General features: G+C 48.5%; 87 protein-coding genes (1 of these 87 cut by a window edge). 40 read left to right on the top strand and 47 right to left on the bottom strand.

The window, feature by feature from the left end:
* A protein-coding gene (locus EL633_RS27565) for a LacI family DNA-binding transcriptional regulator (protein ID WP_126630453.1) crosses the window boundary here: on the bottom strand, positions 1–505 show its 5' portion. 494 nt of this gene lie to the left of the window's left edge; the window shows 505 of its 999 coding nt (coding positions 1–505); its start codon is at positions 503–505; its stop codon lies beyond the left edge, outside the window.
* Between the two features lie 508 nt (positions 506–1,013).
* Between EL633_RS27565 and EL633_RS27560 the strand changes: the two genes are divergently transcribed.
* From EL633_RS27560 to EL633_RS27550, 3 genes are all read left to right on the top strand, one after another.
* Positions 1,014–4,799 carry an ATP-binding protein gene (locus EL633_RS27560; protein ID WP_126630452.1) on the top strand — a complete coding sequence of 1,262 codons (3,786 nt, stop codon included), beginning with the start codon at positions 1,014–1,016 and terminating at the stop codon, positions 4,797–4,799.
* 4 nt (positions 4,800–4,803) lie between these two features.
* Entirely contained in the window at positions 4,804–5,163 is a 360-nt protein-coding gene (locus tag EL633_RS27555; RefSeq protein WP_126630451.1) for a response regulator, read from the top strand.
* Between the two features lie 158 nt (positions 5,164–5,321).
* Positions 5,322–6,710, top strand: coding sequence for a hypothetical protein (locus EL633_RS27550; RefSeq protein ID WP_126630450.1), 1,389 nt, complete (start codon positions 5,322–5,324; stop codon positions 6,708–6,710).
* Positions 6,711–6,752: 42 nt separating this feature from the next.
* On the opposite strand, the gene EL633_RS27545 is transcribed toward EL633_RS27550, so the two are convergent.
* On the bottom strand, positions 6,753–7,649 hold the full coding sequence (locus tag EL633_RS27545; protein ID WP_126630449.1) for a tyrosine-type recombinase/integrase: 897 nt from the start codon (positions 7,647–7,649) through the stop codon (positions 6,753–6,755).
* 385 nt (positions 7,650–8,034) lie between these two features.
* Here EL633_RS27545 and EL633_RS27540 point away from each other — a divergent pair, with 385 nt between their 5' ends.
* Entirely contained in the window at positions 8,035–8,586 is a 552-nt protein-coding gene (locus tag EL633_RS27540) for a DsbA family protein (RefSeq protein ID WP_126630448.1), read from the top strand.
* Between the two features lie 122 nt (positions 8,587–8,708).
* Here EL633_RS27540 and EL633_RS27535 read toward each other — a convergent pair whose 3' ends face one another.
* A complete protein-coding gene (locus EL633_RS27535) occupies positions 8,709–8,948 on the bottom strand; it encodes a hypothetical protein (RefSeq protein ID WP_126630447.1) in 240 nt (79 codons plus the stop codon).
* Positions 8,949–9,523: 575 nt separating this feature from the next.
* Between EL633_RS27535 and EL633_RS27530 the strand changes: the two genes are divergently transcribed.
* The 3 genes from EL633_RS27530 (at position 9,524) to EL633_RS27520 (ending at position 12,573) form a co-directional block, all read left to right on the top strand.
* Positions 9,524–10,537: a hypothetical protein gene (locus EL633_RS27530; protein WP_126630446.1), complete on the top strand. Its 1,014-nt coding sequence runs from the start codon at positions 9,524–9,526 to the stop codon at positions 10,535–10,537.
* Positions 10,538–10,606: 69 nt separating this feature from the next.
* Positions 10,607–11,410: a GAF domain-containing protein gene (locus EL633_RS27525; protein WP_126630445.1), complete on the top strand. Its 804-nt coding sequence runs from the start codon at positions 10,607–10,609 to the stop codon at positions 11,408–11,410.
* On the top strand, positions 11,407–12,573 hold the full coding sequence (locus EL633_RS27520; RefSeq protein ID WP_126630444.1) for an FIST signal transduction protein: 1,167 nt from the start codon (positions 11,407–11,409) through the stop codon (positions 12,571–12,573). The genes EL633_RS27525 and EL633_RS27520 overlap by 4 nt, the downstream gene beginning before the upstream one ends.
* Positions 12,574–12,759: 186 nt before the next feature.
* Here EL633_RS27520 and EL633_RS27515 read toward each other — a convergent pair whose 3' ends face one another.
* The 6 genes from EL633_RS27515 to EL633_RS27490 all read right to left on the bottom strand — a co-directional run bounded on the left by EL633_RS27515 (position 12,760) and on the right by EL633_RS27490 (position 21,415).
* Positions 12,760–13,164 (bottom strand): group III truncated hemoglobin, encoded by a 405-nt coding sequence (locus EL633_RS27515; RefSeq protein ID WP_126630443.1) that lies wholly within the window; start codon positions 13,162–13,164, stop codon positions 12,760–12,762.
* A gap of 252 nt (positions 13,165–13,416) precedes the next feature.
* Entirely contained in the window at positions 13,417–16,464 is a 3,048-nt protein-coding gene (locus EL633_RS27510) for an alpha-amylase family protein (protein WP_126630442.1), read from the bottom strand.
* A 104-nt stretch (positions 16,465–16,568) separates the two neighbouring features.
* Positions 16,569–17,477 carry a carbohydrate ABC transporter permease gene (locus EL633_RS27505; RefSeq protein ID WP_126630441.1) on the bottom strand — a complete coding sequence of 303 codons (909 nt, stop codon included), beginning with the start codon at positions 17,475–17,477 and terminating at the stop codon, positions 16,569–16,571.
* Positions 17,478–17,564: 87 nt separating this feature from the next.
* The gene (locus tag EL633_RS27500; protein ID WP_126630440.1) at positions 17,565–18,563 is read right to left on the bottom strand and encodes a carbohydrate ABC transporter permease; all 999 of its coding nucleotides are present in this window, start codon (positions 18,561–18,563) and stop codon (positions 17,565–17,567) included.
* Between the two features lie 292 nt (positions 18,564–18,855).
* Positions 18,856–20,154: an ABC transporter substrate-binding protein gene (locus EL633_RS27495; RefSeq protein ID WP_126630439.1), complete on the bottom strand. Its 1,299-nt coding sequence runs from the start codon at positions 20,152–20,154 to the stop codon at positions 18,856–18,858.
* Positions 20,155–20,356: 202 nt separating this feature from the next.
* Complete coding sequence (locus EL633_RS27490) at positions 20,357–21,415, bottom strand: LacI family DNA-binding transcriptional regulator (protein ID WP_126630438.1); 1,059 nt, start codon at positions 21,413–21,415, stop codon at positions 20,357–20,359.
* Positions 21,416–21,830: 415 nt separating this feature from the next.
* Between EL633_RS27490 and EL633_RS27485 the strand changes: the two genes are divergently transcribed.
* The 3 genes from EL633_RS27485 (at position 21,831) to EL633_RS27475 (ending at position 24,640) form a co-directional block, all read left to right on the top strand.
* Complete coding sequence (locus EL633_RS27485) at positions 21,831–22,334, top strand: pyridoxamine 5'-phosphate oxidase family protein (RefSeq protein WP_126631908.1); 504 nt, start codon at positions 21,831–21,833, stop codon at positions 22,332–22,334.
* A 26-nt stretch (positions 22,335–22,360) separates the two neighbouring features.
* Positions 22,361–23,566, top strand: a complete 1,206-nt coding sequence (locus tag EL633_RS27480; RefSeq protein ID WP_126630437.1) for a serine hydrolase domain-containing protein — start codon at positions 22,361–22,363, stop codon at positions 23,564–23,566.
* 306 nt (positions 23,567–23,872) lie between these two features.
* Positions 23,873–24,640, top strand: a complete 768-nt coding sequence (locus tag EL633_RS27475; RefSeq protein WP_126630436.1) for an LLM class flavin-dependent oxidoreductase — start codon at positions 23,873–23,875, stop codon at positions 24,638–24,640.
* 644 nt (positions 24,641–25,284) lie between these two features.
* Here the strand turns inward: EL633_RS27475 and EL633_RS27470 are convergent.
* Positions 25,285–26,031 (bottom strand): metallophosphoesterase family protein, encoded by a 747-nt coding sequence (locus EL633_RS27470; protein WP_126630435.1) that lies wholly within the window; start codon positions 26,029–26,031, stop codon positions 25,285–25,287.
* 186 nt (positions 26,032–26,217) lie between these two features.
* On the bottom strand, positions 26,218–27,465 hold the full coding sequence (locus tag EL633_RS27465) for an MFS transporter (protein ID WP_126630434.1): 1,248 nt from the start codon (positions 27,463–27,465) through the stop codon (positions 26,218–26,220).
* A 604-nt stretch (positions 27,466–28,069) separates the two neighbouring features.
* Here EL633_RS27465 and EL633_RS27460 point away from each other — a divergent pair.
* Positions 28,070–28,336 carry a metal-sensitive transcriptional regulator gene (locus EL633_RS27460; protein WP_126630433.1) on the top strand — a complete coding sequence of 89 codons (267 nt, stop codon included), beginning with the start codon at positions 28,070–28,072 and terminating at the stop codon, positions 28,334–28,336.
* 57 nt (positions 28,337–28,393) lie between these two features.
* Here the strand turns inward: EL633_RS27460 and EL633_RS27455 are convergent, their stop codons facing one another.
* Positions 28,394–30,859 carry a heavy metal translocating P-type ATPase gene (locus tag EL633_RS27455; RefSeq protein ID WP_246039270.1) on the bottom strand — a complete coding sequence of 822 codons (2,466 nt, stop codon included), beginning with the start codon at positions 30,857–30,859 and terminating at the stop codon, positions 28,394–28,396.
* A 778-nt stretch (positions 30,860–31,637) separates the two neighbouring features.
* Here EL633_RS27455 and EL633_RS27450 point away from each other — a divergent pair.
* The 3 genes from EL633_RS27450 to EL633_RS27440 all read left to right on the top strand — a co-directional run bounded on the left by EL633_RS27450 (position 31,638) and on the right by EL633_RS27440 (position 35,611).
* Complete coding sequence (locus EL633_RS27450; protein WP_126630457.1) at positions 31,638–32,486, top strand: YsnF/AvaK domain-containing protein; 849 nt, start codon at positions 31,638–31,640, stop codon at positions 32,484–32,486.
* 462 nt (positions 32,487–32,948) lie between these two features.
* Positions 32,949–34,076, top strand: coding sequence for a YsnF/AvaK domain-containing protein (locus tag EL633_RS27445; RefSeq protein WP_126630456.1), 1,128 nt, complete (start codon positions 32,949–32,951; stop codon positions 34,074–34,076).
* 209 nt (positions 34,077–34,285) lie between these two features.
* On the top strand, positions 34,286–35,611 hold the full coding sequence (locus EL633_RS27440) for a cation:proton antiporter (RefSeq protein WP_126630455.1): 1,326 nt from the start codon (positions 34,286–34,288) through the stop codon (positions 35,609–35,611).
* Between the two features lie 77 nt (positions 35,612–35,688).
* Here EL633_RS27440 and EL633_RS27435 read toward each other — a convergent pair whose 3' ends face one another.
* Both EL633_RS27435 and EL633_RS27430 read right to left on the bottom strand, forming a co-directional pair.
* Positions 35,689–38,067, bottom strand: a complete 2,379-nt coding sequence (locus EL633_RS27435) for a glycoside hydrolase family 44 protein (protein WP_161982486.1) — start codon at positions 38,065–38,067, stop codon at positions 35,689–35,691.
* A gap of 360 nt (positions 38,068–38,427) precedes the next feature.
* On the bottom strand, positions 38,428–39,426 hold the full coding sequence (locus EL633_RS27430) for a LacI family DNA-binding transcriptional regulator (RefSeq protein ID WP_126630453.1): 999 nt from the start codon (positions 39,424–39,426) through the stop codon (positions 38,428–38,430).
* Between the two features lie 508 nt (positions 39,427–39,934).
* On the opposite strand from EL633_RS27430, the gene EL633_RS27425 reads away from it, so the two are divergent.
* From EL633_RS27425 to EL633_RS27415, 3 genes are all read left to right on the top strand, one after another.
* On the top strand, positions 39,935–43,720 hold the full coding sequence (locus EL633_RS27425; RefSeq protein WP_126630452.1) for an ATP-binding protein: 3,786 nt from the start codon (positions 39,935–39,937) through the stop codon (positions 43,718–43,720).
* Positions 43,721–43,724: 4 nt separating this feature from the next.
* Positions 43,725–44,084, top strand: a complete 360-nt coding sequence (locus EL633_RS27420; protein ID WP_126630451.1) for a response regulator — start codon at positions 43,725–43,727, stop codon at positions 44,082–44,084.
* A gap of 158 nt (positions 44,085–44,242) precedes the next feature.
* Positions 44,243–45,631, top strand: coding sequence for a hypothetical protein (locus EL633_RS27415; RefSeq protein ID WP_126630450.1), 1,389 nt, complete (start codon positions 44,243–44,245; stop codon positions 45,629–45,631).
* A gap of 42 nt (positions 45,632–45,673) precedes the next feature.
* On the opposite strand, the gene EL633_RS27410 is transcribed toward EL633_RS27415, so the two are convergent.
* Complete coding sequence (locus tag EL633_RS27410) at positions 45,674–46,570, bottom strand: tyrosine-type recombinase/integrase (RefSeq protein WP_126630449.1); 897 nt, start codon at positions 46,568–46,570, stop codon at positions 45,674–45,676.
* A 385-nt stretch (positions 46,571–46,955) separates the two neighbouring features.
* Between EL633_RS27410 and EL633_RS27405 the strand changes: the two genes are divergently transcribed.
* Positions 46,956–47,507 carry a DsbA family protein gene (locus EL633_RS27405; RefSeq protein WP_126630448.1) on the top strand — a complete coding sequence of 184 codons (552 nt, stop codon included), beginning with the start codon at positions 46,956–46,958 and terminating at the stop codon, positions 47,505–47,507.
* 122 nt (positions 47,508–47,629) lie between these two features.
* Here the strand turns inward: EL633_RS27405 and EL633_RS27400 are convergent, their stop codons facing one another.
* Positions 47,630–47,869 (bottom strand): hypothetical protein, encoded by a 240-nt coding sequence (locus EL633_RS27400; protein WP_126630447.1) that lies wholly within the window; start codon positions 47,867–47,869, stop codon positions 47,630–47,632.
* Between the two features lie 575 nt (positions 47,870–48,444).
* Between EL633_RS27400 and EL633_RS27395 the strand changes: the two genes are divergently transcribed.
* The 3 genes from EL633_RS27395 to EL633_RS27385 all read left to right on the top strand — a co-directional run bounded on the left by EL633_RS27395 (position 48,445) and on the right by EL633_RS27385 (position 51,494).
* The gene (locus EL633_RS27395) at positions 48,445–49,458 is read left to right on the top strand and encodes a hypothetical protein (protein WP_126630446.1); all 1,014 of its coding nucleotides are present in this window, start codon (positions 48,445–48,447) and stop codon (positions 49,456–49,458) included.
* A gap of 69 nt (positions 49,459–49,527) precedes the next feature.
* Positions 49,528–50,331: a GAF domain-containing protein gene (locus EL633_RS27390; protein ID WP_126630445.1), complete on the top strand. Its 804-nt coding sequence runs from the start codon at positions 49,528–49,530 to the stop codon at positions 50,329–50,331.
* The gene (locus EL633_RS27385) at positions 50,328–51,494 is read left to right on the top strand and encodes an FIST signal transduction protein (protein ID WP_126630444.1); all 1,167 of its coding nucleotides are present in this window, start codon (positions 50,328–50,330) and stop codon (positions 51,492–51,494) included. The genes EL633_RS27390 and EL633_RS27385 overlap by 4 nt, the downstream gene beginning before the upstream one ends.
* Before the next feature lie 186 nt (positions 51,495–51,680).
* On the opposite strand, the gene EL633_RS27380 is transcribed toward EL633_RS27385, so the two are convergent.
* The 6 genes from EL633_RS27380 to EL633_RS27355 form a co-directional block, all read right to left on the bottom strand.
* Positions 51,681–52,085 (bottom strand): group III truncated hemoglobin, encoded by a 405-nt coding sequence (locus EL633_RS27380; RefSeq protein ID WP_126630443.1) that lies wholly within the window; start codon positions 52,083–52,085, stop codon positions 51,681–51,683.
* Positions 52,086–52,337: 252 nt separating this feature from the next.
* Entirely contained in the window at positions 52,338–55,385 is a 3,048-nt protein-coding gene (locus EL633_RS27375; protein WP_126630442.1) for an alpha-amylase family protein, read from the bottom strand.
* A 104-nt stretch (positions 55,386–55,489) separates the two neighbouring features.
* Positions 55,490–56,398, bottom strand: coding sequence for a carbohydrate ABC transporter permease (locus EL633_RS27370; protein WP_126630441.1), 909 nt, complete (start codon positions 56,396–56,398; stop codon positions 55,490–55,492).
* An 87-nt stretch (positions 56,399–56,485) separates the two neighbouring features.
* Positions 56,486–57,484, bottom strand: a complete 999-nt coding sequence (locus tag EL633_RS27365) for a carbohydrate ABC transporter permease (RefSeq protein WP_126630440.1) — start codon at positions 57,482–57,484, stop codon at positions 56,486–56,488.
* 292 nt (positions 57,485–57,776) lie between these two features.
* Complete coding sequence (locus EL633_RS27360) at positions 57,777–59,075, bottom strand: ABC transporter substrate-binding protein (protein ID WP_126630439.1); 1,299 nt, start codon at positions 59,073–59,075, stop codon at positions 57,777–57,779.
* A 202-nt stretch (positions 59,076–59,277) separates the two neighbouring features.
* On the bottom strand, positions 59,278–60,336 hold the full coding sequence (locus EL633_RS27355; RefSeq protein WP_126630438.1) for a LacI family DNA-binding transcriptional regulator: 1,059 nt from the start codon (positions 60,334–60,336) through the stop codon (positions 59,278–59,280).
* A gap of 415 nt (positions 60,337–60,751) precedes the next feature.
* Here EL633_RS27355 and EL633_RS27350 point away from each other — a divergent pair, with 415 nt between their 5' ends.
* From EL633_RS27350 to EL633_RS27340, 3 genes are all read left to right on the top strand, one after another.
* A complete protein-coding gene (locus tag EL633_RS27350; RefSeq protein ID WP_126631908.1) occupies positions 60,752–61,255 on the top strand; it encodes a pyridoxamine 5'-phosphate oxidase family protein in 504 nt (167 codons plus the stop codon).
* A 26-nt stretch (positions 61,256–61,281) separates the two neighbouring features.
* Positions 61,282–62,487, top strand: a complete 1,206-nt coding sequence (locus EL633_RS27345; protein WP_126630437.1) for a serine hydrolase domain-containing protein — start codon at positions 61,282–61,284, stop codon at positions 62,485–62,487.
* A 306-nt stretch (positions 62,488–62,793) separates the two neighbouring features.
* A complete protein-coding gene (locus EL633_RS27340; RefSeq protein ID WP_126630436.1) occupies positions 62,794–63,561 on the top strand; it encodes an LLM class flavin-dependent oxidoreductase in 768 nt (255 codons plus the stop codon).
* A 644-nt stretch (positions 63,562–64,205) separates the two neighbouring features.
* Here the strand turns inward: EL633_RS27340 and EL633_RS27335 are convergent.
* Both EL633_RS27335 and EL633_RS27330 read right to left on the bottom strand, forming a co-directional pair.
* Positions 64,206–64,952 (bottom strand): metallophosphoesterase family protein, encoded by a 747-nt coding sequence (locus EL633_RS27335; RefSeq protein ID WP_126630435.1) that lies wholly within the window; start codon positions 64,950–64,952, stop codon positions 64,206–64,208.
* Between the two features lie 186 nt (positions 64,953–65,138).
* Entirely contained in the window at positions 65,139–66,386 is a 1,248-nt protein-coding gene (locus EL633_RS27330; RefSeq protein ID WP_126630434.1) for an MFS transporter, read from the bottom strand.
* Between the two features lie 604 nt (positions 66,387–66,990).
* Here EL633_RS27330 and EL633_RS27325 point away from each other — a divergent pair.
* Positions 66,991–67,257 (top strand): metal-sensitive transcriptional regulator, encoded by a 267-nt coding sequence (locus tag EL633_RS27325; protein WP_126630433.1) that lies wholly within the window; start codon positions 66,991–66,993, stop codon positions 67,255–67,257.
* Positions 67,258–67,314: 57 nt separating this feature from the next.
* Here the strand turns inward: EL633_RS27325 and EL633_RS27320 are convergent, their stop codons facing one another.
* Positions 67,315–69,780: a heavy metal translocating P-type ATPase gene (locus tag EL633_RS27320; RefSeq protein WP_246039270.1), complete on the bottom strand. Its 2,466-nt coding sequence runs from the start codon at positions 69,778–69,780 to the stop codon at positions 67,315–67,317.
* A 697-nt stretch (positions 69,781–70,477) separates the two neighbouring features.
* Here EL633_RS27320 and EL633_RS27315 point away from each other — a divergent pair.
* The 3 genes from EL633_RS27315 to EL633_RS27305 all read left to right on the top strand — a co-directional run bounded on the left by EL633_RS27315 (position 70,478) and on the right by EL633_RS27305 (position 72,712).
* Positions 70,478–70,744 carry a metal-sensitive transcriptional regulator gene (locus tag EL633_RS27315; RefSeq protein ID WP_126630432.1) on the top strand — a complete coding sequence of 89 codons (267 nt, stop codon included), beginning with the start codon at positions 70,478–70,480 and terminating at the stop codon, positions 70,742–70,744.
* Between the two features lie 51 nt (positions 70,745–70,795).
* On the top strand, positions 70,796–71,059 hold the full coding sequence (locus tag EL633_RS27310; protein ID WP_246039269.1) for a heavy-metal-associated domain-containing protein: 264 nt from the start codon (positions 70,796–70,798) through the stop codon (positions 71,057–71,059).
* A 525-nt stretch (positions 71,060–71,584) separates the two neighbouring features.
* Positions 71,585–72,712, top strand: coding sequence for a GAF domain-containing protein (locus tag EL633_RS27305; RefSeq protein ID WP_126630431.1), 1,128 nt, complete (start codon positions 71,585–71,587; stop codon positions 72,710–72,712).
* 88 nt (positions 72,713–72,800) lie between these two features.
* Here EL633_RS27305 and EL633_RS27300 read toward each other — a convergent pair whose 3' ends face one another.
* Entirely contained in the window at positions 72,801–74,276 is a 1,476-nt protein-coding gene (locus EL633_RS27300; protein WP_218027595.1) for an MFS transporter, read from the bottom strand.
* A gap of 441 nt (positions 74,277–74,717) precedes the next feature.
* Here EL633_RS27300 and EL633_RS27295 point away from each other — a divergent pair, with 441 nt between their 5' ends.
* A complete protein-coding gene (locus EL633_RS27295) occupies positions 74,718–76,277 on the top strand; it encodes a DHA2 family efflux MFS transporter permease subunit (RefSeq protein ID WP_126630430.1) in 1,560 nt (519 codons plus the stop codon).
* A gap of 123 nt (positions 76,278–76,400) precedes the next feature.
* On the opposite strand, the gene EL633_RS27290 is transcribed toward EL633_RS27295, so the two are convergent.
* From EL633_RS27290 to EL633_RS27275, 4 genes are all read right to left on the bottom strand, one after another.
* Positions 76,401–77,774: a cytochrome P450 gene (locus tag EL633_RS27290; protein WP_126630429.1), complete on the bottom strand. Its 1,374-nt coding sequence runs from the start codon at positions 77,772–77,774 to the stop codon at positions 76,401–76,403.
* A gap of 913 nt (positions 77,775–78,687) precedes the next feature.
* Positions 78,688–79,419 carry an SDR family oxidoreductase gene (locus tag EL633_RS27285; RefSeq protein ID WP_126630428.1) on the bottom strand — a complete coding sequence of 244 codons (732 nt, stop codon included), beginning with the start codon at positions 79,417–79,419 and terminating at the stop codon, positions 78,688–78,690.
* A 69-nt stretch (positions 79,420–79,488) separates the two neighbouring features.
* Positions 79,489–80,721 (bottom strand): hypothetical protein, encoded by a 1,233-nt coding sequence (locus tag EL633_RS27280; RefSeq protein WP_126630427.1) that lies wholly within the window; start codon positions 80,719–80,721, stop codon positions 79,489–79,491.
* 151 nt (positions 80,722–80,872) lie between these two features.
* Positions 80,873–81,427 (bottom strand): YggT family protein, encoded by a 555-nt coding sequence (locus tag EL633_RS27275; protein ID WP_161982485.1) that lies wholly within the window; start codon positions 81,425–81,427, stop codon positions 80,873–80,875.
* 92 nt (positions 81,428–81,519) lie between these two features.
* Here EL633_RS27275 and EL633_RS37935 point away from each other — a divergent pair, with 92 nt between their 5' ends.
* From EL633_RS37935 to EL633_RS27255, 5 genes are all read left to right on the top strand, one after another.
* The gene (locus EL633_RS37935; protein ID WP_281275939.1) at positions 81,520–81,654 is read left to right on the top strand and encodes a hypothetical protein; all 135 of its coding nucleotides are present in this window, start codon (positions 81,520–81,522) and stop codon (positions 81,652–81,654) included.
* Between the two features lie 232 nt (positions 81,655–81,886).
* Positions 81,887–82,750, top strand: a complete 864-nt coding sequence (locus tag EL633_RS27270) for an SPFH domain-containing protein (protein ID WP_126630425.1) — start codon at positions 81,887–81,889, stop codon at positions 82,748–82,750.
* Positions 82,751–82,842: 92 nt separating this feature from the next.
* Positions 82,843–83,787 carry a diacylglycerol kinase catalytic domain-containing protein gene (locus tag EL633_RS27265; protein ID WP_126630424.1) on the top strand — a complete coding sequence of 315 codons (945 nt, stop codon included), beginning with the start codon at positions 82,843–82,845 and terminating at the stop codon, positions 83,785–83,787.
* A gap of 257 nt (positions 83,788–84,044) precedes the next feature.
* A complete protein-coding gene (locus EL633_RS27260) occupies positions 84,045–85,112 on the top strand; it encodes a mechanosensitive ion channel family protein (protein ID WP_126630423.1) in 1,068 nt (355 codons plus the stop codon).
* Positions 85,113–85,201: 89 nt separating this feature from the next.
* Positions 85,202–85,930 (top strand): class I SAM-dependent methyltransferase, encoded by a 729-nt coding sequence (locus EL633_RS27255; protein ID WP_126630422.1) that lies wholly within the window; start codon positions 85,202–85,204, stop codon positions 85,928–85,930.
* A gap of 18 nt (positions 85,931–85,948) precedes the next feature.
* On the opposite strand, the gene EL633_RS27250 is transcribed toward EL633_RS27255, so the two are convergent.
* The 5 genes from EL633_RS27250 to pdxR all read right to left on the bottom strand — a co-directional run bounded on the left by EL633_RS27250 (position 85,949) and on the right by pdxR (position 92,118).
* Positions 85,949–87,352 (bottom strand): APC family permease, encoded by a 1,404-nt coding sequence (locus tag EL633_RS27250; protein WP_126630421.1) that lies wholly within the window; start codon positions 87,350–87,352, stop codon positions 85,949–85,951.
* A gap of 34 nt (positions 87,353–87,386) precedes the next feature.
* Entirely contained in the window at positions 87,387–88,763 is a 1,377-nt protein-coding gene (locus tag EL633_RS27245; RefSeq protein WP_126630420.1) for a D-arabinono-1,4-lactone oxidase, read from the bottom strand.
* A gap of 61 nt (positions 88,764–88,824) precedes the next feature.
* On the bottom strand, positions 88,825–90,036 hold the full coding sequence (locus tag EL633_RS27240) for an amino acid deaminase/aldolase (protein WP_126631904.1): 1,212 nt from the start codon (positions 90,034–90,036) through the stop codon (positions 88,825–88,827).
* Between the two features lie 154 nt (positions 90,037–90,190).
* On the bottom strand, positions 90,191–90,688 hold the full coding sequence (locus tag EL633_RS27235; protein WP_126630419.1) for a hypothetical protein: 498 nt from the start codon (positions 90,686–90,688) through the stop codon (positions 90,191–90,193).
* 2 nt (positions 90,689–90,690) lie between these two features.
* Positions 90,691–92,118, bottom strand: a complete 1,428-nt coding sequence (pdxR, locus tag EL633_RS27230) for a MocR-like pyridoxine biosynthesis transcription factor PdxR (protein WP_126630418.1) — start codon at positions 92,116–92,118, stop codon at positions 90,691–90,693.
* A gap of 375 nt (positions 92,119–92,493) precedes the next feature.
* Here pdxR and EL633_RS27225 point away from each other — a divergent pair, with 375 nt between their 5' ends.
* On the top strand, positions 92,494–93,114 hold the full coding sequence (locus tag EL633_RS27225; RefSeq protein ID WP_126630417.1) for a LysE family translocator: 621 nt from the start codon (positions 92,494–92,496) through the stop codon (positions 93,112–93,114).
* A 27-nt stretch (positions 93,115–93,141) separates the two neighbouring features.
* Here the strand turns inward: EL633_RS27225 and EL633_RS27220 are convergent, their stop codons facing one another.
* The 3 genes from EL633_RS27220 to EL633_RS27210 form a co-directional block, all read right to left on the bottom strand.
* A complete protein-coding gene (locus tag EL633_RS27220; protein WP_161982484.1) occupies positions 93,142–94,164 on the bottom strand; it encodes an N-acetylglucosamine kinase in 1,023 nt (340 codons plus the stop codon).
* 108 nt (positions 94,165–94,272) lie between these two features.
* Positions 94,273–95,007 (bottom strand): glucosamine-6-phosphate deaminase, encoded by a 735-nt coding sequence (locus tag EL633_RS27215; RefSeq protein ID WP_126630415.1) that lies wholly within the window; start codon positions 95,005–95,007, stop codon positions 94,273–94,275.
* Positions 95,008–95,023: 16 nt separating this feature from the next.
* Positions 95,024–96,322 (bottom strand): family 4 glycosyl hydrolase, encoded by a 1,299-nt coding sequence (locus tag EL633_RS27210; protein ID WP_126630414.1) that lies wholly within the window; start codon positions 96,320–96,322, stop codon positions 95,024–95,026.
* 294 nt (positions 96,323–96,616) lie between these two features.
* On the opposite strand from EL633_RS27210, the gene mdlC reads away from it, so the two are divergent.
* Positions 96,617–98,200: a benzoylformate decarboxylase gene (gene mdlC, locus EL633_RS27205; protein WP_126630413.1), complete on the top strand. Its 1,584-nt coding sequence runs from the start codon at positions 96,617–96,619 to the stop codon at positions 98,198–98,200.
* A 213-nt stretch (positions 98,201–98,413) separates the two neighbouring features.
* On the opposite strand, the gene EL633_RS27200 is transcribed toward mdlC, so the two are convergent.
* The 3 genes from EL633_RS27200 to EL633_RS27190 form a co-directional block, all read right to left on the bottom strand.
* Entirely contained in the window at positions 98,414–99,784 is a 1,371-nt protein-coding gene (locus tag EL633_RS27200; protein ID WP_161982483.1) for a cytochrome P450, read from the bottom strand.
* A 177-nt stretch (positions 99,785–99,961) separates the two neighbouring features.
* Entirely contained in the window at positions 99,962–100,162 is a 201-nt protein-coding gene (locus EL633_RS27195; protein WP_126630411.1) for a LuxR C-terminal-related transcriptional regulator, read from the bottom strand.
* Positions 100,163–100,395: 233 nt separating this feature from the next.
* Positions 100,396–101,235, bottom strand: coding sequence for an alpha/beta fold hydrolase (locus tag EL633_RS27190; RefSeq protein WP_126630410.1), 840 nt, complete (start codon positions 101,233–101,235; stop codon positions 100,396–100,398).
* 658 nt (positions 101,236–101,893) lie between these two features.
* Here EL633_RS27190 and EL633_RS27185 point away from each other — a divergent pair.
* Positions 101,894–104,656, top strand: coding sequence for a protease pro-enzyme activation domain-containing protein (locus EL633_RS27185; RefSeq protein WP_126630409.1), 2,763 nt, complete (start codon positions 101,894–101,896; stop codon positions 104,654–104,656).
* Between the two features lie 120 nt (positions 104,657–104,776).
* Here EL633_RS27185 and EL633_RS27180 read toward each other — a convergent pair whose 3' ends face one another.
* From EL633_RS27180 to cbiM, 3 genes are read right to left on the bottom strand one after another with little or no spacing between them, the layout of a single operon-like run.
* A complete protein-coding gene (locus EL633_RS27180) occupies positions 104,777–105,571 on the bottom strand; it encodes an energy-coupling factor ABC transporter ATP-binding protein (protein ID WP_126630408.1) in 795 nt (264 codons plus the stop codon).
* Positions 105,568–106,446 carry a cobalt ECF transporter T component CbiQ gene (cbiQ, locus tag EL633_RS27175; protein WP_126630407.1) on the bottom strand — a complete coding sequence of 293 codons (879 nt, stop codon included), beginning with the start codon at positions 106,444–106,446 and terminating at the stop codon, positions 105,568–105,570. The genes EL633_RS27180 and cbiQ overlap by 4 nt, the downstream gene beginning before the upstream one ends.
* Positions 106,443–107,732, bottom strand: coding sequence for a cobalt transporter CbiM (gene cbiM, locus EL633_RS27170; protein WP_126630406.1), 1,290 nt, complete (start codon positions 107,730–107,732; stop codon positions 106,443–106,445). The genes cbiQ and cbiM overlap by 4 nt, the downstream gene beginning before the upstream one ends.
* 584 nt (positions 107,733–108,316) lie before the next feature.
* Between cbiM and EL633_RS27165 the strand changes: the two genes are divergently transcribed.
* Positions 108,317–109,432 (top strand): cellulase family glycosylhydrolase, encoded by a 1,116-nt coding sequence (locus EL633_RS27165; protein ID WP_218027594.1) that lies wholly within the window; start codon positions 108,317–108,319, stop codon positions 109,430–109,432.
* Positions 109,433–109,640: 208 nt separating this feature from the next.
* Positions 109,641–110,528 carry an N-acetyl-1-D-myo-inositol-2-amino-2-deoxy-alpha-D-glucopyranoside deacetylase gene (gene mshB / locus EL633_RS27160; RefSeq protein ID WP_126630405.1) on the top strand — a complete coding sequence of 296 codons (888 nt, stop codon included), beginning with the start codon at positions 109,641–109,643 and terminating at the stop codon, positions 110,526–110,528.
* A gap of 101 nt (positions 110,529–110,629) precedes the next feature.
* Here the strand turns inward: mshB and EL633_RS27155 are convergent, their stop codons facing one another.
* The 3 genes from EL633_RS27155 to EL633_RS27150 form a co-directional block, all read right to left on the bottom strand.
* The gene (locus EL633_RS27155; protein ID WP_126630404.1) at positions 110,630–110,923 is read right to left on the bottom strand and encodes a hypothetical protein; all 294 of its coding nucleotides are present in this window, start codon (positions 110,921–110,923) and stop codon (positions 110,630–110,632) included.
* A gap of 794 nt (positions 110,924–111,717) precedes the next feature.
* A complete protein-coding gene (locus EL633_RS36775; RefSeq protein ID WP_161982482.1) occupies positions 111,718–111,993 on the bottom strand; it encodes a hypothetical protein in 276 nt (91 codons plus the stop codon).
* Between the two features lie 476 nt (positions 111,994–112,469).
* Positions 112,470–114,146 (bottom strand): protein kinase domain-containing protein, encoded by a 1,677-nt coding sequence (locus EL633_RS27150; protein WP_126630403.1) that lies wholly within the window; start codon positions 114,144–114,146, stop codon positions 112,470–112,472.
* 419 nt (positions 114,147–114,565) lie between these two features.
* Here EL633_RS27150 and EL633_RS27145 point away from each other — a divergent pair, with 419 nt between their 5' ends.
* A complete protein-coding gene (locus EL633_RS27145) occupies positions 114,566–115,228 on the top strand; it encodes an HAD family hydrolase (RefSeq protein ID WP_126630402.1) in 663 nt (220 codons plus the stop codon).
* The last annotated feature ends 115 nt before the right edge of the window (positions 115,229–115,343 follow it).

The following is a 115,343-nucleotide window of genomic DNA, read 5'->3' as shown; positions in this document are numbered from 1 at the left end:
CTGCCAGATATTCAACCGCCTGATACGTACTGCCAAAGTTTTCAATCTCGATCCGTTCCAGTCCCAGATGTGAGAGATTGGTATCCACCAGCACCATTGGCAAACCTAGATTTTTCAACTCACGTACCATCCGCTGATCTACATATCCTGCCACTAATAGACCATCATTAGCCCGGTAGCGTTGTAAGTCGGGTTGTGAGATATCTTTTAGTGATGAATAATGCAACGTGATGTTACGTTCGCGACAGCTTTCTTCTATACCTTGCAAGACACCTGTATAGAAAAAATTGTTTGGTTGGGCGCCGCTAATAAATGCCAGATTGGTCATGTCTGTTTGCTGGTTTTCTCGTGGACGATAAATATAGCCAAGTTCAGTTGCAGCCCGTTGAACCTCCAAACGCATCTCAGATGAGACCTGTGGCGAGTTGCGTAATGCCTGGGAAACGGTGCCAAGAGAAACACCCAGGTGACGCGCAATATCTTGCTGGCGAATTGAAACTTTCAAGCTTTGTTTGACCTTTCGTCCTGGAAGATTTGGAGATCCAGGAGAAGTATAGCATCAACAAAATGAAAAAGTCAAGACATGTAAGGGGCAATTTCAGTGGTATTTTCAGATTAATTCATATGCTTATTCATAGATAAGGAGCCTTGATTTAGATAGTCACACTGAATATGTTAGATTACATGAAATTTATTTGCAGCTAAACGGGCAAATGTATGCTGAAATTTTCTGAAATTGGTAGTGATGCTGCGGATCAAGGCCATAGTAGATCTGAAATGATTTATAATAATGCCTGAAACTATCTGAAATTTTCTGAGGGTTATTTTCAAAATGATTATGAGCACGGCGCAGAAGTTTTCCAACGATGGCGCAACTCCCTTTTCTGGATAGCTGCTATGCTTCCCCTTGTTCAAAGAATATGATAGACTGATGAAGATTTTAGAAATTCATCCTGCAAAGATTTCTCATAAAACAATACAACGACGTAGAGATCCCGAGGGGAAAACCAGATATGCCGCAAACTGCATCCTTTGATTTTCTGGCGGGTGGTGGGGATATGGGTGAGCGCATTCGCTCGTTTGATTGGTCAAAGACCTCACTTGGTCCAGTTGAATTCTGGCCTCAAAGCCTGAGAACAATTATACGTGTCATGCTTACCTCTCGGCAGCCTATTTGGATCGGGTGGGGGTCGGAGCTGATTACGCTCTATAATGATCCATATAAAGCGATCATGGGCGGCAAGCATCCACGCGCGCTTGGCCAGCCTACTTCGGTGGTATGGCAAGAGATCTGGCACGAAATAGAGCCACGTCTTGAGACTGCATTACAAACCAATGAAGGTACCTATGATGAGTCCTTGCTCCTGATTATGGAGCGTTATGGCTATCGTGAGGAGACCTACTATACGTTCTCATATAGCCCGGTACCAGGCGATGATGGTGGTGTGGGTGGTATTATTTGTGCCAATACCGATGATACACAGCGCATCATTAATGAGCGCCAGTTAGGTCTGTTGCGCTTGTTGGCGGCATCAACTACTGAGGCGCGGACCATCGATGAGATTTGTGATCTCAGTGTGAAAAGCCTGAAACATAATCTGCATGATATTCCTTTCTCCATGTTATACCTGCTGGATCCAGACAAGCAAACGGCTGTGTTGGCAGGTAGCTCTGGTGTTCCTGCTGATCATGCCCTCATGCCGGATAGGATCGCGCTCGATGCCACCCAGGACTGGCCTTTTGCTGAAGCCATAAAAATGCAGAAGGAATGTGTGATTGATAAACTGGATAGTCTGTTTGAGCACTTACCAACGGGTGCCTGGACTATTCCTCCGCATCAAGCCGCCGTTATTCCGATTGCGCAATCGGGGCAGAATGGTAAGCTGGGAGCTCTGATCGTCGGTCTTAATCCCCTACGTTTATTTGATGAAGGCTATCAAGGATTTATTCGTCTGATCGTGGGTCAGATCTCGGCCAGTATTGCCAATATTCAGGCATATGAAGAAGAGCGTAAGCGGGCTGAAGCACTGGCTGAGATTGATCGTGCCAAGACGCTGTTCTTCAGTAATATTTCGCATGAATTTCGGACTCCGTTGATGTTGATGCTGGGACCAGTGCGCGAGGCCCTTTCGGGTCAATTTGGTTTGAATGTAGAGCAGCATGAGCAGATGGAGATTATTCATCGCAATGCGTTGCGCCTGTTAAAGCTGGTCAATATGCTGCTGGATTTCTCGCGTATTGAAGCAGGGCGCTTGCAAGCATTTTATACTCCAACGGACCTGTCAACCATGACTATAGATCTGGCTAGTAGTTTCCGTTCGGTGATTGAAAAAGCTGGCCTCAAGTTGACGGTAGATTGTCCTCCTCTTTCAGAAATGGTCTATATTGATCAGGAGATGTGGGAGAAAATTGTCCTGAACATCCTCTCCAATGCCTTTAAATATACACTCCAGGGAGAAATTTCCGTAACTCTGCGGCAGCATGATAAGGCTGTTACCCTGGCGGTGAGTGATACAGGTGTAGGCATTCCTGAAGCTGAAATCCCGCATATGTTTGAGCGCTTCCACCGGGTTCGTGGTACTGAAGGACGGACGCATGAGGGTACCGGCATTGGATTATCCTTTGTGCTAGAACTGGTGAAGTTCCATGGAGGAAGCATCGATGTTAAAAGTGTCCTTGGGAAAGGCAGTACCTTTACCGTCACTATGCCATTAGGCATGGCCCACCTGCCACAAGATCATATTGGTAAGGCTGCTCCGTCCACTTCAACAGCGGTCAATACCCAGACATATCTCAGTGAGGCCACCTGGCTCTTTCCTTCGCAGGATGATGCATTGACTGTCTCGGGAGCTATGGATACGCTGTCTCCGGCACCTGATAACCAGGGCGCTGTCGTTGCCGAACAGAAGCCAGGCGGACGTGTTCTGTTTGCTGATGATAATGCTGATATGCGCGCCTATGTTAGCCGCTTGTTGAAACAGCATTACGAAGTGAAAACTGTTCCCGATGGATTAGCCGCATTGCGAGCTGTAAAAGAATATCGGCCAGATATTCTTTTGACCGATGTGATGATGCCAAAAATGGATGGGGTCGAGCTACTGAATGCGCTCAGGAGTGATCCAGAGACCAGTACCCTACCCATTATTTTGTTGTCGGCGCGCGCGGGAGAAGAAGCGAAGATTGAGGGTATGCAAGCGGGTGCGAACGATTATCTGATTAAGCCATTCAGTGCCCGTGAATTATTAGCGCGCGTAGGGACGCACCTGCAGATGGTCCGATTGCGTAATACAGCCGAAACCGCGGTCCGGATTGAACGTGAGCGCCTATATGGTTTATTCTGGCAGGCACCAGCGGCTATCGCGGTGTTAGAAGGACCACAGCATGTCTACACCCTGGCTAATCCACTGTACCAGAAGGTCTTTAATCGGACGGAAAAAGAGCTCTCTGGCCGTGCCTTTCGGGATGTCTTCCCTGAAGTCGCGGGACAGGGAATTTATGAAATATTCGATACCGTTTTCGCGACGGGAGAAACCTTTGTCGCTAATGAATATCCGGCCAGTTTTGAGCGAACCAACGATGGCATTTCAACGCAGGCATATTTCAATTTTGTAGCTCATCCCATTAAAGATGAAGATGACCGGGTCGAAAATATTTTGATCCATGCCTTTGAAGTGACTGAGCAGGTGAGAGCACGGCAGCATCTCAAAGAAAGTGAAGAGCGCTTTAGAACGCTGGCCGAAAATATTCCCAATCTTGTCTGGATGGCTACTCCCGATGGCTGGATCTACTGGTTTAATTCTCGCTGGTATACTTATACGGGAACAACTCCAGAACAGATGGATCGAGACGGTTGGCAATGCGTTCATGATCCAGACGTATTTCCCTCTGTGCGTAAGCGATGGGAAAATTCTCTCGCCAGTGGTGAGCCATTTGAGATGGTCTTTCCTCTCAGAGGGGCGGATACTGTTTTTCGCCCTTTCCTTACACGCATGATGCCAATCTGCGATGAGAGAGGTTCAATTGTGCAGTGGTTTGGTACCAGCACAGATATTACCGAGCAGAAGCGGCTTGAGCAACAGAAAGATGAGTTTATTGGCATCGCCAGTCATGAACTAAAGACGCCTGTTACCAGCCTGAAGGCATATACCCAATTGCTAGAACGTCGTTTTAAACACAGTGGGGATACCCGTTCATCAGAGTTGCTGCATAAAATGGATGGGCAATTAGACAGATTGACGGGTCTGATCAAAGACCTGCTAGATGTTACAAAAATAGAAAGTGGCAAACTGATTTTTCAAAACGCTCTCTTTGATCTCAATGATTTGATTTATGAGATCACTGAAGACATTCAGCGTACCGTTACCAGGCACACCATTATGTTGGAGTTAGCGGAAGCTGTGATAGTGTGTGGTGATCGGAGTCGGATCGGACAAGTTTTGATTAATCTATTAACGAACGCAATTAAATATTCTCCACAGTCAGAAAAAGTTATTGTTAGAACAACTTGCAAGGAGAATGATATTGTGACATCTATTCAGGATTTTGGTATTGGGATTCCTAAAGAGCGTCATACACAGGTCTTCGAGCGTTTTTTCCGTGTTGAAGGAGAGAATCAGACTACTTATCCTGGTCTGGGATTAGGTCTCTATATTTCTGCTGAATTCGTGAAAAGGCATCATGGCTCAATCTGGGTGGAGAGTGAAGAAGGAAAGGGCACGACCGTTTCTTTCTCATTGCCTCTTGAGCATGCGGATAGTATGTTAGCGATTGAGGGTAGAACTGAGAGGGGGAGGGTGTAATTCGATGAGTCGTAAAAAAAGAATTTTTGTAGCCGATGATGATCCAGGCATCCTCGATGCCATTACCTTAATACTAGAAGAGTTCGGTTATGAGGTGGAAACCACCATTGATGGTGCGAAAGTACACGATATTCAACATGATGAATTTGATCTCCTGTTACTGGATATCTGGATGTCAGGGTGGAATGGACGGGATATCTGTTTAGCATTAAAGAGTCAGCCAGCCACCAAAAACCTTCCCATCATTTTGATATCGGCTAACAAAGACACTGAAAAGATTGCCAGAGAGGCGGGTGCCGATGATTTTATTGGCAAGCCCTTCGAATTGGATGAATTGGTAGAGAAGATAGAGAAGTACATTTAGGTTTTTTCTCTTCTATCCTTTTGATCCTCTGTGATCATATGGTCATGAGAGCTCTATTCCTGAGATATTTCAACGGACATATAAAGCGTTTTACATGTAAATAGTTAAATATTTTAGGCGTAAGCAGTTGCTGTCTGATTCAGCTTGAAGTGATATATATGAAGCATGGAATATTCTGTAAAAATGGGCTCTTCATTAAAAAAGTCAATCAATTTGATTGTGTCCAGAAGGTGCTGGATGCCACTTTAGCCTGCCTCTGTGAGCAAGCGCTGTCCCTGGGACTGAGCTATCTTTGGGTTACCAGGGATACGGGTGTGATACCTGATGAAGCCTTTGTGAATGCTGCGCGTGAACAATGGTCGGTCAGTGCCACCTATCGCTATCCCGAAGGGAGCAAGTTACCGGCTGGCAAAAGGAATGAGGCCATCTCTATTACGGCCAGCCAGAAAGACGCTGGCGTTGATCGGCAGCACGTTACCATTGTATTTCCCTATAATACGAAATGGAATTTTGGGGCCACCAATAATCCAACATACCTGTTGGGGACAATTGCCTACCTGGAAAAAGCTTTGAAGGTACGGATCGCTGCTAGTCCGGCAAAAATTGGTTGGAAGTTAGTTGACTTGCTGAATGAAGGGCAACTGGACGCGAAAATTCCACGGGCCGCCGATTTGGCCGCATGTCATTTTGACCAGCATGCTGCGCAAGATATCATCTGGCAGAGATCACTGAGCACGCATGAATTACAGAAGCATTATCTGCATAAATATAGAAAACATACGGCTTATCTCTATGAATGTTTACAACAAGAATTTGGTCTTGGTGAGCCGATCCATATGTCTGGTACTGAGTATAATCAATCCTATCCTGGCGTCTGGCGTATCTCAGTCCAGGAGAAAATGCTGCGTAACCTTCCCCCTGTTTTATGGGAAGGCGCTGAATGGGTGGCCGCGCCAATTGTCAAATTCCTCTACGACCTTGGTGAAGAGGTGACCGTCCACGAGGGTTGGGTCTATCCCATTATCAAAGGGAAAGCGCAATACCAACCCTGGCTCCAATCCTGGGCCCAATTCATCTGGCAAAAATGGCAGAGCTTTAAAGATGAATCCCAGTGGGGCCATAACGCCTGTCGCGAATATGCGGAATGGAGCATGAAAGATATTGTCCTGGCTACGGTCGGATTGGGCGTCTTAAATCAGAGTCAGAGCAGTGTCGCGTATAAACATCCAGAGGTAAAAGTACAGGTCGTAGGGGCGGCCCGTGCCAGTTTGCTTGGTAATATTCTAGATATACAGAGAGAGCAACTATTAAAACCAGTCCTGGTGTACAAAGATACACTCTACTACTTGAGTAATAATCCAGATGCTCATCAGGCACTTTCAGGGGTATTTACCAAAGAAGAGGCACCAGGTGACTTCAACCATGAATGGACACTGCCAATGACGAAACCCGTCGGTGAAATTTTGATGATGGACACAACTCCATATGAAAAACAGTCCATGCTTCAGCTATTCATGCACAAGCGCCAGCGTGAGAAGCTACGTTGACATACGAGCCTTCACGTTGACGCTCTTTCACAAGATGGATTTTTACCACAGGGTAGATAGAGCCCCTTTATGCGCAACCAGACCGAGATAATCCCTTACCTCTTCCAGCGACCAGCCTGCTTCTCTAGCGCGATAGGCGAAATCATGGCGTAAATCATTGAAGGTAAGATCCTGGATCATTTCCCTTTGCGACTTATTGGCCAGGCTCTTCAGGGTACGGAACCAGTAATGAATGCCTTCTTCGGTCAAACGTTCACTGCGCTGAGAAGTGAATACATAGGTGCGCTGTGGATTACTCGAATTTTTTAGATACTCATAAAGTGGCTGACGTGCTCCGTTTAATAGATCAATGTCACGTTCCCGACTTTCTTTATATCCCACACGCAGCCAGCCTACCTTGGGACCAACATGCGTATGACTCATTTGTAGCCAGGAGATATCACTGACACGGCATCCAGCCCAATATCCCAACGCAAAGAGCGCCCGTCCCCGATAATCTCCTTTGTGCTCAACCAGCGAACGTAGAATAGTGCGCTGGTCCGGCGAGAGTTGTTGTGAAGCGGAATGCTGTATAGAAGGAAGATCTATACCGCGAGTAGGATTTCGTTGCAGGAGTCCTTTTTCTTCAATGAGAAAGTTGGCAAAGTTGCTGATCGTCGACTTGACGCGTGCCCGGTGATGAATGCTCAAGCCCTCTGACTCTAAATGGGACAAGTACGCTTCAACGGCCGGTTTGACTAATTGCCTGGGCTGGAAGTGCCCATTATTTTCAGGACGTGAGGCAAGCCATCCGATCAGATGACGTATTGTCCGTAAGTAAGATTCTGTTGTCCCTTCTGCTTTGTCGAAGAGAAATTCTTTATACTCTTCTAATAGAGTACCAACCTCTTCGTGTCTTTGAAGGTCAAGTGGAATAATATTTAATGTTACATTGCTCATTTTTTCTCCACACAATCTTGCTGTACAACTCGTGATAGCAATTTGTTCAACTCTATAGATATCGAGGCAGGTAACCAGTAGTTATTACTTAACTACGAAAAATAAATGATTAAAATTCAGGTGGGCTTCACCAACTCTGAACAAAAATAAATTTTTGTATAGATATTTTGTAATAGAAATTACAGAGATTTAAAAAAACCTTGCGTATAGATGAACTTCTTCTGGTGTGAGGCTGGCCTTGATTCCAGGTTTGCCATAAACTGTCACGAATATGGATGTTCTGTCGTGTCAGGTATGCATGCAGAAGAGCAGATGAATAATGCTATATTTTGCGACTAATTTTCTAGTATGTAATAGAGTATAGGATGCAAGGAGTGATTTTTAAATGGAGAATACGTCAGATGCTATTCAATTGGTGCCAGAGGTAAGCTCGCACGATCATATTCAAGGGTCGCTGGACGCGCCAGTTACACTGGTCGAATATGGTGATTTTCAATGTCCCTACTGCCGTCAGGCGCAGAGTACCGTTAAAAAGCTCCAACAGAAATTTCAGGACCAATTGTGCTTTGTTTTCAGAAATTATCCTTTAGTGGAATCCCATCCAAACGCAGAACATGCAGCTGAAGCCGCAGAAATCGCAGCCAGCCAGGGAAAATTTTGGGAGATGTATCAACTTCTATTCGATCATCAAAACGAACTTGATGATGCACATCTTGTCAAATATGCCGAACAACTAGGAATTGATCGTGCATTGTTTATACAAGCAATGACGGACGGAAATCAGATAGAGCGTATACGTAAGGATATGGAAAGCGGCGATCAAAGTGGCGTGCCGGCCACACCCACATTCTTTATCAACGGTGTACGCTATGAAGATACACCTGATGTCGAAACCATGGCACAAGCTATCGAGAGGGTGTTAGAGAAACACTTATAAAAGTTACTGGCAAAGAATAGAGTAACTGGCTCAAGATAAGTAAAGAGACGTTCCAGGTCCTGAAAACCTGGAACGTCTCTTTGTGTGTGTTGAGTTTTAAACAGTACTGCTGTAGTAGCGTACTACTTTGAAGGTCGCAGCAATTTGTGGAAGAGACCGAACAGCAAGAATGCTGGTGGCCACTGACCCACAAAGATGCTCCAATCTCTCTTATTAGTGATGAACAGAACCGCGGAAGCGATAATTGAGCCCAGTGCAGCCCAGTACCAGACCTCTTCAGGAATCTGATCGGTCACACGGAAATACTGCTCCTGTGGATCTGTATCAGTTGTGTCATTGAATGGAAGTGTGGATTTTGCCATGTTATCTTCACCTTTTTCTTCTATTTTACAAAAATGAGTAAACCGAATCCCTCTTGTATCCCCTCGCATAATTTTATGCGAAGTGGTAAAAAGGTTAATATATAACTTTTTAAGCCATCAATTAGTTAACCTTTAAGAGAAAGATCACAGTCTCTATTAATTAATACGGAAATACAAGCCAAAGTGGTACAATACGTAACCTTTAAGGCTGAAAGTGTTTCTCTACGTAGCGTGCGATAATCCCACCTCCTGACCAGTCCCTCTTCCCAAAATAGGTGCTATGTATGCATGGTATCAAGGTATCGTCGCGTAAATAAAGGAAAATTAATAAATAATGCCATGTGCAATTTTTATCCCTCACACCTCGCGCCTATGGCTCTCGCTTCTTTTGAGGAGGAACATGGCGAGGCGGTCGCGACCGCCTCGCCATGTTCCTCCTCAAAAGAGTGGGTATGTGAAAACTTGCATATGGTGTTAGATAGATACTCTTCACAAAAAAACTTAGATAGTATATTCTATATCTCTGTATATGACTTCACACTGAGATCAAGTACTGATTAGAAATGAGCGTATTTATGTATAGTAGACCTACATTTATGACATTCTTACAACAACCGAGTGAGCTGGCTGAATTACAGGCTGGAAAGCAGGTATTTGCTAGAGAAGAAGTACAATCTTTTCTCTATTCTATTCGGTCGGTTTCTGATAAAGATGCTGTTTTACATGATCTTGCCCCTCTTCTTACTGCTTCCGACAGTTTTCGTGCGGGAATGCTGGCGATGATTTGTGGTGGCCTGGTCGAGATGGGAGGGGATCTATCAATCGTTGTGAATGGGACGTTAGATTTACTGGTCCGCCAACTGTGTTGTTTGAAAGATTATGTGCGTATGAAGGAGCATTTGAGTGCCCACGAAATGTTTTTGCATTTCCCGGAGGCTATGCGTGCCCATGCGGCCCTACCTCTCACCATACCAGCGGCTATGACGATGCTGTGCCGTGATAAAGAGGCGCGTATGTACTGGCAGCGTCGCAAGGATCTGCTGGATGTGATGCATGAATTAGCTGATACTGATGAAATCCCCTTTTATTTGAGGCGGACGTTATCGCTATTGGATGATCAGGAACTTGTGGTTCTCGATCAACTCAATAAACGTGGTTTTCTCGTATGTCTGGTTGGTGTACAAGATGTGATGTATCATTGCTATGCGCTTCTTCAGGACACCATTCTCCAACATACGGGTCCAGGCTACCTGGATGCTGAGCCTACCGAACCCGAGGCTGTCCGCTATGCGCAGAACTATCAACTCACGAAAGAGGATTATCTTAGTGCCCGGGGATCTTATGACTATCAGCGGTTTGGCTTTAACTATCCTGGCGGCCTTTTTTTCGCTGGATCAGCTAGCTTCTATGATCTGCCAAAACTGGATGGCATACCATTTCTGATGATCGAGAAAAAATTCATGACCTTTCAATGGGAGCCTGCTAATATGTATCCTGTTTTACATGAATCTCTGGCCTCACGCGTAAATCTGGTGCATGAAATGGCTTCTGATGAGGTAGATGCATGGTTGAAGCGCATATTTAATTAGTGTATCTTTCGACATTCAGACAGTAATATGGTATAGTTCATAAATGGAACATATTCTTGCTGATAGGAGATGGCGAAGAAGCCTGTGACTAAAAATAAAGAAGTATGTCCTTTTCTTGGGATTGCTATTCAGAAAGATCTTTATAAGCGAGTATTTGAGCTTTTGGCGAATGTCGAAGATGAGAATCGACAATGGCAAATTGCGCAAGCGATTTTTGAATATATGCTTGTCCATTTCGATGAGCGTAAGCAAGGGATCGCTATTCGCTATGCAAAGGTTGGGCCTGATCATGGGGATGGTGTCCATAGCCTCTATGAAACCTCGTTATACGGAACTCCTCCCTGGCCAATGAATGCTCAATATCCTGTTTACTGGGGCAGGACACATTTAGGCGGTTGGGCCGCTGAATTGCAACGCATGCAACGCTGGGACACGCTTGATGGACAACAATATCGGCCTATCGATATAGATCTGTATGAGCAAAGTTCCTGTGCTGAACCGATTATGCGTGGTAATTACCTGGCGGGCGTTTTGATGGTTTCCAGTACACAGCCGGGGTTCTTCAAGCATCCTTTTAGCTGGCAAGTGGTGCATGACTATGCCTTGCTATTAAACCTCGCTTTTAGTCAAAGTGACTTCTATTCCCTATCATGTATCAAATTGCGTACCATGCCAGCTTTGGCCTGGCAACGGGCGGAGATGGAAAAAGTGTATGTTAAACGTGTGTTGTTCGCTAGCCGTCACTATAATCTGACGCGTCAGCAGGCGGAAGGACGTGTGCGCGGTGAGCTAGAGCTCGAGTTTGAGCAGGTGGCACGATTACAATGCGTTGGGCAAGAAATTGCACATAGTGGAAAGAGGGATGTAAGATGACTCAAACAGCAATTGTATCGACAAAGCTAACCGAAAGCCATCAAGGGGGCGTTGACCTGGGCCAACAAATACTCTCCTCCTTGCCGGATTCTCCTGAAGTGGTGTTGCTTTTTGCTTCGCCTCATTATGATCATAGCGCGCTACTGGCTGCGCTCAATCAGACCTGTCATCCCCAACTCCTGGTGGGATGCTCCTCGGCTGGTGAGTTCACTTCTGCTGAACAAGGAGAAGGATTGGCCTGTGCCCTGGCGCTTAGCTCTCCAACGATGCAGTTTACCGCTACGCTCGGGCAGTCGATACGATCAGATGTAGCGGACGCCGCGGAACATCTGGCGGCAGGCTTTCGTGGTCAGGAACTTGAGGAAGAATATCCTTTTCATACCGCGATACTGTTAGCAGACGCCATGGCTGGTCATACCGATAACTTGATCGAAGAACTTACCCTGCTCACACAAGGAACCTATCAATTTGTGGGCGGAGGAGCCGGTGATAACGCTCAATTTCAGTATACACCTGTCTTTTATGGTACTGAGGTGATCAAGGATGCCGCGGTGGCCCTGGAGATCTGCTCGAAAAAGCCCTTAGGACTTGGTTCTAACCATGGCTGGACTCCAAATAGCCAGCCCTTCTATGTAACGGAGTCGGATGGGAGTCGCATCATTCGCGTCGATGACCAACCAGCGGTTGAGATATTTAAGGCTCATGCCCATGCGACCGGACAGGCTTTAGATCTTTCGGCGCCGATCTCTTTCTTTTTGCACAATCTGGTTGGCATCGATATGGGCATTGGCTACAAGTTGCGTGTGCCTCTGGTTATCGAGCCTGATGGAAGTGTGGTGTGTGCGGCTGATGTGCCAACTGGCTCTACCATTTGCATCATGGGAGCCACAATCCAGTCGGCGAAACAAGCAGCCGAAAGCGCTACCAAGACCGCGCTCCAGAAGATGGGCGGTGAACAACCAGCCGTGGCACTCTTCTTCGATTGCGTGGCCACACGCTTGAAAATGGGTCAGGAATTCAAGTCCGAGCTAGATTCTGTACAACACTTGCTGGGTCCTACACGCTATGTTGGCTGTAATACGCATGGACAGGTTGTGCGCGCCGAAGGGCAGTTTAGCGGTTTCCATAATTGTACCGCGGTAGTCTGCCTGTTGCCTGATTAATGTCATAAGCAACTACTTCGTACTGGTCGATGCCGCAGGCATCAACCACATTGTTCTCGTGTCCGGGTGGAAAATTGGCGGCGGCGCTGACAATTTTCTACCCGGACACGAGATTTTTTTGCTCTGCGAAGCCGAGCGAGGGCATGTGATCTCGCAAGGTCCCGAATAGTTACTGGCACAAGATGTCTAGCGTCTTTCGGTTAGTGGTAGCATCGTTGGGCGCATCTTGAGTTGCATGGATGGAATGATTGAGCGCGCCCGTTTCTTCATATCTTCGGCCATGGGACCAGTGAAATGGGTATCGACCTCGGCTTCAAATAGCTCCAGCCAGCGCGCAAAGTGTTCTTTGGTCAGATGCTGCTGGCGATCGAGCATAATGTGTTTATACATCATACCCCCACGATAACCGCCAGTTTGAAAGAGCAGATTTTCCCAGAAATCATACATAACTGGTAGATGTTCCTCAAGGTCGATGGCCGCGATTTCAGTAAAGAAGGGTCCGATGGCAGGATCTTGCATGGCTTTTTGGTAGAATGCGCTCACGATGGTGGCTATATCTGCGCGGTTGCTGATATCTTGCTTGTTTGGCATAGCGAAATGGGTTCCTTTGTTTCGATGAAGTATGAATGCATATGGTAATTTTATATATTTTTATGCTGCTTTTTTATTATAACAGAATTTTGTGTTTGTAACTTTAGTGCTGATACCTCGCCCGGGACTATGTAAAAGTCGTCCCTCCTCGCGCCTGCGGCGCTCGCATAGAGAATGGTATGGGTGTTTTGCGGGCACAGCCCGCAAAACACCCATACCATTCCTTCTGTGAAATAGTAGTAGATCGTATCTTTATAGGATCTGGACGCCGCCGTAGCTGGTGGTGGTGCCATCGTTGCGGGTGAGGATGGCTCCGGCCCGGTTGGGGGCAATGCTAACCTTCAGATCTGGATCCAGGTTAAGGTGTCCTTCCTGTGAGTGTTCTGAGACGATCAGGATGAGTGTGCCGTTTTTGAGTGGTTGTCTGGCGATGAGATAGGGACTGTCTTGCTGTTGGCTATGGCTGACGATGCCCAGGGCCTGTTGGTAGACGGCGCGGGTGCTGGCCGTGTGATGGGATTGCTCGATAGGGATGCCGGACCATACTATGCGTCCTTGTCCTCGGGTGTACTTACGGACACTGTTGTGGGCTTTTTTGATATAGGCCATCTTGTCATGAGTATAGCCAAATTGATAGCTTTGTCCGTCCAGGCCTTGTAACTGCTCATAGCGTGCAACGGGGCTGATAGTGGGTCGTTCCTGGTTATCCGGATCTTCGAGTTCGGTGCTGGCGATCAGGTTGTGCTGGTCTTGTCCCAGGACGCCGCTGACGAGCAGGGTGGCTCCACGCTCGACAAAGGTGAGCAGGGCTTGCCAGGCTGGCGTGCTAAGGTACTGCAGTCCTGGAAGAATGATTGTTTGTGGTTGCTGCGCCTGGTCGAGCAGGGTGGCAAGCTGATGCTCCCCGACCATTTGTGGAATAGTATCCAGATCGTAACCAAGGATGCGGATTGCTTGTTGGGTCGCCTCTACTCCCAGGGCAGGTCGCAAGAACCACTGTGAATAGGGAATGATCACCCAGGTCTCCGGTACATTTTCGGGTTCGATGATCTGGCCAGAAAGCTCTTGCATCAAGCGTCCAATCTCATAGAAGACGCGTAACTCTGGTTTGGCGCTTCCATCGGTGCGTACCAGGCCGATACTGTTTTCATTGTCGCTGGTCATGTAGGCGTTGGTATGCCAGAGCCATTGAATCAGGCCAGCGCCACGCGCGATGAGTCCGGTAATCAGTTTGCGCTCTAACAGGGCCGCGCACTCTTCTTCAGTGCGCAATGGCCGCATATCGACATCACGCACCAGCATCACGCCGATCTCCTGAATAAGATTGGGACGTGCAATGTGTTTATCCAACAACATATCGCAGAGCATCTCATCGTAGTTCCACCAGGGATGAGTCGTGCTATAGTCCATGGCTGGCGCATAAAATTGTGGTGAGATACGTGAGCGGGCCTCATCCTGTCCTACTCCAATCAGGGTGGTGCTACCAGCGGCGCGGATTGCTTGATAGATTATGCTGGCCCAGCGTGTGAACATATCCTGAGAGAAGAAGGTATAGTCCATGACTTTGAGCATATTCCTGGTATTGGTTATGCGCGGATCTGTCACATAATCTTCCGCCACCGGCAATGAAACCTGGTCCCAGCTGGCAAAATCGGCAGGCGTTTGTCGCCAGCGTTGCTGAAGTTCTGCTATGCTATAGCGTTCGGCCAGCCAGTCCTGGAAGGCGGTCAGCTCAAAACGATCATAATTAGGAACGGAGCGTTCACTGAAGATAGCCTCAGGTGCTCCAAAGCTTGGCTCATTAATCAGGTCCCATGAGAGCAGCTGTACACCAGCATAGCGGCCAGCCAGTAGCGAGACAAAATCTTGCTGTGCCTGCAATGAGCGCGGATCAAGCCAGGGATTCACGCCATCAAAGAGCGGTGGATAAAAAGTGAAGAAGGTGAAAATAACCTGGATTTGATAGGTGCAGGCAGTCATGACAAACGCATCCAGGGCGCGCAACGCTGAAGCGTTTATTTGCCCTCGGATGGGCATCAGGTCGCGCCAGGCAGTCCAGATGCCGGTACGAATAACGTTGACGCCTGCCGTCTTCATCTGGGCGAAATCGTTGTTCCAGCGGGCCGCGTCAGGTTGGATCAGGAATTTACGCTGGCTATTGCTGTCCATATATGTCGTGCCGTAGAGGGGAAATGGCGCACCTTGCTGATAAAAATAATCTCTTCCCGCTTCCAGACCCAGGTGTGCGCTGGCTTCAACTAACTTTTTATCCCAGTACCAGAAGCCAGTGATTTCCTGCCAGTGGATGCCTTGCTCGTTTTCAAAGCACGCTCTGACTTGGTACAGACCTGCTTCATGGAGAGGCTCTGGCAGGGAGAATCTGCTTTCCTGTAGATAAGTAGATGCGGCTAGCCGGGTTTCCCATGTTTGTAAGAGTTGGCCTTGTGGTGAGTGTAGGGTGGCTGTGACGTGGTGTGTCTGTTGTGAACGGGCGGATACGACGATGGTTGCCGTCTCTCCAGGTTGATAACATGCTTCAAGTGAGCGTGCCTGCAGGACGGTTGACCCCTGGGTGGCTAATTGGATGAGCTTTTGGATCGTCGTGTCCAGTGCCAGCCAATCCCTGATATCAGCAGGCTTCCAGGGAGAAAGCAGCCAGCGACCGCCACGAAATTGTCCAGATTGCTGGTCGAGCAATGAAGCAATAGTGGCAAAGTGGTTTTTCCCATATGCTGCCTCGGCCTCATCCACATAGAGTAGAGGGGTCAAGATGGTATCAAATGGACCTGCCGAGCCAAGGTCGATTTGCTGATCTGATACCTGGGTTAATTTGGGATAGAATGACCAGTAATTGCCAGTCGCCAGGGTTTGCAGATGAAGGTGCTCTGACGAGATAAATGCGGCCTCGGTGGCTATGTCGAGCTGCAACTCGGTTGTGGTTGGCTTCAGTTCAAAGAAAGGTCCTAGAAATAGTTGTCGGGTATAGGCCTGCTGCTCGGCTTCAATGGTGCCATCGGCGCGGACAGGACGGGTAAAAGGCATGCCGCCAAAGACAGCGATATTGCCGCCACGCTCCAGGAATGCGAGCAGGGCGGGCCAGGCATCTTTAGGAAAATAAGGACCGTGGAAAGAAATAAACAGCTCGCAGGAATCCTCTAAAGCGTCTGTCAGGGCTGCCGCATCCACAAAGAGTACGTGATCAGGCAGCAGTGGGGACAGGGTCGATTGTGAATACCATTCTGGATAAGCAGGATCCGAAAAGACGATACTGTGTTTGTTGTCGAAGTTTGTTAGCGGCATACAAATTCTCTCTAGATGAGTAAGCAATCTTGATTATTTTTCACCGGGGGTAAGCAGGTTGCCAGCAATTATAGTGGGAACCTACCTACACCAGAAATCGGGCACTACTTTACATCTGCAATGGCAACGCCACTATCAATATAGCGTTGTCCTAAGGCATAGAGTATTACAGGAACGACCAGGGCGACGAGGGTCGCCGCCATCAATTGTGGATCGACCGACTTAAACGGATTTGAGAAGAAGAGCAAACCCAGTGGGACGGTACGATTGGAATCACTACTCAGGTAGATCAATGGACCCAGGGTGTCGCGCCAGCTATTGAGGAAGGTGAAAATGGCTACTACCACAATGACCGGTCGGGACTGTGGGAGGATCATATTCCATAAGATGCGGAAGCTACCGCAGCCATCGATACGTGCGGCTTCGTCAATTTCTTTGGGCAGACTGATAAAAAACTGTCTGAACAGAAAGATGTTAAAAGCACTGCCAAACAATTGGGGCACGATAATTGGCAGATATGTGTCGACCCAGCCTAGATTTCTGAAGATGATGTATAACGGAATTGTATACATCTGTTGTGGAATCATCATCGTCGCTAGCAGAACGATGAACAGGGCGGTGCGACCAGGAAAGTGGAAGCGGGCAAAGCCATAGGCGACGATCGCCGATGAGAATGTCGTGGCTACGACCGCAAAGGCCGCCAGCCAGATGCTATTGAAGATATAGTGGGCAAAGTTATACTGGAAAAAGACATCCACATAGTTTGACCACATTACCGGATTTGGAATCCACTGGATGGGGATCGCATAATACTGGAATTCATTTTTCAGTGAAGAAGAGACCAACCACAAAAAGGGCAATAAAATTAGCAGGCTAATAATTCCTAACACAACATAGGTCCAGATGACACTGATACGGATCAACTGCTTACCTCGGCGTTGTTGCAAATTATTGCTCGTTTGTGTTGCTGGTGGTGCAGAAGCTATGCGCTGGGTATTCGGGATGGTACTCATAAAATTGCCTTTCAATCATTGAAAATGCTGCTACTTTTCTCTCGTAAGAGAAACAACATTGTCTGTCACCTGAAAACTTTCTGTCTCCTAACCAGCATCCTGTTCGCTATAGTGACTAAAGCGGATCGTGGTGAGCACAATCAAAGTCAGGATCAAGGTGATGATAAAGACAATTACCGATAGTGCTGAAGCATAGCCATAATTATTGGAGATGAACGCACTCCGGTAGATATAGGTTAAGAACACAGCCAGGCTATTGTGATAGCCGAGTGGATTGCCAGTACTGATCGTGCCCTGGCTGGACGCGAAGACCAGCGGGGTATCAAAGACTTGAATATGTCCAATCAGTGTCAGGATCGAGTTGAAGACGATCACTGGTGCCAGTAAGGGCACGGTAATGCGTGAGAAGATGGCCCATTTGCCCGCGCCATCAATTCTTGCCGCTTCATAGTATGTCTGGGAGATGCCTTTGAGTCCCGCCAGGAAGATCAGCATGGTGCCGCCAATAAACCAGAAGTTTACGGCAATCATCGCAATCAGACCAATCCAGGGCCGATTATAGTCGCCCAGCCAGTTGACTGGAGCTACATGGAACAGTCCTAAAAATTCATTAGCCAGGCCGTTTTCGCCGGCGGCAAAGATGGCTTTAAACAATTTCGCAATCGCCACACCAACGAGCAAGCTTGGTACATAGAGGACCGTGCGAAAAAAATGGTTACCCGGGAAACGCTGATTGAGCAGTAACGCCAATCCCAATCCACCCGCAATACTGATCACCGTAGAGCAAACCACATAGATCAACATATTGACGCAGGCCTGGAGAAAAATAGGATCCTTCGTCAGGATATCCTGATAATTCTTTATCCCGATAAAGGTGGGATCATTGAAAAGATTGAATTTCGTGAAGCTATAGTAGAAAGTCTGGATTATAGGCCAGAGTCCCAGTAGCAAGAAACCGATCAGCCAGGGGCTGATATAGAGATAGCCTTTTAGGCTATCGCTCCGTCGCAGGCGGGTCCAGACACCGGGTTGTTTACGTATCTGTAAAGGTGGACCTCCTGGCTGATGTTGTTGTGACGTTATCATGAGCACGTTCTCTTTCTAAGCACTCATCGATGAATGAGAACACTTCTCAGTAGCACCGAAATAGAGGTGAGGAAGGGGCCATGGTAGAGCATACTGAAGTGTGAACACGTTCAGTACTTTGCTCTACCTGGCCTGTCCAGTTATAGGGAAACGTTAGGCCTTTAAAAAGCAATCGTGAACGCCGCTCACTCGCGGTTAGTGAAGTCGCCACAGCTCAAGCATGGAACCTGAGCTTTTCTGACGAAGCGCTTCAGCCTGGCAGGCGACTTCACTCACACGATTGAACGGCAGACTATGAAGCAGACAGGATTGAGTTTCCTTGCTGCTCAATTTTTGCCGCGGCCTGCTCAGGAGTGACTTTGCCTGCCATCATGTCGGTGATAATATCGTTGATGGTGGTCGCAAGCTGATCTTTGGTTGTCATCAGACTGGGTTGGAAGGACTGGAAGGCGCTTTCCATGGTTGGTGCGAACTTGCTTGGTTGAATATAGGTATTCAATTGTGAGAAGGCTTTTTTCTCAGCCGGAATATCGCTGAATTTGGCAAAGCTAATCTCAGGATCTGTCTGGGTTGCCCATTTCAAGAATTCCCAGGCGGCATCCTTGTTCTTGCTGTTCTTATAGATGGCCAGGCTATTCACACCACCTGTAATCACAGGCTGTTTGATCGTAAAGATCGGGGTAATCCCATAGTTAGGATTTTTGGCCATATCTGAGAAGAGCCAGGGTCCGACACGTGCAAAAGCAATCTTGCCAGTATCGAGGGCACCAATGTCAAAGGACCATGGTCCGTTGGTGAGTTCATTGAATGGGGGCGCCATTTTCTCGGTGAACAAACTCTTATAATCTTTGAGACCCTGAATACCCTCAGGGGTATTGATGGTCACCTTGGTTGGATTCACTGGATTATCAAAGGCTTTACCGCCATTCATACGGACAAACATATCATAATCTAGGATATCATTGGGGTTGATCGCGTATTGGACGGCCTTGCCACCCTGGAACTTGGTGAGTTTCTTGGCGATGGCCTTGAATTCATCGAAGGTCATGGCTTTGACAGGATCTGGCGCAGGGAGACCGGCGGCATCGAACAACGCTTTGTTGTAGCCCAGGACTGAGATCGAGGTACCGATTGGGAGTGCGAGGGTTTTGCCATTCCATTGGCTCAGAGTAACGCTTACAGGGCTAAGTGCGCCGGCTGAATTATTATATCCTGACATTGAAGTCAGATCGGCCAAAGCACCGCTATCGAAATATGGAGCCGCCATACCGCTCGACATACCGATAATATCATAGGCATTGCCGCCGGCTGTGGTTGTCTTCAACTTATCCCAGTAGTTGCCCCATGGTAGGATTTCAGGCTTGATTTTGATATTGGGGTGACTCTTCTCAAAATCCTTGATCCAGGCTTTCATGGAATTATCTTTGGCTGGCGTATTGCTCCACCATCCATACGTAAGGGTAACTGGACCAGAATTGGTGCCTCCACCGCTCTCACCACAGGCAGCAAGCAAGCTGCCGCCAATACCTGTGGCCATTGCAACTTTACCTGTTTGCGCCATAAAGCGTCTTCGTGACATTGAGAAATCCATATAAATCACTCCTTCGTGTCTAAATAAAATGGACCCATGCGTAACGTTATTCGATAGGATGAACTGTCAAGCGTTCATGCATGTTGACAGCTCAGGCAAAAGGGGGGACATTACCGTATTGGTATCATCCCTTGTCGGATAAAAGTTGATAAGTCCCAGGGGACAAGCGAAGTACAAGATAGAGAGCCGAACACGCCGGAAACTACTCAATGCGAAAGACTGAAGCGCGTTCAATCAAATCTACTTCCAGGATACTGGAAATACTGGTGTCGCTTGAATCATTGCTCTGTTCTAGAAGCCTTTTGACAGCGACCTCGCCGATAGCTTCTTTGTTGACGCGGATCGTGGTTAACGCAGGCGTCAGATGTTCAACCAGGGCAATATCATCAAAACCAATCACCGAGACATCCTCGGGTAAGCGGCGGCCATACTGTCGTAGTGCCTTCATGGCGCCAATTGCCAGTTCATCATTGGCACAGAAGAGCGCTGTAAAGGGCTCCTGCTGTTCAATCAAGCGTTGACAGGCCTGGTAACCACCATCAATCTTAAGATTGCCATGTTCCATGAGGTTTGTGTTAATCTGGATGCCAGCATCCAGTAATGCGGTACGATAGCCCAGGCTACGGCGTTGAATGGTATAAATTACATCGATAGGGCGAAAGCCTTGAATGACAGGGCCCCCAATAAAGGCGATCTTGCGATGGCCACGCTCAATCAAATAATTTACCGCCATGTAGGCGCCCTCGAAGTTATCGCAGAGTACAGAGTTGACCGAAAGACCGGGAATATGATTGTCAACCAGCACAAGAGGAATATCGAGGCTCTTCAGAACCTGTACTGTTTCCTGTTCAGCAGGACCGACCAGCAGGATACCACCCAGTTTCATGTCCTGAACAGTGGAGAATAATTCCTGTGGTGTCTGCACCAGTTCCATAATAGACCTGTACGTTACCTTGATATTAGAGCGCCGTGCTTCATGCTCAACGCCATTCAAAATATGCGTCCAGAAAGGATTGCTGGTGGTTGCGCCACTATCCGCCAGATCGCCATAGAGAAAACCGATCTCTTTAATCTGACGCCCACCTGTGCGAGGTGGTTCAGCGCTCACGATGCGCTCATAGCCCAGTTCCGTTGCCGCCTTCAAAACCCGATCGCGTATCTCTTCAGACACATTGCTGTGGTTATTGAAGACGCGCGAGACGGTTCCTACCGAAACATCCGCTTTACGAGCGACATCTTTTACTGTGACCGAGCCAATCACACGTTTGTTCCCTTCACATGTAGCTGTGGCAGGCGATAACTGCAACATCTACTCCGAACAATTCAATGAAAACAACAATGTTTCATTGATGAAATAATACAGTCATTTAACAAGAAAGTCAATACTTTTGCGGTGAATAAACAGGAATTTTAATAGAACCATCGTAAATTGTCTCGTATCATACAGCGCTTGTTTGCTAATGCCAGTGCACCAAAACAGGAAATTTCAGAGAAATGGCCAGAAATAAGAGGCTTCACTGGTGAAAATGTTACACGTTCATTTGAATTTGTACTAATGTATGCTCATGAGATGAGCAAGAATGAAGAAGTTTCTTTGAGATATGTATGTTATGCTCTTTATGCGCAAGAAAGGTGCATTACTTTTTACACCGAACGACTGAAGGGAGTTCCTTATGATAAATGGACCTGTGACAAAAATGGACCAGCGTTTCAGCGATCCAGATGCTGTGGCTACGGAGTGGGAGGAGACGCGCCACGTGCTTGAAGCCGCTGAGCTATTCTGGATCTCGACGGTCCGCTCTGATGGTCGTCCCCACGTTTCTCCTCTGGTTGCCGTGTGGCTTGATGGAGCTATCCACTTTTCTACCGGCACAGATGAACAGAAGGCCATAAACCTGCGTGAGAATCCCCACGTGATCCTGACGACTGGCTGTAACGACTGGAAAGAAGGACTGGATGTCGTGGTCGAAGGAGACGCCGTCCGCGCCACCGACGAAGCTATGCTTGCCCGCCTTGCTGAAGCATGGACGAAAAAATGGGACGGACAATGGCAATTTGAGGTGCGCAACGGTAGTTTTTATCACAAAGAAGGTGGGATGGCTCTCGTGTTCTCCGTGAAACCCACTAAAATTCTCGCGTTCGGCAAAGGTAAATTCAGCCACACACGCTATCAGTTTTAAATGAAGCAGAACGGAGGGAACTGACAATGACGAACGCAGGATTATCCAGGGCGCGACTTGGCCGTATGCACGATATCATGGCCGGTTATGTTGAGCGCGGTACCGTCCCCGGTCTCGTCACCCTGGTCAGCAGGCACAGCGAGGTTCATGTTGATGTTGTGGGGACACAGGCATTTGGCGAGGGCGCGCCCATGCGGCGGGATACCATTTTCCGCATCTCCTCAATGACCAAGCCGATTATCGCTGTCGCCGCCATGATCCTGGTAGAAGAGTGTAAGTTACGGCTGGACGAGCCAGTAGACACATTACTTCCCGAACTGGCTGAGCGCCGGGTGTTAAAATGGCTTGATGGGCCACTTGACGATACCATACCCGCCGAAAGATCGATCACGTTACGTGACCTGCTCACCTTTCGTATGGGCTTTGGACAAATGGTGGCAGCGCCAGACGCTTATCCGATTTTGAAAGCCGCCAATGATCAGCAGATCGGCATGGGACCGCCGAATCCTTTGCATATGCCTGAGCCCGACGAGTGGATATATCGCCTGGGACAGCTTCCACTCATGCACCAGCCGGGTCAGCAATGGATGTACAACACAGCATCTGATGTCCTTGGCATACTCATTGCGCGCGCCTCAGGACAGTCGCTAGAGGCGTTCTTACGCGAACGTCTCTTCGAGCCCCTTGGTATGAAGGACACAGGCTTCAGCGTGCCTGCGTCAGCGCTCGATCGACTGGCAACCAGCTATTGGACCGATTTCTCCAGTGGGAATTTTACTGTTTATGACGAGCCCATCGGCGGCCAGTGGAGCCAGCCGCCAGTCTTCCCATCGGGAGCTGGAGGACTGGTTTCAACCATCGATGATTATCTGGCCTTTGGTCAGATGATGCTTTCCCAGGGTAAATACAACGGTGAGCGCATCCTCTCCAGGCCATCAATTGAGACCATGACAACCGACCAGATCACGCCTGAACAGAAAGCGGCGACCAATCCCGCCGCTAATTTTCTTGACAGCCGTGGTTGGGGATTTGGCCTCTCCATCATCAACGTGCGTGATGACATCTCATCCGTTCCTGGTCGTTATGGCTGGGACGGTGGCCTGGGCACATCCTGGTACTCAGACCCCAAAGAAGACATGGTCACCATCCTGATGTCCCAATGCTCCTTTGCGTCCCCCAACCCCCCGAACGTTACCTTCTGGACCGCTGCCTACCAGGCCATCGATGACTGAGATAGTGCTTGTTTTTTACTCTCATCTTGGAGCGTACAGCCAGCCGCATGCGGGCCCTGAAGGGCCCATGCTTATTTTAAATGTGTTATCAAAAAAATGAGCCAGGCTCATTTTTTTGATAACACATTTAAAATCGTTGGAGCTTTGAAAACGCGAAACAAAGCTATGTAAACTATAGATTTCATGGAATCAAGCACTGTATTGGTACAGGCACAAATATGACGATAGATGTCATGTTTGTGCCTGTATAGTATTTAAAGACAAGAACTGTAAAACTGGATAGAGGGCACGCAGGAAGGTGGACTCATGCGTATCGGAATTAATCTAGGTCCCACGGGGAACTGGCCGGATATTCTGGCGGCGGCCCAGCAGGCAGACCAATTGGGGTTTGAGGCATTGAGTTTTCTGGATCATTTTCACGCGGATAAACTGGAGTGGCCGTATATCTCAGGCTGGGCGCTGTACGGAGCGTTGTCCATGAAGACCGAGCGCATCAAGTTGGTGCCGATGGTCATCGATCGCTTAAATTATTTGCCGGGTGTACTGGCCAAAGAGAGCTCGGTCCTATCAATTTTGAGTAACGGTCGTTTTGAATTAGGAATCGGGGCAGGCGATTATTTTCAGGAGGCGCGGGCCTGGGGATTAGCGATTCCTGAGGTGCAGGAACGTATCGATGGATTGAAAGAGACCATTTTGGCCTTGAGAGAGGTCTGGGCGGGCCAGAAAGTGACGTTTACTGGTCAATACCTGCACCTGCTAGATGCCGCCTGTACGCCTGTTCCTGTGGCTCCTATGCGCGTAGTCGTTGGTGTTGGAAATTCACGGCGGCTGATCCAGAGTGCCGTGGACTATGCTGATGAGCTAAATGTCTATGCCAACGAGGATTTGCTCCGCTTTGCCAGCGAGCAGATCGCCACCTCAGGACGCCACGTTTCTTTATCTGCATATGTCTGGGATTGGCCCGAACAACTCACCCAAAAGCTCCCAATCTGGGAAGCTATAGGCGTTGAGCGCACATTCTTAACCGTCTGGGACTTCAAACAATTACCCGAGATTGCCCAATGGATGACGTAAATCCTACAGAACAGCCTGTGCAAGTGTTTCTACACCCACTCTTTTAGAACGCCATGCGCAAGTGTTCTACATACCACTCTTTTAGAACGGCCTATGCAAGTGTTCCACATATCACTCTTTTGAGGAGGAAGATGGCGAGGCGGTTGCGACCGCCTCGCCATCTTCCTCCTCAAAAACAAGCGAGCGCCGTAGGCGCGAGGCGTAAGGGATAAAGCTTGTACATAAACATTATATAAGTACCTCTGCGCCTGACCCGGTTTATCCAGTGCTCTAATATAGAGGCTAAAACGTCTGGACAAGCTAATGTCTATGCATAAGTAAAATATCAAGCAATATGATAAGAAATTTCAAAAGAATTTTCTCATCTTTATTGTCTGCCAATTGACAAAAAGCGATTCACATGTTATATCTTCTTGTGAAATAAGTAAGCAACTGTCCAGGCGCTTGTGAAAGCTCGGGAGACCGAGTACCGGGTAGGCGATATCGCATACAGAAGGCAACATCTTGTATGTGTTTTATCCTTATCCGGTTTTCTTTTTGTCTACACTATTAATGTATGTGTAGAATCTTCTCTTCTTGTTGTCTCTCACAAATTTTCTACGGGCATTTGTGAGAGAAAATGATCCTGAAGCGTCGCATGCAAACTATGCTCTAAGCCACTCATTGGCTGCCCATTCGGCATGAGGCATGTTTTTCTGGAACGAGATAGCCAGAAAGCGCTCTATGTCGAATGGCATCCGACAGAATTCGATACCGACACTATGAAGTTTATTGTCTCCTACATTCAGGATCGCGTATTCGCCCCATGGTGGATTGCGTACCTCTTCCAACGGCCAACTACGATCCATCGCCATGCCAACACTACCGGGATTGATCAGTAGATGGTGTTTATAGCGCCGTAGCATCTGCTGATGTGTATGTCCACCTGCCAGCACCTGGGCGTTCGTGTCCCCAATGGCTTGTCCTACCTGCTCATCTGGTGTGGTTGGATGTAATTGTTCTTTGAAGGAACGAGGTGAACCATGATAGGCGAGCAGCGTCGTTGTCGCGTTTAACGACCATGTATACGTTGCGACAAAGCTCTCTATAAAAGATGTATCCTCCGCGCTCAACTGTTGCGAGCACCAGTATCCGATATCCTGTCCGTTACGTGCAAACGTTGAGCTCTGCTCCTTAAGCTCGGGTTTAAGTAACCAGGCATCTGTATTACCCATCACTACAGGACAGCGCAACTCGCGCAAACGTTGCAATACTTCAACAGGCTGCGGTCCCCCAAAGGCGACATCACCCAGACAGAGTATCTGTGTGATCCGCCGTCGGCTGATATCAGCCAGAATTGCATCCAATGCCACCAGATTCCCATGAATATCCGCGATTAATGCCAGTTGCATAGAGAGGTCTCCATCATTCTATCTAAAAGTGGTCAGACAATTATAGTGATTATAAGGTATATAATGCATGTTTTCTATATTTAGCCCATTCATTGGTGCCATTCATTTTTTTCAGCGGCACGCGCCCAATAGGAGCCTCCCCCCCGAGAAATGCAATGTAGCTGCGACCGCTGAGGGTCGCAGCTACTACGTGCTGGCCTCAGGCGATGTGAGCGTTGCTTGTCGAACGTGTTTATTCAGGGTGGTTGCAATGGCGAGCAGGATCAGCCAGGCGCCTAGAATGAGGGCGCTGCGTTTGGCTCCGATATCTTGAATAAGCAGGCCGCCAAGGACGGCTCCGATGGATTGGGCTCCTCGAATTACCATCTGTACAGTACTGCTCATGCGACCACGCATGGAATCGGGGGTGGTCGTCAGACGATAGCTATCGAGCGCAATATTATAGATTGGGGCGACCAACTCTTCGGCTGCGGCGATGATACCCATAAAGATGGCGTTGGGCGCGACCGCGTAGAGCGGAAACATTAGCGCTTCTAGCCAGAGCATGCTGATCGTGATCGTGCCAAATGAGAAGTGTTGTCGTGCCTGGTTGCTGGCAATATTACCAATGATCGCGCCGACCGCTGCCGCGGTAAAGATAGCTCCGATGCCGCCTGGTGATGTATGCAGTTCTTTTGCCAGGATCAAAATGACCAGGTAGCCCGCGCCATAGCGCAGGCTATCGGCTCCATTGATGATGGTGAGAAATCTGAGTAGCGGCTGTTTCCATAACCAGGAAAAGCCTTCGGCGATGGTCTGATGCAGTGGTAGATGAGAAGCTTTCTCGCTCCTCTGGAAATTTCCACGTATGAAGCTCAGTGAAAAAACTGAGACGCCAAAAGAGATCGCGTTGACCAGAAAGGGAAAGACGCTATTGATGGTATAGAGGGCTCCACCAAGTAGAGAGCCGAGGGTACGTACGCTGGAATATGCTACCTGGGACTGTGATAGGGCGGTTGGCAGTTGCTCGCGTGTGACTATATTGGGTAATGTCGCTGTATTGGCGACACTGAAAATCGTTCCCAATGCACCTGCTAGCGTGACCACCACATAGATCTGTAGCATACTTAGTACATGAAACCAGAAGGCAAGCGGAATCGTCAGGACCAGCAGCATGCGGCCCGCATCGCAAGCCAGCATAATCCTTTTGCGGTTCCAGCGATCTGCCAGCACACCAGCCAGCGGACTGATCACGATGACGGCGATGGTATTCAAACTGACGGCGATACCCGCCTGAACAGGCGAGCCTGTAAAGGCCAGGATCAGTAGGGGAAGAGCAATAAATTGTTGTTGATCGCCTACAAACGAAACAAGCTGACCACCTTGTAAGAGCAGGTAGTTCCAATTGCGCCAGAGTGCTGGTGAGCCTGTATTTTTTGATGTACGTGACAGCATTTTTGATAGACTCCATTCTCATGATGTATTTTCAGGACACAAAAAGGCCCTGGGAAACGCTGATAACTCGCCCCAGGACCTGTTTACACATGAGAAAATGGACAAGAACAAGGCCGTGGGCGAGAACTGTTTTGTTTCACCCACGGCCGACTGGTCCGACGTTTTGCTCGTGTTTATGCTTAGTTCATGTCAACGTCTTCCCCAAAAAAAGGCATAGTACGGCCCTGGGCGACACGCAATGCGGAAACACGTGCAAAACGGAAGCGAAAACACCATGTTATGGTGAGCCCCGTCATCGCGCCAGCCATACCGATCCCTTTCTTTTTCCTGTGTTGTTGTAATCTTTAACACTTTTTACGTAGTATGAAAGTTAAAATAGCACATCTCTTTTTATGTGTCAACCAGCCGCATTTAATAGGGATGTCATTCATTTTTTGCAAAGGTATGCATACCATCGTGGAATTTAATGGTAGTGCGCCAGGAAAAAGCATAGCTATGCTCACTGTGAGCTCTATGGTAGAATAGGCACAACATTGATAGAAATAAAGCGATCTACGATAACAGTAGCACATGGTCGCCAGGAAGGATCTCAGGAGATAACAGCATGCAAGCCGATAAATCTGATGCCCTGAAACGACTCAGGTATATTGAGGGTCATCTTAATGGGATTCGCAAAATGATTGAAGATGATAAATATTGCGTTGATGTTTTGCGGCAAACGTATGCGGTGCGCAAAGCTATTGAAAAGCTGGAAACGCTGCTGGTTAAAGAGCATCTACATACGTGTGTTCCTGATGGTATCAAAAATGGCGAGACCGACAAAATTGTTGAGGAATTGGTCCAATTGTATAATCTGGCCGGCAAGGATTAATATCCAGTCCTACCGTGCGCTGCGCATGGTAGGACTGGACGTTTTTTAGAGTATCTCTTATTGTTGCTTTGAGCGTCCAAACCGGCGTAGTCGCAGGGAATTGCTGACGACCGTGACGGATGAGAGGGCCATAGCGGCGGCCGCGAAGATCGGTGCATTGTCCCTCAGAGAAGGAATCAATGGTGAAAGGATCGCGGTCGGAATCAAGATAACATTGTAGGCGAAGGCCCAGAAGAGATTTTGCTTGATTGTACGCAGCGTGGCACGTGATAATTCCAGCGCAGTGGCGACACTCTGCAAATTGCCTTTGACCAGGGTGATATCGGATGCTTCCATAGCGATATCTGTGCCTGTTCCCATGGCGATGCCGGCATCAGCCTGAACGAGGGCCGGCGCATCGTTGATACCATCACCAGCGAAGGCTACTACTCGTCCCTGCTCCTGCAAACGTTTGACCTGATTGGCTTTATCTTCGGGCAACACTTCGGCCAGAACATGGTCGGCAGGTATACCAACCTGAGCCGCAATCGCCTGAGCTGTTCGTTGATTATCGCCTGTAATCATCCAGACGGCCAGACCTTGCTGCTGCAAATTTTCGATGGCTGCCCGTGAATCATCCTTTACAGTATCGGCGACCGCGATCAAGCCAGCCATAGTGCCATTAATGGCTACCAGCATCACCGTTTTCCCTTGTCCCTCTAATACCTCTAAATGCTCGTTGAGTATATGAGTGTCGATAGCGTTTTCACGCATCAGAACGCGTGTGCCGACTACTACTCTATGTCCTTCTACCTGTGCTACCAGACCACGTCCTACCAGGGCCGTAAAAGCGTCAGGAGTGGCCCCCAGGGAAATATCCTGTGCCCTGGCTCCTGCTATAATCGCTGTTGCCAGGGGATGCTCTGATCCCTGCTCCGCTTCGGCTGTCAGGCGTAGTAGCTCTGTCTGGTCGATGCCCGGCAGTGCCAGCACATTGGTCAGCTCGGGTTTCCCTTTAGTAATCGTGCCAGTTTTATCCAGCAAGATAGCGCTGACCGCTTGAATACGTTCCAGGCTCTCGCCGCCTTTAATCAGGATACCCTGTTCCGCGCCTTTGCCAGTTCCGACCATGATCGCCGTCGGTGTTGCCAGACCCAGCGCACAGGGACACGCCACCACCAGAACCGCTACCGCTGCCACAATGGCAATCATCCAGGGACTACTCATGGCTGTGGAGTCCATTGCACCCATTGCACTGCTCGTAGCACCAACTATACCCAGGCTACCTGTAATCGTCCAGCCGATAAAGGTCAGGACCGCAATGATCAGGACGATAGGGACAAAGATGCTAGAGATCGTGTCAGCCAGGCGTTGAATGGGTGCTTTTGAGCCCTGTGCTTGCTCAACCATGCGAATGATATGTGCCAGCATGGTATCGGTTCCCACTTTTGTGGCCCGCATACGTAACAGTCCACGCTGATTGATGGTTGCGCCGATCAGCGTATCGCCCTCGCTCTTCTCAACCGGCATACTCTCACCGGTGATCATGGCTTCATCAATAGAAGATTGGCCCGTGAGTACCGTTCCATCGACCGGAATCTTTTCTCCCGGGCGTACAATCAGTTCATCCCCGACCTGTACTTGCTCGATCGGCACATCCAGTTCCTGGTTCGCACGTACAACATGGGCGGTGCGCGCCTGTAATCCCATCAGTTTCTGGATCGCCTCGTTGGTCTGGCCTTTTGCGCGCGCCTCCAGATATTTTCCCAGGTAGATGAGTGTAATGATCAAGGCGGCTGTATCATAAAAGGTCGTTGCCCCGATCAGATCTGGAAAGAAGGTTGCCACGATGCTCATCAGGTAGGCGGCCGTTGATCCGAGTGAGATCAGCGTATCCATATTAGCGCTCAGGTGCCGAGCCGTTTTTAGCGCCGTACGATGGAAGTTCCAACCCACGATAGCCCAGACCGGCGTAGTCAGAATGAGCAATAAGATATTCTCACCAGGAAAACGATTCATGAAAAACATATTCAAGATCACAACAGGAAGCGAGAGCACGATGCCCAGGAGCAGCAGGTTACGCTTACGGACCAACTCAGCCTGTCGGCGTGCGCTCTGGGCCTGAGTCGGTGTGAGTTGAGCTGTGTTTGGCTGTTCCGTCTCGCCCGGAACCTCGATGGACTGGATAGGTTGTGGCACTGCCTGTTGTATCTCTAGTGCTGGCCCTTGCTGCTCTACAGGAGGCAGCGGAGGAGCAGTTGGAACTTCAACAGGAATAGCTTTATAGCCGATGGCATCGACTTTTTGTACCATCTTAGCCACATCGGTTTGCGCTGGATCATAGGTGACAGTGCCTCGCTCGGTCGCCAGATTCACGCTGGCATCCAGCACGCCGGGCAACTTCTTGAGTCCTTTCTCGATACGCATCGAACAGGAAGCACACGTCATCCCCTCCAGCATAAACTGAGCATGCTGCTGTATATCTGTAGCGCTGGAAGGCGCATGTTTGTTACTCGCATGATCCTGACTCATATCTATCGTCATGCCACATCCCTCTTCTCTCTTTAAAGCCATATACCCATACCCCCTGGGGGGGGATATGATTACTATAGACCTCCCTTGAAAGTTTGTCAAGTAGATTCAAGCCTCACCCTCGATTGATAACCCTCACTTCACAGGTAATCTTAGCGTGCAGGAGAATATCCGAAGAAATGTGATTCCCTTCTAAACCGCAAAATGCCTCTACTTGCGATTTTAAGGCCATTACACGCCCCTTTGATGAACATAATAGATAATTGTACCATTGAATGATAAAAGACCCAAAAATTGATCGTAGCGGCAGGGCTTGCCCCTGCGACCAGCACCACGTATGAGCAGGTCCAAGCCAGAAACTGTCCACGCTTTGATCTGCCAGCCTTAAGTAAACATGTTTGAGGAACATTTCATACGTGAACCGGTAGTAGGGGCAAGCCCTACCGCTACGCCTGAGATCGCTTTTTTTATCTAGTATGGCGCGGGAAGTTGAAAGTTATTCGTGGCGATCGAGCGCCAGAAAGCGTTATCCATGGCCGTCCTTTTTTTGTCTTATGATATCCAAATCTCTTTTCTAGCACAAGTGAAAAAGCAACCTGACAGCATATTATCTTGCTTGTCTGTCCCATTTTATTTCAAGTTATTCGTATAAAGACCTGTATAGCTGAAAAAATTTTATAAAGAGCGGAATATAAGGATAAGCATGCAGCTCTTGAAGCAGATTTTTAGATATATAAAAGATAGATAATCAGGCTACGTTAGGAAGAAAGAAAGAAAGAGGAAAGAGAACATGAATACCGAAGCTCCTGCAACTATTATCGGTGTTTTTCGAGACCAGAGTCTTGCTGAGCAAGCATATACTGAATTACAACGCTCAGGCTGGCAACAAGGAGAGATAAAGTTGGTGAGACAGCATTCAGAGGGCATGTTGTCTGCCTTTAAGAAAAATTTTGCGGATAAAAACATTCAGGCAGATGAAGATGCCAGTATATTGGAGCACCTGAATTTGCCAGAAGATCAACTGCAATCCTATCAACGCGAATTTGGCGCTGGCTCCACACTCATTATGGTCCAGGCACATAATCGTCCTCTAGAATGTCGCGATATCCTGCATCGCTATGGTGCCTATAATGTGTTTATACCCACGGAGCCGGGAAAAGAACACGTTGTTCAGCTGCGTGAAGAGCGGGTAAATATCCAAAAGAACTGGGTTGAGGTAGGGGAAATTCGCGTTCATAAACGTGTGATTACCGAGGATAAGACCTTTACTATTCCTGTGACTCGCGAAGAAGTAACCATTGAGCGACTCCCAGGAGGAAATACAGCTGCCTCGCCACACGCCGCTAATGATAACCTGGATAACGATCCAGCCCTGAATGAGCAGGTTGCCCTGGCTAATGGGGATACAACTGAAACCTTACGCGATGGCGGCACAATCAGAATCCTTGTTCATGAGGAGCAAGTTATCTTTGACAAGCGACCAGTCGTCGTGGAAGAGATCATAATTCATAAAAAGGTGCAGCAAGAAAATACCCAATTTGTAGAGACCGTGAAACATGAAGAAGCTTCCATCAGTCAGCATGGAAACGTTCCTGTTCATGAGCAACCTGCGGGAAATGTGTTACGAGTAAAAGATTAAAGTGCGTGTCTGTTAATAGTATTCAACAAGCGACATGGATTTTGCAATCCATGTCGCTTGTTATTTTATCTGCAGTCTTTTGCAGATAAAATATAAGAAAAAAGGAACATAAGAAAAAAACGTTATTGATTAAAATTACTTAAGCAACAGATGAGGTCTTTGTAGAGAATCATAGGTAGAGAACTGCTTTTCTGAACAGATCCACTGCAAATTATGCAGCTTAAACAAGCATAGCTAAACTTCTGGGTTTGTGATAAAAACGCCTTTTTATAACCCCAGCAGCTCTAATATTTTCTAATGAATTACCTGTATCGCATGTCACAAGTGGATCGTAATGTAAGCAGTAAAGAAAATTTACTGTAAATCTTGAAGAAATTTGAATAATTGTAATAAACATGGATGCTGTAATCGTAGACGTGGAGTTATACATAAATAGTTACATGGCACAAAAGGAGATATAAAATGTCTTTGATAAAACCAACACTGATTAGTGTCTTTGACGAACCAGCTATGGCTGATGATGCGATCAATGCATTAGAACAGACTGGTATTGATCCTGACCAGATCTATTATTCCAAGCGTGCCACTTCTAGCGGGTTTTTCGCTGAATTGAAACGCTTGTTTGGTGGCGAAGATACCGATACCGCTGCCGATCTAAAAGATTCGGGCCTCTCTAATGAAGAGGCTGATTATTATCAGAATGAGCATCGTGCTGGCCGTGGTATTGTTGCTGTAAATGCGAATGGACGTGAACAGGAGGCATTAAGCACTCTGCAAAGTTACGGTGCACGCATCTACGGTACGCAGGCGAATGCAAATCAGTCTACCTATGACACCACTGGTACCACTACCCGTGATACCGACGCCTATGCAACCGATGCGACTGCAACGCAGGGCGCGACCGGTTATGACACCACCCGTGATGCTAATGCCTATGCAACGCAGGGCGCAACTGGTTATGACACCACCCGTGATACCGACGCCTATGCAACCGATGCAGCTGCTAACAATGTAGATCAGAACGATCGCGTGTATGGCAATGATAATACTGTAAATGATACATACCAGGATAATCGTGCGTATAATAATAATAGAGGAGATGTTATGAATCAGAACGATCGTGAATATGATAAAAACAACAACAACACATATGATACAGATGCTACTGATCGCTTAGGTGATAACAACGATGAGCAGCGTCGCATGCGTTTGCGTGAAGAGCAGTTGAATGTCGGGAAAGATCGTGTTCAGTCTGGTGAAGCTCGTTTACGTAAAAATGTAGTCTCTGAGGAGCAGAACATTGATGTGCCAGTTTCTCACGAAGAGGTCTACGTTGAGCGCCGTTCGGTAGCCAATGGTGAGGTCGATAATACGACTCCAATCGGCGAGGATGAGGATATCCGTGTACCTGTGAGCTCTGAGCAAGTTAATGTTTCTAAAGATACCGTCACAACCGGTGAAGTTGCCATTGGCAAGCGCAACGTGCAGGAGAATCAGCGTGTCAGTGATACGGTTCGCCGTGAAGAGGCCCAGCTGGATCAACAGGGCGACGTTCCTCTAGATGATCGCACTACAGACAACAATCGCTAGTATTGAGAAACCAGACGGAGTTCGAAGGGGAAACCTTTCGAACTCTTTTTGTATGAGTCGTGCTTGACATTATCAATACTTATAGGAGAAGATACCAGGAGAATAGTATTGGTGTGCCGGGAAGACTGGTCGGCGGCCGGTCTTCCTTTTTGCCTTTTTAAGATAGACAGGGGCGAATTGATTGTAAAAAAGGTTAGCAAAGGAACATAATGCTAACACTGCCTATCTTAATTCGAGATCTCGTGCTCTTTCTCGCCATTGCCCTGGTAACCAATCTGGTGGCACGCAGGCTCTCTATCCCATATACATTGGGTCTGGTCGTCGTGGGACTGGTTGTTGGACTATTTGGCTTGACTCCCGAGGTACAACTGACCCCTGATCTGGTCCTCTATGTTTTTCTACCGGCCTTATTATTTGAAGGGGCCTGGAACGTCAAGCTCGACCTGTTACGTAAAAATTGGCGCGTGATTTTTTTCCTGGCTGGACCAGGCTTGCTGATCTCCGTAGTGATTATTGCTGCATTATTACATTTTATCGTGCAACTGGATTGGATGACGGCCTTCCTGCTGGCCGCGATCCTCTCTCCAACTGATCCTGTGGCCGTGTTAGGACTTTTCCGTCAGTTGCATGTGAATGAGCGGCTCTCAAATATTATTGAGGGTGAGAGCCTCTTTAATGATGGGGTGGCTGGCTCACTCTATCAGGTTTTTTTGATGTTTGTATTGTTGGGGGTGCATAATCAGTCCCTCACTGGCTGGTCCGCTGTTGGCACAGGATTATTGCAGCTGTTGATAGAGGCGGGTGGTGGTATTGCCTTTGGCATTATCGCTGGAGCTGTGATCAGCCAGGGACTAAAGCGCATCGATGATCCACAGATCGAGACTACAATTACGCTGGTCGCGGCCTATGGCGTTTTCTGGGTTGCTGACACGATACATCTCTCCGCGATTATTACCGTCATTGTGTTGGGATTGGTCCTGGGCAATTATGGTCGCAATACCGCGATGTCTGAAGCCACCAAAGGCGATGTAGATACCGTCTGGGATATTGCCTCGTTTCTGGGTAATGCACTGATCTTCCTGCTCGTTGGTGTCCAATTCCGTTCATTTGCGAACATCTTCCTGAGTAATTCCGGTTTCATCACCTGGTTTGTGGCTTTGTTGGCGGTTGGAATTGTGTTGCTGGCACGCTTCTTTCTGGTCTTTATCCTGGCCGTTCACTCCTGGATTAAGTGGCCCAATAACCTGTTTGAAAAAGGACGCTATGTACCACGTTCATGGCGCTTGATTATCTTCTGGAGTGGATTACGCGGAGCTTTATCCCTGGCCCTGGCGCTGTCCATACCTTTGGAGGTTCCCGCACGAACGCTGATCCTGGTTTCAACCTATGCGGTTGTTTTCTTTACGCTCCTGGTGCAGGGATTAAGTATTCGTTTTGTGTTGAAAAAAGCCCTGCCGTCTGATCAACAACAACAAGGCACTACGGGTCCAGAAGATAAAGGAGAGCAAACAGAGGAAACCGTGTTTTCAGCATAGGTTGTCAGACAAATGTGAGCTAAGGTTATAAAACCTTAGCTCACTCTCACGGGCGTTACTGCTGATGATAGAATGTCTTATCCGCTAATACTGATATCATCAATATAGCCACGGTAGCCACCGGTGCTATTGGGATTATCGTAACCGACATCAACACGTGAAACTTTGAGTGCATTGCTATGCGTTCCCAGGTTAATGGTGACATGATTCCAGGTGTCCTGTGTTAACTTCCCACATTGATAAGCCGGATGTGCGCGATTGCCGTTCTGGTCAACCGCCTGGCTATCGCGCAGATTGCTACTACTACCATTGTTGGCCTGAAAAATCAGGTCGATTGCGACGCAGGTACTATTGTTACCATGAACCAGATTCGAGCTAGCAGAGCTTTGTGGGTAGATCCAATAGGAGAGCGTCGTATTTGACCCGACCACGACATTCTGACTACTCAAGTCAAAGGACTTAAGATAGGCATAGTTGCTGGAGAACGCATTGGTGGATGATCCCGAATACATTAGAGCCGCTGAACCACCATGAGCGTTTTCGTTACGTACTCCTAGCTCAGGACTAGATAGACCACAACATACACCAGTAACATTGACCGCTCCTGCCAGAGGCCAGTTACCAGCATCAACGGTGTTTGTCCAGGAAGGTTGAACATTGCCATTCTCAAGCCCGGTTGAGAATTGGGATGTGCCACCACCGCCACCTGTGGAAGTGCCAGTAGGAATCACAATCATAGAGATCGAGTTGGCAGGATAGGTTGTGCTAAAGCCATTCGCTTTCACCGCCATGTCCGGCTGATGCACAATGGTATTGAGGTTCGCGCCGCTATACGTATAAACCTGCGCGTTCCCACTGGGAGTTGCATTGGATAAGGCGAGATTGCTGGTGAGATCGTTCCCTGTCTTATTGATAACCATTAATGTCAGGGCATTATCGCTAGAGCGTTGGGCACCATAAACTGCTAACTGGCTCTGGTCTGAGCTGCTCGAATTGATCCAGGTGTCGCCATAGGAACTGCCATTGCCATCATAGTTGAGATACATGCGGAAGGCATAAGCTGCAGGCTGACCGGAGGTAGGTGGACCCCACATGGTTGCGTAGTCCAGGTTCTCGCGGCCAAAGATGCCTAACACATCGGCCTCGGTCAGGGCGCCATTCAGCGACTCATTGCCACCAAAGTTGTACTCTGTCAGGCCAATTTTGGTACCTGGATAATAGGTATTGACCCAATCGTGCATACGGGGAATGAGATTAATCGCCCCATACTGATCACCGATCCAGCTATTATCCACATAGGTTGGATCCCACAATGAGCGTGTTGAATTCAGGCGTTCTTGCTGGTTCGCACTGTTACCCGCATCGCAGAGGCTGAGACAGAACTGACTGCGGGTGTTTGGATAGTAGTGCTCCGTCAGGTAGTCCAGCAGGCGGGTGCCGGTACGATCCTGATAGGCTTTCATCTGTTGGAGATAATATTGAACACGCCAGAGGTTATTGTGGTCGGTCTGTCCATCGCCTGCCGGGGCCTGTGCGCCAATATAGCCCCACCAGCCGAAGTCGCCAGGGCCAGCGATCACCGCACTAGAGTCAACCCCTTTGACGGCCTTTGCGTAGTCCTGTGTCACGTTAACCAGTTCATCAAAGCCCGTGTACCCTGGATGAACATCCTGGTGCGTCGAATACCAGATCGATGGCTCGTTATCCATCTCGTAGACGCCGACGCCTCCGTTCGCCGTTGTTCCATGGGTTTGAACAAGATGCTGGGTCCAGGCCTTCGCGATATCAGGACTATTGGCGGTATAGTTCAGGGTAGGATTGTTGTCATTAATGGGATTGCCACTGGTATCATGCCCATTGCCACAGGTATCCCCATTTGGTAGGGTTTCGCTCGAATAGTATTGCTGGGGTTGATAATTGGACTTGGGGTAGGAACAATTCATATCTCTGGTCTTGGTGAGGTAGGGTAGCATGGGTATGGTGATCATTGCCTTTGTGCCCTGGGCCTGCATGTTGTTGACAAAGCGGTCTACCGATGCCCCATTTCCGCTACCTGTCCCGGCGTTGCTCCCTCCCATATACACGCCATCACCACCGCCCTCATAAAAATAGTCATTGCCAGCGTTACTGGAATCAATCTGCCAATTATAGGTTGAGGTATTGTTTCCACCCATGCGTTCGTTTGACAGTTTCAGCTCTTTGGCCAGATTCTCGTCAACAGCATAGAGATTCATTCCATAGATATCTCGACTGATTGTGTGACGATTCGATTGCGCATCCACCGTCAACGCCGGGCCATTGCCGGCCGCAAATATAGTCCGCGTGCCGGGAACAAAAAACGCGATGACTGTGGTCAGCAACACCACACTGATGAGTATAAGCGATGTCAGGCGGCGTGGCATCAATGCTCGGTCTTGCCTTTGCTGATGAGCAGAATCATTTCTGTTTAGCAACATAACTTCCTCCTTAAAGCAATGTTTGATTTCTTCGTACCTGTCCATTCAGGCACTGGAATAAACTGTCTGATTTACCTCCTCGTTTGTACAAGATGGTTGGTCAGATATTATCAACCAGACTGGTGAGTACCTGAAGTCTATTGACCCGTGAGTCTATCACCAATCATTGGTTTGACAGCCGGGTTATAAAGCTGTTGACCTGTCCTACGCCTGTCATAACATCATTTCCCATGTATGAAGTGTTGATGCCAGCGGATGCTTTTTGGTCAATGAGCATGTTAAACAGGTCAACAGCTTGACCTGTTGACATCCATGAATGCCAGAGAAATACGCGTGTCTCATAAAAATGGTTGCGAAAAATCAGATAAGGCGACGTGTTGATGCGCGTTCAACAAAAGATGTTTCGAGAAGGATGCTGGCGACAGGTTTATCTGGTTGTTGAAAGCGCTCGACCAGCTGGTTTACTGCCAGACTGCCCAGAAAGTTGCGGTCAACATGAAAGGTCGTTAAGGCTGGACGCACGACTTGAGCCATCTCGATATCATCAAAACCGATGATCGAGATATCCTGAGGCACCTGAATACCATGGTGCTCAAAGGCCAGTAAAGCGCCGATGGCTGCTTCATCGTTACAACACACCAGCGCGGTGAAGGCGGGCTTTCCATGTTGTTCTAGCCACCGTGTGATGACCTGTTCGCTGGTTTTAAGGACTGGATCTGTCAGACCATGAATGTCAAATGCTTCCAGTCCCAGATCGCTCATTGCGCTAAAATATCCTCCACGACGATTATCAAAGCTAGAGAAACGGCTTGGTGGAGGGGCACATAAAAATGCAATGTTGCGATGACCTGCCGCTGCCAGATATTCAACCGCCTGATACGTACTGCCAAAGTTTTCAATCTCGATCCGTTCCAGTCCCAGATGTGAGAGATTGGTATCCACCAGCACCATTGGCAAACCTAGATTTTTCAACTCACGTACCATCCGCTGATCTACATATCCTGCCACTAATAGACCATCATTAGCCCGGTAGCGTTGTAAGTCGGGTTGTGAGATATCTTTTAGTGATGAATAATGCAACGTGATGTTACGTTCGCGACAGCTTTCTTCTATACCTTGCAAGACACCTGTATAGAAAAAATTGTTTGGTTGGGCGCCGCTAATAAATGCCAGATTGGTCATGTCTGTTTGCTGGTTTTCTCGTGGACGATAAATATAGCCAAGTTCAGTTGCAGCCCGTTGAACCTCCAAACGCATCTCAGATGAGACCTGTGGCGAGTTGCGTAATGCCTGGGAAACGGTGCCAAGAGAAACACCCAGGTGACGCGCAATATCTTGCTGGCGAATTGAAACTTTCAAGCTTTGTTTGACCTTTCGTCCTGGAAGATTTGGAGATCCAGGAGAAGTATAGCATCAACAAAATGAAAAAGTCAAGACATGTAAGGGGCAATTTCAGTGGTATTTTCAGATTAATTCATATGCTTATTCATAGATAAGGAGCCTTGATTTAGATAGTCACACTGAATATGTTAGATTACATGAAATTTATTTGCAGCTAAACGGGCAAATGTATGCTGAAATTTTCTGAAATTGGTAGTGATGCTGCGGATCAAGGCCATAGTAGATCTGAAATGATTTATAATAATGCCTGAAACTATCTGAAATTTTCTGAGGGTTATTTTCAAAATGATTATGAGCACGGCGCAGAAGTTTTCCAACGATGGCGCAACTCCCTTTTCTGGATAGCTGCTATGCTTCCCCTTGTTCAAAGAATATGATAGACTGATGAAGATTTTAGAAATTCATCCTGCAAAGATTTCTCATAAAACAATACAACGACGTAGAGATCCCGAGGGGAAAACCAGATATGCCGCAAACTGCATCCTTTGATTTTCTGGCGGGTGGTGGGGATATGGGTGAGCGCATTCGCTCGTTTGATTGGTCAAAGACCTCACTTGGTCCAGTTGAATTCTGGCCTCAAAGCCTGAGAACAATTATACGTGTCATGCTTACCTCTCGGCAGCCTATTTGGATCGGGTGGGGGTCGGAGCTGATTACGCTCTATAATGATCCATATAAAGCGATCATGGGCGGCAAGCATCCACGCGCGCTTGGCCAGCCTACTTCGGTGGTATGGCAAGAGATCTGGCACGAAATAGAGCCACGTCTTGAGACTGCATTACAAACCAATGAAGGTACCTATGATGAGTCCTTGCTCCTGATTATGGAGCGTTATGGCTATCGTGAGGAGACCTACTATACGTTCTCATATAGCCCGGTACCAGGCGATGATGGTGGTGTGGGTGGTATTATTTGTGCCAATACCGATGATACACAGCGCATCATTAATGAGCGCCAGTTAGGTCTGTTGCGCTTGTTGGCGGCATCAACTACTGAGGCGCGGACCATCGATGAGATTTGTGATCTCAGTGTGAAAAGCCTGAAACATAATCTGCATGATATTCCTTTCTCCATGTTATACCTGCTGGATCCAGACAAGCAAACGGCTGTGTTGGCAGGTAGCTCTGGTGTTCCTGCTGATCATGCCCTCATGCCGGATAGGATCGCGCTCGATGCCACCCAGGACTGGCCTTTTGCTGAAGCCATAAAAATGCAGAAGGAATGTGTGATTGATAAACTGGATAGTCTGTTTGAGCACTTACCAACGGGTGCCTGGACTATTCCTCCGCATCAAGCCGCCGTTATTCCGATTGCGCAATCGGGGCAGAATGGTAAGCTGGGAGCTCTGATCGTCGGTCTTAATCCCCTACGTTTATTTGATGAAGGCTATCAAGGATTTATTCGTCTGATCGTGGGTCAGATCTCGGCCAGTATTGCCAATATTCAGGCATATGAAGAAGAGCGTAAGCGGGCTGAAGCACTGGCTGAGATTGATCGTGCCAAGACGCTGTTCTTCAGTAATATTTCGCATGAATTTCGGACTCCGTTGATGTTGATGCTGGGACCAGTGCGCGAGGCCCTTTCGGGTCAATTTGGTTTGAATGTAGAGCAGCATGAGCAGATGGAGATTATTCATCGCAATGCGTTGCGCCTGTTAAAGCTGGTCAATATGCTGCTGGATTTCTCGCGTATTGAAGCAGGGCGCTTGCAAGCATTTTATACTCCAACGGACCTGTCAACCATGACTATAGATCTGGCTAGTAGTTTCCGTTCGGTGATTGAAAAAGCTGGCCTCAAGTTGACGGTAGATTGTCCTCCTCTTTCAGAAATGGTCTATATTGATCAGGAGATGTGGGAGAAAATTGTCCTGAACATCCTCTCCAATGCCTTTAAATATACACTCCAGGGAGAAATTTCCGTAACTCTGCGGCAGCATGATAAGGCTGTTACCCTGGCGGTGAGTGATACAGGTGTAGGCATTCCTGAAGCTGAAATCCCGCATATGTTTGAGCGCTTCCACCGGGTTCGTGGTACTGAAGGACGGACGCATGAGGGTACCGGCATTGGATTATCCTTTGTGCTAGAACTGGTGAAGTTCCATGGAGGAAGCATCGATGTTAAAAGTGTCCTTGGGAAAGGCAGTACCTTTACCGTCACTATGCCATTAGGCATGGCCCACCTGCCACAAGATCATATTGGTAAGGCTGCTCCGTCCACTTCAACAGCGGTCAATACCCAGACATATCTCAGTGAGGCCACCTGGCTCTTTCCTTCGCAGGATGATGCATTGACTGTCTCGGGAGCTATGGATACGCTGTCTCCGGCACCTGATAACCAGGGCGCTGTCGTTGCCGAACAGAAGCCAGGCGGACGTGTTCTGTTTGCTGATGATAATGCTGATATGCGCGCCTATGTTAGCCGCTTGTTGAAACAGCATTACGAAGTGAAAACTGTTCCCGATGGATTAGCCGCATTGCGAGCTGTAAAAGAATATCGGCCAGATATTCTTTTGACCGATGTGATGATGCCAAAAATGGATGGGGTCGAGCTACTGAATGCGCTCAGGAGTGATCCAGAGACCAGTACCCTACCCATTATTTTGTTGTCGGCGCGCGCGGGAGAAGAAGCGAAGATTGAGGGTATGCAAGCGGGTGCGAACGATTATCTGATTAAGCCATTCAGTGCCCGTGAATTATTAGCGCGCGTAGGGACGCACCTGCAGATGGTCCGATTGCGTAATACAGCCGAAACCGCGGTCCGGATTGAACGTGAGCGCCTATATGGTTTATTCTGGCAGGCACCAGCGGCTATCGCGGTGTTAGAAGGACCACAGCATGTCTACACCCTGGCTAATCCACTGTACCAGAAGGTCTTTAATCGGACGGAAAAAGAGCTCTCTGGCCGTGCCTTTCGGGATGTCTTCCCTGAAGTCGCGGGACAGGGAATTTATGAAATATTCGATACCGTTTTCGCGACGGGAGAAACCTTTGTCGCTAATGAATATCCGGCCAGTTTTGAGCGAACCAACGATGGCATTTCAACGCAGGCATATTTCAATTTTGTAGCTCATCCCATTAAAGATGAAGATGACCGGGTCGAAAATATTTTGATCCATGCCTTTGAAGTGACTGAGCAGGTGAGAGCACGGCAGCATCTCAAAGAAAGTGAAGAGCGCTTTAGAACGCTGGCCGAAAATATTCCCAATCTTGTCTGGATGGCTACTCCCGATGGCTGGATCTACTGGTTTAATTCTCGCTGGTATACTTATACGGGAACAACTCCAGAACAGATGGATCGAGACGGTTGGCAATGCGTTCATGATCCAGACGTATTTCCCTCTGTGCGTAAGCGATGGGAAAATTCTCTCGCCAGTGGTGAGCCATTTGAGATGGTCTTTCCTCTCAGAGGGGCGGATACTGTTTTTCGCCCTTTCCTTACACGCATGATGCCAATCTGCGATGAGAGAGGTTCAATTGTGCAGTGGTTTGGTACCAGCACAGATATTACCGAGCAGAAGCGGCTTGAGCAACAGAAAGATGAGTTTATTGGCATCGCCAGTCATGAACTAAAGACGCCTGTTACCAGCCTGAAGGCATATACCCAATTGCTAGAACGTCGTTTTAAACACAGTGGGGATACCCGTTCATCAGAGTTGCTGCATAAAATGGATGGGCAATTAGACAGATTGACGGGTCTGATCAAAGACCTGCTAGATGTTACAAAAATAGAAAGTGGCAAACTGATTTTTCAAAACGCTCTCTTTGATCTCAATGATTTGATTTATGAGATCACTGAAGACATTCAGCGTACCGTTACCAGGCACACCATTATGTTGGAGTTAGCGGAAGCTGTGATAGTGTGTGGTGATCGGAGTCGGATCGGACAAGTTTTGATTAATCTATTAACGAACGCAATTAAATATTCTCCACAGTCAGAAAAAGTTATTGTTAGAACAACTTGCAAGGAGAATGATATTGTGACATCTATTCAGGATTTTGGTATTGGGATTCCTAAAGAGCGTCATACACAGGTCTTCGAGCGTTTTTTCCGTGTTGAAGGAGAGAATCAGACTACTTATCCTGGTCTGGGATTAGGTCTCTATATTTCTGCTGAATTCGTGAAAAGGCATCATGGCTCAATCTGGGTGGAGAGTGAAGAAGGAAAGGGCACGACCGTTTCTTTCTCATTGCCTCTTGAGCATGCGGATAGTATGTTAGCGATTGAGGGTAGAACTGAGAGGGGGAGGGTGTAATTCGATGAGTCGTAAAAAAAGAATTTTTGTAGCCGATGATGATCCAGGCATCCTCGATGCCATTACCTTAATACTAGAAGAGTTCGGTTATGAGGTGGAAACCACCATTGATGGTGCGAAAGTACACGATATTCAACATGATGAATTTGATCTCCTGTTACTGGATATCTGGATGTCAGGGTGGAATGGACGGGATATCTGTTTAGCATTAAAGAGTCAGCCAGCCACCAAAAACCTTCCCATCATTTTGATATCGGCTAACAAAGACACTGAAAAGATTGCCAGAGAGGCGGGTGCCGATGATTTTATTGGCAAGCCCTTCGAATTGGATGAATTGGTAGAGAAGATAGAGAAGTACATTTAGGTTTTTTCTCTTCTATCCTTTTGATCCTCTGTGATCATATGGTCATGAGAGCTCTATTCCTGAGATATTTCAACGGACATATAAAGCGTTTTACATGTAAATAGTTAAATATTTTAGGCGTAAGCAGTTGCTGTCTGATTCAGCTTGAAGTGATATATATGAAGCATGGAATATTCTGTAAAAATGGGCTCTTCATTAAAAAAGTCAATCAATTTGATTGTGTCCAGAAGGTGCTGGATGCCACTTTAGCCTGCCTCTGTGAGCAAGCGCTGTCCCTGGGACTGAGCTATCTTTGGGTTACCAGGGATACGGGTGTGATACCTGATGAAGCCTTTGTGAATGCTGCGCGTGAACAATGGTCGGTCAGTGCCACCTATCGCTATCCCGAAGGGAGCAAGTTACCGGCTGGCAAAAGGAATGAGGCCATCTCTATTACGGCCAGCCAGAAAGACGCTGGCGTTGATCGGCAGCACGTTACCATTGTATTTCCCTATAATACGAAATGGAATTTTGGGGCCACCAATAATCCAACATACCTGTTGGGGACAATTGCCTACCTGGAAAAAGCTTTGAAGGTACGGATCGCTGCTAGTCCGGCAAAAATTGGTTGGAAGTTAGTTGACTTGCTGAATGAAGGGCAACTGGACGCGAAAATTCCACGGGCCGCCGATTTGGCCGCATGTCATTTTGACCAGCATGCTGCGCAAGATATCATCTGGCAGAGATCACTGAGCACGCATGAATTACAGAAGCATTATCTGCATAAATATAGAAAACATACGGCTTATCTCTATGAATGTTTACAACAAGAATTTGGTCTTGGTGAGCCGATCCATATGTCTGGTACTGAGTATAATCAATCCTATCCTGGCGTCTGGCGTATCTCAGTCCAGGAGAAAATGCTGCGTAACCTTCCCCCTGTTTTATGGGAAGGCGCTGAATGGGTGGCCGCGCCAATTGTCAAATTCCTCTACGACCTTGGTGAAGAGGTGACCGTCCACGAGGGTTGGGTCTATCCCATTATCAAAGGGAAAGCGCAATACCAACCCTGGCTCCAATCCTGGGCCCAATTCATCTGGCAAAAATGGCAGAGCTTTAAAGATGAATCCCAGTGGGGCCATAACGCCTGTCGCGAATATGCGGAATGGAGCATGAAAGATATTGTCCTGGCTACGGTCGGATTGGGCGTCTTAAATCAGAGTCAGAGCAGTGTCGCGTATAAACATCCAGAGGTAAAAGTACAGGTCGTAGGGGCGGCCCGTGCCAGTTTGCTTGGTAATATTCTAGATATACAGAGAGAGCAACTATTAAAACCAGTCCTGGTGTACAAAGATACACTCTACTACTTGAGTAATAATCCAGATGCTCATCAGGCACTTTCAGGGGTATTTACCAAAGAAGAGGCACCAGGTGACTTCAACCATGAATGGACACTGCCAATGACGAAACCCGTCGGTGAAATTTTGATGATGGACACAACTCCATATGAAAAACAGTCCATGCTTCAGCTATTCATGCACAAGCGCCAGCGTGAGAAGCTACGTTGACATACGAGCCTTCACGTTGACGCTCTTTCACAAGATGGATTTTTACCACAGGGTAGATAGAGCCCCTTTATGCGCAACCAGACCGAGATAATCCCTTACCTCTTCCAGCGACCAGCCTGCTTCTCTAGCGCGATAGGCGAAATCATGGCGTAAATCATTGAAGGTAAGATCCTGGATCATTTCCCTTTGCGACTTATTGGCCAGGCTCTTCAGGGTACGGAACCAGTAATGAATGCCTTCTTCGGTCAAACGTTCACTGCGCTGAGAAGTGAATACATAGGTGCGCTGTGGATTACTCGAATTTTTTAGATACTCATAAAGTGGCTGACGTGCTCCGTTTAATAGATCAATGTCACGTTCCCGACTTTCTTTATATCCCACACGCAGCCAGCCTACCTTGGGACCAACATGCGTATGACTCATTTGTAGCCAGGAGATATCACTGACACGGCATCCAGCCCAATATCCCAACGCAAAGAGCGCCCGTCCCCGATAATCTCCTTTGTGCTCAACCAGCGAACGTAGAATAGTGCGCTGGTCCGGCGAGAGTTGTTGTGAAGCGGAATGCTGTATAGAAGGAAGATCTATACCGCGAGTAGGATTTCGTTGCAGGAGTCCTTTTTCTTCAATGAGAAAGTTGGCAAAGTTGCTGATCGTCGACTTGACGCGTGCCCGGTGATGAATGCTCAAGCCCTCTGACTCTAAATGGGACAAGTACGCTTCAACGGCCGGTTTGACTAATTGCCTGGGCTGGAAGTGCCCATTATTTTCAGGACGTGAGGCAAGCCATCCGATCAGATGACGTATTGTCCGTAAGTAAGATTCTGTTGTCCCTTCTGCTTTGTCGAAGAGAAATTCTTTATACTCTTCTAATAGAGTACCAACCTCTTCGTGTCTTTGAAGGTCAAGTGGAATAATATTTAATGTTACATTGCTCATTTTTTCTCCACACAATCTTGCTGTACAACTCGTGATAGCAATTTGTTCAACTCTATAGATATCGAGGCAGGTAACCAGTAGTTATTACTTAACTACGAAAAATAAATGATTAAAATTCAGGTGGGCTTCACCAACTCTGAACAAAAATAAATTTTTGTATAGATATTTTGTAATAGAAATTACAGAGATTTAAAAAAACCTTGCGTATAGATGAACTTCTTCTGGTGTGAGGCTGGCCTTGATTCCAGGTTTGCCATAAACTGTCACGAATATGGATGTTCTGTCGTGTCAGGTATGCATGCAGAAGAGCAGATGAATAATGCTATATTTTGCGACTAATTTTCTAGTATGTAATAGAGTATAGGATGCAAGGAGTGATTTTTAAATGGAGAATACGTCAGATGCTATTCAATTGGTGCCAGAGGTAAGCTCGCACGATCATATTCAAGGGTCGCTGGACGCGCCAGTTACACTGGTCGAATATGGTGATTTTCAATGTCCCTACTGCCGTCAGGCGCAGAGTACCGTTAAAAAGCTCCAACAGAAATTTCAGGACCAATTGTGCTTTGTTTTCAGAAATTATCCTTTAGTGGAATCCCATCCAAACGCAGAACATGCAGCTGAAGCCGCAGAAATCGCAGCCAGCCAGGGAAAATTTTGGGAGATGTATCAACTTCTATTCGATCATCAAAACGAACTTGATGATGCACATCTTGTCAAATATGCCGAACAACTAGGAATTGATCGTGCATTGTTTATACAAGCAATGACGGACGGAAATCAGATAGAGCGTATACGTAAGGATATGGAAAGCGGCGATCAAAGTGGCGTGCCGGCCACACCCACATTCTTTATCAACGGTGTACGCTATGAAGATACACCTGATGTCGAAACCATGGCACAAGCTATCGAGAGGGTGTTAGAGAAACACTTATAAAAGTTACTGGCAAAGAATAGAGTAACTGGCTCAAGATAAGTAAAGAGACGTTCCAGGTCCTGAAAACCTGGAACGTCTCTTTGTGTGTGTTGAGTTTTAAACAGTACTGCTGTAGTAGCGTACTACTTTGAAGGTCGCAGCAATTTGTGGAAGAGACCGAACAGCAAGAATGCTGGTGGCCACTGACCCACAAAGATGCTCCAATCTCTCTTATTAGTGATGAACAGAACCGCGGAAGCGATAATTGAGCCCAGTGCAGCCCAGTACCAGACCTCTTCAGGAATCTGATCGGTCACACGGAAATACTGCTCCTGTGGATCTGTATCAGTTGTGTCATTGAATGGAAGTGTGGATTTTGCCATGTTATCTTCACCTTTTTCTTCTATTTTACAAAAATGAGTAAACCGAATCCCTCTTGTATCCCCTCGCATAATTTTATGCGAAGTGGTAAAAAGGTTAATATATAACTTTTTAAGCCATCAATTAGTTAACCTTTAAGAGAAAGATCACAGTCTCTATTAATTAATACGGAAATACAAGCCAAAGTGGTACAATACGTAACCTTTAAGGCTGAAAGTGTTTCTCTACGTAGCGTGCGATAATCCCACCTCCTGACCAGTCCCTCTTCCCAAAATAGGTGCTATGTATGCATGGTATCAAGGTATCGTCGCGTAAATAAAGGAAAATTAATAAATAATGCCATGTGCAATTTTTATCCCTCACACCTCGCGCCTATGGCTCTCGCTTCTTTTGAGGAGGAACATGGCGAGGCGGTCGCGACCGCCTCGCCATGTTCCTCCTCAAAAGAGTGGGTATGTGAAAACTTGCATATGGTGTTAGATAGATACTCTTCACAAAAAAACTTAGATAGTATATTCTATATCTCTGTATATGACTTCACACTGAGATCAAGTACTGATTAGAAATGAGCGTATTTATGTATAGTAGACCTACATTTATGACATTCTTACAACAACCGAGTGAGCTGGCTGAATTACAGGCTGGAAAGCAGGTATTTGCTAGAGAAGAAGTACAATCTTTTCTCTATTCTATTCGGTCGGTTTCTGATAAAGATGCTGTTTTACATGATCTTGCCCCTCTTCTTACTGCTTCCGACAGTTTTCGTGCGGGAATGCTGGCGATGATTTGTGGTGGCCTGGTCGAGATGGGAGGGGATCTATCAATCGTTGTGAATGGGACGTTAGATTTACTGGTCCGCCAACTGTGTTGTTTGAAAGATTATGTGCGTATGAAGGAGCATTTGAGTGCCCACGAAATGTTTTTGCATTTCCCGGAGGCTATGCGTGCCCATGCGGCCCTACCTCTCACCATACCAGCGGCTATGACGATGCTGTGCCGTGATAAAGAGGCGCGTATGTACTGGCAGCGTCGCAAGGATCTGCTGGATGTGATGCATGAATTAGCTGATACTGATGAAATCCCCTTTTATTTGAGGCGGACGTTATCGCTATTGGATGATCAGGAACTTGTGGTTCTCGATCAACTCAATAAACGTGGTTTTCTCGTATGTCTGGTTGGTGTACAAGATGTGATGTATCATTGCTATGCGCTTCTTCAGGACACCATTCTCCAACATACGGGTCCAGGCTACCTGGATGCTGAGCCTACCGAACCCGAGGCTGTCCGCTATGCGCAGAACTATCAACTCACGAAAGAGGATTATCTTAGTGCCCGGGGATCTTATGACTATCAGCGGTTTGGCTTTAACTATCCTGGCGGCCTTTTTTTCGCTGGATCAGCTAGCTTCTATGATCTGCCAAAACTGGATGGCATACCATTTCTGATGATCGAGAAAAAATTCATGACCTTTCAATGGGAGCCTGCTAATATGTATCCTGTTTTACATGAATCTCTGGCCTCACGCGTAAATCTGGTGCATGAAATGGCTTCTGATGAGGTAGATGCATGGTTGAAGCGCATATTTAATTAGTGTATCTTTCGACATTCAGACAGTAATATGGTATAGTTCATAAATGGAACATATTCTTGCTGATAGGAGATGGCGAAGAAGCCTGTGACTAAAAATAAAGAAGTATGTCCTTTTCTTGGGATTGCTATTCAGAAAGATCTTTATAAGCGAGTATTTGAGCTTTTGGCGAATGTCGAAGATGAGAATCGACAATGGCAAATTGCGCAAGCGATTTTTGAATATATGCTTGTCCATTTCGATGAGCGTAAGCAAGGGATCGCTATTCGCTATGCAAAGGTTGGGCCTGATCATGGGGATGGTGTCCATAGCCTCTATGAAACCTCGTTATACGGAACTCCTCCCTGGCCAATGAATGCTCAATATCCTGTTTACTGGGGCAGGACACATTTAGGCGGTTGGGCCGCTGAATTGCAACGCATGCAACGCTGGGACACGCTTGATGGACAACAATATCGGCCTATCGATATAGATCTGTATGAGCAAAGTTCCTGTGCTGAACCGATTATGCGTGGTAATTACCTGGCGGGCGTTTTGATGGTTTCCAGTACACAGCCGGGGTTCTTCAAGCATCCTTTTAGCTGGCAAGTGGTGCATGACTATGCCTTGCTATTAAACCTCGCTTTTAGTCAAAGTGACTTCTATTCCCTATCATGTATCAAATTGCGTACCATGCCAGCTTTGGCCTGGCAACGGGCGGAGATGGAAAAAGTGTATGTTAAACGTGTGTTGTTCGCTAGCCGTCACTATAATCTGACGCGTCAGCAGGCGGAAGGACGTGTGCGCGGTGAGCTAGAGCTCGAGTTTGAGCAGGTGGCACGATTACAATGCGTTGGGCAAGAAATTGCACATAGTGGAAAGAGGGATGTAAGATGACTCAAACAGCAATTGTATCGACAAAGCTAACCGAAAGCCATCAAGGGGGCGTTGACCTGGGCCAACAAATACTCTCCTCCTTGCCGGATTCTCCTGAAGTGGTGTTGCTTTTTGCTTCGCCTCATTATGATCATAGCGCGCTACTGGCTGCGCTCAATCAGACCTGTCATCCCCAACTCCTGGTGGGATGCTCCTCGGCTGGTGAGTTCACTTCTGCTGAACAAGGAGAAGGATTGGCCTGTGCCCTGGCGCTTAGCTCTCCAACGATGCAGTTTACCGCTACGCTCGGGCAGTCGATACGATCAGATGTAGCGGACGCCGCGGAACATCTGGCGGCAGGCTTTCGTGGTCAGGAACTTGAGGAAGAATATCCTTTTCATACCGCGATACTGTTAGCAGACGCCATGGCTGGTCATACCGATAACTTGATCGAAGAACTTACCCTGCTCACACAAGGAACCTATCAATTTGTGGGCGGAGGAGCCGGTGATAACGCTCAATTTCAGTATACACCTGTCTTTTATGGTACTGAGGTGATCAAGGATGCCGCGGTGGCCCTGGAGATCTGCTCGAAAAAGCCCTTAGGACTTGGTTCTAACCATGGCTGGACTCCAAATAGCCAGCCCTTCTATGTAACGGAGTCGGATGGGAGTCGCATCATTCGCGTCGATGACCAACCAGCGGTTGAGATATTTAAGGCTCATGCCCATGCGACCGGACAGGCTTTAGATCTTTCGGCGCCGATCTCTTTCTTTTTGCACAATCTGGTTGGCATCGATATGGGCATTGGCTACAAGTTGCGTGTGCCTCTGGTTATCGAGCCTGATGGAAGTGTGGTGTGTGCGGCTGATGTGCCAACTGGCTCTACCATTTGCATCATGGGAGCCACAATCCAGTCGGCGAAACAAGCAGCCGAAAGCGCTACCAAGACCGCGCTCCAGAAGATGGGCGGTGAACAACCAGCCGTGGCACTCTTCTTCGATTGCGTGGCCACACGCTTGAAAATGGGTCAGGAATTCAAGTCCGAGCTAGATTCTGTACAACACTTGCTGGGTCCTACACGCTATGTTGGCTGTAATACGCATGGACAGGTTGTGCGCGCCGAAGGGCAGTTTAGCGGTTTCCATAATTGTACCGCGGTAGTCTGCCTGTTGCCTGATTAATGTCATAAGCAACTACTTCGTACTGGTCGATGCCGCAGGCATCAACCACATTGTTCTCGTGTCCGGGTGGAAAATTGGCGGCGGCGCTGACAATTTTCTACCCGGACACGAGATTTTTTTGCTCTGCGAAGCCGAGCGAGGGCATGTGATCTCGCAAGGTCCCGAATAGTTACTGGCACAAGATGTCTAGCGTCTTTCGGTTAGTGGTAGCATCGTTGGGCGCATCTTGAGTTGCATGGATGGAATGATTGAGCGCGCCCGTTTCTTCATATCTTCGGCCATGGGACCAGTGAAATGGGTATCGACCTCGGCTTCAAATAGCTCCAGCCAGCGCGCAAAGTGTTCTTTGGTCAGATGCTGCTGGCGATCGAGCATAATGTGTTTATACATCATACCCCCACGATAACCGCCAGTTTGAAAGAGCAGATTTTCCCAGAAATCATACATAACTGGTAGATGTTCCTCAAGGTCGATGGCCGCGATTTCAGTAAAGAAGGGTCCGATGGCAGGATCTTGCATGGCTTTTTGGTAGAATGCGCTCACGATGGTGGCTATATCTGCGCGGTTGCTGATATCTTGCTTGTTTGGCATAGCGAAATGGGTTCCTTTGTTTCGATGAAGTATGAATGCATATGGTAATTTTATATATTTTTATGCTGCTTTTTTATTATAACAGAATTTTGTGTTTGTAACTTTAGTGCTGATACCTCGCCCGGGACTATGTAAAAGTCGTCCCTCCTCGCGCCTGCGGCGCTCGCATAGAGAATGGTATGGGTGTTTTGCGGGCACAGCCCGCAAAACACCCATACCATTCCTTCTGTGAAATAGTAGTAGATCGTATCTTTATAGGATCTGGACGCCGCCGTAGCTGGTGGTGGTGCCATCGTTGCGGGTGAGGATGGCTCCGGCCCGGTTGGGGGCAATGCTAACCTTCAGATCTGGATCCAGGTTAAGGTGTCCTTCCTGTGAGTGTTCTGAGACGATCAGGATGAGTGTGCCGTTTTTGAGTGGTTGTCTGGCGATGAGATAGGGACTGTCTTGCTGTTGGCTATGGCTGACGATGCCCAGGGCCTGTTGGTAGACGGCGCGGGTGCTGGCCGTGTGATGGGATTGCTCGATAGGGATGCCGGACCATACTATGCGTCCTTGTCCTCGGGTGTACTTACGGACACTGTTGTGGGCTTTTTTGATATAGGCCATCTTGTCATGAGTATAGCCAAATTGATAGCTTTGTCCGTCCAGGCCTTGTAACTGCTCATAGCGTGCAACGGGGCTGATAGTGGGTCGTTCCTGGTTATCCGGATCTTCGAGTTCGGTGCTGGCGATCAGGTTGTGCTGGTCTTGTCCCAGGACGCCGCTGACGAGCAGGGTGGCTCCACGCTCGACAAAGGTGAGCAGGGCTTGCCAGGCTGGCGTGCTAAGGTACTGCAGTCCTGGAAGAATGATTGTTTGTGGTTGCTGCGCCTGGTCGAGCAGGGTGGCAAGCTGATGCTCCCCGACCATTTGTGGAATAGTATCCAGATCGTAACCAAGGATGCGGATTGCTTGTTGGGTCGCCTCTACTCCCAGGGCAGGTCGCAAGAACCACTGTGAATAGGGAATGATCACCCAGGTCTCCGGTACATTTTCGGGTTCGATGATCTGGCCAGAAAGCTCTTGCATCAAGCGTCCAATCTCATAGAAGACGCGTAACTCTGGTTTGGCGCTTCCATCGGTGCGTACCAGGCCGATACTGTTTTCATTGTCGCTGGTCATGTAGGCGTTGGTATGCCAGAGCCATTGAATCAGGCCAGCGCCACGCGCGATGAGTCCGGTAATCAGTTTGCGCTCTAACAGGGCCGCGCACTCTTCTTCAGTGCGCAATGGCCGCATATCGACATCACGCACCAGCATCACGCCGATCTCCTGAATAAGATTGGGACGTGCAATGTGTTTATCCAACAACATATCGCAGAGCATCTCATCGTAGTTCCACCAGGGATGAGTCGTGCTATAGTCCATGGCTGGCGCATAAAATTGTGGTGAGATACGTGAGCGGGCCTCATCCTGTCCTACTCCAATCAGGGTGGTGCTACCAGCGGCGCGGATTGCTTGATAGATTATGCTGGCCCAGCGTGTGAACATATCCTGAGAGAAGAAGGTATAGTCCATGACTTTGAGCATATTCCTGGTATTGGTTATGCGCGGATCTGTCACATAATCTTCCGCCACCGGCAATGAAACCTGGTCCCAGCTGGCAAAATCGGCAGGCGTTTGTCGCCAGCGTTGCTGAAGTTCTGCTATGCTATAGCGTTCGGCCAGCCAGTCCTGGAAGGCGGTCAGCTCAAAACGATCATAATTAGGAACGGAGCGTTCACTGAAGATAGCCTCAGGTGCTCCAAAGCTTGGCTCATTAATCAGGTCCCATGAGAGCAGCTGTACACCAGCATAGCGGCCAGCCAGTAGCGAGACAAAATCTTGCTGTGCCTGCAATGAGCGCGGATCAAGCCAGGGATTCACGCCATCAAAGAGCGGTGGATAAAAAGTGAAGAAGGTGAAAATAACCTGGATTTGATAGGTGCAGGCAGTCATGACAAACGCATCCAGGGCGCGCAACGCTGAAGCGTTTATTTGCCCTCGGATGGGCATCAGGTCGCGCCAGGCAGTCCAGATGCCGGTACGAATAACGTTGACGCCTGCCGTCTTCATCTGGGCGAAATCGTTGTTCCAGCGGGCCGCGTCAGGTTGGATCAGGAATTTACGCTGGCTATTGCTGTCCATATATGTCGTGCCGTAGAGGGGAAATGGCGCACCTTGCTGATAAAAATAATCTCTTCCCGCTTCCAGACCCAGGTGTGCGCTGGCTTCAACTAACTTTTTATCCCAGTACCAGAAGCCAGTGATTTCCTGCCAGTGGATGCCTTGCTCGTTTTCAAAGCACGCTCTGACTTGGTACAGACCTGCTTCATGGAGAGGCTCTGGCAGGGAGAATCTGCTTTCCTGTAGATAAGTAGATGCGGCTAGCCGGGTTTCCCATGTTTGTAAGAGTTGGCCTTGTGGTGAGTGTAGGGTGGCTGTGACGTGGTGTGTCTGTTGTGAACGGGCGGATACGACGATGGTTGCCGTCTCTCCAGGTTGATAACATGCTTCAAGTGAGCGTGCCTGCAGGACGGTTGACCCCTGGGTGGCTAATTGGATGAGCTTTTGGATCGTCGTGTCCAGTGCCAGCCAATCCCTGATATCAGCAGGCTTCCAGGGAGAAAGCAGCCAGCGACCGCCACGAAATTGTCCAGATTGCTGGTCGAGCAATGAAGCAATAGTGGCAAAGTGGTTTTTCCCATATGCTGCCTCGGCCTCATCCACATAGAGTAGAGGGGTCAAGATGGTATCAAATGGACCTGCCGAGCCAAGGTCGATTTGCTGATCTGATACCTGGGTTAATTTGGGATAGAATGACCAGTAATTGCCAGTCGCCAGGGTTTGCAGATGAAGGTGCTCTGACGAGATAAATGCGGCCTCGGTGGCTATGTCGAGCTGCAACTCGGTTGTGGTTGGCTTCAGTTCAAAGAAAGGTCCTAGAAATAGTTGTCGGGTATAGGCCTGCTGCTCGGCTTCAATGGTGCCATCGGCGCGGACAGGACGGGTAAAAGGCATGCCGCCAAAGACAGCGATATTGCCGCCACGCTCCAGGAATGCGAGCAGGGCGGGCCAGGCATCTTTAGGAAAATAAGGACCGTGGAAAGAAATAAACAGCTCGCAGGAATCCTCTAAAGCGTCTGTCAGGGCTGCCGCATCCACAAAGAGTACGTGATCAGGCAGCAGTGGGGACAGGGTCGATTGTGAATACCATTCTGGATAAGCAGGATCCGAAAAGACGATACTGTGTTTGTTGTCGAAGTTTGTTAGCGGCATACAAATTCTCTCTAGATGAGTAAGCAATCTTGATTATTTTTCACCGGGGGTAAGCAGGTTGCCAGCAATTATAGTGGGAACCTACCTACACCAGAAATCGGGCACTACTTTACATCTGCAATGGCAACGCCACTATCAATATAGCGTTGTCCTAAGGCATAGAGTATTACAGGAACGACCAGGGCGACGAGGGTCGCCGCCATCAATTGTGGATCGACCGACTTAAACGGATTTGAGAAGAAGAGCAAACCCAGTGGGACGGTACGATTGGAATCACTACTCAGGTAGATCAATGGACCCAGGGTGTCGCGCCAGCTATTGAGGAAGGTGAAAATGGCTACTACCACAATGACCGGTCGGGACTGTGGGAGGATCATATTCCATAAGATGCGGAAGCTACCGCAGCCATCGATACGTGCGGCTTCGTCAATTTCTTTGGGCAGACTGATAAAAAACTGTCTGAACAGAAAGATGTTAAAAGCACTGCCAAACAATTGGGGCACGATAATTGGCAGATATGTGTCGACCCAGCCTAGATTTCTGAAGATGATGTATAACGGAATTGTATACATCTGTTGTGGAATCATCATCGTCGCTAGCAGAACGATGAACAGGGCGGTGCGACCAGGAAAGTGGAAGCGGGCAAAGCCATAGGCGACGATCGCCGATGAGAATGTCGTGGCTACGACCGCAAAGGCCGCCAGCCAGATGCTATTGAAGATATAGTGGGCAAAGTTATACTGGAAAAAGACATCCACATAGTTTGACCACATTACCGGATTTGGAATCCACTGGATGGGGATCGCATAATACTGGAATTCATTTTTCAGTGAAGAAGAGACCAACCACAAAAAGGGCAATAAAATTAGCAGGCTAATAATTCCTAACACAACATAGGTCCAGATGACACTGATACGGATCAACTGCTTACCTCGGCGTTGTTGCAAATTATTGCTCGTTTGTGTTGCTGGTGGTGCAGAAGCTATGCGCTGGGTATTCGGGATGGTACTCATAAAATTGCCTTTCAATCATTGAAAATGCTGCTACTTTTCTCTCGTAAGAGAAACAACATTGTCTGTCACCTGAAAACTTTCTGTCTCCTAACCAGCATCCTGTTCGCTATAGTGACTAAAGCGGATCGTGGTGAGCACAATCAAAGTCAGGATCAAGGTGATGATAAAGACAATTACCGATAGTGCTGAAGCATAGCCATAATTATTGGAGATGAACGCACTCCGGTAGATATAGGTTAAGAACACAGCCAGGCTATTGTGATAGCCGAGTGGATTGCCAGTACTGATCGTGCCCTGGCTGGACGCGAAGACCAGCGGGGTATCAAAGACTTGAATATGTCCAATCAGTGTCAGGATCGAGTTGAAGACGATCACTGGTGCCAGTAAGGGCACGGTAATGCGTGAGAAGATGGCCCATTTGCCCGCGCCATCAATTCTTGCCGCTTCATAGTATGTCTGGGAGATGCCTTTGAGTCCCGCCAGGAAGATCAGCATGGTGCCGCCAATAAACCAGAAGTTTACGGCAATCATCGCAATCAGACCAATCCAGGGCCGATTATAGTCGCCCAGCCAGTTGACTGGAGCTACATGGAACAGTCCTAAAAATTCATTAGCCAGGCCGTTTTCGCCGGCGGCAAAGATGGCTTTAAACAATTTCGCAATCGCCACACCAACGAGCAAGCTTGGTACATAGAGGACCGTGCGAAAAAAATGGTTACCCGGGAAACGCTGATTGAGCAGTAACGCCAATCCCAATCCACCCGCAATACTGATCACCGTAGAGCAAACCACATAGATCAACATATTGACGCAGGCCTGGAGAAAAATAGGATCCTTCGTCAGGATATCCTGATAATTCTTTATCCCGATAAAGGTGGGATCATTGAAAAGATTGAATTTCGTGAAGCTATAGTAGAAAGTCTGGATTATAGGCCAGAGTCCCAGTAGCAAGAAACCGATCAGCCAGGGGCTGATATAGAGATAGCCTTTTAGGCTATCGCTCCGTCGCAGGCGGGTCCAGACACCGGGTTGTTTACGTATCTGTAAAGGTGGACCTCCTGGCTGATGTTGTTGTGACGTTATCATGAGCACGTTCTCTTTCTAAGCACTCATCGATGAATGAGAACACTTCTCAGTAGCACCGAAATAGAGGTGAGGAAGGGGCCATGGTAGAGCATACTGAAGTGTGAACACGTTCAGTACTTTGCTCTACCTGGCCTGTCCAGTTATAGGGAAACGTTAGGCCTTTAAAAAGCAATCGTGAACGCCGCTCACTCGCGGTTAGTGAAGTCGCCACAGCTCAAGCATGGAACCTGAGCTTTTCTGACGAAGCGCTTCAGCCTGGCAGGCGACTTCACTCACACGATTGAACGGCAGACTATGAAGCAGACAGGATTGAGTTTCCTTGCTGCTCAATTTTTGCCGCGGCCTGCTCAGGAGTGACTTTGCCTGCCATCATGTCGGTGATAATATCGTTGATGGTGGTCGCAAGCTGATCTTTGGTTGTCATCAGACTGGGTTGGAAGGACTGGAAGGCGCTTTCCATGGTTGGTGCGAACTTGCTTGGTTGAATATAGGTATTCAATTGTGAGAAGGCTTTTTTCTCAGCCGGAATATCGCTGAATTTGGCAAAGCTAATCTCAGGATCTGTCTGGGTTGCCCATTTCAAGAATTCCCAGGCGGCATCCTTGTTCTTGCTGTTCTTATAGATGGCCAGGCTATTCACACCACCTGTAATCACAGGCTGTTTGATCGTAAAGATCGGGGTAATCCCATAGTTAGGATTTTTGGCCATATCTGAGAAGAGCCAGGGTCCGACACGTGCAAAAGCAATCTTGCCAGTATCGAGGGCACCAATGTCAAAGGACCATGGTCCGTTGGTGAGTTCATTGAATGGGGGCGCCATTTTCTCGGTGAACAAACTCTTATAATCTTTGAGACCCTGAATACCCTCAGGGGTATTGATGGTCACCTTGGTTGGATTCACTGGATTATCAAAGGCTTTACCGCCATTCATACGGACAAACATATCATAATCTAGGATATCATTGGGGTTGATCGCGTATTGGACGGCCTTGCCACCCTGGAACTTGGTGAGTTTCTTGGCGATGGCCTTGAATTCATCGAAGGTCATGGCTTTGACAGGATCTGGCGCAGGGAGACCGGCGGCATCGAACAACGCTTTGTTGTAGCCCAGGACTGAGATCGAGGTACCGATTGGGAGTGCGAGGGTTTTGCCATTCCATTGGCTCAGAGTAACGCTTACAGGGCTAAGTGCGCCGGCTGAATTATTATATCCTGACATTGAAGTCAGATCGGCCAAAGCACCGCTATCGAAATATGGAGCCGCCATACCGCTCGACATACCGATAATATCATAGGCATTGCCGCCGGCTGTGGTTGTCTTCAACTTATCCCAGTAGTTGCCCCATGGTAGGATTTCAGGCTTGATTTTGATATTGGGGTGACTCTTCTCAAAATCCTTGATCCAGGCTTTCATGGAATTATCTTTGGCTGGCGTATTGCTCCACCATCCATACGTAAGGGTAACTGGACCAGAATTGGTGCCTCCACCGCTCTCACCACAGGCAGCAAGCAAGCTGCCGCCAATACCTGTGGCCATTGCAACTTTACCTGTTTGCGCCATAAAGCGTCTTCGTGACATTGAGAAATCCATATAAATCACTCCTTCGTGTCTAAATAAAATGGACCCATGCGTAACGTTATTCGATAGGATGAACTGTCAAGCGTTCATGCATGTTGACAGCTCAGGCAAAAGGGGGGACATTACCGTATTGGTATCATCCCTTGTCGGATAAAAGTTGATAAGTCCCAGGGGACAAGCGAAGTACAAGATAGAGAGCCGAACACGCCGGAAACTACTCAATGCGAAAGACTGAAGCGCGTTCAATCAAATCTACTTCCAGGATACTGGAAATACTGGTGTCGCTTGAATCATTGCTCTGTTCTAGAAGCCTTTTGACAGCGACCTCGCCGATAGCTTCTTTGTTGACGCGGATCGTGGTTAACGCAGGCGTCAGATGTTCAACCAGGGCAATATCATCAAAACCAATCACCGAGACATCCTCGGGTAAGCGGCGGCCATACTGTCGTAGTGCCTTCATGGCGCCAATTGCCAGTTCATCATTGGCACAGAAGAGCGCTGTAAAGGGCTCCTGCTGTTCAATCAAGCGTTGACAGGCCTGGTAACCACCATCAATCTTAAGATTGCCATGTTCCATGAGGTTTGTGTTAATCTGGATGCCAGCATCCAGTAATGCGGTACGATAGCCCAGGCTACGGCGTTGAATGGTATAAATTACATCGATAGGGCGAAAGCCTTGAATGACAGGGCCCCCAATAAAGGCGATCTTGCGATGGCCACGCTCAATCAAATAATTTACCGCCATGTAGGCGCCCTCGAAGTTATCGCAGAGTACAGAGTTGACCGAAAGACCGGGAATATGATTGTCAACCAGCACAAGAGGAATATCGAGGCTCTTCAGAACCTGTACTGTTTCCTGTTCAGCAGGACCGACCAGCAGGATACCACCCAGTTTCATGTCCTGAACAGTGGAGAATAATTCCTGTGGTGTCTGCACCAGTTCCATAATAGACCTGTACGTTACCTTGATATTAGAGCGCCGTGCTTCATGCTCAACGCCATTCAAAATATGCGTCCAGAAAGGATTGCTGGTGGTTGCGCCACTATCCGCCAGATCGCCATAGAGAAAACCGATCTCTTTAATCTGACGCCCACCTGTGCGAGGTGGTTCAGCGCTCACGATGCGCTCATAGCCCAGTTCCGTTGCCGCCTTCAAAACCCGATCGCGTATCTCTTCAGACACATTGCTGTGGTTATTGAAGACGCGCGAGACGGTTCCTACCGAAACATCCGCTTTACGAGCGACATCTTTTACTGTGACCGAGCCAATCACACGTTTGTTCCCTTCACATGTAGCTGTGGCAGGCGATAACTGCAACATCTACTCCGAACAATTCAATGAAAACAACAATGTTTCATTGATGAAATAATACAGTCATTTAACAAGAAAGTCAATACTTTTGCGGTGAATAAACAGGAATTTTAATAGAACCATCGTAAATTGTCTCGTATCATACAGCGCTTGTTTGCTAATGCCAGTGCACCAAAACAGGAAATTTCAGAGAAATGGCCAGAAATAAGAGGCTTCACTGGTGAAAATGTTACACGTTCATTTGAATTTGTACTAATGTATGCTCATGAGATGAGCAAGAATGAAGAAGTTTCTTTGAGATATGTATGTTATGCTCTTTATGCGCAAGAAAGGTGCATTACTTTTTACACCGAACGACTGAAGGGAGTTCCTTATGATAAATGGACCTGTGACAAAAATGGACCAGCGTTTCAGCGATCCAGATGCTGTGGCTACGGAGTGGGAGGAGACGCGCCACGTGCTTGAAGCCGCTGAGCTATTCTGGATCTCGACGGTCCGCTCTGATGGTCGTCCCCACGTTTCTCCTCTGGTTGCCGTGTGGCTTGATGGAGCTATCCACTTTTCTACCGGCACAGATGAACAGAAGGCCATAAACCTGCGTGAGAATCCCCACGTGATCCTGACGACTGGCTGTAACGACTGGAAAGAAGGACTGGATGTCGTGGTCGAAGGAGACGCCGTCCGCGCCACCGACGAAGCTATGCTTGCCCGCCTTGCTGAAGCATGGACGAAAAAATGGGACGGACAATGGCAATTTGAGGTGCGCAACGGTAGTTTTTATCACAAAGAAGGTGGGATGGCTCTCGTGTTCTCCGTGAAACCCACTAAAATTCTCGCGTTCGGCAAAGGTAAATTCAGCCACACACGCTATCAGTTTTAAATGAAGCAGAACGGAGGGAACTGACAATGACGAACGCAGGATTATCCAGGGCGCGACTTGGCCGTATGCACGATATCATGGCCGGTTATGTTGAGCGCGGTACCGTCCCCGGTCTCGTCACCCTGGTCAGCAGGCACAGCGAGGTTCATGTTGATGTTGTGGGGACACAGGCATTTGGCGAGGGCGCGCCCATGCGGCGGGATACCATTTTCCGCATCTCCTCAATGACCAAGCCGATTATCGCTGTCGCCGCCATGATCCTGGTAGAAGAGTGTAAGTTACGGCTGGACGAGCCAGTAGACACATTACTTCCCGAACTGGCTGAGCGCCGGGTGTTAAAATGGCTTGATGGGCCACTTGACGATACCATACCCGCCGAAAGATCGATCACGTTACGTGACCTGCTCACCTTTCGTATGGGCTTTGGACAAATGGTGGCAGCGCCAGACGCTTATCCGATTTTGAAAGCCGCCAATGATCAGCAGATCGGCATGGGACCGCCGAATCCTTTGCATATGCCTGAGCCCGACGAGTGGATATATCGCCTGGGACAGCTTCCACTCATGCACCAGCCGGGTCAGCAATGGATGTACAACACAGCATCTGATGTCCTTGGCATACTCATTGCGCGCGCCTCAGGACAGTCGCTAGAGGCGTTCTTACGCGAACGTCTCTTCGAGCCCCTTGGTATGAAGGACACAGGCTTCAGCGTGCCTGCGTCAGCGCTCGATCGACTGGCAACCAGCTATTGGACCGATTTCTCCAGTGGGAATTTTACTGTTTATGACGAGCCCATCGGCGGCCAGTGGAGCCAGCCGCCAGTCTTCCCATCGGGAGCTGGAGGACTGGTTTCAACCATCGATGATTATCTGGCCTTTGGTCAGATGATGCTTTCCCAGGGTAAATACAACGGTGAGCGCATCCTCTCCAGGCCATCAATTGAGACCATGACAACCGACCAGATCACGCCTGAACAGAAAGCGGCGACCAATCCCGCCGCTAATTTTCTTGACAGCCGTGGTTGGGGATTTGGCCTCTCCATCATCAACGTGCGTGATGACATCTCATCCGTTCCTGGTCGTTATGGCTGGGACGGTGGCCTGGGCACATCCTGGTACTCAGACCCCAAAGAAGACATGGTCACCATCCTGATGTCCCAATGCTCCTTTGCGTCCCCCAACCCCCCGAACGTTACCTTCTGGACCGCTGCCTACCAGGCCATCGATGACTGAGATAGTGCTTGTTTTTTACTCTCATCTTGGAGCGTACAGCCAGCCGCATGCGGGCCCTGAAGGGCCCATGCTTATTTTAAATGTGTTATCAAAAAAATGAGCCAGGCTCATTTTTTTGATAACACATTTAAAATCGTTGGAGCTTTGAAAACGCGAAACAAAGCTATGTAAACTATAGATTTCATGGAATCAAGCACTGTATTGGTACAGGCACAAATATGACGATAGATGTCATGTTTGTGCCTGTATAGTATTTAAAGACAAGAACTGTAAAACTGGATAGAGGGCACGCAGGAAGGTGGACTCATGCGTATCGGAATTAATCTAGGTCCCACGGGGAACTGGCCGGATATTCTGGCGGCGGCCCAGCAGGCAGACCAATTGGGGTTTGAGGCATTGAGTTTTCTGGATCATTTTCACGCGGATAAACTGGAGTGGCCGTATATCTCAGGCTGGGCGCTGTACGGAGCGTTGTCCATGAAGACCGAGCGCATCAAGTTGGTGCCGATGGTCATCGATCGCTTAAATTATTTGCCGGGTGTACTGGCCAAAGAGAGCTCGGTCCTATCAATTTTGAGTAACGGTCGTTTTGAATTAGGAATCGGGGCAGGCGATTATTTTCAGGAGGCGCGGGCCTGGGGATTAGCGATTCCTGAGGTGCAGGAACGTATCGATGGATTGAAAGAGACCATTTTGGCCTTGAGAGAGGTCTGGGCGGGCCAGAAAGTGACGTTTACTGGTCAATACCTGCACCTGCTAGATGCCGCCTGTACGCCTGTTCCTGTGGCTCCTATGCGCGTAGTCGTTGGTGTTGGAAATTCACGGCGGCTGATCCAGAGTGCCGTGGACTATGCTGATGAGCTAAATGTCTATGCCAACGAGGATTTGCTCCGCTTTGCCAGCGAGCAGATCGCCACCTCAGGACGCCACGTTTCTTTATCTGCATATGTCTGGGATTGGCCCGAACAACTCACCCAAAAGCTCCCAATCTGGGAAGCTATAGGCGTTGAGCGCACATTCTTAACCGTCTGGGACTTCAAACAATTACCCGAGATTGCCCAATGGATGACGTAAATCCTACAGAACAGCCTGTGCAAGTGTTTCTACACCCACTCTTTTAGAACGCCATGCGCAAGTGTTCTACATACCACTCTTTTAGAACGGCCTATGCAAGTGTTCCACATATCACTCTTTTGAGGAGGAAGATGGCGAGGCGGTTGCGACCGCCTCGCCATCTTCCTCCTCAAAAACAAGCGAGCGCCGTAGGCGCGAGGCGTAAGGGATAAAGCTTGTACATAAACATTATATAAGTACCTCTGCGCCTGACCCGGTTTATCCAGTGCTCTAATATAGAGGCTAAAACGTCTGGACAAGCTAATGTCTATGCATAAGTAAAATATCAAGCAATATGATAAGAAATTTCAAAAGAATTTTCTCATCTTTATTGTCTGCCAATTGACAAAAAGCGATTCACATGTTATATCTTCTTGTGAAATAAGTAAGCAACTGTCCAGGCGCTTGTGAAAGCTCGGGAGACCGAGTACCGGGTAGGCGATATCGCATACAGAAGGCAACATCTTGTATGTGTTTTATCCTTATCCGGTTTTCTTTTTGTCTACACTATTAATGTATGTGTAGAATCTTCTCTTCTTGTTGTCTCTCACAAATTTTCTACGGGCATTTGTGAGAGAAAATGATCCTGAAGCGTCGCATGCAAACTATGCTCTAAGCCACTCATTGGCTGCCCATTCGGCATGAGGCATGTTTTTCTGGAACGAGATAGCCAGAAAGCGCTCTATGTCGAATGGCATCCGACAGAATTCGATACCGACACTATGAAGTTTATTGTCTCCTACATTCAGGATCGCGTATTCGCCCCATGGTGGATTGCGTACCTCTTCCAACGGCCAACTACGATCCATCGCCATGCCAACACTACCGGGATTGATCAGTAGATGGTGTTTATAGCGCCGTAGCATCTGCTGATGTGTATGTCCACCTGCCAGCACCTGGGCGTTCGTGTCCCCAATGGCTTGTCCTACCTGCTCATCTGGTGTGGTTGGATGTAATTGTTCTTTGAAGGAACGAGGTGAACCATGATAGGCGAGCAGCGTCGTTGTCGCGTTTAACGACCATGTATACGTTGCGACAAAGCTCTCTATAAAAGATGTATCCTCCGCGCTCAACTGTTGCGAGCACCAGTATCCGATATCCTGTCCGTTACGTGCAAACGTTGAGCTCTGCTCCTTAAGCTCGGGTTTAAGTAACCAGGCATCTGTATTACCCATCACTACAGGACAGCGCAACTCGCGCAAACGTTGCAATACTTCAACAGGCTGCGGTCCCCCAAAGGCGACATCACCCAGACAGAGTATCTGTGTGATCCGCCGTCGGCTGATATCAGCCAGAATTGCATCCAATGCCACCAGATTCCCATGAATATCCGCGATTAATGCCAGTTGCATAGAGAGGTCTCCATCATTCTATCTAAAAGTGGTCAGACAATTATAGTGATTATAAGGTATATAATGCATGTTTTCTATATTTAGCCCATTCATTGGTGCCATTCATTTTTTTCAGCGGCACGCGCCCAATAGGAGCCTCCCCCCCGAGAAATGCAATGTAGCTGCGACCGCTGAGGGTCGCAGCTACTACGTGCTGGCCTCAGGCGATGTGAGCGTTGCTTGTCGAACGTGTTTATTCAGGGTGGTTGCAATGGCGAGCAGGATCAGCCAGGCGCCTAGAATGAGGGCGCTGCGTTTGGCTCCGATATCTTGAATAAGCAGGCCGCCAAGGACGGCTCCGATGGATTGGGCTCCTCGAATTACCATCTGTACAGTACTGCTCATGCGACCACGCATGGAATCGGGGGTGGTCGTCAGACGATAGCTATCGAGCGCAATATTATAGATTGGGGCGACCAACTCTTCGGCTGCGGCGATGATACCCATAAAGATGGCGTTGGGCGCGACCGCGTAGAGCGGAAACATTAGCGCTTCTAGCCAGAGCATGCTGATCGTGATCGTGCCAAATGAGAAGTGTTGTCGTGCCTGGTTGCTGGCAATATTACCAATGATCGCGCCGACCGCTGCCGCGGTAAAGATAGCTCCGATGCCGCCTGGTGATGTATGCAGTTCTTTTGCCAGGATCAAAATGACCAGGTAGCCCGCGCCATAGCGCAGGCTATCGGCTCCATTGATGATGGTGAGAAATCTGAGTAGCGGCTGTTTCCATAACCAGGAAAAGCCTTCGGCGATGGTCTGATGCAGTGGTAGATGAGAAGCTTTCTCGCTCCTCTGGAAATTTCCACGTATGAAGCTCAGTGAAAAAACTGAGACGCCAAAAGAGATCGCGTTGACCAGAAAGGGAAAGACGCTATTGATGGTATAGAGGGCTCCACCAAGTAGAGAGCCGAGGGTACGTACGCTGGAATATGCTACCTGGGACTGTGATAGGGCGGTTGGCAGTTGCTCGCGTGTGACTATATTGGGTAATGTCGCTGTATTGGCGACACTGAAAATCGTTCCCAATGCACCTGCTAGCGTGACCACCACATAGATCTGTAGCATACTTAGTACATGAAACCAGAAGGCAAGCGGAATCGTCAGGACCAGCAGCATGCGGCCCGCATCGCAAGCCAGCATAATCCTTTTGCGGTTCCAGCGATCTGCCAGCACACCAGCCAGCGGACTGATCACGATGACGGCGATGGTATTCAAACTGACGGCGATACCCGCCTGAACAGGCGAGCCTGTAAAGGCCAGGATCAGTAGGGGAAGAGCAATAAATTGTTGTTGATCGCCTACAAACGAAACAAGCTGACCACCTTGTAAGAGCAGGTAGTTCCAATTGCGCCAGAGTGCTGGTGAGCCTGTATTTTTTGATGTACGTGACAGCATTTTTGATAGACTCCATTCTCATGATGTATTTTCAGGACACAAAAAGGCCCTGGGAAACGCTGATAACTCGCCCCAGGACCTGTTTACACATGAGAAAATGGACAAGAACAAGGCCGTGGGCGAGAACTGTTTTGTTTCACCCACGGCCGACTGGTCCGACGTTTTGCTCGTGTTTATGCTTAGTTCATGTCAACGTCTTCCCCAAAAAAAGGCATAGTACGGCCCTGGGCGACACGCAATGCGGAAACACGTGCAAAACGGAAGCGAAAACACCATGTTATGGTGAGCCCCGTCATCGCGCCAGCCATACCGATCCCTTTCTTTTTCCTGTGTTGTTGTAATCTTTAACACTTTTTACGTAGTATGAAAGTTAAAATAGCACATCTCTTTTTATGTGTCAACCAGCCGCATTTAATAGGGATGTCATTCATTTTTTGCAAAGGTATGCATACCATCGTGGAATTTAATGGTAGTGCGCCAGGAAAAAGCATAGCTATGCTCACTGTGAGCTCTATGGTAGAATAGGCACAACATTGATAGAAATAAAGCGATCTACGATAACAGTAGCACATGGTCGCCAGGAAGGATCTCAGGAGATAACAGCATGCAAGCCGATAAATCTGATGCCCTGAAACGACTCAGGTATATTGAGGGTCATCTTAATGGGATTCGCAAAATGATTGAAGATGATAAATATTGCGTTGATGTTTTGCGGCAAACGTATGCGGTGCGCAAAGCTATTGAAAAGCTGGAAACGCTGCTGGTTAAAGAGCATCTACATACGTGTGTTCCTGATGGTATCAAAAATGGCGAGACCGACAAAATTGTTGAGGAATTGGTCCAATTGTATAATCTGGCCGGCAAGGATTAATATCCAGTCCTACCGTGCGCTGCGCATGGTAGGACTGGACGTTTTTTAGAGTATCTCTTATTGTTGCTTTGAGCGTCCAAACCGGCGTAGTCGCAGGGAATTGCTGACGACCGTGACGGATGAGAGGGCCATAGCGGCGGCCGCGAAGATCGGTGCATTGTCCCTCAGAGAAGGAATCAATGGTGAAAGGATCGCGGTCGGAATCAAGATAACATTGTAGGCGAAGGCCCAGAAGAGATTTTGCTTGATTGTACGCAGCGTGGCACGTGATAATTCCAGCGCAGTGGCGACACTCTGCAAATTGCCTTTGACCAGGGTGATATCGGATGCTTCCATAGCGATATCTGTGCCTGTTCCCATGGCGATGCCGGCATCAGCCTGAACGAGGGCCGGCGCATCGTTGATACCATCACCAGCGAAGGCTACTACTCGTCCCTGCTCCTGCAAACGTTTGACCTGATTGGCTTTATCTTCGGGCAACACTTCGGCCAGAACATGGTCGGCAGGTATACCAACCTGAGCCGCAATCGCCTGAGCTGTTCGTTGATTATCGCCTGTAATCATCCAGACGGCCAGACCTTGCTGCTGCAAATTTTCGATGGCTGCCCGTGAATCATCCTTTACAGTATCGGCGACCGCGATCAAGCCAGCCATAGTGCCATTAATGGCTACCAGCATCACCGTTTTCCCTTGTCCCTCTAATACCTCTAAATGCTCGTTGAGTATATGAGTGTCGATAGCGTTTTCACGCATCAGAACGCGTGTGCCGACTACTACTCTATGTCCTTCTACCTGTGCTACCAGACCACGTCCTACCAGGGCCGTAAAAGCGTCAGGAGTGGCCCCCAGGGAAATATCCTGTGCCCTGGCTCCTGCTATAATCGCTGTTGCCAGGGGATGCTCTGATCCCTGCTCCGCTTCGGCTGTCAGGCGTAGTAGCTCTGTCTGGTCGATGCCCGGCAGTGCCAGCACATTGGTCAGCTCGGGTTTCCCTTTAGTAATCGTGCCAGTTTTATCCAGCAAGATAGCGCTGACCGCTTGAATACGTTCCAGGCTCTCGCCGCCTTTAATCAGGATACCCTGTTCCGCGCCTTTGCCAGTTCCGACCATGATCGCCGTCGGTGTTGCCAGACCCAGCGCACAGGGACACGCCACCACCAGAACCGCTACCGCTGCCACAATGGCAATCATCCAGGGACTACTCATGGCTGTGGAGTCCATTGCACCCATTGCACTGCTCGTAGCACCAACTATACCCAGGCTACCTGTAATCGTCCAGCCGATAAAGGTCAGGACCGCAATGATCAGGACGATAGGGACAAAGATGCTAGAGATCGTGTCAGCCAGGCGTTGAATGGGTGCTTTTGAGCCCTGTGCTTGCTCAACCATGCGAATGATATGTGCCAGCATGGTATCGGTTCCCACTTTTGTGGCCCGCATACGTAACAGTCCACGCTGATTGATGGTTGCGCCGATCAGCGTATCGCCCTCGCTCTTCTCAACCGGCATACTCTCACCGGTGATCATGGCTTCATCAATAGAAGATTGGCCCGTGAGTACCGTTCCATCGACCGGAATCTTTTCTCCCGGGCGTACAATCAGTTCATCCCCGACCTGTACTTGCTCGATCGGCACATCCAGTTCCTGGTTCGCACGTACAACATGGGCGGTGCGCGCCTGTAATCCCATCAGTTTCTGGATCGCCTCGTTGGTCTGGCCTTTTGCGCGCGCCTCCAGATATTTTCCCAGGTAGATGAGTGTAATGATCAAGGCGGCTGTATCATAAAAGGTCGTTGCCCCGATCAGATCTGGAAAGAAGGTTGCCACGATGCTCATCAGGTAGGCGGCCGTTGATCCGAGTGAGATCAGCGTATCCATATTAGCGCTCAGGTGCCGAGCCGTTTTTAGCGCCGTACGATGGAAGTTCCAACCCACGATAGCCCAGACCGGCGTAGTCAGAATGAGCAATAAGATATTCTCACCAGGAAAACGATTCATGAAAAACATATTCAAGATCACAACAGGAAGCGAGAGCACGATGCCCAGGAGCAGCAGGTTACGCTTACGGACCAACTCAGCCTGTCGGCGTGCGCTCTGGGCCTGAGTCGGTGTGAGTTGAGCTGTGTTTGGCTGTTCCGTCTCGCCCGGAACCTCGATGGACTGGATAGGTTGTGGCACTGCCTGTTGTATCTCTAGTGCTGGCCCTTGCTGCTCTACAGGAGGCAGCGGAGGAGCAGTTGGAACTTCAACAGGAATAGCTTTATAGCCGATGGCATCGACTTTTTGTACCATCTTAGCCACATCGGTTTGCGCTGGATCATAGGTGACAGTGCCTCGCTCGGTCGCCAGATTCACGCTGGCATCCAGCACGCCGGGCAACTTCTTGAGTCCTTTCTCGATACGCATCGAACAGGAAGCACACGTCATCCCCTCCAGCATAAACTGAGCATGCTGCTGTATATCTGTAGCGCTGGAAGGCGCATGTTTGTTACTCGCATGATCCTGACTCATATCTATCGTCATGCCACATCCCTCTTCTCTCTTTAAAGCCATATACCCATACCCCCTGGGGGGGGATATGATTACTATAGACCTCCCTTGAAAGTTTGTCAAGTAGATTCAAGCCTCACCCTCGATTGATAACCCTCACTTCACAGGTAATCTTAGCGTGCAGGAGAATATCCGAAGAAATGTGATTCCCTTCTAAACCGCAAAATGCCTCTACTTGCGATTTTAAGGCCATTACACGCCCCTTTGATGAACATAATAGATAATTGTACCATTGAATGATAAAAGACCCAAAAATTGATCGTAGCGGCAGGGCTTGCCCCTGCGACCAGCACCACGTATGAGCAGGTCCAAGCCAGAAACTGTCCACGCTTTGATCTGCCAGCCTTAAGTAAACATGTTTGAGGAACATTTCATACGTGAACCGGTAGTAGGGGCAAGCCCTACCGCTACGCCTGAGATCGCTTTTTTTATCTATCATAATGATTTGAGCTCGACAACTTAAGACATTTAAGACATTTCTGCACATGTCTCTAGTGTCTAAGTTCTTAAATGTCTTAAGTTGTTGAATTCAAAGTATGGCGACATATGGAAAAAGTGACAAGACCAAACCTACCAGACATTCCTGACGATTATTTGCAAAATGATTGGGTGTATGCTATACTTTTTTTACCCCTCCCAGGTGGGTAGGGATAGAGAGGGAGACAGACATATGCAGGCAGATAAACAAGAGGTCCTCAAGCGCTTAAACTATATTGAGGGTCATCTAGGTGGTATAAGGAAGATGATTGAAGAAGATAAGTATTGTGTAGATATTTTGCGACAGACATACGCCGTGCGTAAAGCCATCGAGAAGCTTGAAGGTCTGCTTGTTGAAAGCCACCTGCATACATGTGTCCCTGAGGGCATTGCGGAGGGGCGAGAGGATGAGATCATTAAGGAGCTCGTCCAACTTTACACCTTAGCTGGGAACCGCTAGCTGCAGTTACTGTTCACTTAGTGGTTTCCCCTGATGACATAAAGGAAAGATATGATGACTAAAGATATTACTCTTTCGGTGCCTGATGTGAGTTGTGAGCATTGCGTCAAGGCGATCAATGGTGCCCTGGGTGTGCTTCCTGGAGTAGCCGCCGTTTCAACTGATATTCCAACTAAGAGTGTTCATCTTAGTTATGATCCAGATCAACTCTCGTTGCAACAGATTGAAGAGACGCTTGATGATGTTGGCTATACTGTGTCTCAGGAGCCTGCACCAACTCCAAGAACATCAGGCAAACCACTGAACCTGTTCTAAGCAGGAAGCGAACATCGTTCTTGTCCTTCCCGGATCCCCATCTACAAGATAGGGGTCCGGAATTTTTATGTGCAGAATGATGATCATCTTCTTTGTTGTTCACATCCTGAATGTGTAGCAGACGAACTTCTACCTATGGGCGACGCAACCGGGATGGCATTCCCCTCCTCTAATGCACTTCTTCCATATATTTTCTACTATTATACTGTGCTTCAGTGGTAATGATTGGATCCATATACTTGAGTTTATATATAATAAATTAATAGCTAATTATCACTGCTTTGTGATACAGTAGACGCGATAATAATCTATTTCAATAGAGCGATGAGTTGGCGCTGACTTTGAGCACATGAGGCAGGCGGTGCCTTCTATTTACATTCATCCCCTGATGTGTACAGTAGCTTGTTATGCTGCTTTGTATGATTACAGTGGCATGTAAACAAACAGGCAGTTGATATTCATATAGTCTTTTAATGTTGTATATAGAAATGATGCGATAGCTAGAATTTATTGGGGGAGGGGACGATGAATAAAGAAGATCGAACGATATTCAATATAGAAAAAAACGCGTCGCCTGTATCTACGTTATCTTCATCTAATCATGATCAGACGTCAGTCAAGCAGGCTCGTAAAAAATTGTCAGTTGATGGCGTGACGACGCAGAAGCAGACATGGCGTGATTTTCTGGCGCACATTATCCGTGACGATAAAGTGAAGCAGCAAATTATTGATGCGCTGCATATTTCTCCTATTACTTTGACGCGTTGGATTACTGGTAAATCGGAGCCACGTCTGCATAATTTACGTCAGATGCTGGGTGCATTGCCGCCACAATATCAGGAGCAGATGTCTCACTATTTGCGTGAAGAGAATAAAGCTGGTACGACCCTGATAGGTGAGGAGAGCCATTTAGCGCTGATTATTCCATCTGAGTTTTATCAACAGGTTTTTATTGCGCGTGCCACGACTGGTGAGAATTTGCGTTTCTGGTCGCTAAGCCAGCTCATTATCCAGCAGGCTCTTGGTCAACTGGATCCCGAGCGGCGTGGCATGTCAATCTGGATTGTACGTTGTATGCCGCCATCGGGCCCACAGCACAAAGTGCGGAGCCTGCGTGAAAGCGTGGGCGCTGGCACCTCGCCCTGGAAAAGTAATCTGGAGCAGGATGCCATGTTTCTTGGTGCTGAGTCCCTGGTTGGTAGTGTCGTTACCTCATATCGACCAGCTATTGTGCAGGATCTGGATGAGGAGCACAATCTACTAGCGCTGTCACGGGTAGAGCATGAAAAGAGTATCGTGATTTATCCTATTCTCTATTGCGGTCGTATCGCTGGTGTCTTTATGGTCTCTAGCGCTGAAGCAAACTTTTTTCTTCATGCTGCTCGTGTAGAGCTGATTCATAGCTATGCTGATCTGGCGGCCTTGGCCTTTGATCGCGATCAGTTCTATGAGCCGGAACAGATTATGCTGGAGATTATGCCTGGCTATGTAGAGCAAAAATCCTACTTTACCCATTTTCGCCAGCTGATGACCGAGACCATTCTCGATGCGGTCTATAGCAATAGACGTATTGATAACGCGCAAGCTGATCTGTTTGTCTGGCAAAAACTGGAAGAGCAGTTAGCTGGCAAGAAGATTGAAAACCTTGAATAAAAAAGCAAGGATGGGGGAGGTTACGGGGGCTGTTCTCCCGTAACCTCCCCCATCCTTGCTTTGCTGTTACATGCTGTCTGACAGACTACTAGTTTGCTATGGCTGCTTCATCCTGATCCTGGGTAGTGGAGAGTGGGCTGGCAATCTTTTCAAGTGATTGTCTTTCTGCGTTAATGCCAAAGAAGATCGCTACGATGCCGGCTGCTACCATTAAGACAGCGCCGATGATGTAGCCGTAGAAAACGACAAAGGGATCTTTGGTCTGGATCAGGTAACCAAAGAAGAGAGGCGTTAAGGAACCACCAACCGCGGTACCAATCGCATAGAAGAAGGCAATGGCCAGCGCTCGTGTCTCTAACGGAAACACTTCGCTGACGGTCAGGTACGCGGAACTGGCACCTGAAGAGGCAAAGAAGAAGACGATACACCAGCAAATGGTCATAGTTAAGGCATTCAGAACACCTATCGCGAACAACCAGCCGGAAAGCGCAAACAGCAGTCCTGAACAGATGTAGGTAAAGCTAATCATCTTTTTCCGACCAACCGTGTCAAAGAGGCGTCCCAGCGTCAATGGACCAAGGATATTACCTAGAGCAAAAGGAATCAGGTAGAACGCCACAACATCACTTTTGACATTGAAGAACGTTGTGAAGATCAAGCCATAAGAGAAGGTGATCGCATTATAGAGGAATGCCTGGCCGACCATGAGTGAGAAGCCAAGGAGCGCACGTTTTGGGTATTTCTTGAATAGGGTATGCGCGATCTGGCTAAAGGTTACCGTTCCCTGTGGTTTGATACTCAACGTACCTTCGGGTTCTGGCAACGTATCCAGCTTGTCTTCTGTCATGATTTTTTGTTCAATGCCCTTTACCACCTGATCCGCTTCATCAAAACGACCATGCATCATCAACCAGCGTGGACTCTCAGGTACAAAGCGTCGGATCAGCAGGATTGCAAGTCCCAGTATAGCCCCCAGTGCAAAAGCCAGACGCCAACCCAGATTAATAGGCAGAAGCGCTGGATTGAGCAGGACACCTGTGAGTGCGGCGCCAAAGGCTGTACCTACCCACCAGGTACTATTAATCACAATATCTGTCCAACCGCGTGCCCGAGCAGGAATCAACTCATCCACGGCCGAGTTGATGGCTGAATATTCGCCGCCGATACCTGCGCCAGTAATAAAGCGACAAGCTACAAACCAGTAAAGGTTGAATGAGAAGGCCGTCGCAATTGTGGCGATAAGGTAGAGCGCCAACGTAATCATAAACAACTTCTTACGTCCCAACTTGTCAGTCAGGCGACCAAAGAAGAGCGCTCCTATAACTGCTCCGATTAGATATACCGTACCTGCACTGGTGACTTCAACATCAGTCAAATGCAGGGTTTGTGGATCCTTTAAGGTACTGGCAATAGAGCCAACAATTGTTACCTCTAGCCCATCCAGGATCCAGGTGATGCCTAACGCTATGACCACCAGCCAGTGCCAGCGGCTCCACGGCAGGCGATCCATTCTCGCGGGAATATCAGTTTTTACGGCCTTTGTCGTTTCCATCGTTTTACTCATCGTTCTCATGCTCCATTGCACTGATTATTTGGTTGCAGTGAATAATACCTGTGTGCTTCTCATTTGCTCTATTATCTTTGTTGATAGAGCTAGCAAAGCTGACAGTAATGAATAAAAGAGAAAAATGTGTCTATTTAATCAGCGTTGGAATGTATCCACGTGCTTGTTATACGGAATTCTCCATATTGTAGGTTTCAACTTTTCTCGTATGCTTGACAATTGATGTTGAACAGCATATATTTTTATCGCTTGATAAAAATATCAAGTACAAAGAATGTACCCGTATAACCTGTTCATATACGTCTATACTCGGTGGTCAACCAACAAGTCGATGTATCCATCGAGCTTAAGGTTGATTTTCTCTTTTACTGTCACCAACTGTTGGTGACTAACCTTGTTATAAATTCCTTTTTTGTTTATCAATTGATAAGGAGTAAGTAGATGGAAGCGAATGCAAGTGTTTCGCCAGCATCTCAAAACGCACCAGATGCCAGTTATAAGTGGCGGGTGCTGGCTACGGTTGTAACCGGACTCTTTATGGTGATCCTGGACTCAACCGTTATTAATGTGGCTCTCAAGGCTTTACAGCAGCATTATTCAGTATCAACCAGCGAAGCCCAATGGGTGATCAGCCTGTATACGCTGGCTCTAGGTATTGCCACGCCATTATCTGGTTTTCTCGGTGATCGTTTTGGCATCAAACGTATTTATCTGCTGGGACTTGTGCTGTTCGTCGTTGGTTCAATCCTATGTGGAATTGCCCCATCGCTGTTTTTCTTGATCGCGGCTCGCGCCATTCAAGGCATCGGTGGTGGTATCTCTTTGCCGCTGGGTACCGCTTTACTGTTCCGTGCTTTTCCGCCGCGTGAGCGCGGAGCCGCCTTTGGTATTTTCGGCATCGTGCTGGTCTTTGCTCCCGCGATTGGCCCGTTGCTTGGTGGCTGGCTGGTGGACCAGAATCTGCTCTCCTGGATCTTCTATCTGAATATTCCTATTGGTGCTATCGGTCTAACCATCGGTACCCTGTATCTGCGTGAAGCACCGGGTTCCGCGAGCGTGAAAGCCGATATTCCTGGCATTATTCTTTCCGCCCTTGGCTTTGGCGCCATCCTGTTTGCCGCATCCGCGGCGGGAGAGCAAGGGGTGGGTTGGACCGATCCACGCGTGGTGATTGGATTTGCTGTCGGTGTGGTCGCATTGGCGCTCTTCACGATTATCGAATTACGTACAGCCGATCCACTGCTTGACCTGCGGCTGTTTGGTATTCCCAGCTTTGCCATCGCCAACGTTGCCAGTATGGTTGGTACCATTGCTCTCTTTGGTGCCGAATTTCTCTTGCCGCTCTATCTACAGATCCTGCGTGGTCAGACCGCCTTCCAGGCCGGTTTAATTCTGTTGCCGCTGGCTATTGCCTCTGCTTTCTCAAGCTTTATCGGTGGACGCATTACTGACCGCATTGGACCACGCGTACCCATTGTGGTCGGCTTTATCCTGATCGCGTATAATACCTACCAGCTTGCGCAGATCAAAATTGATACCAGCATTAATTTCATTATCTTCTTGCTGGTCCTGCGTGGTATCGCGGTCGGTTTAATCATCCAGAACAGTCAGGTAGCTGCCCTGCTGGATGTACCGCTGAGTCGTTTGAATCGTGCCACACCATTGGTACAGGCAACGCGCCAGACCATGCAATCGATCGGTGTCGCGATCCTGGCTACCGTCTTAACCAGTGCTATCACCTTGAGCATGCCCAAAAATGTTCAGGCAGGAGCTGATCTCACCAAATTACCCCCTGCTGTACGTGAGGCAGCGCTCAATGGCATTCACCAGTTCCAGGCCCAGTATATTACGGGACTTGAGCATGCCTATCTACTCACCTTTGCTATTGCGGTTGTCGCCACCCTGCTCTCTCTCTTCTTGCCTGGCTGGCCTGGCAAATATCAATCCGCAAGTAAGGCCGCACCAGTTCCACAGGAAAAACCAGTAACCGAAATTGCTTGATTTTTCAACCTGATCAATCAGGTTTGTAGTGTGATAATGCAGAAACGTGTTCGGCTGAGCCGAACACGTTTCTGCATTATCACACTACAATTTTTTACTCTGCGAAGCAGAGCGAGGGCATTGTTAGACTGTGGTTGATACGGGTGAAATGATCGTGTTATTGGTTTCAAGGCGCATTGGCATGCCATATTTAGGACGTAGCGTCACTAAAGGCTGGAAGACAATGCGTGCCCGTGGCTTTAACTGTGGAATATAGTGTTGCAGGATAGTGGCTAGCAGCAGTTTAGTTTCCAGTTGGGCGAACGGCATGCCAATACAGATCCTTGGACCCAGGCCAAAAGGAAAATACGCACCCTGCGGAATCGACGGCGCATTTTGCTTATCCCAGCGTTCCGGTCGGAAGTTTTCTGGATCCCCCCAGATATCCGGCAAATTATGCAGGATCCATTGACTCAAGATGGTAATGGTGCCGGCTGGAATACACTTTCCATCCAGTTCAAAATCTTCGAGTGCCATTCTGGCTTGTCGCCAGGCAGGAGGATAGAAGCGCCAGGATTCATTAATGACGCCCTCTAAATATGGTAGTTTGGGCAGATCATCCAGTGTTGGTACCCGGCCGGCCAGGACCGTCTGGAGTTCTGCGAGAAGTTTGGCCCGTACATGAGGATGTTGGGAGAGCAGATAAAACGTCCATGATAGCGTATTCTGGGCTGTCTCATGTCCTGCCGCGACAAAGGTGAGCACATGATCGTGGATCTGCTTATCCGTCATTGACTCCGGCTCGTTTTGCTGTGCCTGGAGGAGCATTGATAGGACATCGCCTGTATCATCGTTGGTCTTACGCCGTTGCTCAATCAGGCCATAAATAAATGTGTCAATGGTGCGCGATGCTTCATCTAGTTCGCGAGTAGATGCGAATGGGGAACGAATGCGGCTTTTGATAACTGTCCTTGGTGGACCACCGCTGATCACCACGTCAAAGGCATGTCCCAGTTTTTTGGTCTGCTCGATTGAATCCACATTAAAGAGCGTCTTGGTGATAATGCGCAATGTTAAATACTGCATCTCACTGGCCATGTTCACGACTGAGTCAGGCTGCCAGGATGCTATGGTTTCCTGGGCATAGCGGGTCATGATGGTGGCGTAGCTATCGACACGATGCTTATGGAATGCGGGCTGTACCAGCCGGCGTTGTTGACGATGATGATCACCATCAATGGTAAGTAAGCCATCGCCGAGAAAGAGTTTTAAGCCCACATCATTGGCGTTGCCCGGTTTCACAAAATTACGAGGATTTTCGGTCAAAAAATAGCGTATATGTTCTGGTCGAAAGCAGAACAAGAGTGGTTGTTTCCCGATATGGACCGTTGCCATGCGCCCATAACGTTGCTCTAATTCGCGAAAGAAGCGCAACGGCCGATATTGGAAATCCAGCAAACTGCCAATGACAGGAAGTCCCTTTGGACCTGTTGGAAGGGGAGTTGGGGTGGTCACCATGGTCTTCATCTCCAGAAATAAATATAGGGAAAGGATTCTCTTCAATGTAAAAAAATATTCTCTATAGTTCTACGAATAGTGTGTGGCAGATGTTGTAATTGCGGCACCCATACATCTTGCACTGCTGGATTAGACCTTGCGCCCAAGACGTTTCGGTTAGCCCCGTTCCATGGCGTGGCGTCGTGTACGTCGAATGTGTGATAAGCCAGCGTTGCGTACGTCGAGTGGGCGCCACACGCAAGGCCGCACTGCTGAGTTTACGTGAGCCAAGGGGTCAGAAGGGCTCGCAGTGCTGTGGCGCCTACACCAATCATGTTGGATGGTGCCTGATCATGTTGAAACGTGTGTGAGGGAATATTCCATGATCGCCCACCAAGACATTCCAGAGCGATCATGCCTGAAGAAACAAGAGTGGTGTAGGCGCCACAGGCATGCGAGGTCTTTTTTGCACGCATCGTCGTTGATCATGCCGCATGCCGGCCTTGCGTGTGGCGCCACTCGACGTACGCAACGCCGGCTTATCACACGTTCGACGTACGTTCAGCTGGATTCATGCCATCCCCAACATGATCGCCCACAGGCACTTTGACGTCAAGCGAGGAGAGGGCAACCCGCAAGGGGATTGCCCTACAATAGTCATTTCCAGGTGATTTTTCTCTATTTCAAGCATGAAGGTTTATTCAATCTTAAACAACGAAAAAATAAAAAAGATAGATGTAGGGCAATCCCCTTGCGGGTTGCCGTCTCCTCGGTCTACGTTAAGGTTCCTGATCATGACCATAGCTGGGTTTTTAATGTTGCGGCTCTATTCGCTCTTCGAGCGAATAGAGCCGCAACATTAAAAAGGGATTTATGTTGTGCTCAACGTGATCAGGAGTAGTTCACGCCTGGTTTACAAAGTTGGTTGTAAAAATTAATGTGTTTGAAATCCTCCGTCGATGGGGAGGGTGATGCCATGGATCATGTCGGCGTCTGAGCTGAGCAGGTAGGCGACGGCATGGGCGACATCTAATGGTTTGGCGAAGCGTCCGAGTGGGATGCGGGCCTTCATGGGACCACTTTTAGCGGGATCACTCCAGGCCATCATTCCCATTGGTGTCTGGGTGATGGTTGGATTGACAGCATTGACACGTATCTGAAAAGGACCAAGTTCAAGCGCCATGACCCGCGTCAACTGGTCCAACGCGCCCTTGGATGCGCAATAGGCGGTATGTTCGGCTACCGCGAGATGGGAGGATTGTGAGGAAATATTGACGATCGCGCCTCCATAGCCGCGCTGTATCATACCTTGAGCAATAATTTGTGAGATAACCATTGTGGCGCGTACATTGACTGCCATGGTGGCATCAAAATCTTCAACGGTCGTCTTTAGAAAGGATTGTGGGATGGAGATGCCGGCATTATTGACCAGGAGATTGATCTTACCTGCCTGACGTGCCGCGTTCTGGGCTTGTTGCACATCACCTAATTCAGCTGCAATCACCTCACCGTGAATCTCATGTGCCAGCGTCTCCAGATCCTCCCGTGAGCGACTCACGGCCACTACATAAGCTCCCAACTGTGACAACAAGAGTGCAATTTCGCGGCCAATACCCTTACCCGCACCGGTAACCAGGGCTCGCTGGCCATCAAACCGAATGTTCATATGTTGTGTTCCAACTTCCTGTAATTCAAGAAATGATCAAACTTCTCTGTTTGTACGTATCTACTTTGATTAATTTGCGTATGGATGTTGTGGCATCTCACTATTGCCCGGATTAAAGTGTTTGAGGATTACCAGGGGTTCGGTGGCACTGGCATTGGTAATCGTCACACCTTGTTGGGCGGCCGGTAACGAGACAAAAAACTCATCCTCGGTCAACGCGCCAAAGCGAATCAAGGTCGGGGTTGAGACGGCATGTTTGCCAAAGCGGCCGTAGCCCTGCACACAGATCAGACCATACGCTCCGGCATCCCGGATCGTTATTGTTCGTCCCGGTTGCACGGTCAATTCTTTCGCACTGAAAAATTCACTACCATAGACGATCCATTGTTCATGGTAGCCATCGGCATGCATCTCCTCCTCTGGATGGGCTGTGATAGGAGTATGAAAACGCTGCTCTTTAAATTGAGGATCTACATTGGCTTCCCAATCCAATAATGAGAGCAGATAATCATAATCATCCCATTTATCCTCCGGCACATCCTTGACCAGCATCGAGCGATCCAGTACTTGAAAATCCGCGATCAGTGATTGCCACATCGATGAGACATCACTGGCCCGTTGTGGTTCATAGGTACAGAGAGTGCCGGGTGCATGCAGAATGCCCGTTGGGACATTCCAACCGGTCCCAGGAGTCAGGCGATACGCTTTCGAAAGATTGAGGATGCCATTATCCCCTTCATTCCAGCGTTTCAGACAAGCCACCACCTGATCGCGGGTAGTGCCAGGCTCCAGTCCAAAGAAAGTATATGGGAATGTACCAAGGGAAAAATTATACTGCGCGGGAAAATAATAGGCCTCCGGTTTCCCTATCCGTCCGACATCCGCGGCTCGCTCATCACTTTGATGCAAGTGATGTGGCAGTGGGTACATATTGTCAAAAAATTTGCTATACATAACCCAGCCACCATAACGTTCAATTGTGCTGGCACCGAGGATCTCATTGCCCAGCAGATCAAGGGCATCGCGCAATAGCACCTTCTGATTGGCGATTGCGATATAGCTCAGTCCTTCGTCCTCGCTAGTTAAAGGACCATTGTCGGCTTTAATTGTGGATGAGAACCAGCGTTCATCGATGCCACCCCGATGAGCGCCAAAGGCATACAGGTCGCTGCTATGCAAACGTAAGCGCCGACCCGGTACGCAAAAAACGCGTGGTACCCAGGTTGGCAGTAATCGAACAATACCCTCTCCTTCCTCAAACGCCTGTCGCGCCAGTTGCACAGTGTGCTGATCTGTCGTCATAGCCCTGCTCTTTCTATTGATTGTGAGAGACTCTCTCTCCATCCCATATCTTATCTCATCGCAAGCGATTATAAAATAGCATAAAAAAAACAGGATAACCTGATGTATTGCGTATGCAGAAGCAGGTATCCTGTCCTGAGAATGGAAAAAGTTAAGAGTTGCGGCGACGGCGTGTCGTCGTTGTTTCGGTGCGGCTTGGAACATTAGGGAAGAGCACAATGCGCACCAATGAAACGATCCCCCAGCCGATCAATGCATAGATCAACATTGCCAGAATTGTGGAAATTTCAAAGACACCAGTGTTTCCAATCGTTTGATCATTGAAAATACCGTTGAAGATGGTCACAAAGGGATGGCTGAGATTATAGAGAAAGTTAATAAACGGACTGGCCTGGCTGGCGCCAAACAGGCGAAAGATGAAACGCAGGCCCAGGATAACTTCCAGCACACCTAATAAAAAGTAAATGACGGAAGTTATCCAGTAGCGTGTATTCGCCATACTCTGGCCGTTGTCCTTATACACCTCTCTACGCTTCTGGACGCGATTACCGGCAGGGTCCTGATATTGTTGCTGCTGACTCTGCATATAAGCATTGCCCTGCTGAATATTCTGCTCAGTCGTTTCGTTATAATCTTGATACGGGTAAGAACCCTGTGGCTGATTGGGGTACTGTGGATCATTGTATGAATTCCGCTGATTAGGCATAGAAAGACCTCCTTTGTCCATTTCGCTAGCCGCGTCGGGCGGCATTCACGATGGTTCTTTGCTGACACTGTGCTAAAAGATATGCCAGCATCATGGATAAGAGCAATGTAGATAATAAAAAAGCTCTTTTATTACACGTATCAAGTCAACAGAAAGAGGCGAAGTTCGGCGCATTTGAGCGCAACCTCCTCGATCAGCGCAATCTCATGCCCGTTTCTTCTGCGTAGACTTCATCGGTCAAACATCCCTCACCACATGGTTTTGTTCCTCTGCTATTCATAAAGTCAAGTATAGAGCACAAACAAGCTAAAAGCAACGACAAAGCAACTTTGCCTCAGGGTTTTTTTATGTTCGCCCGTAGAAAGGTTGACATCTGACATTATCTCAGGTACAGTTATTAGTGTAAATGATACACTAAGTCGGAACCCCTTGAATAATGACAGTGAAAAGAGGACTCGCATGGCTCTATATGCATACTTTAAAGCTGAACCGACTGAATACATCTTTGCCTACTCAAATGGTCGTGTCTTGCAGCAGGGTGCTGGACGCTCATTCTGGTATTGGGGACCCAGTACATCCATTGCAATGATTCCTTTAGCGACCGTGGATACTCCATTCATCTTTAATGAAGCCACCAGTAATTTCCAAGCTGTTACTGTACAGGGTCAGATTACTTATCGTGTGATTGAACCAACCACTATCTCCCAGTTATTGAATTTCACTATTGATCCACGCACGCATAGTTATCGTAGTGAAGATCCAGCCAAACTGAATCAGCGTATCGTGAATATTGTCCAGATGCATACTCGTAATCTGTTGCAACAGCTCTCATTGCAGGATGCCTTGAGGAGTTCAGAGGTACTGGCACGTAATGTTTTTCAGCGTTTATTAGAGGAGAGTGGCCTGACTGGTATGGGGGTAGCCTGTGTGAGTCTGTTTTACACAGCTATCAAAGCTACTCCTGAAATAACCAAGGCCTTAGAGGCTGAACAGCGTGAGGAGTTGCAGAAACGTGCCGATCAAGCGATCTATTCGCGGCGCGCGGAAGCGGTGGAGCAAGAGCGAAAAATCAAGCAAAATGAACTGGCAACCTCAGTGGCCCTTGAAGAGCGACGTAAAGAACTGGTCGCGCTAAAAGGTGAAAACGCTCGCCAGGAAGCCGAGTTTGAGTCCGAGGCTACGCGCATCCGTTTGAATCCTTATCGCGAACTGGCTTCATCACAACTACTGGCATTGGCCTTCCGGCAATTTGCGGACAATGCCCATAAAATTGGTAATTTGACCATCACCTCAGAGATCTTAGAGCAACTACTCAAAGGCTAATAGCTTCTTATGCTGAACAAAACAGACAAGCTTACATTGTATATGTAAGCTTGTCTACTTTACAACGCTCTATGAGCAAAGCGAGAAAGAGTATGGCTGAAATTCAAAGAATTGTGGTGGTCACCAAGAAGACCGCCCTGGAAGAATTGATCTATCGCCTGAATTCACGCGATCAGGCACGTTTCTATCTTGAGCAGAATAAAATATCTTTTAGTGAGTATGAGCAGGCGCATCAGCAGTATCAGCAAGCCATTGCCAGTATCAAGAGACAGTTGCCAGCAACGATAAAGCAGCAGTTTATCGAGCGCGACTTTTTACCTACCTATCAGTTTGATGAGCATGATCTGGTCCTCACCGTTGGTCCTGATGGACTGGTAATCAATACGGCCAAGTATCTCACGACCCAACCCATTCTGGCTGTCAACCCTGACCCCAGCAGGATTGATGGCGTTTTAATTCCTTTTCATTATGAGCAACTACGGACTGAATTAGAGCATGTGCTACGGGGAAAAAAGCGGTTGTCTCATGTATCCATGGTGAAGGCTGAGCTTAATGATGGACAGGTGCTCTATGGCATTAATGATCTCTTTATTGGTCCACGTAGCCATACCTCGGCTCGCTACCAACTGCAATTAGGACGCCAGATCGAATCTCAAATCTCCAGTGGTATTATTGTCTCAACTGGTGCGGGCTCAACTGGTTGGCTGCGCTCTATTACTCACGGTGCCTGCTCTATTGCTCAATATTTTGCTGATAGTAATGCTGTTAAGCCACCAGAGGTTGAGGCACTTGCACTGGGCTGGGAAGCCGAAAATGTCTGGTTTACCGTGCGTGAACCGTTTGTCTCCAGGCTTTCACAGGCAACGATCGTTTTTGGCCAACTGACAAAAGGCCAGGAATTGATCATTACATCCCAGATGCCAGAAAATGGGGTGATCTTTAGTGATGGTATTGAGAGTGACTATCTTTCCTTTCCCTCAGGTTTTATTGCCCGTGTAGGTTTAGCTGAACGTAAAGCCTATCTAGTAGTGCGTTAAGCAAGGAAATATGCGCTATAACTACTGGCTACGCCAAAATTCTAGCAGCAAATAAGACCATTCTCGCTCTTTGCACATCGAGCAACTTGATTTAGAGATTGTATTCCTATTGGTGTTGTATGCCGTACTAAATAAGATGAATGTTTTGTGAAGATTCATCTTATGGGATCTTTGAACTTATTGATATTAGATTTTGACCGCGTCACCGGTTGAACGCACATCTGTAAGAGTGGCCTTAGTACGAAAGGAATTCCTGCATGACAGTTGTTACCGATTGGGGAACAGCAATTATTAGCGCATTGGCTAATGCTGTCAATTTAATATTGGGATTTATTCCCCGGCTGATTGGTTTTGCTCTTATCTTACTGGTTGGTTGGTTGATTGCTACGTGGGTTAGCAAAGGCATAACCCTCCTGTTACGTAAGATAGGCTTTGACCGACTTGGTGATCGCATTGGTCTGAGCCGTTTTGAGCAAAATATGAATATCAGTATGGATGCCGCAGGCTTGCTGGGGCGTCTGACCTACTGGTTCATTATCCTGATTTTCCTTGTACCAGCCGCTGATGCGCTGGGTGTACCAGCCGTAAGCAATGTTCTGAACAGCATTGTGAACTTCCTGCCAAATGTGTTTGTCGCTATCCTGGTACTCTTCTTAGGCACCCTGCTGGCAGTCTTTGTGTCTGACCTTGTAAGAGGCGTAACCGCATCCGCTAATGTCGGTAATCCCAGTGTTTTCGCCGCCATTGCTCGCTACCTGATCATTGGCTTTGCCGCCCTTATCGCTCTGGAGCAATTGAATATTGCGCCTACATTGATCAATGAACTCTTCGGAGCCATCGTAGCTGGCGCGGCCCTGGCATTCGGTCTGGCATTTGGCCTGGGTGGTCGTGATGCGGCACAGCGTGTCCTTGCTCGTACCGAAGGTACCGTCAATGCATTTAGCAGCGCCGCCGCTGAAGGGAAACTCAACGTAAACACACGCCAGCCAGTCAGCGCTCCTGCTGACCCCTATGCACAGTCACAGGCGCCAGCTTATAACCCACAGGTTCAACAGCAGCAGCAGGCGCCAGCTTACAATCCTCCAGTGCAGCAGCAGCAGGTGCCAGCTTATAACCCACAGGTTCAACAACAGCAGGCGCCAGCTTATAATCCTCCAGTTCAACAGCAGCAGCAGGCGCCAGCTTACAATCCTTCAGTTCAACAGCAACAGGCGCCAGCTTACAATCCCCAACAGCAGGATGCCCAATCATATGAGAGTCCCACTCAGCGCATCTCACCGAACGACGCGTCACGTCAGGTACCACCATATGATCAACAGCGCTAAAGATCAACGTGTGTTGACTGTTTTTAGCTAAAAAGAGGATATCGGGTATCATCATACCTGATATCTTCTTTTATTGTGAAAGGAAAGTTATGGCTGATTTAAATAATTCAGACGCGATAAAAGCCTGGTCTAGGATGCCTGAAGAAATTATTGAGGGATTTGGCGAGGAAGGGGATGCGACACGCAAGCATTTGTTAAATCCGGTGGTTTTTTCTTTACTGGGAGAGGTGCGTGGTAAGGCTATTCTGGATGCTGGTTGTGGGCAGGGGTATCTTTGCCGCTTGCTGGCGAAACGAGGTGCCAGTATGACTGGCGTCGAGCCTGCGGATGGCTGGTATACCTATGCGTGCCAGCGAGAAGAACATGAAGGGCTTGGTATTGACTATCTTCAGGCGGATCTCTCCTCGGTGCCTGTGCCGGCAGAGAAATTTGATTACGTGATTGCCAACATGGTCCTGATGGATATTCCTGCTTATCTGCCTGCTCTACGAACATGCATCACCGCACTTAAGCCAGGCGGTGGATTCATTATTTCCCTTTTGCACCCCTGTTTTGAAGAGCCAGGTTCAGCCTGGAATGACAAGGGATATGTTGAGACACGGGATTACTTTCAGGAAAGGACCGTGAAACAAACATATGGGCATTTTGTGCATCGTCCATTAAGCTTTTATCTGAATAGTCTTATTCAGGAAGGCTGTGCCATTCAGCAGTTTATCGAACCTCAACTGGATCAGGCGACAGCCCAGCAACTTCAAGCCCAGCGCTACTATTATGTTCCCGGCTACCTTGTGATTTATGCGACACGGCTAGCTGTATAATTTTATTGTATTGCTCCCTTATGCTTGTGTGAGCTGTTTGCGCATACGTATAATCAGGATTCCGCCTATGAGCAGCCAGGTGCCGACGATTACAGGTACAAAGACGAGTGGGGCTGGTCCTGGTGAAATAAAGGCGGCAATAAATATGGCTGCCATTAACATTGTACTGATAATAGGGATGAGTCCATGGCGTACTAGATGAAACTGACCACGGCGTTGACGTCTGAAGAAACGGATGCAGGCGATATTTACCAGGATATAGATTGGTAGGATTAACAGGGCGTCGAGTGTGCCCAGCAATGAGAAGGCCGTGATTGGCGTTAACAAGATACCCAGGGGAATCCCACAAATCAAGGCGAAGACGCAGAGCAGGGTGATCGCACCGATAGGCGTCTGGTGTATGGGATGGGCCAGAGCGGTCCAGCGTGGGAGCAGGCCATCGCGTCCGACGGTATAGATAATGCGTGCGCCGCCGTTGATAATTGCCAGGGCAGCACTAAAAAATGAGAGGGTGCCAGCCAGATCGATGATACTGGCGAAAATACTCCCGCTAAAATGCCGTCCAATGGTATCAAAAGGCGCAGGATCATTGGCATAGCCGGTCGCCATCTGCTGGATGCCATAGCCGATGGTGGCTGCGTAGGCCATCAGGATATAAAAGATACCCACGACCAGCATGGAACCAAATACCGCACGTGGTATATTCTTATGTGGATCAGCGGTCTCCTCTCCCAATGTAGCTGCGGTTTCAAAGCCAATAAAACTCAGTACCGCTAGAATAATACCTACAGTTAGATCTCCGCCTTTAGGAACCTGACTGACACTGAATGGCGCCAGGCTTAATCCTCCCTGATTACCCACATGGAAAAAAACCAGGGCAGCCAGGATCAGGCAGATGCCCATTTCAAAGACCAGCAATGTCATGTCAACCTGTAGCGATTGACGAATACCTGTATAGCAGAGGGCAAAGACGATGCCAACGGCCAGCACAAACCAGAAGATCCAATTGATATTCAGGCCAAACCAGCGTGACACCAGAACCTGGATATTGGCACTCATCAGCACAAAAGAGTAGGGGGCTCCAACGGCTACGGCGGCCAATCCCAACCAGCCAGTGAGAAAGCCCCAGGCAGGATTGAGCCCTTCACGCACATAGGTATAGGCTGAGCCACTGGAAGGAAGTTCACGAGATAATTCACTATATTGATTGGCAACCAGTAGCGCGACGATAAAACCAATGACATAGCAGAGAGGAATTGCCGCCCCGACTAGTCCAGCCTGGGGAATAGTATTAAAGAAGATCGAGGCCGCCGGCGACATCACCGCGACCGAGATTACTACCGCATGGCGCAGACCTAAAAAGCCTTTGCCAAGGGTAGATCCTGCGGACCGGACTGGAACAGGAGACGATGCATCATTCATAAGTGCACTCCTATATAGATATAGAGCATAGATATTAAGAGGATTGAGACTCTGTGCTGTCCTTTAATGCTGTAGCTTGAAAAGAGTGGCTGCTAGGAAGCGTCTCAATAGCAAATAAGCGTTGTAGATAGTCATTAAGAAAAAGTCCGTGTGGATCAAGTTCTGCGCGGATACGTTTGAAGTCATCCCAGCGTGGATAAAGTTGTGCCAGACTGGAGCCGTTCTGCGTATGCATCTTTCCCCAATGCGGTCGGCCCTGATAGCGTTTGAAGATCTCCTCAATCTGTTGAAAATACTCGCGATACGGCATGCCTCGGTACATATGTACCGCGATATAGGCTGAAGGGCGTTGATAGGCGGGACTCAGCCAGATATCATCTTCATGCACAAAACGACATTCAACGGGAAAATGCACACGGGTCTGCTGGCGTGTAATACTCTCTTTAATCTCAGCCAGTACAGTGGAAAAATGTTCAGCCGGAATATTGTATTCCATCTCTTGAAAGCGCACCATGCGTGGTGTGGCATATAAACGGTGACTATAATCTACCTCTTTGACCGACGCAACACCCAGCGCCGAAATATGGCTGATAGATTTTGATGCTGAAGGGAACAGGCGACAACTCTCAGAAAGCAGCCAGTAGAGTCCATTCTCTAGCACTACCTTATTAAAGCGGCCCCACAGATTACTCCCCGTCACTGTCGCCGTTGTTTCATTTAAAAACTTGGTCTGTACGGCCTCGGTATGCGGGAACCAGTAAAACTCAAAGTGATTATTCTTATTCTTATAGTCTTCAATTTGTGCCAGACAGGAGCTGAGCGTTTCACGTCGGCTTTCAAAATGAAGCTTTTTAGCGGGGACGACGCGTAGTTTTACTTTGACGATGATCCCGAGCATACCCAGGGAGACCTGGGCGGCTTTGAAGATCTCTGGATGCTGTTCATTTGAGCACTCAAGGATCTCTCCATTGGCCGTTATCAATGTGAAGCCCTCGATCTGGGTAGATAGGGAGCCAAACTGGATGCCTGTCCCATGGGTGCCAGTGCTGATGGCGCCGGCGATACTCTGCACATCAATATCACCCAGATTTTCTTGCGCCATCCCCTGAGCCAGTAAGTCCGCGCCTAACCTTTTGAGTCGTGTTCCAGCCAGGACTATGGCGGTGCTACTTGCGGCATCTACCGACTCAATGCCTTGAAGCTTATCCAGAGATAACAAAATATCATTGGTTTTCACCAGGGGCGTAAAAGAATGTCCTGCCCCTACCACACGCACATGGCGTCCTGCGCGGTTATAGCTGCCAATCAAGCGGGCAAGCTCCTCGATGCTCGATGGTTGTACGAATTGACGAACGTGGGATTGGATAGAGCCAGACCAGTTGTGCCAGTTGTATGTTTTTTCTAGCGCCATAAGATGAGCATCTCCTCAATTAAAATGTGTGGGCGGTACTGAAATAGTTGTCATCCTGGTGTTATAGAAAGCATTGTCCATCGCCACGATAGGTCGAAATTTCGTCGACTATGGTGCCATTGGTGACCAGTAACAGGGTGCTAAAGCGTTCACAGAGTTCGCCAGCTTTACTGTGGCGCAGAAAGATGGGATCACCTGGTTTCAAGTTCAAAGGACCTGTGTAGTGAATAGGGGTCTGTACCTCGCCGGCCCCTTCTAAGGGTTCAAGGCGTGCTCCACCTGGGAGATAGGGTTGAGGTTGTTTGTCTTTCGCCGTGGCACCGGATGCGATATAGCCGCCGCCCAGACAGGTATAAATAGTGGGATGAGCCTGGCGCACGATCTCAATGGCAAAGCCAGCGGCGGGCTGATAACGGAAGTCCCGATAATTGTCAAAGAGGGCTGGTGCATAGAAGCCTGAGCCAACGGTGATCTCAGTTACGCCAGCCTCTGCGCGGGTAGTGTGGAGACTACCCGTTCCACCGCCATTTACGAAACGCAGTGGGGGAAGTTGATAACTCTCGATCAGCTTGAGCGCACCGGCCCTGCGTAGCGCAACCTCGCGAATCGAACGTTGCTTAAGATAGCGCACCAATCGATTTTTGGCCGCACTTTTGGGATAATGATCTCCCAGACCTGCAACCTGAGCCTCATAGCCCATAATTCCGGCCAGCACTACATGTGGGGCTGCGACAATACTGTTCAATACAGGACGTAACTGTTCCGCTGTTCGCAATGGACTACGCCAGACGCCAAAATGGAGTCCAGGCAAACTCAAGGCCATATCCAGGTCCAGACACACAGGAAGACACACATTATGCTGGCTGGCGACCTGCTCAATCTGTTGAATATGCTCAACACTGTCGATCATCAAGGTAATCTGAGCACCATCAGTAGTGGCCCGGGCCACGTCTGCTATATCTTGCGCATGCCAGGTTGGATAGCCAATCAGCAAATCTTGCAATCCCTGAGCTGCCAGATAGACTGCTTCACGGGCCGTAAAGCACATAATCCCCTGGAAACACGCATCGGCTGCCAGGATACGTTTTAAGACTGCGACACTACGGATGGACTTGGAGGCGATGCGTATCTTTTTGTCTCCAGCACGGCTGATGATCTGCTGGATGTTTTGCTCCAGCAGATCCAGATCCAAATAGGCAAACGGTAATCTACGGCCTGCGAAGACCTTTTTATAGTATTCATAGTCGCGTGCTATGGTGCTACGAGATGCCATGGGTGCGGGTGAATCTGTGGATATGTTCACTGGCAGGCTCCTTTACGCTATACTGCTGGCTAAGTGCTTCCTTGCTCAGCTTAAATAAAGCGTAACCTTTTAAAAAGGATAAGTCAAGGAAATGCCAGCAGAACCAACGTAGCGAGCCAAAAAATTACTTGATGCGTTTCCACTCGGCTAACTGACTACGCAATTCTGTCACTAATTGTTCTGGTAAGCCTACAAAGAGTCCCTGCCCGTTAGTATCAAGGATACGGTTCAGGAAGGTACGTTGATCCAGTTCGACCGTCCCGGTAACTTTGATAGGTGGTGGCCCTGGCACGATCCACAATTTACCATGGCGGGCCAACAATGCAAGTTCCTCCTGATATTGAGAGACTTTGAAGGCCAGTTGGATGATCATCGGGGCTGGTTGTTGCACCTCGATGCGTAATCCAATCTGCATTGTATGCTTGCCTGGATTCGCATACCACCAGGTACAGAGCGCCTCGCTCTCCTCCGACTGTTTTGTGGAAGACAATACAGCCAGGTCAGGTCGATCTGAAATATCTACCCAGATAACCTCGAAAATCTGTTGCTGTAGCTGCATCTGACTGATCTCATCTATCGGAAGCGCCTCTCGTCGTAATTCATCAATGCTGCGCTCTTCCATTTTTACCTTCTTTCTTTTATAGCAGGGACTTCTTGTAGAAGCTGGCCTAATTGTTTTAGACTGGTTTTGATGGCGACTTCAGACAAGGCTGCGTATCCCATCACAAGTGCCGCTGGAGCAGAGGGGGCTGGCTGGCAATAACTGTGCAAACCATAGAGCCCAATACTGCTGGAACTCGCTTGCGCAATAATTTTTTCTTCACTGATTGCATCTGGTAGCGTCACCACGACATGCAGCCCAGCCGCGATCCCTTGAATTGCTGCGCCTGGAATATGTTCGATGACAGATGTTACCAGAATATCACGTCGATTGCGATAGATTTGTCGCACACGACGTAAATGCCGGTCGAGCTGTCCGTCTGCCAATATCAGTGAAAATGTCAGCTGGTCCAGTACCGACGAGCTCAGGTCTGTGTAGCGTTTGGCCTCGATCATCTGAGGAAGGAGCCGATCAGGCACGATGAGCCAACCGATACGTAGAGCGGGCGCGAGCATTTTACTCACGGAACCGCCATAGATAACATGGTCTACATCCAGACCTTGCAAGGCTCCAACCGGAGCGCGATCATAGCGATATTCAGCATCATAATCATCTTCAATAATAAAGGCATCGTGTGTACGGGCCCAGTGCAATAATGCCTGTCGGCGCGCGGGTGAGAGCACCACACCTAGCGGAAATTGGTGCGCGGGTGTGATCAATACGGCCTGTGCATTTGACTGCATCAATGCATCTACCTGTATTCCCTCGGCATCCACAGGAATCCCTATTACTTCCAGACCGGCCTGACGAATTAAGGCGCGTTGCCCACTATGGGTTGGCTCTTCCATTGCCAGCCTGGTCAGACCGCGAGCTTTTAAGACCTGACACAGCAAGCTTAATCCCTGAGCAAACCCAGTTGTAAGGAGTAGATGGGCTGGATCTGTAATGGTGCCACGCGCCCGGCGTAAATATGCCGCGATTTCATGGCGTGCCTCTAGCGCACCGCGTGGATCTCCATAGTCGAGCAGGCTAGCAGGCGTTGTCTGTAACACCTGTCGCATCGCTGCCCCCCAGGCAGTACGCGGAAACAGCCTGGTATCTGGTATGCCAGGACGAAAATCATAGTGCATAGAGATTGGTAACTCTGATGTATCGGAGTTTGTTGCCGGATCATGTTTAGCCAGTATTGCGACCCTGGTGCCGGAGCGTGGTCGACTGGTTAGATAACCTTCCGCGATCAGTTGCTCGTATGCCTCCACGATGACATTGCGCGAGACAGCCAGATCGTGAGCTAACAGACGGGAGGCCGGCAAGCAGGATTCAGCGGCTAATGTGCCAGTCTGAATCGATGTTCGCAGACTGGTGATGATCTGTTGCGTGAGGGATTGGCCTGAGCCACGTTCAAGTGTAATCAACACGTCAGGTGAAAATGTGGCCTGTTTTTTGGGCATAGAATTGGTCCTTTCAAACTGACCAGATGCTGTTTACAGTATATACCAGGAAGCACATAAATTTCATCATGGTAAAAAGGGTGCTTGCAGAAAAGCTCCGCTATATGCTACACTGCTTTTTAATTCGTCGGGATCTTTGAACCGCACGAAGCATAGGGAGTTTGATGGATCACAATAGTTTACGCTCACAGAGCATTACCATTGGCGCGCAGCAACAAGGAAACCAGCCCGAGCGGAGGTCTGGTCTAGCGCGCATGCTCTTAACTCCCTGACAAAAAAGTAGTAGACGCTCTTATCGCCAGACCTTTTATGAAAGGTCTGGCGACTTTTTTTTGCGTCAGGGCACGTATGGTTTTATGAGGAGTGGAAAAGGCTATGGACACCAGTTTTTTTCTCAGAGGTTTATTCATAGGTCTTTCAGTGGCGGCCGTGGTAGGCCCAATGAGTATCTTATGCATCCAGCGCACACTACAAAGGGGTCTGCGCTATGGTTTGATTTCTGGACTCGGCGTGGCGAGCGCCGATGGTCTCTATGGCATGATTGCTGGTTTTAGCTTAACTGTCATTGCCACGTTCCTCATCAACCAGCAGACCTGGATTCGGATTGTGGGCGGTCTCTTCTTGATCTATCTCGGCGGCAAAACAGTTTTGACAAAGCCTGCTGAGAAGGCTGCGACAGCGACGGGAACGCCGAGTTTCGTGGGAGCCTACCTCTCTACCTTTTTACTTACCCTGACGAATCCACTCACAATTCTCTCGTTCGCCGCCATTTTCGCTGGATTGGGAGTGGGTAGCACGCAAAACAGTATTATGACTGCTCTCCTGGTTGTCATCGGTGTTTTTCTTGGCTCGACCTTCTGGTGGCTTCTGCTAATCAGTGGTGTCAGCTTGATACGAGACAGATTTACTTCACAATGGATGCTCTGGATTAATCGGATCTCAGGCATTGCCATTATCATCTTTGGCTTAGTGGCACTCTTTAGCCTCAAGAGATAGCTATCACGTGTCCATAACTGGGATGGATTAGCCTCGTGTATCAAAGAGTGTGGCATTGGGCTGAGTGGCGATGAGTTGGGTGCGCACTGTCTCGGTAATTGGGATGCCACTCAGTTCCAGGGCGCTAAAGAGGACACCAATAATGGGTTCGAATTGCGCTCGTGCAGGTTGAGCGTTGGGCGCTACCTGGCGGACGCGTTCGACAATGGTGTCTACTAGCTGTGATGACGTGTGACGAAAGACTCCACCGGCCAGGATCAGTGGAAATGGCCTCTGTGTGATGGCTACACGGCGGGCCGCAACGATTGCATAATCACCTAATGACCAGCCATGTTGTTGGATAATGCGGCGGGCCACCGTATCTCCTGCGTCCGCTTCATCGAGAAGAATGGGGGTCAGTCCGTCGATACGCGGTATATTTGACGTATGTTTTTCGCGTCTGGTCAGGGTATGTAAAACATCCTCAACCGTATCCAGACCAAAGTAGTTCAAGACACGGTTTGTCAGGATGGTTGGCTCTTCCAGACCAAGTTCAGCACGAACTACGGTATTGAGCACATTCTTGCTGAGATCGACGCTACCTTGCGTACCTTGCCAGAAACTGGCATGCCAGACTCGTCCACCGGGTCCGCGCGCACCGGTGGTACAACCAGTGCCGCAGACCACTGAGACTCCAATATTCTCAATTGAGCCTGCATGCAGGATGCCCAGGGCGTCGTTCTGGATAACAATCGTCTGACCAAAATGACGCTCTTGCATCGCGGCTTGTAGCAGGGCAAAATCCTCTGGCCAATCAGCGCCCGCCAGATTAAAAACTGACGTGAGCACTTGATCTAGCGTGATCTGTGCATGCTGTAGGGCCTGTGTGACGGCATCCGTGATATTGTTGATGGCCGTAGTGACCGCGGTTGCACTACGTGTAGAGGTGCTAAAGCTATGATAGATATCACCACAGCCACTCCGGCCGGACCCTATGATACGGCCATCCAGCGTGGCGATCAGCGCAATGGTTTTGGTATTGCCACCATCGACACCCAGAATATAAGGCATAGATATGCATCCTCTCTCCGCTAATAGCATGTGGTCTGTTCTATTGCTGACAGCTCGCTTGTGTTTTGAGTCGTTGTCCACGCAAAATGTTCGTACAGGAAAAGTTGTTTATGGGATTTCGTCCTCGTTGGGCCAGGCATCATGATCGGCGATAATGGTTATATTGGCTATTTGTTGTAGATAGGATGATGGGATCTCCTCTGTGACTGGTCCTTTGACGGTCTGCCAGAGAATCTCGCGTTTATGTGCGCCTGAGACCAGTAGGAATATGTGACGGGCCGCAAGAAGATGGTTCATGCCACAGGTCAAGGCCTGTTCAGGTACTGTTTGCTCGCCCCAATAAGCTGCGTTACTGGCTAGCGAGGCGGGTGTCAATGTAACCTGGCGTGTAGGATCGATACTTCGGGTTGGTGGCTCATTAAAGCCCAGATGCCCATTTGGTCCTAGCCCCAGTATAGCCAGCTCAAAGCCTCCGGCGGCGTGAACCGCCCGGTCATAATCTCGACAGGCGGCGGCTGTATCGTCGAGGTCACCGCGTAGACGTGTGATACTTGCCGCAGGTAGCTGAAGGGGATCAAGGAATGCTCGTTTGCTCCATCCATACAGAGAACGGGGATCATCTGCGGCCACTCCCACATATTCATCTAATTGAAAAGGTTGAAGAGAGGATACATTTATGTGTTCCTGCTGTACCAGTGAAGCCAGTTCCTGATAGGCTTGTAATGGTGTGTTGCCGGTCGCTACCACCAATGCAGCCGTGGGCTGCTGCTGGATGAGATCAGCGATCAATCTGGCAGCCTTCTGGCTCATCGTGGTATGATCTTTTGTCACAACGATATGCATAGTTGTATCTTTTCCTTTATTTCAGCAGGCGTGCTGGTAGATGTTCCTGGAGCGCGGCCGCCATCTCATCATAAATAGTTTCAGCTTTATGCAAGGAATGGACCAGCGGATTGCTGGCCAGTGCCTGAATGGCCTGTTTGCGATTCCCTGTCCAGGCCGCCTCGGCTGCCAGTGCCTGATATTCACCTAGCATCTTGACCAGGCCACGCACCTGTCGAGGGAGATGTCCCTGGACCAAAGGTGTAATGCCGCTACGATCCACAAAACCAGGCATCTCCACCACCAGATCATCAGGAAAATCTGCGAGTGCTCCCCGATTGGGCATATTGACATACCAGATCTCCTTGCGATCATTGTAGATGGCATCCATCACATCAATGGCCAGTTCCAATTCATGGATGCCGCCACGTGAACGTTCAGGATCCAGTTCAGGCACAGCGCTCTCGGCTTGTTCGCGATAGTGTTGCCAATAATCGTCGACATTGGCCATGATATCCTGTGAACGCGTGGTGGGTTTCTGTTGCAGTTCTGCCAGAATTTCGTCTTTATAATAATAATACTGGAAATAATTGTTGGGTAAGGAATCCATGGTGCACGCCAGTTCAAGCATACGTAGCGTCTGGTAGGGAACGCTATTATCCGCGCGCATGCGCTCATAGGCTGCTTGCAACAGGGGCATGAAATCCTGTCCTTTATACTGATGGCGAATCGACCATGAGCCATGGTTTAAACCGATGGAGACCGCGTCCAATTCGGCTGGTTCTATTCCCGCCAGGCGTGCATAGCGGTCATTAAACATGATTGGACCCTCACAGAATGAATATGTTTCGATCTGTGTATGATGTGTTATTGCCTCGGAGACAAGATTGATGGGATTGGTATAGTTGAACAGGATCGCATGGGGACAGATCTCTTCCATGTCCTGGATAATATCCTTCATGACATGGATGCTGCGCAGCGCCATAAAAAAGCCGCCTGGTCCCTGAGTTTCCTGGCCGATGACGCCATGTTTTAAAGGGATACTTTCATCCAGATACCGGGCCTCAAAGCCCCCAGGCCGATAACTGGTGAGGACCGCATTACAGCCCTGGAGTCCCGCGCGCCGATCTGTGGTGGCTGTAACCGTGATATCCAATCCCCTGGCACGAGCCATCTTCTGGGCTATCTTTTGGACAATCTGTAGCCGTTCTGCATTAAGATCAATCAGCACGACTTCAGATCCATCAAAATTTTCGCCCTGATGAATAAATGAAGCCATTGTTCCAGCCCCACGCGTACTACCACCACCAATATAAGCTAGCTTGATACGAGCCATTATCAACTCCCTCCTGTATGAGAAAACGCCAACTTTGCGGATTATCTTTGCTGAGATCCAGTGTTTATTGAATCCAATGCAACTATCGTCGAAGGATAGAATGTCATATGTTGCTTTTCTGGTTATATATTAACATATGTAAATTGATCGGGCAGCAGAATCTCAACTTAGAGCGCAATGCCCGCTGATATCAGCCATGGATGAGTGTGGATCTTCTGGGCTAGCATGTGAGTACAGGTAAGTAGTATATATATAATAGGCAATGTTGCTTTTTTGAGTGAGAAAGGAAAAATCATGGCTACAGTGCGAGAGGAAACTTTTCGTCTGCTGCGTTCGCTAGGAATGACGACTATTTTTGGCAATCCTGGTTCGACTGAACTGCCATTTTTGCGCGATTATCCACAGGATTTTCGCTATGTGTTGGGATTACAGGAAGCCTCTGTGGTCGCGATGGCGGATGGATATGCTCAGGCTAGCGGGCAGGCGGCATTCGTTAATCTACATACCGCGCCCGGTGTGGGTAATGCTATGGGAAGTATTGTGACCGCTTTTTGTCAGCATACCCCACTAGTGATTACGGCGGGACAACAGGTGCGCCCGATGATGGCATTGGAGCCGTTACTTTTTGCCCGTGAAGCTACCGAACTACCAAAGCCATATGTGAAGTGGAGTTATGAGCCAGCACGTGCACAGGATGTGCCGGCCGCGATTGCGCGTGCGTATTATATTGCCTGCCAGCAGCCACGCGGACCCGTGTTCCTCTCTATCCCCATGGATGATTGGGATGTTGAGGTTGAGCCGCTTGCCGTGCGCGAGGTCAGTCTGCGTACTGCTCCGGATCCGGCGGACCTGCAAGCGGTGGCGAAGCAATTACAGGATAGTCAGAAGTTAGCGCTGGTAGTAGGTGCCGAGGCTGATCGAGATAATGCCTGGGAAGCGCTGATCGCCTTAGCTGAACGTACCCATGCGGCTGTCTGGCGGGCTCCGCTGTCGCCAAGGGTTGGTTTTCCTGATAACCATCCTTTCTTCCAGGGTGATCTACCACCGGTGACTAAGATGGTCAGTGATAAACTGGCTGACTATGATACCGTGCTGGTCGTGGGTGCACCTGTCTTTCACTATTATCCATATGTGCCCGGTGCCATCATCAAGGAGGGTACAAAAGTAATCCATATCAGCAATGATCCTGATGAAGCCGCTCGTATCCAGGTTGGCTGGAGTCTGGTGGGCAATATTGCTCTAACTATTGAGCAATTGTTGCCGCTGCTCTCCGCCTCCGAGCACGTCAAGCCAGCGGTGCGCCCGCAACCAAAGATACCAGTGGCCCAGACACCTATCCCGCCAGCCTTTGTGATGCATACGCTCAGTCAGGTATTGCCAGAGGATGTCGTAGTGCTCGATGAATCTCCCTCCACCGCTGGTATTTTGCGTAAGTATATCCAGGCCACACAGCCAGGAAGTTTCTATTTGACCGGTAGTGGTGGACTTGGTTTCGCTATGCCAGCGGCGATAGGGGTAAAGCTGGCTCTGCCTCAGAGGCCAGTGGTTGCCGTGCTAGGAGATGGATCAAGCATGTACTCGATCCAGTCCTTATGGACAGCGGCCCAGTTGAAGTTACCTGTGCTCTTTGTGATCCTGCGCAACAACACCTATGCGATCCTGAAAGCCTTTGCCCAATTTGAAAAAGTTGGCGAACAGATCCCTGGTCTGGACCTACCAGATCTCGATATCATCAAACTGGCCGAAGGCTTTGGCTGTCATGCCCAAAGGATCACCCGGCCTGAGGAACTGGCGCCAACCATCCAACACCTCCTTCAAGGGAATACGCCATCAGTGCTGGAGGTAGTAGTAGATCCCAATGGTTCATCTTTATTGTAGGCTGACCCACCTGGCCTGTCAGTGTTTTTGTGATAGTTGGATACAATGTGTGATATAAGTAGCGTTTATCCATCAGGAACTTTAATAGAACAGCAGGAGGAACACCTGATGTTTTCCTCCTGCTGGCACTTTTCTCACCAAATATGAAGCACGACCGCAAGCAGACAAGCCCCGGAGTCCCCAACACATTTGGCACATTTAGCATAAAAGGCGTCATGAGCGTGGTTCTATGTGAACGAAGAGACCTCCTTTGGGGCGCAGAGTCACTAATTGCTCGGCGATGACCTGGCTATTGGGCAAAGGATATACGCGGTAGCGCTGGGCTATAGTGGCCAGGATGAGCGTGGCCTCCATCAGGGCGAAGTTGTTTCCGATACATTGGCGTGGTCCACCGCTGAAAGGGAAGTAGGCAAATTGTGGTCGGCCTGCCGAGCGTTCAGCGGTAAAGCGCTCTGGGTCAAACTGCTCGGGATGCTCCCAGTACGCAGGATGGCGATGCACAACATATGAGCTGGCAACCATATTGGCTTTAGCGGGAATACGGTAACCACAGATCTCGTCATCTGCGATACAGGTGCGGGGAACACCGGTAGTGGGTGGATAGAGACGCATGGTCTCGTCAATGATCATACGCGTGTAGGCCAGCTTCGGTAGGTCTTCAAAGGTAGGGGTATGTCCGCTGAGCGTGCTCTCGATCTCTTCATGCATACGCCGTTCGGACTCAGGATTTTGTGAGAGCAGATACCAGGCCCAGGTAAGCGTGGTTGCTGTCGTCTCGTGTCCAGCCAGCAACATGGTCATGATTTCGTCGTGGAGCTGCTTATCGCTCATGCCCTCGTCAGTATCACCATCACGTGCCTGGAGGAACATGGAGAGCAGGTCGCCCTTATCCTCGTTCGAATTCCGCCGCTCCGCGATCAGTTTATAGACAAAGCGATTCAGTTGTCCGCGTGCCTCCTGATACTCACGGTTCCGCCTGGTGGGTACAAAGAGTGGAGGCATAATATGAGAGAGGCTGTGCTGGAGATAGCCAAGGGTGCTCCCAAATGCGGCGCCAATCTGATCGGCATCCTGTGTGACATCGATGCTGAACAGGGCCTCCGCGACAATCTGGAGGGTAATCCTCATCATCTCATGCAGAAGCTCGAAGCTTTCTTGCCTGTTTTCGTATTCTTGCCAACGCTGGACCGTCTGGTCTGCGGCACGGGTCATCATAGGTGCCAGAGCGGCGATCCGCTGGCGGTGGAAGGCGGGCTGCGCTAGGCGGCGCTGGCGCAGCCAGGATGGTCCATCGATGGTGAGCAGACCGTCATTTCCCAGTAGCGACTCAAAGGTTTTATGCGCAGTGGCCCGTGCATAGTTCTGGCTATTGCGGCGTAACATGTAGTCAATCCCATCAGGATCCGAGATCATGTAGAGATAGATATTTCCCAGCGCGCGAAAACGCACAATGTCACCATACTCGCGGAACATACGCATAAACAGGCCCAGGCTATCTTTTTGTAGCTCGCGCATATGCCCACCAAAGGCCCCATCCTGGGGACCTGGCGCCTCTTTCAAGCTCACACCCTTCGTTTGTGTCATATATGTATCCTCTTCTCTCTTCCTATTCATTCCTGGAAGGTTGCTGTTTTTTGTAGGAGCCTGCCCTTTTCTCCTCATTCACAGCGTTCACTTCTACGAGAACGTCTCAGTTTACGCAGGCCCCTGTACTATTCTAGCAAGTGAGTTGAGGCGTGAGACCCTCCAAAGGAAGGGTTTTCAGGGCTGAAGTAGATGGAGCCGTTGAGCCTGGTGTACGATTCGGAGCCTGGTATGGACGCCGAGCTTGAGAGTCAGGTTTTTCAGGTGCCACTTGACGGTGTTCTGACCAGTGAAGAGCTGTTGTGCAATCTGCTGATTGGTCAGGCCCAGGGCCTGAAGGTGGAGCACTCCACGCACATACGGAGTCCGAAAAGCCATAGACCCTCCTCAATAAAAAGTTACCCATCTGATTGTACTCCAGCTGTGGGTAACTTTTGCAATCTCGATCATTCTTTGTCGGTCTCTGTAAAGATCTTTCAGATATTTTAAATTATGTGGTACAACACGTTTTTTTTGCACCACATAATTTAAAAAGGCGAGAGCGTCGACTCTCGCCTATGCGGAAGTGGTTTGTTTCTTCATGGGATGGGCGTCTGAAAAATTCTCTCCTGTTAGCGCTGGTGGGTTCCAGCCAGGAATGTATTGACTGCATCCATAAATTCAGCAAAATTGCTGCGATGGACATTATGTGAAGCGCCAGGAATCTCTATTGCTACGCTACCAACTGGTAAACGTTGTTGTACTTCTTGCCAGGCCGCCGCATCTAATGTGGATCCCTGGGCTGGATCTGCCCGTATAACCAGCGTTGGCGCTGTAAGCTTACTTAATAAGGGGAGCAACTCACCTTCAGCTTCAGTCTCGGCAAAAACGTTGATGATCGTCTCTTCACTGACTTTGCTGGCCGAATCAATTTTGCCGGCGATATCCTCTTCGGTCCAGTTTGGATTCTGGGTGCTTAAACGGACGCGTAACTCGTCGGCGGGAACTCCGATGTCACTGGTAAAGCGTGCCGCGCGCTTACGTGGGTCTCCATGACCGAAGTTATGGGCAAAATCCTCTAGAATAATGCGTGAGAAATGGATGATGGGTAATTCTTCATGGATGCCGCTGGCAAGCACGAGTGCGGTGGCCCCGCCCCAGGAATGACCGATCAGGATAGGATCCTGTAGTTCGAGGGCCTGAATAAAATACGCAACATCACTGGCCGTTAAGTGTAATGTATAGCCTCCTGCTGTCGGCTTGATACTATCGCCATGCCCGCGCATATCCAGCGCAAATATACGATAGCGATCAGCCAGTGCCGCTCCCACGCGGATCCAACTCTGACTGGAACTGGTAATACCGTGGACTAATACACAGGCTGGTAATTCTCTATGTTCAGCGTTCCAACTTAAATAATGAAATTGGCCCGCAGGCAATGTAATGGTCTGAGATTGGGGAGTATTCGGCATATAAAATTTTCCCTTATGCTATTAAAAACGAGTAAACTACGCTGCTATCTCGAAGAAACAGACCAGCGAGCAGCAGTATAGCCGACGAACATTCTATAAAGGATATAACATAAAACCGAGCAATGTATAGAGCGCTCGGTCAATCTTTACATCTCTCTTTAGAATGGACGTCACTCTGATCGCTTCCTCGTTTGTCCACTATGTTTGCTGAAATGGATACGCCAGACATAGTCAGATGAACCATCACTCCTCTTGACTATTATTGTTCTACCAGAATATTTTTCCTTTAAAAGTGCTGTCACGTTTATATAAAATTCATAAAAATGATTTATTGCTTTTCATATAATTACACTATAAAGATTATGTAATGCAAAATTTGTAAGCTCACCGTCCTTCAGAGTGAAATGGGTTGTAAGGGCCAATAGATTCAACCTGGCGCCTCCTGATTGAGAGACATGCTCAAGAGGCGTGAGCGTATCCATGACCATCACTTGCTTTCTTGAATGATGGTTCTCCACTCAAAGGACGGAGAGCCAATTTGTATGGATGCTATAAGTAATAAATTTCGTTCTTGTTTGTTTAGCTATTTATTACTTGCTAAGATGATACGTTTGCAGAACGCAATTTCTGGTAATCACTGCATACTCCTGGAGCTAAAATGAAAACATCTCGTTACATACACAATTCTAGCGATAAATCAACGTGGGCACGAACAATCATCTGCATCGGAATAGTCCTGGTGGTGGTGTTGACTGGCCTGACTCCGCGTGAGGCTCTGGCCTCTGCTCAGAGCGTGCAGCGGCCTCATATGCAGGGTCAAAGGAATCCTGGCCACGCCGTTCCACTCCTGAACAATATGAAACCAATTGGGCCCACGCCCAAAGCGTTACTCTTACAACTGAATGTTGTCCTGAAATTTCGGGATGAGGTTGGTTTAGATACCTTGCTGGAGGCTCAAAATGATCCCACGTCTTCTCACTATCATCACTATCTGACTACGCAAGAATTTAATAGCCAGTTTGCGCCCACGCAGGCTACGGTCAATAAAGTTGTCCTTTATTTGCGTCAGCAAGGAATGCAGGTTACTGCTATCGCCCCGAACCATGTGCTGATTGATGCGTTAACCACTGTCGCTGGTGCTGAGAAGGCTTTTGCGCTCAATATCAATAACTATCAACTGAAGACGCGGGTTGTCTATGCTCCCGACGTTGATCCACTCCTTCCTGCTAATCTCGAAGATGATGTAAAATACGTTATTGGCTTAAATAATGTGGCCCTGGATCACCCTATTAACTTGCAACGGGGACTCAAGCAGTTGCATGCTCATCCAGGCCCCAAAGGCGGCTTTACGCCCGATGAACTGCGGACCGCTTATGATGTGACGCCATTACTCGCTGCGAAATGGGATGGGACAGGTCAAACGGTGGGGCTGCTAGAACTGGATGGCTATGATCCTACTGATATCGCGACCTATCGTCGACAGTACCAATTAGGCTCGCTCAACGTATCCAATGTACTGGTCGATGGTACGAGTAACACTCCCGGTACTACTGCGATTGAGGTGACGCTGGACATGGAAGCCATCTCGGCTATGGCGCCTGGGGCTGCGCAAAAAGTTTATATTGGCCCGAATACGGCCGCTGGCTTGAATGATACGTATAATCGTATTGTCACCGATAACATAGCGAAAGTGGTGAGTGTCAGTTGGGGCGAATGTGAATTAGCCAGTTCATCGGCACGATTGGATGCCCTGAATACGATCTTCAAGCAAGGAGCGGCTCAGGGACAAACATTTTTTGCGGCCAGTGGGGATGCGGGTGCCTATGATTGTACGGATAATGATGTTCAAAAGTTAGCGGTTGATTCGCCCGCCGATAATCCCTATGTGGTGGGTGTGGGTGGTACCACGCTGATCACTGGCTCCAATAAGGAATATCTCACTGAAATCGCCTGGGGTGGTTCCTTGTTTGGAGGGATCTTGCATTCGCCTGGAAGTGGTGGAGGTAAAAGTATACATTTCTTGCGTCCGAGCTATCAGAGTGGTTCCAATCTCACCGACCCCCAGCGTCTGGTTCCAGATGTTTCCGCCAATGCAGATCCCGCGACTGGTTATTCTATCTACTTCACGGGCGGAAAATCGAAAGGTGCCGGCTGGCAAGTGGTAGGAGGAACCAGTGCGGCGGCACCGCTGTGGGCCGGGATCGCGGTTGACATCAATCAGGCTCTGCTGGCAACCCACGTTTCGCCGCTCGGCCATGCACTACCTGCGCTTTACCGCCTCTATAACACGCCCCAGGTTCATCCTCCCTATCATGATGTCACCAAAGGTTCAAATCTATTTTATCAAGCTGGCCCTGATTACGATCTAGCGACCGGCGTTGGAACGCCAGATGCCTGGAACATTATGCGTGATCTCCAGAGCTCGCCAGGATTAACGACGCAATTGTTGCGTAATGGAGGCTTTGAGTCTGGACAATCTTCCTGGCAGGAACACTCAAACGGGGGCTTTAAACTTATCAGCACCGCCAATCCCCATACGGGCAAATATGCGGCGTATTTGTGCAGTTATCCTGATTGTCATGATTTGATTACGCAAACCACAGCAATACCTTTATTTGCCAGAAAGATAATGCTCAGTTACTGGATTTATATTGGTCGGGGTGATAACTCTACTACCTGTCAGGATAATCTCCAGGTCTTCTTGCGGACGGCAAAGGGCGAGCAGATTAGCCAGGTACAGAAGTTGTGCAATACGGATGCGAATGGCTGGATGCCTTATAGTTTTGATGTCACATCTTCCCTGGTAAAATATGCGGGCCAAACGATCCAACTCGTCTTTGAAGCCGCTGGTACCAGTGCTCCACGCTCGAACTTTTTCGTTGATGTGGATGATGTAAACCTGGCCAGTCTGTCAGTACCTCCAGGTATCACTACACAGATCATTCAGAATCCGAGTTTTAATGCTAGTAAAAGCTCGTGGCAAGAAACCTCCAAAGGTGGATATGAACTCGTAAGTACAAACAATCCACATTCATCTACATATAGTGCATATCTCTGTGGGTATGCCAATTGTGACGATACTATTGCGCAAACTGTGACTGTCCCGGCTTCCATCCTTGATGCTGTGTTGAGTTACTGGGTCTATATTGGAAGGGCTGATACTGCCACCGCCTGTACAGATACCTTACATGTTTTTGTCCGCCCATTGGTAACACCTGTTGCCAAAGCTACAGAAATTCAGAAATTATGCAATACGGATACCAATGGTTGGGTACAATATAGCTTTGATATCACCACTGCCTTGATTCCCTACCTCGGCAAGTCGGTACAGATCGGTTTTCAGGCTATAGGATCAAACGATCCACGCTCGAACTTTTTTGCTAATGTAGATGACGTGACATTGTATGTGACCCGTGCTTGATGCTGCCAGATACTCTACGAGCGGCATGAGCGTTGTTCCTCATTGCCGCTTGTATGTGATTCACTGTGCATGTTTGTATGGCAAGGTAATCAAGAGCACCCTTGAAACAGTAGCAGGCGTTTAGATCTGGATGGTGCCGAATTGATGTAGATGTTCATGAATCAGATTGGCTTTGATGAGGAGTTCGCGATTTTTCAGGATATACTCGGGCACACCATCGGCCAGAATGCGGCGATCTTCGCCCATCACGAGGATTCTCCTGGCGATGACCGGCACGATCTCAAGTTCGTGGGTAGTGGTGATCACTGTTTTGCCCGCTTCTCCCAGTTTGCGAATCAGGTTGACCAGTACCCATTTGGTGCGTGGATCCAGTGCGGCCGTTGGTTCATCAAGCAGGATAACCTCCGGCTTGAGAGAAAGTACCGAAGCAATCGCGGCGCGTTTCTTTTCACCGCCTGATAACTCAAATGGCGCACGTTGGGCAAGGTGCGTGATCTCCATCAACTCAAGGGCCTCATCGCAGCGCTCTTTTACTTCCCGCTGACTCAACCCCATCTGCAGTGGTCCAAAGGCTACATCATCAAAGACCGTCGCACTGAAAAGCTGAATATCGGGATCCTGAAAGACGAGTCCTATGGCTTGATGGAAACGAAAAGCCTCCTCTCCAACGGTAGCGGCCTGAATATCTTGTCCCAGGGCACGCATACTACCGGATGAAGGTGTGTAGATCCCGTCCAACAACTTTAGTAAGGTTGATTTGCCACTCCCATTAGCACCAAGCAGCACAACCTGTTCACCACGCTGAATAGTCAGATCAATTCCATCCAGGGCCAGTTGCCGACCATTATAGAGATAGCGCACATTCTGTAATTCAAAAATTGTTGTATCTGTATATGAAATAGCTTCAAAGCTCATCGGACATACCTTCCAATGAAAAAAATGATCAGGGCCAATATACATGAAATAAACAGCGCCAGCCAATCCTGCTGCGTCATTGTATAGGCATTATATGAGCGAACCTCGCCCTTGAAACCACGGGCCGCCATCGCTGCATACACATCATTGCTCATCTTAAAGGAGCGGTTCATCAGATGGCTCATGGAGCCGCTCACCCAACCGCGTTGTTCCTGTCCGCTACTCCTCCCAACGGTTCGACTCTTGCGAGCCTCAAACATTCCATTGGCCGAGTGCAGGAAGAGAAAGATATAACGATAGGTCATGGAGAGCAGCAGCACAAAGATTTGTGGCACATGCAAGGCCCGTAAACTTTTCAGGATATCTGCCCAGGGCGTCGTTAGAATTAAGAGTATCGCCAGTGAGACCGAGACGCCAACGCGGGCCACAAAAACAGCTCCGCTCAGCAGGCTGGAGAGCGATGGTCCAACGTGGAGCGCTCCCAGCGCAATATCAAAGAGACGAGGTCCACTGGTAAAGAAGATAGAAGGAATAATAACGATGCCAGCGAAAAAAGGAATTCCGATCCACACGCGGCGGATAAAGAAATCAAAAGGAACTTTACTCAAGCGGGCCAGCGCGAGCAGGACCAGATAGAGGCAGGCCAGCGCGATCAGCGAATTTGACAGACTGGCTGCGAGAACCAGTATCAGAAACATTGCCAGTTTGGCCCGTGGATCAATCCGTTGGAGCAAGCCATTTTTACGGCTATGCTCCTCGGTAAAGACGGCTTGTTCAATTGCACCGGCGATGCCAGCAATGGTCTTTTCAATCCAACCAAACTGTCGTTTGTATTCCTTGTGTGTTGCGCGTTGTTGTGAAGTTGTACTACTCATACTTGCTCGCTTGCTTCTTGTTGAGGCTTCGTATATTTGCTGAAGCGAGCCAGTAGAGCGGCCAGACCCCAGAAGATAGCACCAATCAATAAAATGCCAATCAAGCCGCTGAGCTCATAGCCCAGTCCCTGTCTCCACATTGGCGCATTGGGATCACTAAAGAATGGGGCCTGTAGATTATAGCCGCTAAAAGGAGCACTCCAGACCCCTGAAAGCTGTTTTAATCCCTGAGGCATATAGCCGAAGGCCTGCTTGACATCGTCGGCACTTCCCTCTCCATAGGCAAAGCCAGGCGCAATCAGACCAATGGGGGCAAAGATCGCAATCGCCACAAAGGTGGTGCCTACTTGTCGCATGGATGCAGGTAACAGGAACCAGGCCAGCGGGATAGCGATGGCCGCGATAGCCAGGACAATCAAGAGCATCATGCCCACATCTGACCAGGCTACCTGCGACCAATCAGCGCCAAATAGATGTGCGACATTGCCACCGCCTGTAATCAAGCCAGCAATGAACAATAGAACCAGTGAGCCCATGAGGCCAATGGTGATCATTTGCCAGAGTGGCATCGCCAGTCTACGTCCTTCCGGAACAGTGGCATTTGTAATGGCACCCCGTAGAGCGGTGAGATATTGTGGATGGTTTTTCTGGATATAGGCCATACCCAGTGCTGTCACAAGGGCTTCTACCAGCGAGGCCCCAAAGGCATGCGAAAGGAGCATCGCCGGAATGGCAACTTCCATAGTATATGGACTATAAAGAGCATGACCACCGGACTGGAAGAGCAGCGGTTGCAGGCCTAACTCAATACCGACCGCCAGTGCGGCTGCTGTAATGCCTAGATAAGCACCAATGCCGGCCGCCCAGATGCGGCGCGTTGACAGCAGTGGCGTTTTGCCTGCAATGAGGCGATAGGCATAGTAGCCAGTAAAAGGCAGGATAATCCCCATATTCAAGCAATTGGCAAAAATCGCCAGCACACCACCATCCCCAAAGAAAAGGGCCTGGATAATTAAAGCGGTACTGATCCCGATCACGGCCGCCCATGGACCTAAAACGATCGCGATCAATGTACCACCCACCGCATGGGCCGTAGTACCTCCAGGAACCGGGATATTAAACATCATGATCGTAAAAGAGAAGGCCGCAAAAATTGCCAGCAGTGGAACCGTGCGTTGATTGAGCACCTTCTGGACTTTATTGACCGCTACCCCCCACATAGGGACCGTCGCTATCCCTGTACCTATCGAAAAAACCGGACTCAAATATCCGTCTGGAATGTGCATGTATTGCCTCCGTTGCTACTATCAGGCATCTCATTTCATCTTCCAGTCCTGCTACTTGAATACGGTAAATAGTGATTGGTTTCTTATCAAGGCACGCTGCAGGTGAAGGTGAAAATTCCTAGCTGTGAAACATTCCTTATTGCGAAACATTCGCAATAGTAAGTATACAATGGTCACCGTTAATAATGTAAGGGGAAATTACTTCTCTTTCTCTACACGTCTGCTCTTGTTGAGTAGACGTGTCTAATGACCTGATATTTATAGGTTTGCAAAATGCTCAATAGAAAAACGGTTATATTCCGGTTTATTTCTGGATAAAAATGATGTGTATTTTGTGCTTTGTTTCTAATTAAAGGTACTAATCCACCTGTAAAGCTCTTGACAATTGAAATATTTGGCTATAATCTTTATTTATTGACATTCTTGCTGAATGATTTTGTATGAAATTTCAGAAATATACCGAAAATAAACCGGAGCAAGGATGGCAGTGTATTCATGCAGGAGTCCTCGTAATGTATGCGAGAAAGAACAATCTGTTTCTTTCAGAAGACGAAATGAACAAGGAAAGTTCATAAGGAGCATGTATGAAACTTCGTATGTCCAGAGTCTTTGTACGTGGTGGCTTGTTGCTGTTATGTACCCTATTATTTATTCTGGTGCCAGCCTTAAGCGCGGCGGGAGAGGCCAGAGCAAGTAGTAATCCTGCTGGCATCCTGGATATTTTAAATTTGCATGTGCAGGGCAATCAGTTGTTGAATGGTCAGGGCAAATCACTGCGTTTATTAGGGGTGAACCGTTCAGGAACCGAGTATATGTGTGCCAGTAACGCTGGTATCTTTGATGGACCCAGTGATGCCGCCTCGGTAGATGCGATCGCCAGCTGGCACGTCAATACCGTCCGCGTCCCCCTCAATGAAGATTGCTGGCTGGGCATCAATGGCGTTCAGGCTGCCTATGGGGGAGTGAACTATCAAAAGGCTATTGTAAAGTATGTCCTCTTGCTTAATTCCCGTGGGATTATCCCGATCCTTGATTTGCATTGGACTGCTCCTGGCACAACTATCGCCATTGGACAAAAACCAATGACTGATAGAGATCACTCGCTGGCTTTCTGGAAGTCAGTCGCCAGTGTCTTCAAGTATGATCGATCAGTTATCTTTGATGTGTTTAATGAGCCGTATGTAAGTAACTGGGATTGTTGGAAGAACGGGAGTAGTGCCCCATCCACTGCTCCATGTAGTGATGCTGATTTCGCGGTTGCAGGCACGCAGAGTATGGTTGATACGATCCGCAGCACTGGTGCTAAAAACGTGATCATGCTCTCTGGCATCGGGTATGCGAACTGGGTTGGTGGCTGGTTAGATGCCATGCCTGCTGATCCCGCACACAACCTGATCGCATCGGTCCATATCTATAATTTCTCGGGTTGTAAGGACACAACCTGTTATGATCAGATCATCGGACCTGTAGCCGCACAAGTGCCAGTTGTGATGGGTGAGCTGGGTGAGAACGATTGTCAGCATGGTTTTGTTGATACTGCGATGAATTGGGCGGACCAGCACGGTGTTGGTTATCTGGGTTGGTCCTGGAGCACCTATGACTGCGGCTCTTTCCCCTCCTTAATCTCCAATTTTGATGGTACCCCAACCGAATTCGGACTCGGCTTTAAAAATCATCTGGCCGTGGTTGCCAATCAATAATTGCCGCACCTGATATAGTAAAAACAGAGAAAGGCCTGCTGCCGGTTTGCTGTTTGAACCGGTAGCAGGCCTTTCTCTGTTCTTGATTGCATCCACACGACATGATTTCTGGCTCAGTATGATCTCCAGATCCTTCGTTATACCGGGGAGTATGGTGATATAATGGGGGAAAATATTAGATCAGTTTAACATGGAGTAAAAAGAAAATATGTCCCAGGATCCAACTACGCCATTGACATTTATGGCTGTTCATGCGCATCCAGATGATGAAGTTTTTGGTACTGGCGGTACCTTTGCATATTATAATGAGCAAGGTGTACGCACAGTTCTGGTCACAGCTACATTGGGGGAAGAGGGCGAAATCGTTGATCCTGCATTAGATGAGCAGGCGAAAGCAGCGATGTTTCCCCGTCTGGGCGAGGTACGTCGAGAGGAGCTGAAGCAGGCTGTGGCGGCCCTGGATATCCAGGAGTCACGCTTATTAGGTTTCCGTGATTCCGGCATGGCCGGAAGGGATTCTAACCAGCATCCCGATAGCTTCCATCAAGCTAATTTTGCTGAAGCGGTCAAGCGCCTGGTGGCTCTTATCCGTGAGTTTAAGCCACAAGTTATTGTGACCTATGATGCCTTTGGCGGGTATGGCCATCCCGATCATATCCAGGCCAATCGTATTACCAATGCTGCTTTCGATGCGGCTGGCGAACCACGCTGCTATCCTGAACTGAACTTGCCCCCTTGGCAGCCCTCCAGACTGTATTATACAGCTATGCCACGCTCATTTATGGTGCAGGCCATGAAAGCCGCGCAAGAGTCTGGCGAGCCGGGTCCGTGGAATAATCCAGAGATGAACACAGCCATCATGGGCACGCCCGATGAGCAAATTAGTACGCGTATTGATGTGCGCAAGTATATCGACAAGAAAATCCAGGCACTGACCGCCCATAAGACGCAGATCGCACCTGACAATTTTGTCTTTACTCTGCCAGAAGAGCAGCGCAAGCAGATGCTGGGATATGAGCATTTTGTGCTGGTGCGTAGCGCTATTGCTTCCCATCATGGAGAGCTTGAACAGGAACTATTCACTAATCTGGCATAATACTTACCAACAAAAAAGGGATCCCCTCGCGATGAGAGGATCCCTTTTTTTGTTGGTAATAACCAGATTGTGACGGATTCGTGGATGCCTATGCCTGGATATTAGTCGTTGCAGCTACCCTGACCACCAAACCAGACAAAGCTTAATTGATTGTCATCACCAAACTGATTGCCGCCACCGGAATGATGACCACCACCGAAATGATGGTGGCGATGACCATGGTGGCGGTGGTGTTGATGCCCCCAGGACTGATAATTATCGAACTGATAACCGGTATTGTGTTCCTGGCCCTGGGAATGTGAACCGCAAGCACCGGTCACAGTCGAGAGATCAGCATCAGTTAATTCAAGTGCGCCAATGGAATTCTGAGAGGTTTTTGTGATATCAATATTCATTAGTTGGACGCCTTTCTGTGTATTCACACAACTATAAACATGCAATTCTGGTATCGTGCGTTCTTTTGTCAATTACAGAAAAAGATATGCATGCGTGAATATTCAAGTGTAAAAAGAAAATCTCACGTATATTTACGCACTACATTTTCTGCGTTACGCATTTGTTAGTTCACTTCATTTCGATACCTAAATCTATTATAAAAATGCTCAAAACAAACAAGCGGTAAAAACTTTGTTGAAAAATGGAAGAAAATTCATAATGTGGGGATAAATAGCTGTTCTTTGCGCCTTTTAATGAGAAGAAAATTCATAATTTTGTTTGGTGTGTAGTCAGCGTTGCCTTTTGTCGTGTTATTTGAGCTTGCATAGAAATATTCTTGGCGAATCTGACCAATTTCGAAAATTGGTGAAAAATGAATAAATCTTTAACTAACACCAAGTGCAAATTTTCCAAATACTCACTCAATGGGTCATCCCAAATTTTTGGAATAAAAGTCCAAAACCGGGGTGCAGGGGCGGAGCGCCCTGCCGGGGGTGCGAGGGTGTCCCCTCGAACCCCGGCAAGGGGCCGGCTGCCCCTTGCAACCTCGCTTCTCAGGCACATTGAGAAAAAGAGAACACCCGTTCTTAAAAATCGGGGTGACTCATGCAAGCGAGAGCCGCAGGCGCGAAGCGTGAGGGATAGCTGGCGAGATAAATATAGCAAGAGGATGGCAAAATCATGCCACCCTCTTGCTATTGTTCATTCAATGCGCTTTTAGCTAATGCAAAGGATTCTTAACTAAAACGTTAAATTAGCAGCTTGCGCAGCCATAGTAGCCATAGTTGTAGCCACCATCACAACCGAAGCCAAAGTCACCATCGCCATCGCAGCCATAGCCATAACCATAACCATAGCCAAAGCTCCATGGATCACCTCCGCAGTGGCCGCCGCCGTGGTGACCGTGGTGACCGTGGTGGCCACCGTGGTGGTTATGTTCACCATAGGCACCTGTAACTGTTGTGAGGGCTGCATCAGAGAGTTCAACGAACTGAGCATCGTTGCATGTGCTTGTAATGTTGCTATTCATGATTCTGGGTTACCTTTCTTTTTTATAAAAAACGATTGTATGTGGTACCTCAAGTGGTAAGGAATTGCGTTATGTCTTTTCATAAAGAATGATCATTCATACAAGCCCTGTACCCGATCCATTACCCCTCTTTGGGGAAGGTCGCCTTGCGAATTTGGATACCTGAATGCATTATAAAAAGCGCCAAAACAAGCATGCACTAAAAATGGTGAATGAAAATATAAAAATATTCATGGATATAGACAGATTATTGCTTATGTACTGTTATGTATGAATATTGCATTCATACATGGATTATCGAGGGGGGGTGTCTTCATCAGGTGAGGAGGCTTTTTTCAGCACAAAAATATCTTATTGGCTCTTTTTTGTAGCAATTTTCTGAAAGTGATAAAAGTGGATAAAATTTCACAAAAAAATCGTGATTTTTGGTGGAAGGGCCGATCAGGCCCTCCTGAACATCTCAGTTTATACCAGCCCTAACCTGTGGTGATTGTGCCGTCTGCGTTGACGCGAATGGTTACAGCGGTTAAGGGTCTGGTGGCAGGACCATGGGTGGCTGTGCCTGCCTGGGCTGGATCAAATACGGCTCCGTGTGCGGGACATATCAATGTTTGTGAGCCTGGGTCATAATTTACTTTCACTCCTTCGTGCGTACAGGCCGTTTCATAGGCTACAAAGTTGCCGCCTGCAAGATGAATCAGTGTGCTGGCCCCTCCACTTGCCGGATTGGTGAATTTTTTGGCCGTATTGGGATTCATGTTGGCGGTACCGATCACTGTACCAGTATGGGCTGGTGCGGGAGGGGTTGTGGGTACTGGTGGCTGGGTTGGCGCTACCTTTGGCTGTACTGCTGGTTGGGTATTCATAGGTTTTGGCGCTTTGGCTTTTTGAGCTACTTTTGTTGGTGGGGCAGTATTTTTGGTCGCGGGAGCGGTAGGATTCTTCACCGTCGCCAGGGGTGACGATGGTGCTAGTTGAGGACGAAATACATAGGCCATTCCTACGCCACCAAGGCCAAGTACAGCCGCCGTAGCCGCTCCACCAATGGCTAGCGTGGCTAAAGCCTGACGACGGCTCTTAGCAGGCTTAGCTGTCTTCTGACGCTGTAATGTACGTAAGGAACTGGCAGTGATGCCCTCGGCAAATGCAGAGGATGCCGAAGCATCTGTCTGCGTGGCTAGTTCCTGGTTGAGCCAGTCAAGCATACCACCGTTGTTTATAACGCTGGTCTGTTGATCTGGTCGTTGCGCGAAATGAGTGATAGGGGCATACAGTGCCTTTTCGAATGCTCTGGCCAGTTGATCCGCTGTTTGGATACGTTGGGATGGATCACGCTTTGTGGCTTGCTGGATCACAAGATCGATGTTTGGCGATATATCGGGTCGTTGGCTGGACGGTATAGGTATGTCAGCCTGCATCTGTTGTGGTATAGCATTCAGCGGATTGGCCGCTTTAAATGGAAGTTTGCCTATTAAAAGTTCATAGAGGAGCAAGCCAGTCGCATAGATATCGGCGCGTGCATCGGCTGGAGCCCCCGTAATCACCTCTGGCGCAAAATATTCTAGTCCAGCCAGTGGTGTGCTGGCGACACTTAAGAGATTGGGATAAGGCGAGGGAGCTGTTTCGATACCCTGTAACATACCAAGCCGGTTGAAACCAAAGCGCACCAGACGTATCTGTTGGTTTTCATCGAAAATAATATTCGCTGAACTAAGGGCGCCATGAGACACGCCCATTTTGTGGGCATAATCCAGGGCCGCTGCCACAGGTTTTAATACCTCTAATACCTGTTCTGGTGAGAAAGAGCCCTGGTGATTTAACAGGCGAGTAAGCGAATTACCTGCAATCAAGGGGGTAATAGCATAGGTATAGCCAGCGTGGTCACCCACATCGAGTATTGGCAAAATATGGGGATGTTTTAACTTGATGAGTACCGCCCCTTCTCGATAGAGTCGTTCTATAAAGCGTTTGCGTGCGCTCACCGTGAATGTTTCGGGAAGGAAAAAAAGTGTTAAAAGGACGGTACGATTTTGCGTTTGCTGCTGAGCTTGATAGACAGCATTCCACTGTCCTTGTCCGACGAGACGTTCTAATTTATAGGGACCAAACATCTGGCCAATGAATTGATCTCCCTGAATGGACGCTACCCGCATGCATTTTCCTCATAACTCTTTATAAATCGACTGTACCTTAGCGACCTGAGTAGAAGCGCTAACCGAAAACGTCTCCATAGGCCTAAATACATAGTAGAGAGAAAGTTTAGCCGCATGGGAAGGATGTGAATACGCGACGCAAACATCTCATGCTACAACATATGGCTGTTCGCTTTGAAGTTGCTCTCTAGGCCCTTTAGATGCGTATACCAAAATTCCCGCTACTTATTTCTTTCATCTAACATATACTTTAATTATACAGGACTTTCTATATACTTTCGTCTTTTAAAGAGAGATGCTGGCAAAAGAGTACTATTGATTGAAGCACTCTGGAAAAGTGTAGTATCTCAAGGGAAGATATATGTGTATTGCAATAATGTATTTGTAATGTAAATGCTATCATTATAGAAGGAGCAAGTATGCGATATTCCGGGTTGGCTACCGATTATGATGGAACGTTAGCTAAAGATGGGCAGGTAGGCGCACAAACGCTTGCTGCACTTGAAAGGGTGAAAGCGTCTGGCCGCAAGCTTATTTTGATTACTGGTCGCTTGTTGGAGGACCTTACTGGTGTTTTTCCGCAGGTGAAGCTTTTTGACTGGGTGGTTGCGGAGAATGGTGCTTTGCTTTATAGACCAGCCGATGGCATGCAGCGGTTGCTTGGAGAACCACCGAGTACCGAGTTTCTCAATGCGCTCAGGACGCGAGGCGTGCCTTTTGATTACGGACGGGTGATTGTTTCAACATCGCATCCATATGAAGTGGTGGCGGCGGAGGTTATTCGAGCATTGGGGCTTGAGCGCCAGGTAATTCTTAATAAAGGCGCGGTAATGATTTTGCCGAAGGCTGTGGATAAAGGAGTGGCGTTACGGGAAGTTGTGGGTGAGCTCAATATGTTGTTGCCTCAGATAGTTGGGTTTGGGGACGCTGAGAATGATCTGGCTTTTCTGACGCTTTGCGGCTGTGGCATTGCGGTTGCAAACGCCTTACCAGTTGTAAAAGAGGCGGCAGATTATATCACTCAGGCCAGTCGGGGTGAAGGTGTAATCGAAGGAATCGAGATGCTACTGGCTAAGGATTGAGGTTCTTTCGATTCTGGTTAGCATGCTTGCTTGAAACAATTTGCTGATCTCCTTGCGAGACTACAAAAGAACCTCAAAGGGATAACCAATATCCCTTTGAGGTTGTAGCTTTATG

It is taken from the genome of Dictyobacter alpinus, assembly GCF_003967575.1.
GTDB classification, from domain to species: domain Bacteria; phylum Chloroflexota; class Ktedonobacteria; order Ktedonobacterales; family Ktedonobacteraceae; genus Dictyobacter; species Dictyobacter alpinus.
Note: the sequence above shows the minus strand (reverse complement) of the source record. Positions and strands in the feature narration are given on the sequence as shown.

Bases quoted from the DNA above. Each gene is read 5' to 3' on its own strand.
- EL633_RS27220 (WP_161982484.1), bottom strand. From the start codon at position 94,164: ATGCCTTATATTCTGGGTGTCGATGGTGGCAATACCAAAACCATTGCG.
- EL633_RS27155 (WP_126630404.1), bottom strand. From the start codon at position 110,923: ATGAATATTGATATCACAAAAACCTCTCAGAATTCCATTGGCGCACTT.
- EL633_RS27210 (WP_126630414.1), bottom strand. From the start codon at position 96,322: ATGGCTCGTATCAAGCTAGCTTATATTGGTGGTGGTAGTACGCGTGGG.
- EL633_RS27560 (WP_126630452.1), top strand. From the start codon at position 1,014: ATGCCGCAAACTGCATCCTTTGATTTTCTGGCGGGTGGTGGGGATATG.
- EL633_RS27465 (WP_126630434.1), bottom strand. From the start codon at position 27,465: ATGCTGTCACGTACATCAAAAAATACAGGCTCACCAGCACTCTGGCGC.
- EL633_RS37935 (WP_281275939.1), top strand. From the start codon at position 81,520: ATGGATAAGAGCAATGTAGATAATAAAAAAGCTCTTTTATTACACGTA.
- EL633_RS27515 (WP_126630443.1), bottom strand. From the start codon at position 13,164: ATGCCAAACAAGCAAGATATCAGCAACCGCGCAGATATAGCCACCATC.
- EL633_RS27450 (WP_126630457.1), top strand. From the start codon at position 31,638: ATGAATACCGAAGCTCCTGCAACTATTATCGGTGTTTTTCGAGACCAG.
- pdxR (WP_126630418.1), bottom strand. From the start codon at position 92,118: ATGCCCAAAAAACAGGCCACATTTTCACCTGACGTGTTGATTACACTT.
- EL633_RS27375 (WP_126630442.1), bottom strand. From the start codon at position 55,385: ATGCCGCTAACAAACTTCGACAACAAACACAGTATCGTCTTTTCGGAT.
- EL633_RS27150 (WP_126630403.1), bottom strand. From the start codon at position 114,146: ATGCGGGTAGCGTCCATTCAGGGAGATCAATTCATTGGCCAGATGTTT.
- EL633_RS27310 (WP_246039269.1), top strand. From the start codon at position 70,796: ATGATGACTAAAGATATTACTCTTTCGGTGCCTGATGTGAGTTGTGAG.
- EL633_RS27290 (WP_126630429.1), bottom strand. From the start codon at position 77,774: ATGGTGACCACCCCAACTCCCCTTCCAACAGGTCCAAAGGGACTTCCT.
- EL633_RS27480 (WP_126630437.1), top strand. From the start codon at position 22,361: ATGACGAACGCAGGATTATCCAGGGCGCGACTTGGCCGTATGCACGAT.
- EL633_RS27510 (WP_126630442.1), bottom strand. From the start codon at position 16,464: ATGCCGCTAACAAACTTCGACAACAAACACAGTATCGTCTTTTCGGAT.
- EL633_RS27415 (WP_126630450.1), top strand. From the start codon at position 44,243: ATGAAGCATGGAATATTCTGTAAAAATGGGCTCTTCATTAAAAAAGTC.
- EL633_RS36775 (WP_161982482.1), bottom strand. From the start codon at position 111,993: ATGAATAGCAACATTACAAGCACATGCAACGATGCTCAGTTCGTTGAA.
- EL633_RS27540 (WP_126630448.1), top strand. From the start codon at position 8,035: ATGGAGAATACGTCAGATGCTATTCAATTGGTGCCAGAGGTAAGCTCG.
- cbiM (WP_126630406.1), bottom strand. From the start codon at position 107,732: ATGCACATTCCAGACGGATATTTGAGTCCGGTTTTTTCGATAGGTACA.
- EL633_RS27245 (WP_126630420.1), bottom strand. From the start codon at position 88,763: ATGGCGCTAGAAAAAACATACAACTGGCACAACTGGTCTGGCTCTATC.
- EL633_RS27545 (WP_126630449.1), bottom strand. From the start codon at position 7,649: ATGAGCAATGTAACATTAAATATTATTCCACTTGACCTTCAAAGACAC.
- EL633_RS27365 (WP_126630440.1), bottom strand. From the start codon at position 57,484: ATGATAACGTCACAACAACATCAGCCAGGAGGTCCACCTTTACAGATA.
- EL633_RS27145 (WP_126630402.1), top strand. From the start codon at position 114,566: ATGCGATATTCCGGGTTGGCTACCGATTATGATGGAACGTTAGCTAAA.
- mshB (WP_126630405.1), top strand. From the start codon at position 109,641: ATGTCCCAGGATCCAACTACGCCATTGACATTTATGGCTGTTCATGCG.
- EL633_RS27390 (WP_126630445.1), top strand. From the start codon at position 49,528: ATGGCGAAGAAGCCTGTGACTAAAAATAAAGAAGTATGTCCTTTTCTT.
- EL633_RS27445 (WP_126630456.1), top strand. From the start codon at position 32,949: ATGTCTTTGATAAAACCAACACTGATTAGTGTCTTTGACGAACCAGCT.
- EL633_RS27535 (WP_126630447.1), bottom strand. From the start codon at position 8,948: ATGGCAAAATCCACACTTCCATTCAATGACACAACTGATACAGATCCA.
- EL633_RS27275 (WP_161982485.1), bottom strand. From the start codon at position 81,427: ATGCCTAATCAGCGGAATTCATACAATGATCCACAGTACCCCAATCAG.
- EL633_RS27265 (WP_126630424.1), top strand. From the start codon at position 82,843: ATGGCTGAAATTCAAAGAATTGTGGTGGTCACCAAGAAGACCGCCCTG.
- EL633_RS27475 (WP_126630436.1), top strand. From the start codon at position 23,873: ATGCGTATCGGAATTAATCTAGGTCCCACGGGGAACTGGCCGGATATT.
- EL633_RS27190 (WP_126630410.1), bottom strand. From the start codon at position 101,235: ATGCCGAATACTCCCCAATCTCAGACCATTACATTGCCTGCGGGCCAA.
- EL633_RS27470 (WP_126630435.1), bottom strand. From the start codon at position 26,031: ATGCAACTGGCATTAATCGCGGATATTCATGGGAATCTGGTGGCATTG.
- EL633_RS27215 (WP_126630415.1), bottom strand. From the start codon at position 95,007: ATGCATATCGTTGTGACAAAAGATCATACCACGATGAGCCAGAAGGCT.
- EL633_RS27385 (WP_126630444.1), top strand. From the start codon at position 50,328: ATGACTCAAACAGCAATTGTATCGACAAAGCTAACCGAAAGCCATCAA.
- EL633_RS27345 (WP_126630437.1), top strand. From the start codon at position 61,282: ATGACGAACGCAGGATTATCCAGGGCGCGACTTGGCCGTATGCACGAT.
- EL633_RS27180 (WP_126630408.1), bottom strand. From the start codon at position 105,571: ATGAGCTTTGAAGCTATTTCATATACAGATACAACAATTTTTGAATTA.
- EL633_RS27395 (WP_126630446.1), top strand. From the start codon at position 48,445: ATGTATAGTAGACCTACATTTATGACATTCTTACAACAACCGAGTGAG.
- EL633_RS27235 (WP_126630419.1), bottom strand. From the start codon at position 90,688: ATGGAAGAGCGCAGCATTGATGAATTACGACGAGAGGCGCTTCCGATA.
- EL633_RS27555 (WP_126630451.1), top strand. From the start codon at position 4,804: ATGAGTCGTAAAAAAAGAATTTTTGTAGCCGATGATGATCCAGGCATC.
- EL633_RS27270 (WP_126630425.1), top strand. From the start codon at position 81,887: ATGGCTCTATATGCATACTTTAAAGCTGAACCGACTGAATACATCTTT.
- EL633_RS27330 (WP_126630434.1), bottom strand. From the start codon at position 66,386: ATGCTGTCACGTACATCAAAAAATACAGGCTCACCAGCACTCTGGCGC.
- EL633_RS27335 (WP_126630435.1), bottom strand. From the start codon at position 64,952: ATGCAACTGGCATTAATCGCGGATATTCATGGGAATCTGGTGGCATTG.
- cbiQ (WP_126630407.1), bottom strand. From the start codon at position 106,446: ATGAGTAGTACAACTTCACAACAACGCGCAACACACAAGGAATACAAA.
- EL633_RS27295 (WP_126630430.1), top strand. From the start codon at position 74,718: ATGGAAGCGAATGCAAGTGTTTCGCCAGCATCTCAAAACGCACCAGAT.
- EL633_RS27425 (WP_126630452.1), top strand. From the start codon at position 39,935: ATGCCGCAAACTGCATCCTTTGATTTTCTGGCGGGTGGTGGGGATATG.
- EL633_RS27260 (WP_126630423.1), top strand. From the start codon at position 84,045: ATGACAGTTGTTACCGATTGGGGAACAGCAATTATTAGCGCATTGGCT.
- EL633_RS27280 (WP_126630427.1), bottom strand. From the start codon at position 80,721: ATGACGACAGATCAGCACACTGTGCAACTGGCGCGACAGGCGTTTGAG.
- mdlC (WP_126630413.1), top strand. From the start codon at position 96,617: ATGGCTACAGTGCGAGAGGAAACTTTTCGTCTGCTGCGTTCGCTAGGA.
- EL633_RS27325 (WP_126630433.1), top strand. From the start codon at position 66,991: ATGCAAGCCGATAAATCTGATGCCCTGAAACGACTCAGGTATATTGAG.
- EL633_RS27530 (WP_126630446.1), top strand. From the start codon at position 9,524: ATGTATAGTAGACCTACATTTATGACATTCTTACAACAACCGAGTGAG.
- EL633_RS27550 (WP_126630450.1), top strand. From the start codon at position 5,322: ATGAAGCATGGAATATTCTGTAAAAATGGGCTCTTCATTAAAAAAGTC.
- EL633_RS27420 (WP_126630451.1), top strand. From the start codon at position 43,725: ATGAGTCGTAAAAAAAGAATTTTTGTAGCCGATGATGATCCAGGCATC.
- EL633_RS27300 (WP_218027595.1), bottom strand. From the start codon at position 74,276: ATGAGTAAAACGATGGAAACGACAAAGGCCGTAAAAACTGATATTCCC.
- EL633_RS27495 (WP_126630439.1), bottom strand. From the start codon at position 20,154: ATGGATTTCTCAATGTCACGAAGACGCTTTATGGCGCAAACAGGTAAA.
- EL633_RS27285 (WP_126630428.1), bottom strand. From the start codon at position 79,419: ATGAACATTCGGTTTGATGGCCAGCGAGCCCTGGTTACCGGTGCGGGT.
- EL633_RS27165 (WP_218027594.1), top strand. From the start codon at position 108,317: ATGAAACTTCGTATGTCCAGAGTCTTTGTACGTGGTGGCTTGTTGCTG.
- EL633_RS27400 (WP_126630447.1), bottom strand. From the start codon at position 47,869: ATGGCAAAATCCACACTTCCATTCAATGACACAACTGATACAGATCCA.
- EL633_RS27240 (WP_126631904.1), bottom strand. From the start codon at position 90,036: ATGGCATCTCGTAGCACCATAGCACGCGACTATGAATACTATAAAAAG.
- EL633_RS27525 (WP_126630445.1), top strand. From the start codon at position 10,607: ATGGCGAAGAAGCCTGTGACTAAAAATAAAGAAGTATGTCCTTTTCTT.
- EL633_RS27315 (WP_126630432.1), top strand. From the start codon at position 70,478: ATGCAGGCAGATAAACAAGAGGTCCTCAAGCGCTTAAACTATATTGAG.
- EL633_RS27440 (WP_126630455.1), top strand. From the start codon at position 34,286: ATGCTAACACTGCCTATCTTAATTCGAGATCTCGTGCTCTTTCTCGCC.
- EL633_RS27305 (WP_126630431.1), top strand. From the start codon at position 71,585: ATGAATAAAGAAGATCGAACGATATTCAATATAGAAAAAAACGCGTCG.
- EL633_RS27225 (WP_126630417.1), top strand. From the start codon at position 92,494: ATGGACACCAGTTTTTTTCTCAGAGGTTTATTCATAGGTCTTTCAGTG.
- EL633_RS27320 (WP_246039270.1), bottom strand. From the start codon at position 69,780: ATGACGATAGATATGAGTCAGGATCATGCGAGTAACAAACATGCGCCT.
- EL633_RS27405 (WP_126630448.1), top strand. From the start codon at position 46,956: ATGGAGAATACGTCAGATGCTATTCAATTGGTGCCAGAGGTAAGCTCG.
- EL633_RS27185 (WP_126630409.1), top strand. From the start codon at position 101,894: ATGAAAACATCTCGTTACATACACAATTCTAGCGATAAATCAACGTGG.
- EL633_RS27520 (WP_126630444.1), top strand. From the start codon at position 11,407: ATGACTCAAACAGCAATTGTATCGACAAAGCTAACCGAAAGCCATCAA.
- EL633_RS27505 (WP_126630441.1), bottom strand. From the start codon at position 17,477: ATGAGTACCATCCCGAATACCCAGCGCATAGCTTCTGCACCACCAGCA.
- EL633_RS27370 (WP_126630441.1), bottom strand. From the start codon at position 56,398: ATGAGTACCATCCCGAATACCCAGCGCATAGCTTCTGCACCACCAGCA.
- EL633_RS27195 (WP_126630411.1), bottom strand. From the start codon at position 100,162: ATGGCTTTTCGGACTCCGTATGTGCGTGGAGTGCTCCACCTTCAGGCC.
- EL633_RS27360 (WP_126630439.1), bottom strand. From the start codon at position 59,075: ATGGATTTCTCAATGTCACGAAGACGCTTTATGGCGCAAACAGGTAAA.
- EL633_RS27380 (WP_126630443.1), bottom strand. From the start codon at position 52,085: ATGCCAAACAAGCAAGATATCAGCAACCGCGCAGATATAGCCACCATC.
- EL633_RS27410 (WP_126630449.1), bottom strand. From the start codon at position 46,570: ATGAGCAATGTAACATTAAATATTATTCCACTTGACCTTCAAAGACAC.
- EL633_RS27500 (WP_126630440.1), bottom strand. From the start codon at position 18,563: ATGATAACGTCACAACAACATCAGCCAGGAGGTCCACCTTTACAGATA.
- EL633_RS27200 (WP_161982483.1), bottom strand. From the start codon at position 99,784: ATGACACAAACGAAGGGTGTGAGCTTGAAAGAGGCGCCAGGTCCCCAG.
- EL633_RS27460 (WP_126630433.1), top strand. From the start codon at position 28,070: ATGCAAGCCGATAAATCTGATGCCCTGAAACGACTCAGGTATATTGAG.
- EL633_RS27255 (WP_126630422.1), top strand. From the start codon at position 85,202: ATGGCTGATTTAAATAATTCAGACGCGATAAAAGCCTGGTCTAGGATG.
- EL633_RS27455 (WP_246039270.1), bottom strand. From the start codon at position 30,859: ATGACGATAGATATGAGTCAGGATCATGCGAGTAACAAACATGCGCCT.
- EL633_RS27340 (WP_126630436.1), top strand. From the start codon at position 62,794: ATGCGTATCGGAATTAATCTAGGTCCCACGGGGAACTGGCCGGATATT.
- EL633_RS27250 (WP_126630421.1), bottom strand. From the start codon at position 87,352: ATGAATGATGCATCGTCTCCTGTTCCAGTCCGGTCCGCAGGATCTACC.
- EL633_RS27435 (WP_161982486.1), bottom strand. From the start codon at position 38,067: ATGTTGCTAAACAGAAATGATTCTGCTCATCAGCAAAGGCAAGACCGA.